The following is a 110,189-nucleotide window of genomic DNA, read 5'->3' as shown; positions in this document are numbered from 1 at the left end:
CGGCACCACGCGGGACAGATCGCGTTTCCGGGCGGCGGCGCCGAGCCCGAAGACGTTGACGCGGCGGCCACTGCGCTGCGTGAAGCCGCTGAAGAAACCGGCGTCGACCCGAGCGGCGTCGACGTGCTCGGCCAGTTGCCGCCCGTGCACATCCCCGTCAGCAACAACCTCGTGACCCCGGTCATCGGGTGGTGGCGCCACCCCAGTGCCGTCGCCGCAGACCACGCAGAATCGGTCGAGGTATTTCGTGCACCCGTCGCCGAACTCCTCACACCGACCGCTCGTGGCACCTCCGTGCTGCGCCACGGCAGCACGACGTATCGCGGCGCGGCGTTCTCGCTCGGCTCTCACCTCGGCGGGCACCTCGTGTGGGGCTTCACCGGCATGGTGCTCGCGAGCCTCTTCGACGAGCTCGGCTGGGCAGTGCCGTGGGATGCGTCGCAGGAGTTCCCGGTCGCGCCGTAGGCCGGGCTGACTCCCGGCGCTTCTTTCGTCGAGCCCCTCTCAAGTCGCCCAGCCCCTCCATTCTGCCCGCGCATTTGGCAGGGGCTCGGCAACTTTGGAGGGGCTCGCGGTCGCCGGTGAGCTTGCAATACGGCTGCGCCGACGAAGCGCTCACAGGCGCCGCAGCTCCCCGGTTCATCCACATTCTGCGAATTCAGACAATGGAGGCTTTCGCAGTGCGATTCACTCGGACGATGGAGGCACCACACCGCATCGCACTCATCGAGGCTTCGATCACTTCAATCGGCGCACATCTCGATGCTGGAGTTTCTCGCCGCGAACTCGCACGGCTGCTCCATACAGGGGTGTGGCATCGAATCGGGAAGGGATACGTCGTTGAAATGACGACGTGGGCGAACTGTTGCGTGGAACAGAGCCACCTTGCCCGCGTGATCGTGGCGGCAAAGGAGTCCCGTGGAGTCCCAATCTTTTCGCATCAATCAGCCGCGGCACTCCTGGGTTTGCCATTCTGGGGCTGCACCGATTCGCCCCCGCACGTTATTTCATTGTCTGCCCACGGACGCAGCGATTCTCTCGTACGCCATGAGCTCGACGTTCCAGAGGGCGACATCACCGAATCTTGGGGGTTCGCACACACCACCCCGAACCGCACCCTCGTCGACCTGTCGATGCTGTCTCTCGCTCCAGAAAGTCTGGTCGCCACGGCAGACGTCGTGCTCGGGAGGAGTGCGCGGTCGGGGCGACATGTTGACAGTGACGCTGCTGGGCAATGGCACGAAGAGATGGCTGCGCGCACGCTCGCTGCGGCTGGGAAACGCGGAGTTCGATTGCTTCGCACCATCGTTGATTTCGCGGACGCCCGCGCAGATTCACCCCTCGAGAGCGTCAGTCGCTGGCGTTTTCACGAGTTCAACATTTCCGTTATACCCCAGTTCGAGGTGCCCGCACGCAACGGCGGCTGGTACTTCGTCGATTTCTTTCTCCCCGATCATGGCGTGTTTGGCGAGTGTGATGGACGGACCAAGTATCTCGACCCTGCGCTTCGAGGAAATCTCAATGTGGGCCAAATGGTGCTTCAAGAAAAAGATCGCGAAGATTGGCTCGCGGCGACAACGAGCAGCCGGTTCATTCGGTGGGGCGCCCGCGAAGCGTGGACTGCACGACGCTTCGGCTCCATGCTGACGGCGTTTCGAGTCCCATTCACGACCAAGGTCCCTCGTTCTCGATTGTTGACCCATGCGGAATAAATCAACAGCGACCCCCTTCTTTCTCGCCGAGTCCCTCCAAAGTTCGCGGGCACATCGGAGGGGGTCGGCGAGAAAGGAGGGGGTCGGCGAGAAAGGAGGGGGTCGGCGCGAAAGGAGGGGCCCGGCGGGGCAGGCGGGCACGCGCGGGGCCGGCGGGCACGCGCGGGGCCGGCGGCAGCGGCGGCAACGGCAGCCGCCAGCCGCCAGCCGCTACCTACGCGTGGGTCGCGGAGTCGTCCGGGAAGACCGTGTCCGTGTCGCCGAGCTGCAGCGCGAGCGCGGTCGCCTGCGCCGCGTCTTCGAGGTTGAGCGCGCGCCGGTACGCCATCTGCACGTCACTGGCCACGACCGAGCAGCCGTGGTGCTGCATCACGACGCAGTCGTGATCGCGCAGCGCCTCGCCTGCGGTGTCGGCGAGCTCATCCGTGCCGTTGTGGAAGAAGGGGGTGACCGCGATTTCGCCCAGGTAGTACGCGTGGTCGAGGGTGAGGCGGCGGATCGGCCGCCCGAGACTGGCCAGCACCACGGCGGTGCGCGGGTGCAGATGCAGCACGCACTCGGCGTCGGGTCGCGCACGGTAGGCGCGGTGGTGCAGTTTCCACTCGCTCGACGGTTCCGGCCCGACGTCGACGGGTGCACCGGTCTCGTCGTCATCGAGCGTCAGCAGGGCAAAGCTCTCGGGGGTGAGGCGATCCAGCCAGCTGCCCTTCGCGGTGACGAGGAACTCGCGATCCGACACCCGCACCGACAGATTGCCGGCGCTCGCCAGCACGAGCCCACGACCGACAGCGTCTCGGCCGACCTCGATCAGTTCGGTGATGAGGCGGTCGCGGTCGCGAACCTGCGACGCGCGCACCTGCGGCGCGCGGGCTTCGCGCGGGGACTTACTCACTGGTGGTTCCTCCGGTCAGGGCTCGATGGGTGATGACGGCCTGCTGATCACTCAGCGAAGCGACGTAGTCGAGAATCGCGCGGGTGCGCCCCTGTCGGCGCATGCCGGCGTCGCTGGTGTCGCCCATGAGCAGCTCGGGCCGGTCGCGACGCACGGCGAACCCGGCGTCGGTCGCGACCTCCGCCCACTCGAGCAGGCGGCGGGGTGCGCGCCCGGCATCGTCGCGGTCGGCGAGCCAGGCGTCGAAGCCGAGCACGAGCTGCTCGACGACCTTCGCCCGCCCGCGCTGCGGCTGGCCGAGCTCGGGTCGCTCGAGCACGAAGTGGGCGTGCACGAACTTCAAAACCATCACCTCATGCCAGGCCTGAGTGTTCAGGCGCACGTGTCCGCTGCGCACGTGCGGCCGGTCTTCGACGACGATGGAGGTGCGGAGGTGGTCGATCCAGCGGCGGGTGAAATCGGAGACGGATCGCTCACTGTCGATGCCCCCGTCGTACGGGGCGGCGAGGAGCGACTCCCCCACCTCTTCGCTGACGCGGCGCACGGCGGCGCGGAACGCGTCACGGTCGGCGATCCAGCCGTCTTTCGCGTGGAGTCTGCGCCACAGCAGTTCGAGCGAGATGCCGGGCCTACGCCACTCGGCGAGGAGCGCGTCGTCGGCCTCTGCGGCGAGCGCGCCCGAGCGGTCGAGCCAGGCGCGGAACTCGCCGGCGACCGACGACTGCTGCAGCACTCCGGCGCGGGTGAAGTCGTCGAGATCGTGCACGGCGTAGGCGATATCGTCGGCGAGATCCATGACGGCGCACTCGACGGTCTGTACCCCGCTGCCGATCGCCGTGAACGGCAGCAGCGCGGTCTCCATCTCGACGTGGTCGAGACTGTACACGGAGAACTTCTCGGCACCGCCCACGGAGTCGATGCCGACGCCGCGGGGGCGATCCGGCGCCGCGACCGCCGCCTCGGTGACACCGACCCACGCACTCCGCGTCCAGGGGTACTTGAGGGTGGCAGCGCGAGTGGCTGCGGTGAGGTTCAGACCAGGAAAGTCGCGGCCGAGCGTGTCGAGCTGGGTGAGGATGCGGAAGCTCTGCGCATTGCCCTCGAACCCTTCAGCGAGACCGAGCTGCTCGCGGGCGACCCGGTCGAGTACGCGCTCGCCGAGGTGGCCGAACGGCGGGTGCCCGAGGTCGTGGGCGTGGGCGGCGGCCTGCGCGACGATCGTGTCGCATCCCCCGAGCCGGGTGACGGTCGCACCGACGGCGTCATCGTCGGCGCGATCGCCCCGCACGAACGCGGCGTGCTGCGCGGCGCGACCGGCGAGCTGGGCGGCGATGACACGCGCGACCGCACTCACCTTGAGCGAGTGGGTGAGGCGGTTGTGCATGACCGGGCCGACACCCGACTGCGGCACGACCTGCGTGACGTCGGAGAGGCGAGCGAAGTACGAGGAGAAGCGGATGCGCTCGAGATCGACGCGATACTCCTGAGGCTCGGCGGCGGGCCCGTCGGCGTCGGCCGGCCACTGCGAGTCGGTGATGCCGGCGGATCGGTGCTGCGACGACACGTGTTCGATGTAGCGGCGCCCCTCGCGGCCGGCACCCGTTTCCTCGGAAATCTCGACACCCTCCACGACCTGCATGCCCTTATTCAAGCACGCACCGCCCCGGTACACTGAGCGCAACGTCGAAAGGGGCCTCGATGACTGACGGCAATCGCACCCGGGCCGAGAACGTGCCGGCGATCGAGCGTGCGACGGGCCGCGATTGGGGGGCCTGGGTCGCGCTCTTCGAGGCGCAGGGAGCGGCGACGCTGCCCCACGGCGAGATCGCGAAGATCGCGCGGGCGGCAGTCACCGACGATCTGAAAAACCCCGACTGGTGGGCGCAGGGCATCGCGATCGCCTACGAGCAGCACGCCGGCCTGCGGGTGCCGGGCCAGTCATCGACGGGCACGTTCCGAGTGAGCGCCAGCCGCACGCTCACGCTCGACCGCGACGCCGCCATCGAGGCGTGGACCGCAGCCCACGGCGATCGCACCGAACACCTCGGCCACGCTCCCGGCGATCCCAGGCCCTCTCGCACGGAGAAGCGCAGCTTCTGGCGCTTTTCGCTCGACGGCGCCGGCAAGGTCGAGATCTCGGCGACGCCGAAGGGCGATGACAAGGTGATTCTCGCGGTGAGCCAGGACGGTCTGGCCGACGGCGATCGCATCGAAGAGTGGCGCGCGCATTGGAAGGCGCTGCTCGCCGCACTGTGAGGCTTCCCTCCGCTTGCCGGGTTCAGGCCCCGCGCTCGACCCATCGCCCGCCGACTCGTTCAGTTTCCCGAATCCCTCGTCACCCCCGCACACGAAAGCAGGCACCATGGTCGCGCAGCGCATCGGCATCGTCTGGAATCCCTCGAAGGTCTCTGAGCGCGAGTTGCGCACGGCCTGGGACGACGCGGTGACTCAGTTCGACGGCCCACGCCCCGATGCGTCCTGGTTCGAGACCTCCCCAGACGATGCCGGGCTCGGCGCGACAGCCGCCGCGCTCGCCCGGGGATGCGACGTGGTCGTCGCCGCAGGTGGCGATGGCACGGTGCGGGCCGTGGCCGAGGCTCTGGGTGATTCCGGATCGCCCGCCGCCGACCTGGGCGTCGTGCCGCTGGGCACGGGCAACCTGTTGGCGCGCAACCTCGGGATTCCGCTCGGCGACGCGCGCGCGGCATTCACCCGGGTGCTCACCCGCGAGGCGACACCGCTCGATCTCGGCCGCGTGCGGTTCACGCTCGCGAGCGACGGCGACGGCGACGGCGAGGGCGACGACAGCAGCGACAGCGAAGAGCAACAGCATGGCTTCGTCGTGATGGTCGGCTTCGGCATCGATGCGCAGATGATCGTGGAGACCGACGACGAACTGAAGGCAAAGGCCGGCTGGCTCGCCTACGTCGAGTCGCTCGGGCGCGCGGCGTCGGGCGCGGAGGTCGTGGAGTTCTCGCTCGCCCTCGATGGCGAGGCACCCCAAACCGAGCACGCCCACACGCTGCTGATCGCGAACTGCGGGTCGATTCAGGGTGGCATTACCCTGCTGCCCGACGCGCAGCCCGACGATGGCCGACTCGATCTGCTCGTGCTGCGTGCGGCTGACGCCGGTGCCTGGCTCGACACGATGCGCAATTTCGTCTGGCACAACGGCCTGAAGCGCATGTTCACACAGTCGACCGCGGCCGAGAGCACCGAGTCGACGGAGCACTTGCAGGCGCGTCGCGTCTCGGTAGTGCTGCCCGAGGCCCGTGCCTTCGAGATCGATGGCGACGATATCGGCGAGGTCACCGCGTTCACGGTCGAGGTGCTGCCCGAGGCATTGCGGGTGCGCTGATCGGCGACGGCGACGGCGCGCGCTGCGTCGCCCCGCAGCAGGTCAGGGCAGGTCGTTCGCCTGTTCGAGCAATCCCTCGTGCCCCCCGAGCACGTGGGCGAGAATGGCCGCTTCGAGCGCTGCGGCGTCACCCGCGCGCAGCGCGGCGATCATGTCGCGGTGCTCCGACTCCGCCCGCGGGCGGCCGCCCGAGTTGTGCACGTACATGCGCGAGTAGGGTTCGAGCAGGTAGTAGAGGCGCGAAACCGCGTCGTACCTGATCGGGAGTCGCGCGAGACGGTACATCTCGAGGTGCATCTGGAAGTTTTCTTGCGACCAGTGGTCGGGGTCTGACGCCCCCGTGCGCTCGATTTCGTCGACCCGGCGTTCGAGGTCTTCGAGGTCGGCGCGCGAGATGTTGCGCACGATCTCGGTCGCGAAGCTCGGCTCGATGAGCGCGCGCAGTTCGTAGATCTCTTTGATGCGCTCGCGGTTCAACGCGGTGACGGCGGTGCCGCGCCGCTGGTCGTGCTCGAGCAGGCCTTCAGAAACGAGCGTGCGCAGTGCCTCGCGCAGCGGAATGCGGCTCACCGCGAATCGTTCGGCGAGCTCGACCTGCGAAAGCCGCTCGCCCGGGGCGTAGAGCCCGTCCGCGATCGCATTACGAATCACGTGCGCGATGTCGTCCGGGCTGACGCCGTTGGCGGGTGTCGATGCGGATTTCTGAGGCACGATTACTTGTATACACGATGTTTGAGCGCCGGATCGCCCACGCGGCAACGGAGGTGCATCAATCGGGGCACTGGAGCACCCCAATAGGCCACCACCTGCCTCATCGCGCGATCGTCATCGAGCCGGGGTGACGCGGTGATCGAAGACGAACATGTGCCCGGCGGCGTGCGTGATCAGCGTGTGCGAGCGCAGGTGCGGAAGCACGAGCTGCGGGGTGACGCCGCAGGCCCAGAACATCGGCACCTCGTCGGCGTGAACCTCTGGCGCCGGCCCGAAATCGGGGGTCGCGAGATCGGCGATGCCGAGCTCGGCGGGGTCGCCGATGTGCACCGGAGCCCCGTGGCCCGTCGGAAAACGCGAGGTGAGCGCGGTGACTTCGTCGACGAGTTCGGCCGGGAACGAGCGCATACTCACCACGAGTGGCCCGGCCACGCGGCCCGCCGAAACGGTTTCGCGGTCGGTGAGGTAGACGGGCGGCGCCGGGGATTCCGCGGAGACGCGCAGCGGCAACCCTGCGTCGAGCATGGGCCCCTCGAACGTGTGCGAGCAGCCGAGCAGGAAGCCGACGAGGTCATCGCTCCAGTACTCGCTCACGTCATGAGGTTCGGCGACGAGCTCGCCGTCGCGCCACACCCGGTACTTCGCGATGTCGGTGCGCACGTCGGCGTCGCCGCTTTCGAGCGACACGATCGGGTCGCCGGGCTCGGAGACGTGGATGATCGGGCACACCTGCGGATTGCGCACGCAGAACAGGAGGAACTCGAACGCGTCTGCCTGGGGCAGAGCGACGAAGTTCGCCTGCTGCACGCCTGGGAGCAAACCCGCGGTGGGCTGCTTCCACGCGCCGCTGCGGATCAGGCTGCGGAGCTGGTGTGCTGAGGTGATGTGCTCGTTCATGGAGAGTCTCCGATCTGACGACCCGAGCGGGTCACTTAGTGGTGCTCGAGTTCGGTCGTCGCGGTTTCGCGCAGACGGGACACGGTGAGCAGACCGACGAGCGCAGCGAAGACCAGGATGAAGGCGGGAATCAGCAGGTTGCCGGTGCTCTCGATCAGCGACGTCGCGATCAGCGGAGTGATGCCGCCGCCGAGGATCGTGCCGATGTTGAACGCGAGCGACATGCCCGTGTATCGCACCGAGGTCGGGAACTGTTCGGTGTAGGTCGGGTAGCCGACCGCCTGCACGATGGGCATCGGCAGTGCGAGCATGAACATGCCGGCGATGACGAGCGGCACACTGCCGACTCCCATGAGCAGCATCATCGGGATGACGAGCACAGCGTAGCCTCCGAAGCCGACGGCGAGCACGCGCTTGCGCCCGAAGCGGTCGGACGCGGCACCCGCGATGGGCATGAGGAATGCCATCACGAAGCTGATGCAGGCCATGGTCCAGTACACCGTCGTGCGCGGCACCTCAAGGTACTGGGTCATGTAGATGTTCATGAAGACGAAGCCGACCCAGTAGCCGGCGTTCTGACCGAAGGAGACGAGAATCACGCGGATCACGGCACCCGGGTGCTGGGTGAGCACGGTCTTCAGCGGTGCCTTCGGAAGCTGATCCTTCTTCTTCAGCTTCTCGAACTCATGCGCTTCGGAGAGGGTGGAGCGGATCGCGATCGAGAGGATCACGAGCGGGATCGACAGCAGGAACGGGATGCGCCACCCCCACGAGTTCATGATGTCGTCTCCGAGGATCGCGGTGGTGAGACCAACGGCAGTGGCGGCTGCGGTGCCACCGAATGCGACACCCATCGGGGTGAACCCGCCGAAGAAGCCGCGGCGGCCGACCGGAGCCGACTCGGCGACGTAGGTGGCGGCACCGGTGACCTCGCCGCCGGCGAAGAAGCCCTGCGCCATGCGCACGAGCAGCAGCAGGATCGGAGCCCAGATGCCGATCTGCGCGTGAGTAGGCAGTACGCCGGTGATCGCAGTGGCGACGCCCATACCGATGACGGTGGTGAGCAGCACGGCCTTGCGACCGACCAGGTCTCCGAGGCGGCCGAGCACGATTCCGCCGATGGGACGCACGACGAACGAGACGCCGAAGACGGCAAGCGTCGAGATCAGTGCGATGCCCGGGGCCTGCTCGGGGAAGAAGAGCGGGCTGATGATCGCGGCCAGGTAGCCGTAGACGCCGAACTCGTAGTATTCGATCGCCGTGCCGATCAGGGCGGCGATGGCTGCCTTGCGCGACTTGCGGTCGGTCAGTGGACCGATGGCAAGCGTCGCGGTGGATGGTGATTGTGACATGGGATGTTGACTCCTTCGTCAATGTAGCTCGAATCTCCAGTGGATTCGAGCGCTCGGGGTACGGGCGTGTGTGTTGCGTGGGATGGGACGGGTGGAACAGGGGTACTGCGGACTGAAATCAGGGGTGGGGCCGGAACCGGACGCGCGCTCCGGGGCGCACCTGGGCGAAGCGGCCGAGATCGTGCTCGTCGACGACGCCGATGACGGGGTACCCGCCGGTGACGGGTCGATCGGCGAGAAACACGATCGGTTGGCCCGACGGCGGGATCTGAATGGAACCGGTCATGATGCCTTCGCTGGGCAGCGTGCCGTCGCCGCCGCGGAGTCGCGCGCCGTCGAGACGAGCCCCGACGCGGTTGGTGTCGTTCGAGACGATCCACTCGGTGCGCAGCAGCAGTTCGCGGTCGGCAACGTCGAACTGGGCGTCGCGCGGCCCCCAGCGGAATGCGATCTCGGCGCGTGCCGAGGGGAGGGAGACGTCGGGGTGCACCGAGTCGGCCGGATCTCGTGCGTCGCCGAGTTCGAATGCGTCGCCCGCGGTGAGGCGGGAGGGCCCGATCCCCGAGAGCGTGTCGGTCGAGGCGGAGCCGAGCGTCCGTGCGGCGTCGATACCGCCGGAGACCGCGAGCACGGTGTAGAGCCCGCGCGAGGCCTCGCAGATGTCGATGCGGGATCCGCTCGGCGCCAGGAAGCGCTCGGGCTCGGTGACCCGAGCTCCGTCGATCAGCACAGCGGCGCGAGCACCGCTGACGGCGCACCAGCGGTCAGCGCTCACCCGGAACGACAGGCCGCCCAGCAGGCTTTCGAGCACCGGCGCGTGCGGGTCGTTGCCGAGTCGACGGTTCGCGGTCTCGAGTGCACGGCGGTCGACTGCCCCTGACGGCGAGACGCCGTAGTGCACGCTGCCGAGTCGTCCACCGTCTTGCACGGTGGTGGACGCTCCGGCATCGACGATCTCAATTCGGGCGCAAGCAGGCAGGGAAGCGGCGGTCACGGCATGGCTCCGATCGGTTCGAACACGATGGTGTCGCCGACCGAGAAAGGGGTCGGCGGCTCGTCGGCGAGGTTCCAGGAGACGAAGTCGGTCTGCCCGATGAGATGCCAGCCACCCGGAGTTCCGCCGGGGTACACGACGCTCTGCAGCGCCGCGACGGCCACCATGCCCGCGGGGATCGACTTGCGGGGGCTCGAGCGTCGCGGCAGTTCCAACCGTCGGTCGGAACCATCGATATAGGCGAATCCCGGCGCGAATCCGAAGAACGCGACGCGGTGCGCGCTCTCGGCGTGCGCGCGCACGAACTCGGCTTCGCTCATGCCGCACAGCCCGGCTGCCTCGGCCAGGTCGGCTCCCCCGTAGCGCGTCGGAATGATGTGCGTACGCGGCGTGCGCGGCGCTGCCGTGGCCAGATCGGAATCGCCGGTCGCCGCGCGTTCGATCGCGACGCGCAAGGCCGCGACCAACTGTTCGGAGCGGGCGACGACGAGCACACTGCGCGAGGCCGGCACGGCGTACTCGACGAGCGGGCCGCCCCGCAGGGCGAGCACCCGCTCAATCGCCGCAACTCCGTCGAGTTCGACGAGCAGGCCGCGAGTACCGGCATCGAAGATCTGGGTCATCGAGGCCCCCCGATCCCGACCAACTCGATGCCCGCCTCGCGGAACGCAGTGCTCAGCGCGGCGGCGCTTGCACCGGCACCCGGCGTGTCGCTGTGAATGCAGACGGATCCGGGAGCCACCGGGAACGCGAAGCTCGCTCCCGACACCGTGCGCACGGTTCCCTCTTGCACCATGCGCAGGCTGCGCTCGACGATCTCGTCGGCATCGGTCACCAGGGAACCGGGCGTGCCGCGCTTTGCGAGCAGGCCCTCATCGGTGTACGCGCGATCGGCGAAGACCTCGCAGATCGGGGTCAGGCCGGCACGCTCCGCGCGCGTCCAGACCTCCGTGCCCGGCTGGCACAGAATCGGGCGGTCGGGGCCGGTCGCTGCCACCGCATCCACGAGCGCCTGCGCATGTACCTCGTGCCGTGCTGCCGTGTTGTAGAGGGCACCGTGCGCTTTCGCATAGGTGACGGCACCTCCTGCCACCCGAGCGAACACCTCGAGCGCCCCGATCTGGTAGACGAGGTCTGCCCAGAGCGTTTCGGCGTCGGCATCGATGAACCGACGGCCGAAGCCCGCAAGGTCACGGTACGAGACCTGCGCGCCGATCGCGACCCCGCCGCGGACCGCGCGGTCCGTGATGCTGCGAATGGTCGCCGGATCACCGGCGTGGAACCCGCAGGCGACATTGGCGGCGGTGATGTGCTCGAGCAGCTCCTCATCGGCCCCGAAAGACCAGGCGCCGAAGCCCTCGGCGACATCACTGTTGATCGCGATCGACGACATGACTCAGATCCGCCCGGTGAGCCAGGACTGGAAGCGGTGCCCGTGCACGACGGGGTCGATGAGCAGCAGCTTCGCGTTCGGAATGTTCTCGGGCGAGATCTTCGCGTGGATGAACCAGGGACCGGGCTCGGCGGCAGCCTGCTCAAGCGCTGCGGCGAACGACTCCTGGTCGTTCGCGCGAAGCACCTTGAGGCCCGAGGCCTCGGCGATCGCACCGAGATCGATCTTGGTCGCCTGCGTCGGAATCGCCCCGGTCGAGGCGTAGACCGAGTTGTCGAGCAGGGCGATGACGAGCTTCTCGGGTGCGAGGTAGCCGGCAGTCGCCGCAGCGTTGAGGTTCATCAGGAGCGAGCCGTCACCCTCGACGACGTACACGCGATCGACCGCGGTCTGATCGACGGCGAGCGCGAGGCCCGTGCCAACTGAGATCGCGAGCCCCATGGCGTCGAGCAGGTACAGATGGTTGTCGCGATCGGCGACGTTCGCGAGCTCGCGGCTGGTCGCGGCGCAGGTCGCCACGACGGGTGCGTCGGGCGTGCGATCGACGAGGATCTCGAGTGCTTCAATGCGCTTCATCGGTTATGCCTTCGCCTTCTCGTCGCGGTGGTCGAAGAACTCCATGAGCACGACGACCGGCCGGTAGGTCATGCGGGCGTGATTGCCCGCTTCGCGCACGGTCGCGCCCCAGTCCTCGGCGGAGTTGCGCCGATCGACGGTGAAGACCGGAATCTGGGTGCTGCGCAGCAGCTCGGGTACGGGTGCCGAGATGGAGTGGATCATCGAGTTGTACTCGCCGAGGCCGCCGCGCGTGTTCGCGACGATCAGCAGCGGCAGGTGGTACGAGACGGCGAGCGTCGTCAGCGCGGTGAGCGCGTTGCCGAAGCCGTTGTCTTGCATCACGAGCACACCGAACTTGCCGGCGAAGGGGTAGGCGCCCATGACACCGATCGCCTCTTCCTCGCGCGAGAGCGGGTAGACCTGCTCGAGATCACCGGCCTCCCCGTGCGCGACGAGGGACTTGATGATGGGGGCGATGCTCGCACTCGGCACGAAGCCGACGCCGTCAGGGGCGAGCGCGAGGATCGCCTGCACCACTTCGGCGTGGCGGTCCTGGGTGATGGTGGTCACTGGGAGTCCTTTCTGAGGATGGGGTTACTGCTGAGAGAAGGCGGTGCCGATGCGGGCGAGACCTTCGCGGAGGTCATCGATGTCGCAGGCGTATGAGATGCGGAAGGAGTGCGCACCGTGTTCGGGATCGAACGCGGTGCCCGGAACGACGGCGACGCCGTGGTCTTCGAGCAGACGCATCGCGAGCTGCTGGGCGGGCTCGGCGGTGCCGGCGTCGTAGCTGACGTAGAAGTAGAAGGCACCATCGGGGTCGGCGACGCGGATACCGGGAATGGCGCGCAGAATCTCGAGCCCCGCCGCACGACGCGTCTCGAACGACCGGCGCATCTGCTCCGCTTCATCACGCGCATCGCGCAGTGCCGCCGCCGCACCCGGCTGCAGGAATGTCGGCGCGCACACCGTGGTGTACTGACGCACGCGAAGTGCCGGCGTGACGAGTTCACGGGGGCCGGCGAGCCATCCGAGACGCCATCCGTCCATCGCAAACGCCTTCGCGAATCCGCCGACGACGAGCGTGCGCTCGCGCAGCGAGTCGCGCGCTGCGGGCGACTCGTGCACGGCGTCTCCATAGACGAGGTCCGCGTAGATCTCATCGGAGAGCAGCACGATGTCGGTGCCCGAGAGCATGTCTTCGATCGCGGAGATGTCTTCGCCGGTCAGCACGCCGCCCGTCGGGTTGTTCGGCGTGCAGATCACCACCATGGCGGTGCGTTCGGTGATGGCGGCGCGCAGCGCCTCGGCGTCGAAGCGGTAGCCGTTCGCCGCGTCGAGCGGCACCGCGACCGGGGTGGCTCCGACCAGCTTCGCGCAGGCTTCGTAGTGGGCCCAGGCGGGAGTGAGCATGACGATCTCGTCGCCGGCCCCGCAGTAGGCCATGAAGCTCAGGAAGACGGCCTCGTTGGCCCCGATCGTGACGAGCACTTCGCCGTTGGGGTCGTAGCGCGTTCCGCGCCGGTCGGCGAGGTACGTCGCGATCTCCCCGCGCAGCTCCGCCGTGCCGGGGTTCGCCGAGTAGTGCACCTCGCCGCGATCCAGCGACGCCGATGCGGCGGCTTTGGCGACCTGCGGGGTATCGAAGTCGGGTCGGCCGATCTCGAAGTGAAAGATCTTGCGGCCCGAGGCTTCGAGCTCGGCGGCGCGATCGAAGATCGCGCGGATGGGCGATGGGGCGATCTCTGCCATACGCGAGGCGGTACGACGCTGCAGCGCAGTCATAGTCCTTCTTTCGTGAACCGGCACTCCTTCGTGAGTGTCACGGACCATGTATACAGTGTATGCTTCGTATAAGTCAAACCCCGACACCGATGCATAGGAGCACGAATGCACGAGTCAGCCGACACGTCCGCAGGTCCGGGCGCCATCGACGCACCCCTCGAGAACTGGGCCGCAGCGCTGCTCGGAACCGATGCGATTCCGTTGGCCGCCAACGCGCTCAGTGCCGCCTGGACCGGCAACGTCGCCGACACCCCCGTCGTGCTCGTCGTCGAGCGCGGCACCGACGCCGACCCGCTTTCGGCCCACCGCGCCGTCGATTTCGCCACCCGCACCGGCACTCCGCTGGTGACCGTCCTCATCGACGGCGGTGCGCTGCCGGTCAGCGGGCAGCTCGCCTCGGTGCATCTGCTCTCGGGCGTCGTGCCGCACCTCGCCATCGAGACCGGCAGGCGAACGACCAACGGCCGGCTGCGCGCCGCAGCCGCCGATTTCTCGACCGCGGTGACGGTGGAACGCGAGGTCGACGCTCCTCACTTCTCGCAGGATCACGACGCGGTCGAATGGGTCGCGTCGATCCTGCGACGACTCCCGGCGAATCGCACCCTCCCCGCCCCGATCGGAGCGACGCCCGCAACCCGGGTGAGCGATCGCTCGCTCGCGGGAACAGAGGATCCGGTGACCGTGATCGACCGCGTCGTCGACGACGCCGCGACGGTCATCACGGCCGCGTCCGCGGCCCTGCAGTGCGGCTTCGCTTCCCTCGACGGTCACACGATAGGCACGATATCGAGCACCACGTTCGCCGGAGACGGGGCGGTCTCGGCCGGAGATCTGCGCGCCACCGCTCGTTTTCTCTCCTTCTGCGATGCCTTCCGGCTCCCGGTGATCGCAGTGCTCGACGTTCCGGGCCTCGACCCGGAAACGGGGGGCAGCGCAGTGAACCCGCTCGCTCGGGCGCTCGCGGAGGCCGCCATTCCGATCGCCGCACTCATCACCCGCCGCCTCGGCGCGCCACTGCGCGACCTGCTCGGCGATCCCGAACTGGTGCCTGAGCTCCTCGCGTGGCCCGACACCGTCATCAAGGAGGCGCGCACGATCGACGCGACGCGCACGGCCGACGAACTGCTCGCCGCACTCGTCCGGTGGAGCGGCATCGACGCCCCGGTGCCGGCCCGTCGCAATGCGGTGGCCGCGAGATGATGCGCGCACTGCACGGGGCGCGTGTCACCGGGCATCCGAGCGACACCGAACTCGCCGCACTCTTCGTCGCACTCGGCCACCGCCTGGCGGCCCCGACGACGCGAGGCACCGCACCTCCCGAGGCCGCCGCACCGCCGAGACGACCTCTCGCCCGCCGTCGCTGGCGACACGACACCGCACGCCCTCACATTTCTCTGCACACCTCACCCAGATCGGAGCCGATCGAGCGATGACGTTCCTCACGCACCCGAGCCGCCCACTCCCCCAGAAGATCCTCATCGCGAACCGCGGTGAGATCGCCGTCCGCATCATGCGCGCCTGCGCCGACCTCGGCATCGCCTCCGTCGCCGTGTACTCGCCGAGCGATCGCGACGCACTCCACGCCGAGCGGGCTGATGAGGCGTTTGCCCTCAACGGCGACGCTCCCGAGCAGGGCTATCTCGACATCGACCAGCTCCTCGCGGTCGCGCAGCGCGCGGGCGCCGATGCGGTGCATCCCGGCTACGGCTTCCTCGCCGAGAACGCCGAGTTCGCCGAGCGCGTGCTCGCCGCGGAGCTCACCTGGATCGGTCCGTCACCCGACGCGATCCGTCGTCTGGGCGACAAGTTGCAGGCCCGCGCGCTGGCCGCGGAGGTCGGGGCTCCGCTTGTGGCCGGCACTCCCGATCCGGTGACCGGTGTCGACGAGGTACTCGCTTTCGTCGACGCTCACGGATTGCCCGTCGCCATCAAAGCGGCCTACGGCGGTGGCGGCCGCGGCATCAAAGTCGTGCACGATCGCGCCGAGGTCGCCGAATCGTACGACTCGGCCGTGCGCGAGGCGATTGCGGCGTTCGGCCGCGGCGAGTGCTTCGTCGAGACCTTCCTCGCCACGCCGCGCCACGTCGAAACGCAGTGCATCGCCGATGTCGATGGCAATGTCGCCGTGATCTCCACGCGCGATTGCTCGTTGCAGCGACGCAATCAGAAGGTGGTCGAGGAGGCCCCGGCACCCACGATCACCCCGGAGCAGCTCGCCCGACTCGAGGCGTCGAGCGCTGATGTGCTGCGCGCTGCGGGGTACGTCGGCGCAGCCACCTGCGAGTTCCTCGTCGACGGCGACCGCGTGACCTTCCTCGAGGTCAACACGCGCATTCAGGTGGAGCACCCGGTGAGCGAGGAGGTGAGCGGTGTCGACCTGATCGCGTCGATGATCGCAATCGCTTCCGGCGCACGCATCGAGTCGGTGCCCGAGGTGCGCGGCCACTCCCTCGAATTCCGCATCAACGCGGAAGACGTCGCGGAAGACTTCGCGCCGGCCCCCGGCACGCTCACGCGCGTCGAGTGGCCCAGTGGACCCGGCATCCGCATCGACACCGGTTACCGCGCGGGCGACACGATTCCGACGCACTACGACTCGCTGATCGCGAAGCTCATCGTCACGGCCGAGACGCGCGACGCGGCGATCAAGCGGGCCAGACGCGCCCTCGCCGAAACCGTGATCGACGGTGTGCCGACCACGCTCGACTTCCACCGCCGCATCGTCGACGAGCCCGTGTTCGTCGACGACGACGGGCGCGATGTCTACACGCGCTGGATCGACACGCACTACGCGCACTCCGGTGCGCCGACAGCCGCCTCGACCCCCGGCTCCGCCGCCCGGCTCACGCGCATCGTCGCCGAGGTCGACGGCCGGCGTCTCGTCGTCGTACTCCCCGAGGTCATCGGGGGCGCCGCCGCTTCGGCAGCCGGCGACACCGACTCGGCGCTCGCCGCTGCAGACACCCCGACCGCCGCTGCGGCCGACGCGGTACGGGCCGGCATGGGCGGCACCGTAGTGCGCGTCGCCGTCGCCGATGGCGACCGCGTGACGGCCGGCGACACGCTCGCCGTCGTCGAAGCGATGAAGATGGAGCGCCCCGTGCGCGCACCGCACGATGGGGTCGTCTCCGAACTCGCGATCGCGATCGATGAGCAGCTGCAATCGGGATCGGTCATCTGTCGGGTGGTCGCCGCATGAGCGCGGAGACGGCAGGGGCAGCGGAGGCCACCGTCATTCCGATCCCGCGCCCGACGCTGCTCGACGTGCACGGATCATCGTCGCGATTCCCCGTGCGCCGGGTCTACTGCGTCGGTCGCAATTATGCGGCGCACAGTCGAGAGATGGGCCACGATCCGGATCGCGAACCGCCGTTCTTCTTCACGAAGCCGGCGGATGCGATGATCCCGTGCCCGGAGTCAGGCACCACCGACATCGCGTATCCGCCTGCGACCGACGACCTGCACCACGAGATCGAACTCGCGGTGGCGATCGGCGCCACCGTCGTCGATGTCTCGGCATCGGACGCTCTCGCAGCCGTCTGGGGGTACGGCGTCGCGATCGACCTCACGCGCCGCGATCTGCAGGCCGATGCCAAGGCGCTGCGGCGCCCCTGGGACCTCGCCAAGGGCTTCGATCAATCCGGGCCCATCAGCGCACTCGTCGCCGCAGCCGACATCGGGCACCCCGCAGACGGCTCGATCGTGCTCGACGTCGATGGCGAACGCCGGCAAACGGGCGACCTTTCCCAGCAGATTTGGTCGGTGGCCGAGGTCGTCGCCGAACTCTCGCGGTCGATCACGCTGCAACCGGGAGATCTGATACTCACCGGCACCCCGAGCGGCGTCGGTGCCGTCGCCCGTGGGTCGCGGATCACCGCCGCGATCGCGGGGGTCGCCGCTCTCGACTGCCGTCTTGTCTAGCTCTCGCACCGCTCACCCGACCCCACCGTTCCCGTTCCTCGAAAGGACCCGTATGCCCATCACCACCGTCAACCCGACCACCGGCGCGCTCGAGGCCGAGTTCCCCGCCATCGACGACACCGAGGTTCGCCGTCGCGTCGAGCTCGCTCGCGCGACCTACGACGAATACCGCACGACGTCGTTCGCGGAACGCGCCGCACTGACCCGTCGTGCTGCTGACCTCATGGAAGCCGACGCCGAAAGCCTCGCCGAGCTCATCACGCTCGAAATGGGCAAACCGATTGCGCAGTCGCGCGGCGAGGTCGCGAAGTCGGCGGCCTGCCTGCGCTACTACGCCGACCGCGCCGAGGGCTTCCTCGCCCCGGAGCCCCTCGCCGATCCGGCCGTCGTGAACGCAGCGCAGGCGTACGCCACCTACCACCCGATCGGGCCCGTGCTGGCCGTCATGCCCTGGAACTACCCGATCTGGCAGGTCATCCGCTTCGCCGCCCCCACCCTCATGGCCGGCAACACCGCGCTGCTCAAGCACGCCTCGAACGTGCCCCAGGCGGCGCTCTACCTCGATGACCTCTTCCGTCGGGCCGGGTTCCCCGAGGGTGCATTCCAGACCCTGCTCATCCCGGCGTCGAAGGTCGACGCGATCATCCGCAGCGCCGAGGTCGCCGCGGTCACGATCACCGGTTCGGAGCCGGCGGGTCGCCAGGTCGCACAGGCCGCCGGTGAATCGATCAAGCCCTCCGTGCTCGAGCTCGGCGGATCGGACCCGTTCATCGTCATGCCGTCGGCCGACCTCGACGGAGCCGTCGCCACCGCCGTCGCATCGCGCACGAGCAACAACGGTCAGGCCTGCATCAACGCGAAGCGCTTCATCGTGCACGCCGACGTCTACGACGTCTTCGTCGAGCGCTTCGTCGCCGCGCTCGAGTCGCTCGTGATCGGCGATCCGTTCGACGCGGCGACGCAGGTCGGCCCGCTCGCCACCGAACAGGGGCGTCAAGACGTGATCGAGCTGGTGGAGAACGCTCGCGAGCACGGCGCCGCGATCTTGACCGGTGGCGAAAAGGTCGGCGAGCAGGGCTGGTTCTACCGCCCAACGGTCATCGCCGACATTCCGACGTCGGCGGAGATTCGCGTCGAGGAGTGCTTCGGGCCCGTCGCTTCCGTCTACCGCGTCGACTCGATCGATCAGGCGCTGAGCATCGCCAACGAGACCCGGTTCGGTCTGGGTTCGGCAATTTGGACGGAGGACGACGCCGAGATCTCGCGCGCGATCTCCGAGCTCGACGCCGGGGCGGTCAACGTCAACGGCATGACCATCTCGTACCCCGAACTGCCGTTCGGCGGCGTGAAGGCATCGGGCTACGGGCGCGAGCTCTCGGCCGCGGGCATTCGCGCGTTCTGCAACCAGAAGACGGTCTGGGTGCGCTGAGTCGGTCACTGTCCCCAGCTGCGGGTCCGGCGTCGCACGAGCGATGCCGGACCCGTACGTCATGCACGCCGGGCGATCCCGCAACCCAACGTCAGACGTTTGCAGGAGTTTCCCACGTTTCCCAGAGGCTCCTCATGAAGTGCGCTGTCATCTTGGAATTCCATCGACCGCAGCGCACCCCACTCGCGCAATGTCAGGAGTCACTGTGAAGAAGTCCCAGAAGATCCTTATCGGCGTCGGAGCCGGCGTCATCGCCCTCGGCGTCGCGGCGGCCATCGCCGGGCCGATGATCTACCGAGATGTCATCGCCGCTCCCGCGGCCGACACCCCCTCACTGACCGCGAGCGAGTCGACGGAGTCCACCGACTCCAGCACCGCCGATGACAATTCCGCAACCGGCGCGCTCGATGCGACCGCCCTCGCCGGCGCCTGGAGCGTCTCCGACGGCTCCGAGGCCGGCTACCGCGTCGACGAGGTGCTCAACGGCACCGACGTCACCGTGACGGGGCGCACCGACGACGTCACGGGCACCTTCACCATCGGCGACACGGGCCTCACGCTCGACGCCGCCGAGCTCACCGTCGACGTCGCCTCGATCGCCACCGACAGCAGCAACCGCGACGAGTACTTCCGCTCGCAGGCGATGAACGTCTCCGAGTTCCCGACGGCCACGTTCACGCTCACCGATCCGGTGACCCTCGACAGTGCACCGGCATCGGGCGAGGTCGTCAAGACGCAGGCGACGGGCGAACTGACCCTGGCGGGCAAGACGCAGACCGTCACCGCTGAGATCGAGTTGAAGAGCGACGGCACGACCGCCGAGATCGCCGGCTCGATCCCGATCACGTTCGCCGACTTCGGCGTCGAAGCACCGAGCCTCGGGTTCGTCTCGGTCGAAGACAGCGGTTCCGTGGAGTTCCAGCTCACCGCTGCGAAGTCCTAACCACTCGCCCCCGAGCAACGGCCCGGGAGCTCGCGGCGATCACCCGTCGGCGAGCTCCTGGGCCGCTTTCGTCAGCTTGCGCACCCGGGCACGGCGGCGCCGGCGCTCGGGAATCATTGACCGCATCTCATCGAGGCGACCGAAGCACAGCAGCCGGTCTTCGGCTTCGAGCACCACGTGCTTGCGGGGGTTCGGGATCACTTGCACCCCGCGGTGCAGCGTCAGCACGGTGACGTCACGGTCCCACAGCCCCAGTTCGCCGAGCGTCTTGCCGACGTGCTCCGAGCCGTGCATCGTGAGCTCCGCAACGCCGTAGGCCGTCGAGACACTCAGGCGCTGGCGCACGTCGATCTCGGGGAAGTCGACCTGATTCGCGATGAAGTCGATGATCGCGCCGGCCACGTCGAGGCCCGTCGCGCTCTCGATGCCCTGCAGCCCAGGCGACGAGTTGACCTCCATGACTAGGGGCCCTTCGTCGCCCTCGAGCATGTCGACGCCGGCGACGCGCAGCCCCATGATCTGAGCCGCACGCACGGCGGTCTGCTCGTAGGCAGCATCGAGCTGCACGGCTTCGACGGTGCCGCCGCGGTGCACATTCGACCGGAATTCGTCACCGGCCGCGGTGCGGCGCATCGCCGCGACCACACGGTCGCCGACCACGAGCGCGCGCACGTCGCGGCCGCGGCTCTCTGAGACGAAGCGCTGAATGAGCACGTTCTGGCGCGTCGAGTGCAGTGTCTCGATGATCGCCTCGGCGACCTTCACCTGCGGGGCGAGAATGACGCCGATACCTTGAGTGCCCTCGAGCAGCTTGATGACGACCGGGGCGCCGCCGACGCTCTCGATCGCCGGGCGCACGTCGGCGCGGTTGCGCACGAACGCCGTCGCGGGCATCTCGATGTTGTGCTTCGACAGAATCTGAATGGCGCGCAGCTTGTCTCGAGCATTGGCGATGCCGTTCGCCGTGTTCGGCGTGTACACGTCCATCTGCTCCAGCTGCCGCACGACCGCGGTGCCGAAGTAGCTGATCGAGCTGCCGATGCGCGGCAGTACCGCGTCGTAATCGCTGAGCTGCTTGCCGCGATAGAGCAGGTCGGGCTCTTCTCCGGCCAGGTCGATCGCGAAGCGCAGAGTATTGAGCACGCGCACCGTGTGACCGCGCTCGAGGGCCGCGGCCTGGAGCCGCTGAGTGGAGTACGCCTGCGGGGCGCGCGAAAGAATCGCGAGTTTCACCGTGATTTCCTGCCAAGATAGATGCGTGACCGTACCTGACCATTCAAGCACTCCAACGGGGTGGCGTGAATGGGTGAAGCTGAATGGTATCGGCGTGCCGTGGATCAAGGCGAAGATCGACACCGGCGCCCAGACCTCCGCCCTCCACGCAACCGAGATCACCGAGTTCGAACGCTCGGGCGAGCCGTGGGTCCGCTTCCTCGTACAGCCGTGGCAGGTGGACGATGATGACGCGGTCGAGGTCGAGCTTCCGGTGCACGATCGCCGCACCGTACGCAGCTCATCGGGCCATGCGCAGCTGCGCCCCGTCGTGCTCGTGAAACTCACCCTCGCGGGCCGCAAGATCGAGGCCGAGCTCACGCTCACCGACCGCGAAGAGATGGTCTTCCGCATGCTCATCGGTCGCGAGGCGCTGCGCCAGGGCTTCGTGGTCGATTCAGCCGCGTCGTACCTCGGGGGCCGCCCGGCCCGCCAGATTCGGCGTCGCAATCGCGGCCGCGCCTAACGCGCCGAACACGCTCCCGGCCAGCCTCTTCCGGCCCGCCACCCCCAGCACTACTCTGGTGCCATGAACGCGAACGATCTCGACCTGATCCCCGCCGGCACGGTGTTCGCCCCCGACGAGATCATTCACTACGCCGACCCCGACACGCGCGATCTCGACCGCGCGATCGCCGAGGCTGACCTGCTGGTCACGACGCCCCACTCGGGTGCGGCGATCCCGGCAGAGCTCGCCGAGTTCCTCTCCCCCGAGCTCACCCGCCGTCTGCAGTACGACTTCACCGATGTCGCGACGGCTTCGGTGGTCAAACGGTGGGCTGAGATCGATCCGCGCATCGTCGCGGTGATCAACCCCCACCCGCGTCTCGTGCGCGACCCAAACCGTGCCAAGCCGGCCGATGTGCGCGCCGATCTGCAGCAGGCGATCGAGCGGGTGCGCGAGGCCGGCCCGTGGCAGAAGGTCGACCTGTCTGGAGTCGACGCGATCCGCCCCGTCACGTTCTCGTTCTTCCCGATTCTCGAAATCCCCGAGACCGCCGAAGGCCTGCACCGCCTCGTCGACACCTTCGCCGCCACCGCCGAGCAGGGTCTTGGCGTGTACGAGGCGACGCGAGAAGTGCTCACCGATCGATTCATCGAGCACGGGCTCGCCCACGGCGGCTCGTTCACGCGCCTGTCCTTCCACGACACGATGAACACGACCACGACTCGCGAGGGCGCCGTCAACATTGCGCGTGCCCCGCAGGATCGCCTGCCCGCCGTCGTCGCACTCTCCAATCGCGGTGATGCCCAGGGCGAGTCGCGCGACCCCGCCGACCCGCCGACCATGCACCCGGCGGCCCTGCGTCGTCTGGCCGCCGCGCACCGCACCGGGTTCGAGGTCGAAGCGCCCGAGGCGGTGCTGCTCAACCAGCCGTACCTGGGCAGCCAGGAGATTCTGGCGGCGGGTGCGCGCTTCCGGGCACTCGAAGCCGAGGCAGCCGAAGCCGGGCTGACGCTCGGGGCGGTGCAGGCGGAGTTCTTGCGCGAGTACCTGCTGGGGCCCGAGGCCGTGGCCGAGTTGCAGCAGCCCGGCACCGAGTGGATCACCGAGGATCGCGAACGCGTCGACATCCTCGCCTACGCCTGCAAGCGGGCGTGGGATCAGTTCCGCGACCAGGCATAGGGCGCCCGGGCGCCGCCGCGCTACCGCGCCCACGCCCGCGCCATCCCCGCGCCCGCGCCATCCCCGCGCCCGCGCCATCCCCGCGCCCGCGGCGCCATCCCTTCGAGTGCACCGGTTTCTCCCGAGTGCACCCAATAGACAATGGTGCTCTCGGCAGAAAGTGGTGCGCTCGACGCGGGGGAAAGCGACGCAGTGGTCAGCGACGCAGGGCGAGGCTGGGCCGGGTAGCGCCTAGGCGCCGCCCCAGATCGCCCCGAATGCAGCGCCGGCGGCGATGGTGGTGACCGCGAGAATCAGCGTCGGCAGGAAGAACGAGTGGTCGACGAGCTTGGTGCCGAGCTTCGTGCTGCCGGTCGTGTCGAAGTTCGCCGCGGCGATCTGCGATCCGTTGGTGGGCAGCAGGTAGATGCCGGCAAACGCACCGGCCCACATGCCCGTGAGCAGTCCGAGTGGAATGCCGGCGGCCAGGCCGATGGGCACGATGGTTCGCGTCGCCGTCGACTGGCTGGTGGTCAGCACGCAGACGAGGAAGACGCCGAGTGCGAAGATCCAGGGCACCGCGGTGACGAGCCCGCCAACCCCGTCGGCGATGAGCGTCGTATGCGCGCCGAGGAATGTATCGGTGAGCCACGCGAGACCGAAGAGTGCAATCGCCGAGACCATACCGGCTTTGAAGACCGTCATCGTCGGAATCTCGCTGACCTTCGGTCGTGAGACGAGCAGGATCAACGTGCCTGCGACGAACATCACGATCTCGATGATCGGCGTCATGGAGATCGGGTCGCCGTCGGCGGTCAGCGGTCGCAGCCCTTTGAAGAGCCCGAAGATGACGATTGCGGCAACGCCCAGCAGGAAGATGATCGCGGCGTTGCGGCCAGCGGTCGTCACCGTGACCTGCGCCTTCACTTCGTGGGCACTCGACTGCGGCGCGGCGATCTCCCCCGAGGCGATCTTCGCCTGAATCTCGGTGTCGTCGGCAATCTCCTTGCCGAGTCGATTCACCACGATGCTCGAGAGCACGATGCCGACGATCGCCGCCGGAATCGTGACCTTCAGGATGTCGATGAGTTCGAAGTTCCAGGGTGCGGTGTCGGTCAGCGTCACCATCGCCGCCATCGCCGCCGAGACCGGGCTGCACGCGAGAGCGACGCCGGTCGCGACGACCGACAGCGAGAGCGGGCGCGAGGGGCGGATCCCATTGCGGTACGCGAGATCCTGAATCACCGGGAGCAGCGGATACAGGATGTTCGAGGTACCGGCACCGACCGAGAAGAGGAAGGCAACGAGCGGCGCGACGAGGGTGATCTGCTTGGGGCTCTTCGCAATGAGCTTTGCCGCGATCGACACCATCCAGTCGATGCCGCCGGCCGACTGCATCATCGATGAGGCGAGCACGACCACGAGCACGATGAGCAGGGCATCGACCGGCGGGTTACCCGGGGCAAGGCGGAAGACGAAGACGAGGATCGCGACGCCGGTGCCACCCCACAGACCCAGGCCGACACCGCTCGAACGCGTGCCCATAACGATGCAGCCGAGCACGACGAGCAGTTGCGTGATGAAGAGAAACGCGTCCATGAGACCCCCAGTGTCTGAACGAACCTGAGAGTCAGCGTATCCAGTTGCTGTGCGTGGGCACAGCTTTTTTTACACGGTGTCCATGTCGACTGCGAAAATTCGCGTCGCTTGGCGTCACACTTGTCTGTACTACTGCGAGTCTGTTGCGCGCTGCAGCGTTCCGATCTGTTCGCCCGCCTCGTTCATCACGTTCATGGTGTCGCCGTCGATCTGCACCTCGCGAATACCGCGCAGCCAGTCGTCGACGCCGGGGCAGGCCATCAGGGTCGATGCGAACGTGTCGACGCGCACCGTGTCGCCGTCGATCGTGTATTGCGTGCCGATACCGTTGCACCCATCGGTGCCTTCAATCGATCCGCTCTCATCGAACGTCAGTGTCGGGTTTCCCTGCTCATCCGAAGTCCAGGTGCCCGCCAGATCTGCCGCACTCACCATCGTCGTCCTCTCACCTGCAGAGCCTTGCGTGTTATTGCCAACATCCTGTGCGCAGCCCACCAGAGCGACCGTGCCGCTGAGCGCGAGCAGCAGCGCAGCTCCTGTGCGTACGTGCATGCGTGTCATGGGATCCCCTCCGTCGTTACTCCGCATGCTAGCCACCCCAGATGACACTGCATTGCAAATTTCTTGAATACACAGCACATCGGGGATTTTTTGCACAGTGTCGACATTCTCAGTTCGCTCACCCCTTGCACCCGGCTAACGAACAGGTTACGTTTACCCCGGCCCCTGGTGTCGGACCAGGGTGCTCGCGCAGGGGAAACGCGCAAGCATCCGATCGCCCGTACGTCCGGTTTCATTCCGGTGGCCATGTTGACCATTTACGATCACCATGGGGGATTACACGTGACGAAACGTCGTCCTGTCGCGCTTGGCGCGGCGATCACGATCGGTTTCGGAAGTCTCTTCTTCGCAGCACCGGCGCTTGCCGATGACGTAGAGGCTCCGACCGATCAGCAGGTGCAGGAAGCACCCGTCGTAGCCGAGGAAACCACGGCTGTTCCGGAAGAGGCGCCTGTCGCTGCGGCCGAAGTGCTCGAAGACGCAGGTGTGCAGGTCGTCGCGCTCGGCGTTGATGCCAGCGGCAATCCGGTCATTGTGCAGACCGAGGGCAGCGAGACCGGCCCCGAGGTCGACGCAGCAATCGATGCCTACGCCGCAGAGCTCGGTTCGCCCGGCGCGAAGGTGCAGACCGTGTCTGAGGCTCCGATTGCCTACGCGGCCACCGATGTCGTCGGCGGCGCAGGCTACCTCGCATTCCAGGGCGGCAACCCCCAGAGCTTCTGCTCGGTAGGGTTCACCGCATGGAGCCCCGACAATGAGCCGGTGCTGCTCAGCGCCGGTCACTGCACCCACGACGGCGACTACACCGAGACCGGTCTCGTGCAGCCGTCGGAGCAGCCCGCGGTTACCGGTGGTGCACCCGGTACCGGTGCCGTGCCCAACGGCACCGGCAAGCTTGGCGACTTCGGGTTCTCGCAGTTCGGTGGCGTCGGCAATTCCGAGGCGACCGATGCGAACAACCCCGATCCCGAGGGCACCGATGTCTCCATCATCGAGAACATCCCGTCGACGTTCGACCTGCGCCCCGAGGTCACGGACTGGACGACCGCTGGTGCAGAAGACCTCGCCGCCAGCACGATCAAGATCAAGTCGGCCAACACTGCCAACCCGGTTCCCGGAAGCGCGGTTTCGAAGAGCGGCCGCACGACCGGCTACACCTCCGGCACGGTGGGCAACCTCGTCGATGGCTGGGCAACGATCACCACGCCTGAGGGCGAGCCCCGCTGGGTGCGCGGCTTCGAGAGCAACGTGCTCGCGGCACCGGGCGACTCGGGCGGCGCAGTCTTCCAGGGCACCAACGCCATCGGTGTGATCAGCGGCGGCAGCCCGGCTTCGGGCAGCACCCCGCAGTTCACCTGGACGGCTTCGCTGAAGCACATCCTCCCCCACATCCCGGGCTACGAGGTCGCGCTCGACATCGACGCACCTTCGGTCGATACCGATCTGAGCGAGAAGATCGCCGGCGGCAGCGACATCGTTGTCAGTGTTCCGAGCAACGCGACCGAGCTGTCGGTCGGCTTCGGCAACGCCGGCGAGACGGTGCCCGTGTCGAACGGCAAGGCAACGTTCACGGCGCCCACGACGCCGGACGATTACTCGTACACGATCGTCGCGCAGAACGGCAAGAGCAGCTCGGACTCGGTCACGGTCGACTTCAGCGTCGCACTCGCCGCTCCGGCAATTGACACGACCAAGTTCACCTCGAACGACGTCACCATCACGGGCACCGGCGTCGCCGATGCCACGGTCGACCTGTTCCTGCGTAACGCCGACGGCATGGGCGAGTCGCACTCGACCACTGTTGAGTCGGACGGCACCTGGTCGGTTGAAGCTGAACTCGGGTACGGCACCTTCGACTACGAGCTGCGCCAGAGCCTGAACGGCGAGGATTCCTCAGTCGTCGAGGGCGAGATCAAGGTGCTCCCCGCAGCGCCCGGCAATCCGACGATTGCCAACGGCTCGGAGTTCCCGGTCGGCGAGGGCCCCACGAGCCTGAGCGGCACTGGCATCAACGATGCCAACGTCTCCCTCGAGTTCACCGAGGGCACGCAGCCCGCAGGCATCACGACCTCGACGCAGGTCGCCGACGGCGAATGGGGCTTCGACTTCGGAGCGCCGCTGCCGTCCGGTTCCTACACGCTCACCATCACGCAGTCGGTGACGAACCCCGAGGTGGCGATTCCGGTGAATGCACCTGTTGCCTTCCTCGTCGGTGCGTCTGAAGAGGTCGTCACCTCCGATCCGACCGTGATCACGTTCGTGGTCGCCGCGGCAGTCGATCCGGGCGCGAATGCCGGCGGTGCAGCCGACGGTGGCTCGGCAGCCGGCGGCGGCGCTGACGGCACCGCAGCAGCAGGCGGCGGCACCGCAGGCGCCGGCGCAAACGGCACTGCCGGTGCAGGCGCTGGTGCGAACGGCACCGCAGGTGCAGGCGCAAGCGGAACCGCTGGTGCGGGCACCGGTGCTGATGGCGCCAAGCTCGTGAACACCGGTTTCGATGCCGGCTCGCTGGTGCCCTTCGGTATCGCGGCCCTCGGCATGCTGGTGCTCGGCGCGGGCGCGATCGTGCTGACCCAGCGTCGTCTTCGCGCCGCAGAGTCGGAGTAAGCTGCCGCGGGTCTGACTCGCGCGACTTACACGCACCAACGGGCCTCGATCTACGGATCGGGGCCCGTTGGTCGTTTCCGATTCATCACAGTTCTAAATGACGGCCCATTACCTCGCGACTCGCGCCGCCGTGCGACGCGCGAGAGCATGGATGCATGACTGACGCCGACTGTACTGCGACGACCAGCGTCGATCCTTCCGGCGTCCCGTTCACCGAGCTCGACCCGCATCTGCTGCGCGCGCAGCGCACCAGCATCAAGTGGCGCCGCTTCGCCGACGACGTGCTCCCCCTGTTCGTGGCCGAGATGGACTTTGCAATCGCCCCCGAGGTACGCCGGTCGATCATCGAGCGCGTCGAGGCCTCCGATCTCGGATACCTCGACCAGCCGGGCATTCTGGCGCCCGCATTCGCGGGGTTCGCGCAGGATCGCTGGGGCTGGCACGTGCCGCACGATCACGTGCACATCGTCACCGATGTCGCCACCGGGGTGGTTGAGGCGTTGCGCGTGGGCCGGCCTCAGGGCGGGCGACTGGTGATTCCGACGCCAACCTACCCCGGCTTTTTCGAGATGCTCGAGGAAGTGCCGTTCGAGGTCGTCGAGGTGCCGCTCGCCGCAGACCCGGCGGGGCACCGCACGGGTGATGATCCCGCCGTTTTCGCAGCACCGGTGCGCCTCGATCTCAACGCGATCGAGCGCGCCTTCGCCAGTGAAGACGGGGTCGACGCCTTCGTGCTCTGCAACCCGCACAATCCGCACGGCCTGGCGCACTCCGCAGCCGATTTGGCCGAGCTCGCGCGCCTCGCAGCCGCTTACGACGTGTTCGTGGTCTCCGACGAGATCCACGCACCACTCACCTATACGGGGGCGCAGTTCACCCCGTTCGCGCCCCTCGCGGCCGAGGTCGGCGCGCTCGCCGTCTCCACACTGTCCGCGAGCAAGGCTTGGAACCTCGCGGGTGCCAAGTGCGCCGTGCTCGTCGCCGCCGATGAGCGCGCGAACGAGGTACTGAACCGCCTGCCCCCCGAGGCCGTCACGCGCGTGAGCATTCTTGGCCTGCACGCCAACACGACCGCCTTCACCGAGTCCCGCGACTGGCTCGACCGCGCGATCGCGCAGATCGAGACGAACTTCGCGCTCCTCGCCGAGCTCATCGCCGCACGTCTGCCGGGCGTACGCGTCACGCGGCCTGACGCGGGCTACCTCGTCTGGCTCGATTTCAGAGCGGTGGGCCTCGGCGACGATCCGTACTCCCGTATCTTGCACGACGCCCGAGTCGCCTTCAACGACGGCGCCTTCTTCGGCGACGGCGGAGCCGGCCACGTGCGCATCAACCTCGCCTGCGCGCCGCAGACCATTCGAGCGGCGGTGGATCGCGTCGCGTCGATCCTCCCCGCTCCCCCGGCGCCTGCCACTGCGGCACCCGCCGCATCCGAAACGTCACTGCCCGCCCTCGACCTGGAGGCCACCCGATGAGCGACCAGCCCCTCGACACTGCACAGCCCGTCACCGATTGGGAGGGGTTCGACTTCGACACCCGCCAGGTGCACGCCGGCGAGTACCCTGATCTGAACACCGGTCTGCGTGTACCGCCGATCGCGATGTCGGCGGGCTACGTGTTCGATGACTTCGACGACCAGGTCGACCGCTTCGCAGGTCGCTCGACAGATCCGATCTACTCGCGCCAGGGCAACCCAACGAACTCGGTTGCCGAGGAGCGCCTGGCATCACTCGAGGGCGGCAGTGCAGCCGTCGCGGTGTCAAGCGGGCAGGCCGCGATCTCGGCCGCGCTCTTCACGCTCGCGCAGGAGGGCGATCACATCGTCTCGACCGCCTCGATCTACGGCGGCACCCGCATCTTGTTCGGCCGCAGTTTCAAGCGTTTCGGCATCGACGTCGACTATGTCTGGGATGCGGCGGACGACGCCGAGTGGGATCGGGTGATTCGCCCGAACACGAAGGCGATCTACACCGAGACCATTCCGAACCCGCGCAACGACGTCACCGATCTGCGCCGCATCGCCGCCGTTGCCGCGCGCTACCACCTGCCGCTCGTCGTCGACAACACCATCGGTACGCCCGCGCTGATCCGCCCGTTCGAGCACGGCGCGAACATCGTGGTGCACTCGACCACGAAGTTTCTCACCGGCCACGGCGCTGCGGTCGGCGGCGCGCTCGTCGATGGCGGCACTTTCGACTGGGAGGCCGCCGAGCGCGCCGGCCGCGCCTACCCGCTCATCACGAACGCCCCGCGGCCCGGGCTGGGCTCGATGCTCGACCGTTTCGGCACGGGTGCCTACGCTCGCACGGCGCGCGAGGCCGTGGTCAACGACATCGGGCCGTCACTGTCACCCTTCAACGGCTTCTTGCTGCACCAGGGCATGGAGACGCTGTCGCTGCGCATGGAGCGCCACGTCGAGTCGTCGCTGCGCATCGCCGCGTGGCTCGAGGAGCAGCCAGAGGTCGAATCGGTCGACTACTCCGGGCTCCCGTCGAACGCCCTGCACGACATCGCGTTGCGCGATTACTCGGGCCGCACCGGTTCGATCTTCGGTGTCACGGTGCGCGGCGGCGTCGAGGGCGCCCGCGCCTTCGTCAACGGGGTGCGCGTCTTCTCGCGCATGACCGGTATCGGCGATACGCGTTCGATGGTGATCCACCCGCTGACCTCGACGCACGCGACCTTCACCGACGAGATCAACGATCGCCTTGGCATCACTCCGGGGCTGCTGCGCCTCTCGATCGGGCTCGAGTCGGCCGACGACCTCATCCGCGACCTGCGCGCTGGGCTCGATCGCGTCGGGGCGCTCGCCTCGCCCGCGATCAGCCTCGCGCGGTAGCCGGCGCGCTACTCGCCGAGTTCGGCCCGCGCCGCCGCGATCGCCTCATCGGTCGCGGCGTAGCGGTGCTCGGGGCCGGGGAAGGTGCGCGAGCGCACCTCGGCCGCGTACGCCTCGATGGCGGCCACGGAGTCGTCGCCGACGCTGCCGTACCGCTTCACGAATTTCGCGGTGTGACCCTCGGTGATCCCGAGCAGATCATTGAGCACCAGCACCTGCCCGTCGGCATCGCCCGCCCCGATGCCGATGATCGGGATGCTGAGCTCACCGCGCAGCAGCTCGGTGATCTCGGCGGGCACGGCCTCGACGACGAGGCAGAAGGCACCCGCTTCTTGCACGCCACGGGCCTCGCGCACGAGCTTGGCCGCGCTCGCACCGGTGCGCCCCTGCGCGCGCATGCCTCCGAGCGCGGTCGCGGTCTGCGGGGTGAGCCCGAGGTGCGCCACCACCGGGATGCCCGCCGCAACGATCGCGCGGATGCGGCTGAGGCGCGACTCCGAGCCGCCCTCGAGCTTCACCGAATCGGCGCCCGCCTCTTTCACGAACCGGATGGAAGTCTCGACCGCCTGCGCATCCGACACCTCGGTCGACCCGAACGGCACGTCGCACACGACGAACGCGGTCTCGGTGCCGCGGCGCACGGCGCGGGCGAGCACCAGCATCTCGTCGGTCGTGACTGGCACGGTCGAGTCGTAGCCGAGCACCACCTGGGCGCCCGAATCGCCGACGAGCACCATGTCGACGCCCGCCCGCTCGGCGGCGCGCGCACCCGGGTAGTCGTACGCCGTCACCATGACGATCGGCTCGCCGGCGGCGCGCTTCTCGGCGAGCGCAGGAATCGAAACCTTCGGCATGTCAACGCTCCTCGGGGTGGGGGTGATGCAAGGCGGGTGGATCGCCGAACCCATCAGCAGTCGGCGGAGTCAGCAGCGTGTTGTCGATGAGCCGCACCGTGCCCACGCGCGCGGCGATGGCGAGCAGCGCGGGGGCCTCGATCGTCTCGAGCGGCGCGAGGGCGCTCGTGTCGACGAACGCGAGGTACTCGGGCTCGATGCCCGCAGCGGTGAGCACTGCGGCGGCGCGGGCATGCAGTGCGGCGACGCGGGTCTCCCCCAGCGCGAGCGCGGTTTCGGCGGCTTCGAGGGCGCGCGGGATCGCGAGAGCCCGTGCGCGATCTTCAGTGCTCAGGCGCACGTTCCGGCTCGACTTCGCCAGCCCATCGTCGTCGCGCACCGTCGGGCAGGCCACGATCTCGACGGGCAGCCCGAGGTCGGCGACCATACGGCGCACGACCAGCAGCTGCTGCGCGTCTTTCTGCCCGAAGTAGGCGGCGTCGGGGCCGGCGGCGATGAGCAGTTTCGACACGACCGTCGCGACGCCGTCGAAGTGTTCGGGCCCGCGCCCGGCGGCCTCGAGGGTCTCAGTCAGGGGGCCGCCCACGTGCACGTTCGTCGCGAACCCGCCGGGGTACAGCTCGGTCGCGTCGGGGGCGAAGATCACGTCGACGCCCGCGCCTGCGGCGAGCGCCGCATCGGCCTCTTCCTGGCGCGGGTAGGAGTCGAGGTCGGACGCCTCGGTGAACTGCTTGGGATTCACGAAGATCGACAGCACCACGAAGCCCCCGGCCTGCTGCGCCGCGCGCACGAGCGAGAGGTGCCCCTCGTGGAGCGCGCCCATGGTCGGTACGAGCCCGACGTGCGGCGATCCCGCAGCCCGCGCATTGCGCACCTGCTCACGCAGTTCGCGCACCGTGCGCACGATCTTCATCGGGTCTCCTCGGTCTGGTCGCGAGCGCCGGTCGGCTGCCCCGTCGTGTCGTCGTGCTGCGCCGCCAGTTCTCGACTCGCGGTCACCATCGCATCGTACAGCGGTACGGCATCGGGCAGGCGCTCCGTCACCGCGGCACGCTGCCGTGCGATCGTTGCTTCGTCGCCGCGCGCGACCGGGCCGGTCAATGCGCGGACGGCGCCGAGATGCTCCCAGTTGTCGAGCGCCCCGCGTGCCAGCGGCACTAGGGCCTCTCGCGGCACCCCGGCCGTCGATGCGAGTCGCTCAGCCACGCTTTCGAGCGTCACCAGAAAGTTCGCCGCGATCGACGCAGACGCGTGATAGGCCGCGCGATCCGCATCGCTCACTGCGAACGTGCGCAGGCCAAGCTGCCCCGCGAGCCAGATCGCTGCGGCGTGCGCCCGCTCTCCGGCCGCCGAGAGCGCTGCCCAGGAACCCGCGAACCGCGTCTCGGCTCCCGTCACCGAGAGCAGCGGGTGCACGCTGAAGCGCTCGTGCGGTGCGAGCGGTGCGAGCGTCGTCGCGCCGGAGAGATGCGCGACGATCGGGCCGGGCTCGACCAGCACTGCCGCAGCGGAGATCTCGGCGTCGGGCACCGCGAGCAACACGACGTCGGCCGACCGGCCGTCGGCATCACGGCCCGTGGCTCCGCGCCCGGCAAGCGGCAGTACGTCGACGCCGGCCTCGCGCAGCACGTGATGCAGCGCGGCGCCCATGCGACCCTGCCCGACGACCTGGACCCGCATGGTCTCGGCTACAGCTCGAGGCCGTAGAGGTTGGGCTCGGGCGCCAGGATCACGCCGAACTCCTGCTGCACCCGCTGCACGACGAAGCGCGCGAGCTCCGCGACGTCATGCGCCGTGGCACCGCCGCGATTCGTGATGGCGAGCGTGTGCTTCGACGAGATCGCCGCACCCGACCCGGGCAGGTGGAAGCCGCGCTGCACCCCGGCGTGCTCGATGAGCCAGGCGGCCGACAGCTTCACCATGCGCTCGGGCGTCGCCTGCGGCACACGGATCGGGTACCCCGCCTCGAGCTCCTCGAACGTCGTCACGGCGTCCGCGACCTCGGGCACCGGCTGCGGAAAGCGCGGGGCGTTCTCGGGCAGCTCATGGGCGAAGCGCTCGGTCACGATCGGGTTCGTGAAGAACGAGCCAGAGCTCCAACTGTCATGGTCATCGGGATCGAGCACCATGCCCTTGGATGCGCGCAGGCCGAGCACCGAATCGCGCAGGTCGCGGATCGGCACCCGATCGCCGATCTCGACGCCGAGCGCGCCGGCCAGCTGCGCGTACGCGATCGGCTCGGAGAGCACCTCGGGGGCGGCGTGCGCACGGCGCCCGGGGCCCACCTCACCCACGGTCAGCACGATGTCGATGGAGAGCACGACGCCTTCGAGACCCTGCTTGATCGCCGAGTCGCGGTACGCAAGACCGAGATCTTCGGCGGGAATGCGCCGGGCGTACCCGCGGTCGCGATCGAGAAACTCGATCGAGTGGAGTACGTCCGAGAGCTCTTGACCGTACGCGCCGATGTTCTGCACCGGAGCCGCACCCGCAGCGCCCGGGATGCCCGAGAGGGCTTCGATGCCCGACCAGCCGTTCTCGACGCACGCCGCGACGAGGTGATCCCAGTCGTGCCCGGCCTGCACTCGCAGACGAATCTTGCCCTCGGGCAGTGCGTCGTCTTCGACCGGCGCGATGCCCGTGGTGCGCACGAGCAGCACCGTTCCCGGGAAGCCGTCGTCGTGCATAACGGTGTTCGAGCCGCCACCGAGCAGCAGCCACGGCTCGTCCGTATCCCACAGCCCCTGCGCGAACGCCACGAGCTCCTGCAGTTCGTGCGCGACGAGCACGCGCTCGGCGGGGCCGCCAACGCGCATCGTCGTGAGCTGCGAGAACGGGGTGCCGTCGCCCGCGGGCTCGGGTCCGATCTCGGGCAGGATCACGCGAACGCCGCCACGAGCTGCGACTTGCCGAGCACCGTCGCGCCGTCGAACACGACCTTCAGATCGAGGCGTGCGGTGCGGGCCTCGGCGTCGAGGGCACCGACCGTCGCGGTGACCGTCAGCGTCGCACCGGCGACGGCATCGACGGGAACCGGTCGGGTGAAGCGCGACTGGAAGTCGGCGACATGCCCGGCGGTGCCGAGCCAGTCGGTGGCAACCGAGCCCGCGACGCCCATCGTGAGCATGCCGTGCGCGAGCACGCCGGGGAGCCCCACCGAGGTCGCGACGTCATCGCGGTAGTGGATCGGGTTGAAGTCGCCCGAGGCGCCCGCGTAGCGCACGAGGTGGTCGCGGGTCAGCGCGATCTCGCGTTCGGCGACGACGTCACCGACGGTGAGCTGAGAAAAGTCTGCGGCGGTCATGCGTGCTCCTCCTCGGCGCGAACGACGAGCGTAGAGATGGCCGTCACGACGTGCGCACCATCGGCGTCGACCACGTCGCTCGACGCGGTCACCATCGAGTGCCCGCCGAGCTGCTTCACTGCCGCGATCGTGAGCGTCGCGGTGAGCTCGTCACCGGCGACGATCGGCCGAGAATAACTGAAGCGCTGGTCGCCGTGCACGACTCGGGAGAAGTCGACGCCTGCCTCGTCGTCGGCGAGCAGCTGTGCGAGTGTGCCTTCTTGCACCACGACCGCGAAGGTGGGCGGTGCCACCACGTCGGTGTAGCCGGCGACTCGGGCCGCCTCGGGGTCATGATGCAGCGGCGACGCGCTGTGCACGGCTCGTGCGAATTCGCGCACCTTCTCGCGGCCGACGAGGTACGGCGCAGTCGAGGGGTACACCCGGCCTTGGATCTCTGGATTCACCACGGTGCCAGTGTAGCGAGAGCGGCTCCGGGCCGTGCCGGAGCCGCTCTCGCTGGTCACTCTGAACTGGGTCGGCTACTTCTTGCCGCCCAGCAGGCCACCGAGCAGGTCGCCGAGACCGCCGCCTGAAGACTGCTTGGAATCGGAGCCGCCGCCGAGCAGGCCGCCCAGCAGATCACCGATGCCGCCACCGGACGACTGCTTCGAATCGGAGCCGCCGCCGAGCACGCCGCCGAGCAGATCGCCCAGGCCGCCACCCGAGGACTGCTGGGCGTTGCCCGAGCCGCCGCCCAGCACGCCGCCGAGCAAGTTGCCGAGCACGCCGCCGAGGCCGCCGCCATCATTCGTGGCAACGGTGGAGGTCTGACCGCCGACCTTGCCCGAGAGGAACTGCAGCACGATCGGAGCGAGGAGCGGGAGGAGCTGCGGGATGAGGCCGGAGATCACCGAGTTGCCCGAGTTCGAGCCGAGTGCGAGCGCGACGTCATCTTTCTTGTCACCGAGCACGTGCTTCACGATCTTCTCGCCATCGGCTTCATCGATCGCATCGAGGGAGATCGTTCCCTGCTGCGGAGCGTGCTTCTCGAGCGTCGAGGCGAGCTTCGCCGCGCCCTGCTCGTCGCTGGCGTTGACGGCGAGGCCGCCCACGAGACCCGGCAGCGCCTGGCGCACAGCCGCATCGATGGTGGCCTCATCGACGCCGAACTTGGCGGCGAGGTCGGCGGTGGGAACCTGGCTGAGCAGGTCGTCGAGTTCGTTCTTGCTGGCCATCGGATCCTCCATCGGGTCTGCACTGCGACCACTCATCCGCGGCCACGATTCACAGATTATCGGGATGCGCTCCGATTCCACACCCTTTATGACGCCGCAGTAGTCAACCAGATCGTGAACACTGCGAACGCGAGTGCGGCCACCCCCAGACCGACGTAGACGAGCGGGAGGGAGGCCCGGCCCGGGATCGCGAGGCCGCGCTGCACTCGAGTCAGCCGAGCGAGCGCGGGATCTTGGAGCGCCGTGGCGTGCTGCGCCGGGTCGGCGAGCGTCGCGTAGTGGGCGATGTCGGGTCGGGCCGGGTCCATGACCAACCACGCGCCGGAGTCGGTCGGTGGGAGCACCGCGGCCGCGGGCAAGGCGAGTGCGACGGGCACGACCCCGCGCTCCGTGTGCACGGCGTACAGCAGCTGATGCACTGTGCGTTTTCCGCGGGCGGGCACAATGCGCACGAGCTTCGCCGGCACCGGGGCGGTCGCGGCCGGGGTGGCAGACATCGAAGCGACGAGCCGCGGGGTGAACGCCTGCTGATCTCGCAGCAGCAGAACGAGGCCGATGACGAACCCGATGAGCATGACTGAGGTCGCCACGAGGTGAAAGAACGAGGTCTGCGCGATGACCTCGGGCGAAAGCCGCGGCAGCGCGATGAGCCACGCGAGCAACCACCCGAGCATCACCGCCGCCCCCGCGAGATACCAGCCACCGCCACGGAGCAGGGTACGGCGTTGGCGTTCGGCCAGAGTCATCGCGACGTCCATGCCAACACCCTATGGGCCACCGCCGACATCCGCGCACGCTGTGGCCGTCGGTAACGTTTCACGAAAAGGTTTGTGCGATATATCCAAGGGATGACCGCACCGCTCGAATAGGCTGTACCTCATGTCGCGTATTCGTAAAGTGCTCATCGCCAACCGCGGTGAGATCGCCGTCCGCATCATCCGAGCCGCCGCAGACAGCGGCATCGCCTCGGTCGCCGTCTACGCAGATCAGGATCGCGACGCGCTCCACGCGCAGCTCGCCGACGAGGCCTACGCCCTGAACGGCACCACCAGCGCCGACACGTACCTCGTGATCGAGAAGATTTTGGGCGTCGCCCGCCGCTCGGGCGCCGACGCCGTGCACCCCGGGTACGGCTTCCTCGCCGAGAACGCCGACTTTGCTCGTGCGGTCATCGCCGCGGGCCTCACCTGGATCGGCCCCGGCCCCGACGCCATCGAGCGCCTCGGCGACAAGGTTTCGGCCCGCCACGTCGCCGAAAAGGTGGGCGCCCCGCTCGCCGCCGGCACCAGCGACCCGGTGCAGAACGCCGACGAGGTGCTCGCGTTCGCCGACGAGGTCGGCCTGCCCATCGCCATCAAGGCTGCCTTCGGCGGCGGCGGTCGCGGTCTGAAAGTCGCCTACGAGCGTGACGAAGTCGCCGAGCTCTTCGAATCGGCCACGCGCGAGGCCGTCGCCGCCTTCGGCCGCGGCGAGTGCTTCGTCGAGAAGTACCTCGAAAAGCCCCGCCACGTCGAGACGCAGTGTCTCGCCGATGCGCACGGCAATGTCGTGGTCGTCTCGACCCGCGACTGCTCGCTGCAGCGCCGCCACCAGAAGCTCGTGGAAGAGGCGCCCGCACCGTTCCTCACCGAGGAGCAGAACGAGAAGCTCTACGCGGCGTCGAAGGCCATCTTGAAGGAGGTCGGCTACGTCGGCGCGGGTACCTGCGAGTTCCTCGTCGCGAAAGACGGCACCGTGTCGTTCCTCGAGGTCAACACGCGCCTGCAGGTCGAGCACCCGGTCTCGGAAGAGGTCACCGGCCTCGACCTCGTGCGCGAGCAGTTCCGCATCGCCGAGGGCGGCGTGATCGAGTACGGCGACCCTGAGCCCCGCGGCCACTCCTTCGAGTTCCGTCTGAACGGAGAAGATCCGGGCAACGGCTTCCTGCCCGCTCCCGGCCCCGTCTCGCTCTTCAAGCCCGCATCGGGCCCCGGTGTGCGTATCGACACGGGCGTGACCTCGGGCGACGTCGTCTCAGGCGCGTTCGATTCGATGCTCGGCAAGCTCATCGTGACTGGCGCGACGCGCGAGGAAGCGCTCGAGCGCTCGCGCCGCGCGCTCGACGAATTCGAGATCCAGGGCCTGCCTACGGTGCTGCCGTTCCACCGCAAGATCGTGCGCGATCCCGCATTCACGGCACCCGACGGCACCTTCGGCGTCTACACGCTCTGGATCGAGAGCGAGTTCGACAACGACATCGAGCCGTGGGAGGGCGAAGTGCCCCCGATCGCTCAAGATGCGAAGCGCCGCACCGTCACCGTCGAGGTCGAGGGTCGCCGCGTCGAGGTCACCATGCCGGCGACGCTGCTGCCGCTCGTCGACCAGGAGGTCACCCGCGGGCCCGCGCCGCGCCGCGCGAAGGGCGCCGGCATCGCCGCGTCGGCCGGTGACAGCGTCACCGCACCGATGCAGGCCACCGTCGTGAAGCTCGCGGTCGAAGAGGGTCAGGAGGTCGCCGAGGGCGATCTCATCGTGGTGCTCGAGGCGATGAAGATGGAGCAGTCGATCTACGCGCACCGCTCCGGCATCGTCGCGGGCGTCGACGCGCCGGTCGGCCAGACCGTGTCGAACGGCCATTTGCTGCTCTCGATCATCGACCCGGCCGAGTAACGCGAGCGCTCCGCCGCACGGGCGGAATAGACCCACCGACAGCGGGGTTGCATTCACTATGAGTGCAACCCCGCTGTCGATTCTGGACCTCGCCACCGTCGAAGCGGATGGCACCATCGCGGACGCGTTCCGCCACTCGGTCGAGATCGCTCAGCTTGCGGAGTCCGGCGGCTACACGCGCATCTGGTACGCAGAACACCACAACATGCCGTCGATCGCTTCGAGTGCGACGTCGGTGCTCATCGCGCACATCGCCTCGCAGACGCACACCATCGGGCTCGGCGCCGGAGGCGTGATGCTGCCGAATCACTCGCCGCTCGTCATCGCCGAGCAGTTCGGTACGCTCGCAGAACTGCACCCCGGGCGCATCCACCTCGGGCTGGGCCGGGCACCGGGCTCTGACGGCGCCACCTTCCGCGCGCTGCGGCGCACATACGAGGCGGCCGAGAGCTTCCCGAACGACGTCGCCGAGTTGCAGCGCTATCTTTCTGACGAGCTGCCGCGCACCGCCGTCAATGCCTACCCCGGCCGCGGCACCCGAGTGCCGCTCACCATCCTCGGGTCCAGCCTGTTCGGGGCCAGCCTCGCGGCGCAGTACGGGCTCCCCTACTCGTTCGCCTCGCACTTCGCCCCGCAGGCGCTGAAGTCGGCGATCGACCACTACCGGAGCCACTACGTGCCGAGCGAGGCGCACCCCGAGCCCTACGCCAGCGCGGGCGTCAACGTGGTCGCCGCCGACAGCGACGCCGAGGCCGAAACGCTGTTCGCTCGCGCCGAGGTGGATCGCGTACGCCGTTTCCTCTCACGCGGTCGCGAGCAGGAGCTCACCTACGACGAGGCCTCCCAGCTGATCGACACCCCGGCTGGCCGGGAGATCCGCGGCATGATGCAGTACACCGCGATCGGCGGTGCCACTCGTGTGCGCGAAGAGCTCGAGGCGTTCGCGAAGTTCGCCGACGTCGATGAGCTCGTCACCGTGCACGTGGCCCCGACGCGCGCCGAGCAATTGGCGTCGGTGCGCATCGCCGCCTCGGCGTAGGCACCGCGCCGCCCCGCCGCCCACGACCCAACCTTCTGCGATTGGGCTAACTTCGGACCAGTGTTGGCGCCCCAAACGGCCTTCGCACCGGTCCGAAGTTACCCCGATCGCGCGGGATGCATGCAGTGGGGACCTCTGACGTGGGTGCGGGGGTGAGGTGCCTGCGCGGTGCTCCACGCACAGAGGCCGGGCACGGGAGCCACATAGCTCGGGCACTAGCGCGGGCGCCGCCCCGACCCCTAGGGTGATGTGGGGGATCGCGATCCCGCACCGATTCCGTCTCGATGAAGGGCCCGCATGCGCGCTGTTCGCTCACGTTTTCTTGCCGCGTTCGGCGGGCTGGCGGTTGCCGCCTTCGCCCTCAGCGGGCCACTCGCGTCCGTCGCCGCACACGCAGAGACCACGCCTGCAGAGACCACGCCTGCAGATGCCGCACCGACAGCGCCCGCGCCGCTCGACACTGAACCGGTGATTGAATCGGTGACGCTCGAGCCGCACTTTATCGGCGAGCCGAGCTGGCCGTCGACGATCTTTCCGACCGCGGCAGTGCGCGTCGCGTGGACTGAAGCGGCGCCGGTGCCGGGCGGTTCGTTCTCGGTCGACCTGTCGGCCGGCCTCACGGCATCCGCAGCAGCCGGCGAGATCACCGACGACGCGGGTGTGCCGCTCGCGACGTACGCCGTGTCAGGGAACGGCAGTCGCATCACGGTCAACTACGCCGAAGCCGCCGGGTCAGTGGTGAACCTGTCGGCGACGCTCGGTATCTTCGTGGGCACCGACACCGCGGGCCCGTCGTCGACGACGATCACCGGCACTGCCACGATCGGCGGCACCGCGTATCCCCTCTCGACGCCGATCACCGGAATGCCCTGGAGCACTCTGAACACCATCGGCACCTGGACCACCGGCCCCGCAGGAGCGCCGCGATTCGTCGCGCGCGCCATCGCGGAGTCGGAGTCGGCGAACGCCGCGCACGGCGGCGAGTGGGTCGGAGTCGGCTCCACCGAGGAGTGGCCCGGCACGCTCGCTCCGACCTCGGGTGGCACGCGTGTCTTCGCGTTCGACGCACTCCCCGACACGCTCGCCGAATTCTCTGACCCGACCGCAATGCTGACTCTTGGCGACGACTACACCCTTGACGAGACCGACTCCCAGTCCGGCTATGCGGTCTTCGGAGTCACGGTTCCCGAGCCCGCAGATGGCTATCTCGTGGTCGAGCAGCAGTTCGATTTCGTGGACGACGGCGGGGTGCTGTTCCTCGGCCCGAACACCGCATTGCCCGACGCAGCCCGTGGCGTGTTCGCCACCGGCACGGCGGTGGCCTCGGGCACCGTCGACGCGCACGCGGGTACGGGCACCGACACCGGGGTCAGCCGCCTCACCTCGCTCACCTACTTCGCGGGGTCGGGAGGCACGGCGACGGCCGACGCCATCGAGCTCGGCCTCACGCTCACGCGCGACACGTCGGTCGTCGCGACCGGCACCGGCACCGCGAGCGCCGCCACGACACTCACGCTCCGCAATACGGGCAACGCGACGGTCGATGTCTTCGCGTCCGATGCGGTCACGACCGCTGCGGCGAGCGCGACGCTGCGCGATGCCACCGCGTCGCTCGGCGCAGCCACGATCGACGGGCGCGCCGTGCACTGGACGGCGCGCCTCAGCGCTGGTGAGACCGCCACACTCGCGTACACCGCCGACGCTCGCGCGACGAGCACCTCGGCTGGCAGCGTCACGTTCTCGGGCTCGGCGGTCGGCGTCGCACTGTCAAACGCGACGCTCAGCGTGCCCGTTGTGGCCCCCGACGGCACGCTCGCGGTGACGGGCTTGCCGGTGCCGGTGGATCCGGTGAACCCCGTCGATCCGGTAGACCCGGTGGACCCAGCTCTGCCGACAGCCCCACCGTCGCCAACAGCCGAAGCGAACGCGTCGGCCACCGGGCAGGGCCCGATGCTCGCGCGCACCGGTGCGTCCGAGCAGGTCGTGCCAGTCGGCCTGATCGCCGCAGCAGCCTTCATCGTCGGCGGTGTCTTCGCGCTCGCCGCTCGCCGGCGACGCCGACTCTAAGCGACGCACGCCCGAACGCTACTGCTCGCCGGCCGTGCGCTCGTCGATGCGTCCGAGCGAGGCACGCAGCGCGAACACGATCGTGCCGAATCCCGATTCGGCCGACGCGCGCATGAATACCTCCCCCACTGCAGCGACCTCGGCGGCGGCTGCCGCACGGGCTGCCTCGAGCTCGATGCCGGTGTTCCACGCGCGCAAGTATTCCGCGAGGGCATGCAGTGCGTCCCCGAGCACCTCCAGTGCCTCAACCGGAATCTCGACCGCGACCGGCCGCTGCCACATCGCCCCGCTCAGCGCATCGGCGATATCGGCGATGCGCAGCCCGACGTAGCGCAGCGTCTCGATGTCGGCGTCATCACCGCTCGCGTCGTCGCGTCGCCACAGCGCGCGCGGATTCGCGAACCCGCTCTCTCGAGCTTCCTGCACCATCGCTTCGGCTTCGTCGACGTAGCGCTGCCGCCGGCGCGCCTCGTCGAGCCAGTCCGCGCGATCCGGCGGCCATTCTGCCCCCAGCACTTCGGCCAGGTCGTCGGCGGAAGCCGCGAGGTCGGTCTTCAACTCGGCGACCCGGGCACGCGCATACCCGAATGCGAGTGGAGGGATGAAGATCAGGTTCACGAGGGTGCCGACGGCGAGCCCGAGCCCGAACTGGGCGATGTACCCGGCGACATACGATTCGGGGTCGCCGGCCCCCAGAATCACCACAAAGACACCAGCGATCGCGACGTACACGCGGCCTTCCCCGAGCTTGCGCACTCCGGCGATCAGCATGCCGAGCCCGGCCGCGAGCGGTGCACGCACGTACCAGGGCCAACCGAGGGCGACGAGGCTCCACCCGATCACGAGGCCGATCGCGATGCCGCTCAGCAGTTCGAGACTCGTACGCATCGAACTCACGATCGTGGGGGCGACACCCAGCAGTGCCCCGAGTGGCGCGTAGTACGCGTACTGCTCCAGAGGCATGGGGAGTAGCCGCCCGATCAGCCATGCCGCCGTCACACCGATCGCGGCTTTGAGAGCGACCAGAAGTCGGTAGCGGGTCAGGATCGGTCGCAGCACATTCACCGATCGCCGCGTGACGACCTGCAGCGGCGATGTGGATTCCGATGGACTACGCACGTTCCGAGCCTGCCTGCACGATCCTGCATCGGCCAGGGGATCGACCGACCCCTGCCCCGACTGGTAGGAGGTGGCCGTTACTCCCGCAGACGGCGCAGCCGGTCTTCGGCCCGCGCCACGCGCTCCGACTCGGCGAGCTCCCACCACGCGGTGCCGCGTTCGCCGAGGCCTTCTTTTGCCCACTGCACGCGATCGCGCACCGGCCGTCGCTCATCCTCGGAGTCGAGGTGCCCGATGCGCGAGCGTGCCGAGCCGAGCTCCGAGCGGAGTGCGGCGACCAGGCGCGGCGGCAGCACCGGATCCGTGGCGCGCCACCGACGACCGTGCACGATGATGTATCGGCCGTCGGCGGTGCGCTCCGGATCGCTCATGTTCGACCGCCTAAGCGCGCTCGGGCTCAGGCTCGGGTTGCGGCTCGTCGGCTTGGTCAGCGACGCGCTCCGGGAACAGCTCGTCGAGGTCGATGTCCGGGTTCGTATCCTGAGTCTCGACGAGTTCGACCGCTTCCTCTTCGGTGAGCACGCTCGGCATCGCACCGGGCAGCGGGCGTCGCGCCGATTCTTTGAGCACGAACACCGCGATGAGGCCGGCGATCGAGGTACCGATCACGTAGAAGGCGGGCGCGAGCGCCGTGCCCGTGAGCTGTACCAGCGCCTCCATGATCACGGGCGCGGTGCCTCCGAGCAGCGCGACCGAAAGGTTGTACGAGATGCCCATACCGCCGTAGCGCGACGACGTCGGGAAGAGCGCAGGCAACGACGATGCCAGGTTCGCGATATAGAACGTCACGGGCACGGCGAGCAGCACCAGCCCGAGCAGGGTCGACCAGTTCGCACCGTGCATCATGAAGAGGAAGGCCGGCACGGCGAGCACGATCGCGCTGCCGGCGCCCATGAAGAGCACCTTGCGGCGGCCGATGCGATCCGACAGCATGCCAGTCAGCGGGATGCAGAGCGCCATGCCGACGAGCACCGGCAGGGTGAGCAGCGTGCCGTGGGTCTCGTCGTAGCCGAGCGTGCCCGTGAGGTAGGTCGGCATGTACGAGGTCAGTGCGTAGCCGACCGTGTTTGCGGCGGCGACGAGTACGAATGCGGTGAGCAGTTCGCGCCAGTATGCACGGACGAGGGCGATGACGCCCTTCGGCGCATTCTCTGCCGCCTGCGCCTCGGTGCTCGCCTGTTCAGCCGCGTCTTGCGCCGCCTGGAATGCGGGGGTGTCTTCGATCTTGAGTCGGAAGTAGATCGCGATGAGGCCAAGCGGCAGTGCGACGAGGAACGGCACGCGCCAGACGAACCCGTCCATAGCCTCGGCCGAAACGGTGAGCTGCAGCACCGATACGAAGGCGGCGCCGATCGCGAAGCCAAAGTACGAGCCCATGTCGAGCAGCGAGGCGTAGAAGCCGCGCTTACGATCGGGGGCGTACTCGGTGATGAACGTGGTCGCGCCGGCGTACTCGCCGCCGGTCGAGAAGCCCTGAGCGAGCTTCAGCACGATGAGCAGGATCGGGGCGAAGACGCCGATCACCGAGAAGTCGGGCAGCACGCCGATCAAGAACGTGGCGGCGGCCATCATGATCAGGGTGAAGGCGAGCACTTTCTGGCGGCCGAGGCGGTCACCGAGCTGACCGAGAATGATGCCGCCCAGCGGCCGCGCTACGAAGGTCACGGCGAACACGCCGAGTGAGAACAGCGACTGGGCGCCCGCCGACGCATCAGGGAGAAAGACGCGGCCGAGAATCACGGCGAGGTAGCCGTAGATGCCGATGTCGTACCACTCCATGAGGTTGCCCACGACGGTGCCGGCGACGGCGCGCTTGAGCATCGGCCGATCGACGACGTTGACATCGTCGAGTTCGAGCCGTCGCGGCTCGTCACTGGGACGTTGCCGCCAGGGCGTCAGCCGGTCGATCCAGCGACGCCAGGGGGCCCGGGTAGGTTCGGGTGTGGACATGAGAGGATGCTCCGATCCGGGTTCAGTCGAGCGCGTCGAGTGCGCTCGTGAGGCGCTCGATCACCCGCGCGGCCAGTTCGGCCTCGGTGGGGTCGAGCTCATCGATCTCGGCCACGAGCGCTGCGTGATGCCGGGAGAACACGGCATCGACTTGCTCACGACCGGTGTCGGAGGGTTCGAGATAATGGGCGCGTCGATCGGTGGGGTGGCTCACTCGGTCAATGAAGCCCTTGCGCACCAGACGGTCGACAATGTTCGTGACGTTGGCGCTCGAGGTGCCGAGCATGCCGATCAGATCTTTTGGCCCGATGTGGCGGCCGTCGCGCGAGGCCTGCACGAGATAGCGGAGTGCGCGGAGGTCGAGGCTCGAGAGCCCCGAAGCCCCGATCCTCCGCGTCTCCTGCTGGTGCTCAGACCGCCTCAGCCGCAGCAGCGCCGATGCCAGCGCTTTCCCCGCCGCGGCCAGCGGCTCGGTCGCATAGAGATGCTCCGATTCATTTTTCACAATGTTCTGCGGCACTGTCCCGTTCCCCCGAGTTCGACCGTTGAGTTATTGCACACTCACTGTACTACTCACTCAGTGGAACTTTCAAATCATGGATGACACGAGCACTGAGGCAGTCGCCGATGACGGTGCACGGTGGCGGATCGCCAGGCCTGCCGCTCACCGCGCGTGACGGGCATGTTCCCCCTCCGCGATCGACACGATGCGCGCGACCATTCCACTGAAGATCAGCCCGTGGAACGGTAGCATCGAGAGCCAGTACAGTCGACCCGCGAGACCGCGCGGAAAAAACACGGCGCGCTGCGAATAGCGCGAGCCCCGCTCGGTGGGTTCGACGCCGAGCTCGAGCCACGCAAGCCCCGGCACCCGCATCTCAGCCCGCAGGCGCAGCACCCGACTCGGTTCGATCGCCTCGACGCGCCACACGTCGAGCGCGTCACCCACGGCGAGCCGAGCTCGCGAGCGTCGACCGCGTTGCAGCCCGACTCCCCCGGTCACCCGGTCGTACCACCCGCGCAGCGCCCACAGCCGCGGCGCCGAATACCACCCGGTCTCACCGCCGATCTGCGTGATCACCGACCACACCGCCTCGGGCGTCGCACTCGACTCGCGTTCACGGGCATCCGAGAACACCGTGCGCCCCGCCCACTCTGGGTCACTCGGCAACGGTTCGCTCGGCGCGGTCACTCGCGCGTCGACCCAGCTCGTCTCGATCGCGTCGAGTTCGATGCGGCCGAGTGCGAGTCGCACCGCCTCGCGATACGGCGTCAGACCTGACGACGGCCGAGGCAGAATGGCGTCGACGTCGTGATCGCTCATCACGCACCGGTGCTGCAGCGATTCGACGAGTGGGCGCGCGATCGACGCCGGCACCGGGGTGACGAGGCCGACCCACAGCGACGCCAGCTTCGGCGTCAGCACCGGCAGAGAAGCGATCGCTCGCTGGCGCAACCCGGCTTCGACGGCGTACCCGTTCATCATCTGCCCGTAGCGCAGCACGTCGGGCCCGCCGATGTCGAGCACACGACTCACCTCGGCGTCGGCCCGGGCGGCGAGCAGCAGGTAGTGGAGCACGTCTCGCACGGCGATCGGCTGAATGAAGTTGCGCACCCACTTCGGCGCCGGCATGTAGGGCAGCACCTCCGTCAGATGGCGCACCATCTCGAACGACGCCGAGCCCGATCCGATCACCACGCCCGCCTGCAGCACGAGCGTCGGCACCCCGGATCCGAGCAGGATCTCCCCGACCTCCTTGCGCGATGCCAGGTGAGGCGAGAGTCGCACCCCCTCCGGGTGCAACCCGCCAAGATAGACGATGCGCCGCACTCCGGCCTCTTGCGCACGGGCGGCGACGTTCTCGGCGATCTCGCGATCCTGCTCGGCGAACGCAGTGCCGCTCGACATCGAATGCACCAGATAGAACACGACGTCGACCCCGTCGGTGGCCCGGCGCACGGCATCAGCGTCAGCGGCGTCGCCCACCTCGACCTCGATTTCGCCCGACCACGGGAAGGCATGAATGCGCTCCGCCGAGCGCGACAGCGTACGCACGCGATACCCGGCGCGCAGCAGCCGCGGCACGAGCCGCCCGCCCAGGTATCCGGTCGCTCCGAGCACCAGTGCCCGGGGCGCTGCCCGGCCAGTGCTCGGGATCGCCCGATACTCGCGCTCCGCACCCGTCGGTGCGCTGAGTTCGTCTGTCCGCTGCTCGCTGCTCTCGCTCATGATTCCCCCGATCATCGCCAGGGTACGCAGAAATGCTGCGCGGCTGCGGGATCACCCGCACGGGTTGCACTCCGCGCCTCCGGTGAACTATAAGCTCAGCGACCCCCGGTCTCGGCGAGCACCGTGCGCACCGTTTCGAGCACCTCGGGGTGGTCGAGAATGCGGAAGTGACCCCCCGTGTCGATGCGCACGTTGCGCGCGCCGAGCAACTCGCTACCCTCGGGAATGTGCGGGTCGAAGGCCGCGAAGACGGACGTGATACGCGCGTTGGCCTCGGGGGCCGCCACCAGGAGGCGGATGGTGGGATCAACCGGCGACAGCGCTCTCAGCGTGCGCCCCGGCATGAGTCGCGCGTAACGCGAGCCCCCGAAGGGCGCTGCGATGGCCACCATTGCGCGCACCCGATCGGCGTGCTCGCCGAAGGCCATCACGTGCTTGCCGACGAGACCCCCCTTGCTGTGCGCAATCACGACGGCATCGGTGATCTCAGTAGCGGCAAGGAACGCATCGACCATGCGCGCGCCATCCACCACTGGAACACGGTTGCTGCGCAGCGGATCGAGCACGTGCACCGGGTGCCCGAGTGCGTGCACATGACGGATCAGCGGGAGCATGAAGCGCCACGGCTCGTACACGCCGGGAATGATCACGACCGGCGATCCGGCACCCGAACGGAAGTCACCTGGGCTGCTGCGAGAGAAGCGAGCCGCGACCTGCCACCGCAGCGCAGCGAGGTAGTCGGCACCCCACCACAGTGCGCGGCGCACGCGACCGGTGCCGCGCACGCGACTCCTCACGACTCCGCGATGCGCGCGACGCGCACGCGAACAATGCCCGCAGGCGATGTCGACGCGGTCGACGCGGTCTCGGTGAGCAGCGCATCCGCGACCACACGCGCCACTTCCGGCGTCACCGCCTCGCGGTCGGTGGCGATGGTGACTGCTGCGGCGATGGATTCTTGCGAGGCGAGCCGCCGAGTGACCGACTCGGCGACTGCACGCAGGCCCGCACGTTCGGGATAGACCGCTGCGACTCCGGGAACCCCGGCAACCGCGTCTGCGTCTGCCTCCGCGCGCACCGGATCATCAGCGTGTGATTCCACAGGCATCAGGCACCCTCTTTCTGGCGATAGCCGTGCACATCCACAACTTCGATATCAATGCGTTCGACGTGCAACTCCGTGTGCTGACCCAACGCTCGAGCGGCCTCGATCCGCAGTCGCTCGCTCACTTCAGGGATGCTCACTGACCATTCCGCACTGATGCTGAGCGTAATGCCGACTGGCGCCTCGGGAGTCTCGACGTCGCCCGACAACACGACCGAACCGACGATGACGCCGGGTACCCCGTCGCCCGTCGCTCGCAGAAGCGACTTCACCGCTCCCTCGTCAATGGAGATGGCGACGCGCGGGTCGGGGTGCGAGATCGGGAGTGCGCGCCCCGCCTGCAGATCGAGTGCGATCGCATCCATAATGCCCGCGAACCAGTTCGACGACGGCTCCGGTAGCTGTTCGGCTTCGGACTCCAGCAGCGCTCGAGCCGCACCCGATGAGCCACTCAAGGCCTCGAGCGCGTTCTGGCAGTAGGGACACTCGGAGATGTGCGGATCTTGCTCGGCAACCTCGGCATCGAGGAAGGAACTGACGTCGCCGAGCGTGCGGCCGCACTCGAGTCGTGGATCGTGTTCGCTCATCGCCATCCTTCCATGCTCACGGTGATTGCGGTTCGCGCCCGGGCCAACTGTCCGCGCACAGTGCTCGCCGGCACTCCGAGCTCCGCGGCGATTTCCTCGTAGCTCAAGCCTGCCATCTCCCGAAGCAACCAGCACTGCCGCTGCGTTTCTGGAAGCGTACCGAGCACCGCCGACACCGCGGAGACCTGCGCGCGCTGCAACACGACGCGATCGGGGCCGGGGCCGGGCGAGGCGGTCTCGGCGACAGCGTCGATTGGCACCTGCGGAGCCCGCTGTCGCAGCACCGCCGTCGCCTCGTGGCTCGCGACACGCATGAGCCACGGTTTCAGCGCTGACGGATCACGCAGCGTCTCAAGCTTGCGCCACGCAACAACGAACGCGTTTTGCACGACATCGTCGGCCTCCGACTGCGAACCCAGCAGCCGGGCGACGTAGGCGCGCATCAGCCTGCTGTAGCGACACACGATCTCACGGAACGCCCGCGCATCCTGGTCGATGGCGCGCGCGACGAGTATCGCGTCACCCACCTCTGAGATATCGCCGCGCCAGGCCTCGTTCGCGTTCGTCGGAGCCTCCCGAAACTTTTTTGTGACGATTGTGCCGCGATCGCCCTCTTACTTGTGAGCGACGCTACCGCGCTCGGTTCACGCGCCACAAGCACGTGGATTTTTCCTCACCCAATGAGATAGGAGCCATCATGGCCGACACCACGAAGCCCACCACCCCCGCAGCGCCCCGCGTCGACCGAGTCACCGCGAAGCAGTCCGCCTCTGACGCCGCGGCGGCGACCGGAGCAACCGCAGGCCGAACGACCATTGCCGACCACGTTGTCGCCAAAGTTGCCGGTATCGCCGCGCGAGAGGTTCCGGGCGTCTTCGCGCTCGGTTCGGGTGGTGCACGCACGCTCGGTGCGATTCGCGATGCGATCAACGCCACCGATCTGACTCAGGGAGTCAAGGTCGAGGTCGGAGAGACGCAGGCCGCAGTCGATGTGACGATCGTGGTCGAATACCCGTCACCGATTCACACGGTGTCTGCCCAGGTGCGCACCGCTGTCGCCCGCGCCGTATCCGAACTTGCCGGTCTGGAAGTCGTCGAGGTCAACATCGCCGTCGACGACGTACACCTGCCGTCGGAGGACGCCGAGTCTGATGAAGGTCGCGTCGCATGAGTGCGACGGCCTCCGGAGCTCTCATCGGAGCGGCCCTCGCCTTCGCCGCACTCGCGTTCGGCTTCTGGGGGTTCCTCCTCGTCGCCGTCTGCACCGCGATCGGCGCGCTCATTGGCCGCATTGCGAGCGGCCAAATCGATGTGCGCGCCGTAATCGGCGCGTTCTCGGGCAGGCGCACCTCATGACCTTCGCAGCCCCCGCGATCCCCGGCCGCACCGAGGTACAAGATCGTGTACTCAACGGTGTGGCCCGCGCCGCTGCGGCCGAGTGCCTCGGCGTCCCGACCCGAAGCGTTCGCGCATCGGTCTCGGCATACGGCAGCGGACTCGCCGTGCACGTACGAAGCCCGCTCACCGTTCCAAATCTGCTGGACGCCGCGGCGGTCGAATCGACCCCGGTCATTCTCGATCGTCTCGATCGTGCGCAAAGCGACTTGCAAGCTCGTTTGGCCGACCTGCTCGGTCGCGACATCGCACGCGTCGATCTGACGATCACCGGCGCGGAAGTCGCGAAGAGACGGAGACTGCGATGAGCGACCGAGCTCAAGAACGCGTTGTGCGACGAGAACTGCATGCATCACGAAGCACCCCTGCAACGATCGTCGTGATCGTGGTCGCCCTCGCGCTGTGCTGGGCAGCGGCCGAGACGGTACTGCAGATGCTGGATCGCCCGCCGCTCTGGGTCTCACCGTCGGCCGCCATCGCCACGCTTCGAGACGCTCCGGCCTCCGCCTCGCCCGCAGCAGTTGTGGGCTCTGGGGTGCTGTGCATCGCGGTCGGACTCGCGCTGCTCATTCTGGCGATCTCCCCCGCTCGGCGCGCGAGGCATCGGCTGACCCACGACACTGTGGGGATCGTGGCAGACAACGGCGTGATCGCCTCGAGCGTCGCGGCAGAGGTCGCACGCCTCCTCGGACTGCGCCCTGCGGCGGTGCATGTGGGAGTCGGGCGACGCGTTGTCGATGTCACGGTGCGGCCTGAACCCGGGCTTCCCCTCGACCCGGCGGAAGTGTCAGCAGCCGCGACGGGTGCCATCACTGACGTCGCAGCGGCTCAAGCGCTCCAACCCCGGGTGCGCATCGCACGCGAACGAGAAGCGGAGGAAATCGCATGAACCTCACCCGTCGCGGCCTCAACCGCGGAGTGCTTGCGGTGATTGGCCTCGGTGTCGCGGTGGTAGGCGCGGCGCTCATCCTGGCCACCGCGCTCCCGGCATGGACAGACACCTGGCAGCGTGCAGGGCACGCGCTCCTCACCTGGTGCGCGGAAGCAGCCGAAGCGACCCGCATTCCGGGGAGCCCGGCGAGCGGGGCGGCCATCGCGGTCGCCATCGCCTTCGTCGGCGTCGCCATCGCACTGATCGCGATCCCGTGCCGTATTGTCGCTCGTCGACGCAGCATCGCAAGCCCGGGAGTGCGTATCGTGCGCGAGACCGGCCGACTCACGCTCGCGCCGCGCTTCATCGCCGACGCACTGCATGCAAGCCTCGAACAGCGACCGGATGTAGTGGGGGCTCGCGTCGACCTGCGTCGTTTGGGCACCGAAGATTTCGTGCACGTCATCTTGACGCCGCGACGGGGCGCGCGGGCCGGCGAACTTGCAGCCGTGGCAGCGGAAACCGCGGAACGTTTCGCCCGCCTCACCGGCATCGAATATCGCGCCATCGTGTCGCTCCGCACTTCAGTGCGCGCACGGCTCGCGGGAGACCCTCCTCGCATCATGGACGCACCCGAGCGCATCTCTGCGCCCGGAACGTCGCTCGAATCGCGAACACCCCTGACAGCAGGCGAAACGCCTCCTGATTCAGCAGGCGTTCGGGCGCTACGATGAACACGACCACCAATTCTCGGCACCTGTCACCCGTGCGTCCTGTGCGACCTCTTGCTGATGGAGAAAGGCACTTCTGATGAGTGACCGCACGCCCTTTTACCCTGGTGGCATCACCTGGGCCCGCATTGAAGACGATTTTTTCGTCGGGAGTCGCGGAGGCGAATTTCTTGGCTTCATTGACCGCGAGGCCCCCGGCACGTACGTCGTCTGCGACCAGTTCTCGCAGCCCATCGGCGAGCACGCCAATCTTGAGGCCGCGATGGCGGCCCTGACCGCGGCATCCGGCGATGCACTCGCAGAAACCGGAGCCGCGTGACATGACGCTTCACCCCTCCACCTCCGCCACACCGGGCAGCGAACTGAGGTCTCTCGTGTATTCGAGCACCGCGACGCGCGCTTTCAGCGAGAGCGAGCTCGATGCACTGCTGCAGCAGGCTCGCGAGCGCAACGAGCGGTTGGGGGTGACCGGAATGCTGTCGTACCGCAGCGGAAGCTTCGTGCAATTTCTCGAGGGCGACCCGACGCACATAGACGCGCTGCTCCAGTCGCTGCGCGCCGATGATCGGCACCGCGACCTCACCGTACTGATCGACGAGCCGATCTCCGAACGCCAGTTCACGAGCTGGACGATGGGGTACGAACGCATGCGCACCCCACAGTCTCCGGCGCCCGAAGGATTCCGTGACACCTTCGCCGATCTCGAGCAGAACGTGGATAGCGAAGCCACCACCCGTGCGGCGCGAGAATTGACGCTGTGGTTCAAAGTGCGGGCTGCGCGCGCGTAGGCCGCGGAAGACTCTCACGGGTTCTTGGCGTTCACCATGTGTTTCTGCCCTAAAATGGGCCTGCATCACGTGAGAGCTCTGGGTAAGGAATCGGGTAGTGAAGAATATCGTCAGCAGCGAAGAGGAGCACCTGTACTCAGCTGACCCCATTACCGAGTCCGCTCGCGAACTCATCACCGCCATGCAGCATCTCCGCGGCGCGCAGCAGCGCCAAGAGGCGCGCTCCCTCGATCACTCGGGTCTGCATAGCCAAGATCTGCGCGCGCTCCGCTACATCGTGCAAGCCGACCGCAATGACCAGCCGATCAGCCCGAAAGATCTCATCAGCATGCTCAGAACGTCGAGTGCCAACGTTACGAACGTGATCGATCGACTGGTGAAGAAGTCGCTCGTCACGCGTGATCCGCATCCGACCGATCGCCGAGCTCGCTACTTGAAGCCGACCGGCGTCGCAGTGAACGAGGTCGACGCGGCGTTCGAGGAGCACCACGCGGCACTCATCGGTACCGCAAACGACATTTCTGAAGCCGACGCACAGACGACGGCGCGCGTGCTGCGGCAGCTCACCGCAGCACTCGACGGTGTCGCGTAGTCAGCACAGCGCCTTCGCTCAGGCCGTGCAAGCTCGCGCGTCGCACCGACCGGGTGTCAGCGGTCGAGCAGTCGTGGGCGACGCCCGGGCCGACGGTTGAAATGCTCGCGCACCTTGAAGTGCGCACGCACCGCATTCGCCATGTCTTCGTCGAGCTCCCAGGGCTGGTGACGCGGATGGTCGGGATAGCGCAGGCGTAAGAACTTGCGCACGCGATTTCCGGGGTGCTGACCGGGGTCGTGTCCCAGCTCGTTCGCAAGGTCGCTGGGCGTCATGGGGTACTGCATTGCGCATCCATCCGGGTCTACCGCTACGCCTGCGTCCACGAACTATGCATTCGTGTTCCCACCCGGAACAGTCATCTCAATGCGCGATTTCCGCACAGAGGAATCGCAGGGTCGCCGACAGCATGGCATGCGGCCGCTGCGGCGTGTTGCGACGCGCCGACCTATCTTAAAAGTTGACTTTAATTCTTTTCTAAACCCAGTCCACCGTTACCTCGCCGTTATACTTTCGCTCAGACTCGGTTGCTAGCGTTTCGGAGTCATCGCTGATGCGGTGATACGCCGACATCGCACAGACCGAGGAGGTGAACGATGCAACGAACGACAATTCCACAGGCAGCCCTGACGCGACCGCGCCTCGGCGCCTCCTGGTGGCTGATCGCCGTCGCATCACTCTGCCTCGGGTTGTTCGGCATGCTCGCCATGCCCGATGCCGTCGCTCACTCATCTCAGGCGGAACCCGCCGCCTTGCCGGTAATGATCAGCTCTGACGTGGCCGCCGTCACGGCCGCCACCCCGGCAACACTCGAGGGTGCAGCAGACATGGAGCTCGAGCGTCGCGACCCGGGCTCGTTGCCCGGAATCGATGCCGCCGAGCTCGTCGCACTTGGCCTCCTGGCCGTGCTTCTTGCACTCGCGCTCGTGGGTCGGGCGCACACGTCGCGATCCGGACAGGCTGCACGCGCCCGAGCCGCACGCGTGCAGCATCGGTCAGCGCCACCCCTGCTGCACCTTCGACCATCGCTCGTGCATCTGTCGATCAGTCGCACGTGAGCCGCTGTGCACACGGCGATCGCACCCGGCGACCGTCACGCACGCCCATTTCGTCCCGTTCCAGGGCTCGGTGCACGCCACCGACAGCGCCTCTCGCATGCGCTGCACGGCCTTGACCTTTCACTTCTAGGAGTATCTCTGTGACCACCACCAAGCGTTCCATTCGCAACCCGAAGACGTTCACCGCCCTCATCGTTCCCGCCGCACTCGTGGTGTCGGTGGGCACGTACCTGGTCACAGGCCTGCTCTTCCCCTAACCGGAGCCCCTCAAAGCTCCACTTGCGCAAGGAGACCTCATGCAGTGCCCCATCGACCAGTCCGCCCTCGTCATGTCGGAGCGATCCGGCGTCGAGATCGATTACTGCCCCCAGTGCCGAGGCATCTGGCTGGATCGCGGTGAGCTCGACAAGATTCTCGACCGCGTCGCCGCCGAGAGCTCTGCCGCGCCGGCCGCACCGCTCGTCGCCCCGGTGGTCGCGCCCGTCGCACCCGCGGCGGTGATCCCTGACCCCCGCGCCTCAGCACCGTACGGCGCCGCCCAGCCTCGCCTCGACGATCGCGGGCGCGGATATGACGATCGTCGCGGATACGACGACCGCCGTGGAGGCTACGACGATCGCGGGTACGACGACCGCGGTCGGCCGCGCAAGCGCAAGCGCGAAGGCTTCCTCGGAGAACTCTTCGATTTCTAACCCCCTGGAAACACGATGGCCCCGGTCCCCTCAGGACCGGGGCCATCGTGCGTTCGGCAGCATCGCACGAGGGGGATCCTGCCAAGATGGACGCATGATCGCCGAGCTCGAGCTGCCCATCGACCTGACCGACGTAGCACCTGGATTGCGTCTGCGGCGCGCTTCGCGTGCCGACCTCGATGCCCTGATCGCGCTGCTCGCCGAAGACCCGATCAGCGCGAGCCGCGGCGACACCGGTGACGCATCCGATCGGCCGGCGTACGCGGCGGCCTTGGACGCCATCATTCGCAACGATGCGAATGAACTGATCGTTGTCGTTGGCGCCGATGACTATCCGATCGGCACGCTTCAGCTGACGCGCATCCCTGGTATGGCTCGCCAGGGCGCGTCTCGGTTACTGGTCGAGGCCGTGCGCGTTGCGGCACACGCGCGCTCGCGCGGTATCGGGAGTGCGCTCATGCGCTGGGTCATGCACACCGCTGCACCCGAGCTGCACACTCCGATGGTCCAGCTCACGTCTGATGCTGCGCGCGAGTCCGCCCATCGTTTCTACCTGCGGCTCGGCTTCACCGACTCCCATGTCGGCTTCAAATACTACGCGTCAGCGGCCAGATAGGTCGCGCAGCACCTGCTCGCGGCTAGGCGATCAGCGGGTTGCGTTTCGCGTACTTCGCCGCTTCGGATTCGGAGATAACCGTCAATCCCCGAGTCGAGTGCGACAGCGCCGCGAGCACGTGCAACCACTCAGGGTTGAGCTCGGGCGCCTTGGCCCCGCTGAACCGAAAAGCGATGGTCGTGTGCTCCGAGATCCAGAGCGAGTTGCGCCCGCTACCCTCTTCGGGCGGTTGCGTCCAGGAGAGAAAGAACCCCTCTCGCTTCGCGAGTTTTTGGCCGATGACTGTTTTCAAGTGTGCGAGTGTTCGGTCTTCGAACTGATACTCGCGTTCCCCGTGCAAGATGTACCCCATGTGCGCAGCTTTGCACGTTTAGCGTCAAATAGATAGCGAACGTGAAGTTTCGCACGACCGCAAGGGGGTGGCGCTTCGCACGATGTCAGCGAGAATCGTATGGTGTCACCGTCGCTCGACCGTGGTGTACCCCAATGCATCCGTGCACGGTGACACGGCCCCGGCTCCGCGTTCTGCGGGGCCGGGGCCGCTCTCGTGTGATGCAGCTGATTCAGGGCTGGAGGCCGGCGATTGCCGGCTTGAACCCGAGCCGCGGGTTCTCGCAGCAGCCGGGGCGGCACACGTCGAACCACGGCCCGATCGTCGTGGTATTCGCTCGCTCAGCTACCGGCCGGCCCTCGATACGCTCTTGCACCAGGTCGATGAGAGCGTCGACGAATGCGGGGTGCACCCCTGGAGTGGGTGTTCGGGTCACCCAAAGTCCGCGCTCCGTCGCGGTTTCTGTGGCTTCTTCGTCGAGATCCCACATGACTTCCATATGGTCGCTGACGAAGCCGAGCGGCACGATGATCACCGCGGTGCGCTGCTCGAGCGCGTTGATCGCATCATTGATGTCGGGTTCGAGCCAGGGCTGCGACGGCGGGCCTGAGCGTGACTGGTAGACGAGCTGCCAGGCCACTTCGGGCGCAGCCTGCGCGATGACTTCGGCGGCGGCGGCAAGATGCTGTGCGGCGTACCCGCCTCCGTCGACGTCGGTGAAGAGCCCGGCACCCGAGAGCTCCGCATCGGCGGTTGGGATGCTGTGGGTGGCGAACATGACTTCAACCTGTTCGAGGGAGTGCCCGGCTGCGATCGCCTGCTCGACCCCGGCACGAACCCCCTCGATAAACGGCTGCAGAAACCCGGGGTGCGAGAAGAACTGTCGCACTTTATCGATGCGCAGCGTCTGCTGCAGCCCCGACGCCTCGAGCGCGTCGGCCCAGTCTTCTCGGTATTGGCGACAGGAGGAGTATGAGGAGTAGGCACTCGTGGGGATCGCCAGCATCGTGCGCACCCCATCAGCGGCGGCGCGCTGCAGGGCCTCATCGAGGTACGGTGCCCAGTTGCGATTGCCCCAATAGATCGGCAGGTCGAGCCCGGCACGATCGAGAGCAACGTTCAGTGCCGCGAGCAGTTCGCGGTTGTGGTCGTTGATCGGGCTCACGCCCCCGAAATGCCGGTAGTGGTGCGCGACTTCTTCGAGCCGCTCGTCGGGGATGCCGCGACCACGGGTCACGTTGCGCAAGAACGGCAGCACGTCGTCCTGCCCCTCGGGGCCACCAAAGCCAGAGAGCAGAATTGCATCGTAGGCGAACGGTGCGCTCGTGTGTTCAGGCCCATCGGCAGTCGCCGCCGTGGCGCTCGGCACTTTCGCGCCCGGGTCCAGATGGACACCGGTTGCGGCGCCAGGCTTCGTTTCACGGCGCCCGGTCGGGCGATAGAGCGTCGCGTCGATGGTGTGTTCCGCGTCGGCCTGCTGGTCGTGTGTCATGGATCCTCCCCAGAGTTCAGCGTCGCATTTATCTTAGATTGTTTCTTTGTTTGATTCTTACAGATCAGTGCACGTGAGGAGTCAGGCGATCTCAATGCCGAGCTGCGACGCGAAGATGTCGAGCAGGTCGGTTGCCTGGTGCGTCGAGATGCGTGCGCCACGCAGGCCATCGATACCGGCGATCGACGCGAAGTCGAGCCCTCGCAGATCGAGGTGCTGCGACCGCGCACCGGTCAGCACCAGCTTGTCGACGGTGCAGTTGTCGAATGCGACGCGCACCAATTCGGCCCCCTCGAGGTCGAGTTCGTCGATGTGGCAGTTCACGAACTGCACGTCGTGGAGCTTCGCAGCGCGGAAGTTGAGCCAGCCGAGCTTTGACCCGTCGATGCGCACGCGCGAGAATTCGGCATCGTAAGCTTCGACCGCGCCGAGCCGAGACGTCGAGAGTTCGACCCCCTTCCAGGTCGTGCGCCGCATCGACAGTACCGGCGCCGTCAGGTGCTCGAATCTCGAGTCAATAAATCGAGTGCTCTGCAGATCTGCCTCATGAGCCTGCACCGCTTCGAACGCACACTCGGTGAACTGGGCCCCGGCGAGCGAGAGGCCAGAAATGTCGACCGTGTCGAATCGTTGCAGCTCGTACACGCCTCGCGGCGCGAGCATCTCAACACCACCATTCTCGAGCCCGTTCAGGCGAAGATCGTCGAGCTGGGGCGCCTGAAAGGCATTGCGGGTGCGCGGCGGCATGGAAACTCCTGAGCTTGCAGTTCGCAGCCCGGGCCGTGCCGCGATGCATCCAGGCTACGTCGCGCCACCGACATCCCACTTCCAGACCCTCAACCGGTCGATAACAGCGCGCACTCGCACTGTAAGCAGCGATTCCGCACAGCGCCACCCCCTGTGCCCCGCGAGGGGAACGCGCGCAACCTGGTACTCCACGAACGAAGGGACTCGACATGTCAACGAATCTGCAGAACCCGAACCCCGAAGATCTCGGCCCCGCGGGCAACAATCCACTGATCGACCCCGCGACAGAGCCTGAGCAGCCCCGCATCGATCAGTTCGAAGAAGGCGCCGACCTTGACGCTCCGACTCAGCCCGCGAGCCCGGATGCACCGGCGTCAGCAAACCTGCCCGATCAGCAGGATCCCGATGCCACCGAGGGTCTCGCTCCGTAACGACGGCATGAGGGTCACGGAGTACCAGCCCACACACGAGAAAACCCCCGGTGCGGCCGGGGGTTCTCTCGTGACTCTCTGTAGCTGAGGCGGGGCTCGATCCCGCGACCTCACGATTATGAGTCGTGCGCTCTAACCAGCTGAGCTACTCAGCCAAACTGGCCCGCACGAATGCGAGCCAGAGAGTCAGAGCCCCGAGCCAGGATTGAACTGGCGACCCCTTCCTTACCATGGAAGTGCTCTACCACTGAGCTATCGGGGCGCGGCCACCTTGCGATGACAACCGTTAGAGAATAGCACTTAAGCTCGGCCAATGCGAAATCTGTCGACCCGGTAGCGTTATCCCGGGCGGGTCACGCAGATCGCCCACGGGTTCGAGCAGCGAAATGGGTGGAGTAGTGCGGGTGCAGAGTCGCGGTATCGCGATCGTCGGAGTGGTCTTGGCGCTGTGGATGGCGGTCGGTCGTTGGCCATTCGGGATCGGCGGCAGCCTGACGTGGTGGTATCTGCCCACCATCGGCCTCGTGTTCGCATGGCTGCAGATCTGGCTCGCCCGGCGCGTGCGCGTTACCGCATCGCGCGGTCGCCGCACGAGCCGCAGCACGATCGTCTCGCTGATCCTGGCATGGGTGTGCGCAATCGGGTTCGGGTTGACGGTGCCGGATCGCGTCGGCGACGAACTCCTCTCGATCATGAGCCTCGCAGCCGGCTCCTCCTTCTCAACAGAGATGTCGCTGGCCCTCTGCAACCCGCTCGGCATTCTCACCTTCGCGCTGGCGGTCGCGGCTCTCGGATTCAGTTACGCCGATGCGCGCGACCCGAAACCTGAAGAAGACGAGTTCCTCGACGACGCTGGAGGCGAACAGGGCGGCATGGCGCCGCATCCGCTGGCTTGACGCGCACTTTTCTGGATTCCGTTCCGATAGAGTTACGACCATGAGAGCCTCGACGTCGCGACTCGCGCTGGCCGCCTCGGCAGCCGTACTCACCCTTGCCCTGGCGGGCTGCGCCGATGAGCGAGAGGGCGATCCGGCACCAACGACGTCGCTCCCCTCGGTGACGGCGGACCCGACTTCGTCCCCGAGCTCGACACTTGCACCCACGGCATCGCCGACACCCGCGCCGCCAACGATCATGCCAGCCTGCGACGCGCTCATTCCTCTGGAGCAGGCGCGGCAGCTCTCCGGTATCGACATGCTCGAAGCGTTTCATGATCGACAAGACCTTCGCGATGCGTATCTCGCGCACGAGTTCGGTCCGGTTGCCGCCGACGCGTTCACCAACGCCGAACAGGCCCAGTATTGCTTGTGGGCGCCACCCAATAGCGACAACATCACTGCGGTGTTCACCGCCGTGCTCAGCATCGAATCGAAAACCGCCCTGACTGCCGCGCTCGATGATTCGTCGTTTGTGCGTTCGGAGACAGGGGATACGGTGCTGTACACCCAGGAAGACCAGATGGGGCTCGGGCCATGGTTTACCTGGTACGCCCTCCATGACAATGTCTGGGTAGTCGAGTTCGGAAACGTGTCCACTCCCATATTCGGCCAAGCCGCACTCGACGCAATTCTCGCGGCGAACTGAATCCGACCGCGCACCTTACGCCGGCCACTGACACGCGGCCACCCCCTCGCGCCCGACTGATTCTCAGCGCAGTCTGGAATGACGCAGACGCAAGGGAGCAAATCATGACGATGAACAACACCAGCGCAAATCCAGATGGTCCTGAGGAGGGCCGGGCACCGCTCGCCCACCCGCCCGTGGAAGGGGAGCACATTCTCGAAGACGGGTTCGTGCAGAGCCCGGAGTTCGGCGAAGCGGACGCAGACGACCCCAACGACCCGGATCCGGTCGCAAACCTCGAATAGCCGCCTGAGCCGCGCTTCAACGCCGAACCCCTCTCATCTCGCCGAATGCCCCCGAAGTGCACGCGCACATGGGGAGCGTTCGGCGAGATGAGAGGGGTTCGGCAAAATGAGAGGACCTCGACATCCGCTCACCGGGTTCGATGCGTGGGACGCAGCGTGCAGCGCGCGATCCGCGGAGTGCCGAACTCACGCAGGGGCGGCCGCCTGTCGGCGCCGCGCTGGGAGCAATTCGGTGAAGAGCAGGTTCAAGAGCACTGCGGTGACCGCAGCGGCACTGATGCCCGAGTGGAAAATCGTGCTGAACCAGGTCGGAAACTGATCGAAGAAGTCGGGTTGCACCACGGGAATGCAGCCGATCGCGAGAGATGCGGCGACGATCAGCATGTTATAAGTGCCCTCATACTGCACCTTGCTCAGTGTGCGGATACCCGAGGCAGCGACAGTTCCGAAGAGCAGAATTCCCGCGCCACCGAGCACCGCAGTGGGTAAAGTTGCGACGACGCGACCGAGCACGGGCAGCAGCCCAAGCATGACGAGAATGCCGCCACCGGTCGCGACGACGAATCTGCTTGTGATGCCAGTAATGGCGACGAGCCCGACGTTCTGCGCGAAAGCGCTCTGAGTGAACGTATTGAAGACGGGAGCGACGATGCTCGAGAGCATGTCAGCTCGAAGTCCGTCGGCGATGCGGCGAGAGTCGACCTGGGAACCAGTGATCTGACCGACGGCAAGGAGGTCGGCGGTCGTTTCAGTGAGGATCACGAGCACAACGACAAACATCGAAATGATGCCGCCAATCTCGAACGTCGGCCAACCGAAGGCGAAGGGTTGCGGCACGGCAAAGATCGCACCGTTCGTGACCGACGAGAAGTCTGCTTTGCCGAGGAGCAGCGCGATCACGGTACCGATGACGAGGGCGAGCAGGATCGCCAAGCGGGCGATCCCGAACGCTCGCACGCGCGAGAGCAGCAGTGCGATCAGCAGCGTTCCCGCGGCGAGCGCAATGTTTGCGATGCTGCCGTAGTCGGGGGCACTCGCATTGCCACCCATCGCCCAGCGCGCGGCAACCGGGATCAGTGATACGCCGATGATGGTGATGACCACACCCGTGACCACGGGTGGAAAGAATCGCACGATGCGGGCAAAGAACGGAGCGATCAAGAATCCGGCTGCGGCGGCAGCGAGTACGGCACCAAATACCGCCGGCATGCCCCCACCACCCTCGATGATCGCCGTGAGCGTCGCGACCGAGGCAAACGAGGTGCCCTGCACGAGCGGCAGTTGGCTTCCGAAGAATGGGATACCGATGGTTTGCAGCAGCGTCGCGAGACCGCCGATGAATAGGCAGCTCGCGATGAGTACGCCAATCTCGGCGCTCGTGAGCCCGGCCGCCGTACCAATGATGAGCGGTGGCGCGATGATGCCTCCGTACATGCTGAGCACGTGCTGCATGCCATAGGCAAGGTTCTTGCTCCAAGGCAACCGCTCGTCTTCAGGCCTGACTTCACGCGTTGCGGATCGTTGCTTCACGGCTGTACTCGCTTCTCGTTCAGACCGATACTGAGCGCCTCACAGCACTGCAGCCATCCGTCGCATGATCTTCGTGCTGGGCTTCTCACCGCAAGTAGGTTAACTTAGAAACTGTGTAACTTAAAGAAGTAACCAAAAAGCTTACAAACCGAGAGTCGGATCGAAGGTCCCAATGGGAGTGGTCACTCACCTGCAGCAGGTTCGCGCCGCAGACACGCTCACGCACGCGCTTGCACTGTCGCATGAATTCGCTTCAGCTCCAGCGCATGCACTCGATACTGGGCCCGCAATCGCTGAAGCGCTCGCCGCTGTAATTGATGCGCTGGCAGGCCCGGACCACGTGCTCTCTATCGCCGCATTGCACGCTGCAGCTCGCATCGATCACCACGTTGTCGACGAGATACTCGAAGAGGCCGTGCGGGATCACCGCGCGCACATTCGTGAGCACGCCGCTTGGGCTTGCGCTTCTCGCCCATTCCGCGAGTCCACCGTCGACGCCCTCTTGGAAATGGTGATGACGGGAGGTCTCGGCGGCATGCTCGCGCAACAGTGCTTGGAGGAGTGGGGCCGAGTACACGCCAGACTGATCACACGGCACCTCATTACAGCGCTCGCAAAGGGCTCAAGTGCTCACTCGCGCCGACTCCTCGTCGAGACGCTCGGACTGCTGCACACGCCGGACGCCATCGACCTGATCCAGCACATCGAGGCCGACGAGCAGGAGCCTGCGCCCGTCCGTGAAGCTGCTGCAGCAGCTGTCGCGAACCTCTCCGAGGATCGCGCTGCGCGCACGACAGAATGTGGAGCCCAATCTGAGCGCACCGGCGTCACCGTTGCTCAGCTCTTCCTCGGCGCCGACATTGATGCCGACCTGCGCCGCGTCGGGAGCGGCAACAACGGGGGTATCGCGACGCTCCTGGTGCGGCTGGGAGATGCGCTGGTCGATCCCGCAGTCCGGGAGGGCGGCCAAGAACCCCTCGGGCAATCTGGCGCAGTCTCACGCGTTGTCACGCTCTCGCGCGAGCGCGGTGACGCTCCCCGTCGCGCGCACAGCGCACACGTGCTAGCGACGCCTCCCGGAGCCCTCTCCACTCATCACACCTACGACACCGTATCGCTCGCCGTCACTGCGACGAGCGCTGACGACGCCTGGTCGAATTACGTCTCGGCCAGGCGAGGCATCGCTCGGGCGCTGCGCCGCCACGGCCCTGTCGACGCTGTCCACCTGCGCATGGCCGATGTCGGAACGCTCGCTGCCTGGCACGTCGCACGCGCCACCGGCATCGCCGTCGTGTTCACCGCCGCCCCTGATCCACACGCGCTCATCGAAACGCTTGAACACAGCGGCACGCTGACACGCGAAAACTTCGGCGAGCACGACGCGGCTGATCGCTATTGGTTCCGCACCCGACTCGTACACGACCTCGCCCACTCGGCACATCACACGGTGCTCATGCCGCGGGAGCACTTGCGCGAAGATTTCGCGCGACTCGTGGGCATCGATATCGCCGATACCGCCACTGGGAATGGGCGTGCGCGCCGAAGTGACGCCGCGCTTTCCTCCCAATTCTCCGCGATCGCTGAAGGCATCGACGTGCAGGTGATCGATGACGCCGTCGCCGAGGCAACCGACGCGGCGATCGGCTCGCCGCCTTCCCCTGCGATTGCACAGCTGCAACAACTGCTCGACGCGCTCCCTGCTGCACGTCGATCGCTTCCTCTGCTGCTCTCAGTCGGAAGACTGCACCGCGTCAAAGGAATGGCCGACGTCGTCGCCACCTGGGCCGGCTCAGATTTGCGCGATCGCTGCAACTTGTTCATCGTCGGCGGCGATCTGCGTACCCCTTCGGCCGAAGAGACCGAACAACTCGCTCGCATCGACGCGCTGGTCGATCCGGCACATCGGGCTGATGCCGGGCTGCTGCTGGCCGGCCACCGCCCGAACGCGGTCACGGCGCGGTGGATGGCGGCCGCGCAGATCGGTCTTCCCGGGTTTGCGGCGCCTCATGGGGTCTACGTGTGCGGCAGTGTGAAAGAAGAATTCGGGCTTGCAATATTGGAGGCCCTCGCCGCCGGCCTCTTCGTCGTTGCTCCCCAGCGAGGCGGCCCAGCAACCTACCTCGTTCACGGCGAAACTGGCTTACTCACCGACACGTCGAACGGCGCTGAGCTGCGCGATGCCCTGGCCGAGGCGTTCACCATTGCCGCGAGTCCGCACGCCGCGAAGCGGGCCGAACGCGCACGCCGTGCGGTGCTCGAACGGTTCTCGATCCGCACGATGGCCGCCAATCTGTCGCGCATCTACGCCTCCGCTACGGCGCATTCGCACGAGACGGGTCAGCGGCTCCACTGGCAGCCCTCCCTCAAAGCTCTTCTCTCTGCCCCTCCACGCTCCCTCGTGCATACCCTCGGATCGGACGGCCACTCGTGACTCTCCTCATCATCAGCCCCGACTACGCCTCGCACCTGTACCCGCTCGCGGCAATGGGCAGTGTCTGGCGCGAGCACGGGCACCGAGTGGTCGTCGCTACCGGCCGCGCGACCGCCGAGATCGTCGCCGCGTTCGGCTACGATCACGAACCCCTGCAGCTCAGTCAAGGCTCGAACCCTGGCACGATCCGCGCCGAGGAGCAGCCCCAGGGAGAAGATGACGCGCTGCGCGGATTCTTTGCGGCGACGCACGGAGGCATGATCGAGACGCTGGCGTTCCAGGCACGCGCTCGTCTGCACGATCTCATGTGGGAACCCGTCGCTACCGCAGGGCGCGTCCTCGACATCATCGAGCGGGTGCAGCCTGACGAGATCATCGTCGACCACCTCGCGTTCAGCGCGCGGCTCGCACTGCAGGCTGCTGGCGTCTCCCACGTCGACGTGGTGCTGGGTCATCCGACCGCGCTGCCCCTCCCTGCTGCGGGCGAACTCTACGGATACCCGCCTGCCTGGCCCGACGCGTTCGCACCGGATCCCGATGAGCTCGACGAGCTGCGCGAGCTGTGCCGCGAGGTGAGCGAGCGCTTCACCGAGGAATGGAATGCGGCACTTCACGAAATTGCCCCGGATCGTGCTCCGTCACCTGACGCGTTCGCCGAGCACGGCGACTTTCTCGTGTTCAACTATCCCGCAGCACTCATGCCGGCGGACCGAGCCGCCCTCTTGCCACCGCACACCTGCATCGGCTCGTCGCTGCGGCCAGAAGCCCCCGACGCTGAGGTGGCGTCGTGGCTGGAGGCCAGCGACGAGCCATTCGTCTACGTCAGCTTCGGCAGCTTTCTCTCAGTGCGCGGCGACGTGCTCGCCCGCGTCGCCACCGCCCTGCGCGACCTCGGGGTCCGCGCTGCGATCGCGCATGGTTCCTCGCACCCGGAAGCGCTCGGGGAGATCCCGCAATCTTGGCTCGTCCGCGAGTTCCTGCCACAGGTCACCCTGCTCGAACACGCGGCGGCAGCGGTGACGCACGGCGGCAATAACAGTGTCACCGAGGCTTTGGCGTTCGATGTACCACTCGTCGTGCTGCCGTTCTCAACCGATCAGTTCGCCGGTGCCGCGGCGCTCGAGCGAGCCGGGCTGGGGATCGCTCTGGCACCGAACACCGCGACGGTCTCGCAGCTCGCCTCAGCAATCTCAGCGACCCTGTCCGGATTCGGTGATCGTTCTGCCGCTGCAGCGACCATCGCTGAGTACCAAGGCGCAGAACTCGCGTTCCAGGCTCGGCGGCGACACATTTCCGCTGCGCACGCTCGCTAGAGCAGGCACGCCTTCTCGAACGCGAGTTCGGCACCGATCGCGTCTCGCGCCCAGATCGCCGCCGCGAGATCTTCATACCCGGAGATGACGCGGTGCCAGTTGTTGGCCTGTTGCGTCCATATGCCGTCAAGCTGGTCTCCCAGCGACTCAATCGTGTTCTTCACGGTATTCACGAGGTGTCGGTTCGGGCAGGCTTCGAGCAGCAACCGCACCAGTGCCGAGCCGTGCTCGCGGTGCCGGGCAATGTCGCCCGCGTGTGCCGCTCCCTGCGCCCGCTCGACCGCGTGCAGTACACGCGAAAGCTCTGCTCCGCGCAGCTCAGCGGCGGTCAGCCTAACGGTCGCACCGAGCAGTGCGCCCACCATCTGTGTGACCGCAACATCATCGCCCGCGAGCACCGAGGGGGCCGGCTCAGCGATGCCGTCGGAGAGCTGCGCGACCGAATCCCCGGTAATACGGAACGCATGCTCGAGCGCCAACTCCGCAGCAACCGCGTCGCCGCTATCGATGGCCGACCGCAGCGCAGAGTAGCTCCCGTGCAGGCGATCCCACTGCGGTGCTTCTTCTGCCTGCGTCAACGAGATGAGATACGAGAGCGCCTCGATACGCCCCTGCGTTGCGCGCGCGAGCTCGGGGTTCGGGCAGGCGTGCACGAGGAATTCGATGAACTGCCAGGTGTGCGCCGCGTACTCGTAGGGCTCCTGCTCCCCGACGGCTTCAAGCAACTGCCCGAGCTGCAGCGAGAGAGACTCACGCTCGCACGTCGGTAGCGCTGGAATCGTGACTCGTGCCACCCCACCCAGCAGCGCACCGAGGCACTGGATGATCTGATCGCGCTCTTCCAGAGCAGGCAGCACGACACGTGGGCGCTCGATGTCGACGGCTTCGATCAGCCCGACCTTGGCCAGCTCGCGCATCACGTCTCGTGCGGCGGAGTCTGAGAGCCCGAGCCATCGCTGCAGCTCCCAGTAATCGATCGCCTCGCCTGGCTTGAGCGTACCGTCGAAAATCGCCGACCGCACGCGATGAAACGGCGTATGACTGAGTTCCGGGCTTCCCGATTCTGCGGGGGTGCTCGGGATCGCCATGCGTGCTCCAGCCGGTCGAAAACAGCGTCACCGACACACTACCCGGAGCGCGCTCCGAATTTTGCATTGCTGCGAACATGCACAATCGATCATCGGTGTAACGCCGCGCGTATTGCCGGACACTATCAAGTATGGAAGCAGAAGTGCGGGTCGAAGCTGAAGCGTGGCAGCAGGCCGTCGGCGGCAGCGCGGAAGCGTTCGGGGTCATCTTCGATCGGCACCGCGATCGCGTGTATCGTCACTGTCTGCGAATGCTCGGCGGCACCCACGACGCCGAGGACGCAACCGCAATCGCTTTTCTGGAACTCTGGAGAAAACGGGATCGGGTGCGCATCGTCGACGGCTCAGTCGCGCCGTGGCTGCTCGTGACGGCGACCAACACCGCTCGAAACCTGAGCCGTTCTCGTCGGCGATATCAGCAGTTTCTGCACGCGCTGCCCGAAGCCGCTTCAGCACCCTCCGCTGAGGAACGCGCCGAGCTCTTCGATGTGGAGCATCCCGAGCTCAACGCCGCACTCGCTCGCCTCCCGGATGCCGATGCCTCGCTCTTCGCGCTGGTTGCGCTCGAGGGATACACCCCCGCCGAAGCCGCCGAGGCGCTCAACATCAGCGGATCCGCCGCGCGCACCCGCCTGCACCGCATTCGAGCGCGATTGCAGCGCCACCTGCAACGCACGACCAGTGCGAGCATCCGAGCAGAGGAGACCTCATGAGCGACCACACCATGCGCGAAGAGTACGCCGACGCACTCCGCGACGCCCTCATTCACGAGGTCGTGCGTACCTCGCAGCCGCAACGCCGACGCCGGCGCCGACGACTCTTCATCGGCTCAGGAATCGGACTCGCCGCAGTGCTTGCAGGCGGCGGCGTCGCCATCGCGAGCGGTGTGTGGACCGTCCCCGGGGGTGTTGCCCTCAGCCCTGTCTCTGAGATCGGCTCGACCGCCCAAACGGGGAGCGGATCGATCCCCCTCGGTGATCCGCCGGCTGAAGCAAACGCGGTCGAAGTGTCGTTTACCTGCCTGACCGCGGGAGAATTCGCGTTTCCCGCAGTACCGCCTGACCCATCGCACCCGGCGAACCCGAATGAGTTCACGGGCGTTGGATGCAGCGAACCGACGAGCAACGGGCCAGTGCACGGCTACGTACCACTCGCTGCACTCGACGGGAATGTCTTCACGGTGACCACGAGCCCGGAAGCCCGGTGGACCGCGACGGCGAACTACGCCACCGCCGAGATCACCGCGTGGGGCACGAACAACCAGGGTGAAGATTACGGTGTGAGCAACGAACTCGGCGTGCCCGATCTCGTTCGCGCGGGGGCCACGAACGGCAAGATCGGCTACGTGCGCAATTCCGATCTCATCGGCACCATGCCGGGTTCACCCGAGGAAGTCGAGGCCTGGCAAGAGGGGCAGACAGACTCGCGCACGATTCCCGTCTACGACGAAGACGGGATCACCGTCATTGGCGAATTCGTCATCGTCGGCGACTCGGCCACCGAATAGAGTCCGCCCCGCTCTGCGTCGACGCCGCGCTCCCCTACTCCGGGCGCAGCAGGTGCCGCAGCAGGGGCATGGCGAGCTCCAACCGCGCCGGCAGCGATTTCCACCCGTCACTCATGCCCGACATCACCTGGGCACCGACGAAGATCTCGTTGAGGAGCTCGCCGATGTCTTCCGCGGGCTGCGTCGACGTGATCGATCCCTCGGCCAGGCCCTCACGAATGAGGTCGGTCGTCGTGTTCTGCCAATCGCGATAGTGATCGTGCCCGACCTGCTTGAGGTTGTCGGGAAGCGACGCGAGCAGCCGGATGCCCGCCTGCACCACCTTGTCGACCGAGATCAGCGCCGCCATGTTCGTGAGCAGCACCAGCATGCGGTCGAAGGCCGAGTCGTCGCCGGCGACGCTCGTCGTGAACACCTCAGTCATACGGGTCTGCTGCAGTGTCAGCACGGCAGAGGCAACGTCGTCTTTGTTGCCGAAGTGGAAGTAGAGTGACCCAACACTGACACCGGCTTCCTCGGAGATGTCGGTGAGCTTCGCGTTGTTGTAGTCCAAGCGCGCGAAGACGATCGCCGCCGACTCGAGCAGCAGGGTCTCAGTTTCCAGGCTGCGCGGTTGCCGCTTCCTGGGGGTGGTACGGGTGGTGTTGGAGGCCACGGGGGCACCTTCCTGTGTTGAGAGCTTCGTCCATCGTATGAGTGACTGGGTGGGCGGCCGATGAGGCGGTCGCCTTAATTCATGTCGCCTCTCGCACCGACTTCTGATGCCCACGACGCGCACCAATTGTCGACCCACCGGTGACGTCGAGGGCGGTACCCGTGATTCGACGGGCGGCGGGAGACGCCAGGAACACGACGGCCTGTGCGACGTCATCGGGGTGCGCGACACCGCCGAGCACTGCGAACGTGTCCATATAGGCGAGTGCCTCGGCATTCTGGAACAACTCATACCCGTTGTCGGTGAACCCGGGGACCACGGTATTGATACGGATGCCTCGTTCTGCCAGGGTTTCGGCGGCCTGCACCGTGAACGATTCGAGCGCGGCTTTACTCATCGCGTACGCGGTATCACCCGGGCTTGAAAAGTGGGCGGACGCCGATGAGACGTTCACAACCGAAGCGCCTCTCGGCATCACCGGAAACAGCGACTGCACGAGAAAGAATGGTGCGCGCACGTTGGTGGCGAAGAAGTAGTCGAAATCGTTTGGCGTCGTCAATGCAAATGCGGGGCTGAGCAGCGCGGCGGCGTTGTTCACGATGAGGGTGAGCTCATGGCCGTCAGACACCAGCTGCCGTGCGCGGTCGCTGACCGAGACCACACCGGATTGCCTGCTCAGATCAGCACGCACGGTGAAAGCTTCAACACCCGCCGCCGTGCACGCCCGTTCGATGTCGCGCAAACGCGAATGCTCGGCGCGCGATTGGAGCAGAAGCGTGTACCCGGCGGCGGCGAGCGCGTGCGCAATGCGACTGCCGATCCCGCCGCTTGCTCCGGTCACGAGCGCAAGCCCGCGAGACGGCGTCTGCTCAGTCATGAGCGAGGTGCCGCTCGTGCGTCGCGAACCGCATCTGCACCTGCGCAATCTCGACGCCACCCTGACGCACGTGCGCCGTCGACGCATTCGCCTGCTCGCGCCGGTCGATGTCGATGGGCGCGTTCGCGGTTCCCACTCGGGTGAAGTTGACCTCAAGCCACTCGACTGCGCGAACGGTGCGATTGGCCCGAGTCGCGTCGAGGGCACGCGAGACGATCTGCATGCCGGCCAGGTGAGCGCGCTGCGTGTCGACCTGTGGCTTTCGAGCATTGAGACGCAGCATCTCACGGGCTCGCTGAGCGATCGAGGGCGCAGGGTTGACGATGGTGGATCGACTCATCTGCTCGATCCGCTCGAACAGGTCGGAATCGAGATAGACCCCTTCAATCTCGCTGCGTGCCGCACGTGCGCAGCCGGCGACGATCTCCACGGATGCCGCCACGACGACTTTCTTGCCGGCGCGCGAACGGTGAGACCGGCACAGCAGCGTCAGTTCTCCGGAGCGGCTCAACTCTGCGCCTGCAACCGCTGTGAATGCGGCCCGGGTCAGCAGCGACCGCGTCTCCAGCGGAACGCCCAGCTGCAGGTGTGCGAAGCAGTGCATCGCTTGGCGTGCGGTTTCAATGGCGACGACTGGTCCCAGTTCGACGTCTGCAGGGATCCGGTATCGAAATCTCGCGCCGACCTCCGAGATCTCGATGACCTCTTGCACCCACGTGCGCCGATCGTCTGCCTGGTGCGCCAGAGTGGCGAGCGATTCCATATAGTCCGCCCCTCAGCCGGCATGCCATTTCTTGAATCCAAAAATAGATTCTAAGCGTGCTCGGCGAAAACGGTGAGGGCTGCATGCATGAAGGTGAGGAATTCCCAGGGTTTGCCAGGCACAGCACACGGCATCCCAGACAGGCGCATGGGAACACAAAAGGGCCCGTCGCAATGCGACGGGCCCTGGTGGCGGAGGATAGGGGATTTGAACTCGTCAGGGCACGTGAGCACCTAGGCACGCCAGGGCGCATGTAGGCGCATGAACATGCCAAACCTTCATGGGCCGAACACCCTGCAGCACTCCTAAGATCACGGCGGAGCATGGACGGTAGCACATCATTAAGCACATGGCTCAGCGCAAATCCTTTGCAGGTGAGATGCTTATCCCATGAAGAAGCTCCTCACAGTTGCGGCCATCTCCCTCCTTGCACTCACCGGCTGCACCGCAGCATCGAACTCCGACAGCACAGCGAAAGAGTCCACTGAAACCACGGCAACCACCGAAGCCGCAACTCCGGTCGACCTCGCCGGCGAATGGAAGCAGACAAACTCCAACTCGCCGGAGAACTACCAAACGGCGACCATCAGCGGCGAAACCATCTCCGTCGACTGGGTCAACGAAACCGATAGCTCGAAGTCGGTCTACTGGGCGGGCACGTTCATCGCACCGACCGAGCCCGCCGACTCCTACAAGTGGGACTCGGTGAACGACACGACCATCACCGACACCGCGCTTCTCGCCTCCGGTGACGACACGAAAACGTTCACATACGAAGGTGGCGTGCTCAGCTATGACGTGACCGCGATGGGAACCACGCAGACCGTCAAGCTTGAACGGCAGTAAGAAGTAGTGATTCTCGATGTCTTGAGTGCTGCCGCAGATGTTGAGGCGCAGCTCATCGCACAAGCGGAACTAATCGACTCGATCAGGCTGCTTGTACTTTCATCATTAGTCCCCCTGGCAGTGGTCGCAATCACAGTCCTCACAAACTCATACCTGGCACGTGATGCCCGCCGCTCCGAGTGGAATATCCAAGCAGTTCGAGACGCCCGCACTTTCAATACGGAAGCCTTGCAATCTGCGACAGACCTCTGGCTTTCTTTGGCGCACTTGTCCAGAGCAAGAGACAAATTCGTAGAAGAGGTCGAAGCCGCAATCTCTCAACAAAACGCAGGGAGCCCATCGGACACGAAAGGCATGAACCCAACCGAAATCAACGTGTTAGCGAACTTCTCTTACCCCGCTGATCAAGTCGAAAGGAATGCTTTGGCGACTGAAGCCTTCCGGGCGTCGCTGAACAAAGCTCGGGTTGTCGGTGACCCGCCTATTTATGAAGCCCTGAAAGGAATTGACCTCGACAGATCCGAAGTCGTTTTTCAGCTAGAGAACGGTAACCCGAAGTCGCCAATTTCAGAGCTAGATTACATGCTCGAACCCCTCTACCTAGCCGCGTTCGAGGCTAGCTACCGACATAATCAGGTGCTAGCTCACAGCGTTTTTGGGATTTTCGGTCGAAGGCAGCATCTGAAGAGTGCGTATAAGGAGTACGTGCATTCTCGCGAAGGGATGATCGATCAGATGACGAGCCCACGAATCCCTGAGGCGCAGAAGACCTATGACAAGAATCGGGCCGAAAATGCAGGGGAAAGCAAAGCCGCGGAGTCTTAACTAGTCGAATACTGCGATAAAACAGAGAAAGCCCCCTGCAGGCCCAGTAGGACACTGCAGGGGGAACGTGAGTTTTAGTCGCCGGTCACCCGGAACTCGTTGCGCTCGATACCTTTCGAGGCCTCGATTATCTCGGTCGTGCCGTCTTTCTCGTCAGGCGGTTCAATGGGGAATTTTCCGGAGTTAGCCATAAAGAACAACTATCACGGAATCATAGAAAGCACTACAGAAGCTGCCAGTCCCAGAAAACCTGCATTCAGCAACTTTGCTTTCCTAGCGATTATCGCCTCAGCCTTCAGCACGTGTTGAAAGTACTTATCGCCGACCCAAAACATGTCCACATAAGGTGGATTTCCGCCAGACACTATCCGCTTACGCAGCACAAGATGATCTAGTTCTGATCCAACAACAGTTCTAAGGACTGCCACCCCGAAGCCGATGGCGACCAATGCCGCAATGCCTGCCGCAGCGGTGATCGGTTCAGGGTCACTGCCGATCTCTCCCGTCAATTGGAGAGATGACGCGATCGCGGTCGAACTGATGAGCAGTCCAGCTCGAGTGTCCAGTGAACCGCTGCGAGTCCGGGTGCGGTCCATACGACGTCGGCCCTCCTCCAAGAAAAGTTCCGCGTGTTCGCGATCATGTGGATTGTACGAAGAAGTGCCCCACCATCCCATTCTTGGAGATTACACCCCACAGAAAGCCGACTGCCCGGACACAGTCATTGCTTCAAATACTGTTGGAGTCAAATGGCTCATCAGGGTACGGGTATGAAGCTTCCTCCCGGATTCGCTCTTCCTCACCGCCCGGCCATTCGTTTGTCATCGACCAGATCTCACGCCGGCGACGCCATTCCTCGAAGCGGCGTTCCCAGTCATGAAATCGACCAAGCCGCGCATTGACCGACTCGGAGTAGTCATCTTTGAATTGCGGTAGCGCGGCCATCTCGAGATCGCGGGGTATCCCGTTTCCGTTGATTCTCCGTCGCCTCATGACGCCACCTCGGCTTCCACTGCTTCACGGTTCACCGTTAGAAGTTCGCGCGCAGAAGCCCGACGCCGGGTGGCCTGCATCGAGTCGATCTGGTGCCGGTCATACCCGAGCATTTCCAGCGCTTCATCAGTCTCAGCGAGCCACGGGAACGACGACACCTGCTTAGTAACCGCGTCAGACGCAGACACCACAGACGGCAGAGCCGGGTTCCGGAAGTGCGGGCGAATCTGCCGGTACACCTCACGAGCAACAGGCGAATCATCGTGAATACGCAGAGCCCCAACCACGAGACGCTTCCAAGCGGGAGACACCGTGTCAGTGAACTCCTTCGCATCCAACACGAGGTCTTCCTTCGCCTCGATAATCGCGTCCGCCGATTCAGGATTGTCCTGCACGATGCCGAACGACCGTGGCGTCATGTTGAACTCCGAAGAGACCAACGAAGCCAACTGCCGGATCTGCGCGAAATGCGGCTCGAACGACTGCTGCGAGAACTGACCCACGGAGGGAAGATCGCCGTTCTCGTCGCGCCCCACCGCAAACATGCGGCCAATAACCGCCTGCCACGCCGGGATCGACTTACCGTCCGGGCCAATGAATGTATCTTCATCGACTCCGAGCGCATACCGTTGCGGCGCAGAGAAGAACTCAGCGGAGACTTCAGAACGAAGCAACGTGCGAACGCCAGAATCCGTCAGAGCCATTACCGCGCGCGAGATCCGCGACTTTCCAAACGGCCGCGACAGCGAAGGTTTGTGAGGCAGTACCTCCACTGGCATGCCAAGGTCATGCTCCATGCGCTGCACGTCCCACCGGAGACCTGTCCACCGAAACGCAATCACTTCCCCCGGCATGTAGAGGTTGAAGCGCACAGGCTTGCCCTCATCACTGAACTCGATGACAGACAATGCGGACGCCAAAGCTCGCTTGCGGGTGTCCCACCGGGCAGTCGCCACAGACGACGATTTCACCGAGATCAGAGCCCTAGGCTCGCCCAAGTACTCGTCCCCCTTGTGGACAAACCCGAACGCGCACGATGCCACCGCGGCGTCGGTGTGAGCCATTCGAGACTCAACGCCCAGTTGGTTGCCTTCAAAAACATCAGTGAGCCCGATCGAATCCGCGTCGACACCGGACGGCGTTGAGAAACCGTCCAACACAGACCGCTTCACCAAGCCCTCGACGCCCTTCGCGGACCAACCCAACACCGTCTCAATCGATCGAAGTTGCGGCGGGATCGCGATACCGAGATCCTTCAACCCCGATTTGTAGTCGTAATAACGCCGATGCACATCATTCCTGCGCTGATGGTGCTGCAGTTGCGCGAACAGCCCTTTGAGCTCCGTACCGTAAGGCTCAGGGATCGCGTCAAGCGACAAGTAGCTCATTTGCGCCCCCTCATTGCGTAAGTGCCACGCACACCCCGTGAAGGTGGCAGGTCATCGTCTTCGAGCCCCGGAACGTCGAGCGTTGCCAGGAGTCGAGCAAGAGCGAGACGCTGCTGCCGCCCTTCAGCGATCGCAGGATGAAGCCGAGAACCCTGCGACGAATCGATCATCGTCCCATCGGCATCAACAGCCTCTCGAAGTTTCTCGATCTGGTCGCGGACTCGACATGCTTCCTCAAGGACCGCGAGTTCATGCTCTGCAAGCTCGAAATCGCCGGCAACAGCACTCCACAGCTTGCTTCCCTTCGCTCCAAGCCCCTCAGGGATAGCGTGATCGCCACCGGAATCGTGGTCAATAAGTGAATCGTCGGTCATGGTTTCTCCAATCATGGTGTTACGGATAAACCGCGTAATCGCGCGGAAGTTGAGATGTGTCATCTGACACAGGTGTCGGATTTCCGACAGGTGCCGAAGTTGCTTCGACCCACCCTTTTCGCGCGCCAGAAAGGCGCACACAAGCGCTCAGGCACACCAGGGCCCCGTCGTTTCGGAAAAACGGGGGGAGATAGCCCTAAGCACCTGGGGAGGGCCGCGGACGGGGTGGGGAGGGGGTGTGCCCCACCCTCCGGGCGCTGGCTGCTGCCCGCTTGTTGTGTCTGCACCGAAGCTGCAGTCGTGTCCGTTCAGAGCCTGTGGTGGTCGTGCTTTGTGTGGGCGGTGGTGGTGTCCGTCCTGGTGTTGCGGGGGCCAGCGTGGGCGTGTTGCACGGGCAGGCAGGTCGGTAGATGGTGTGGGGCTGCTGGTGATGTCGCGAGGGGTGTCCACAGTAGGTACACCCCTACGCCTGGGGTGAATCTTCCCCGCACGCTTTACCCGAGGTGATGCATTTGCATCACCTGATCCCACGATGCCAGTGCCGGTGATGCGGTGGGGTGGCTTGTTTCTGAGGGAGGGGGCAGGTTTAAAGCCGTACCCCCTCCCCTCTTCGTTAGAACCCCGTGCGTCTCCGAGCCGCTGCGCGTTGGCTCGAATAGACATCGATCTCTTCGTTGGCGACTACTCGTGCCCTGGTGAGGATTGAGCCGTCTGCGTCCACGAGGGTGATCGCGTCGGGTATCGCGGCGGATCGTGCGTCTGCTGGCACACTCACTAGGTGCGATACCTGGCTGTCGATCCGGCTCGCGATCGCCTGGTCCCCGATACCTTCGAGTAGCCCGAGGCCCACCATCTTGCCTACTTCGTCTCGGAAGACGCGTGAGGGAGAGTGGATGCCGAGTGCTGATTTGGCACCGTCGACCATCGAGCCGGCGACGTTCTGGATGGCTGCGATGGCGTTGCCGATCATGGATGAGACACCGTTGATGAGGCCTTGCACCATCTGTTGTCCGACACCGACGAGGAGGCCGGGTAATCCGGCTACTGCGGAGCTGATCTGACCGGGCAGGCTTTGAACGAGTCCGATCACCGCTGCGATGCCGTTAGAAACTGCCGACGTAACGTTGCTCCACACTCCCCCGACTGTTGAAGTCAGGGCGTTCCATGAAGTCGTCCACCAGTTGCCTATGGTCGCAAGGCTGATCGAGATGACGTTTCTAACCGCCGTCAGTCCGTTGGTGACTAAGATCGCGATCGTGCCGAGCGAGTTCGCTACTGCCGTGGTCATGCTGAGCCAGAAGGGTGCCCATTGCTGGATCACGTCTTCGGTGAACTTGATGGTGTTCACGGTGGCTTCGGATACCCACTCGCTGAATCCTTCGAGCGATCCGCCGAGTTCCTGGATGCCGCGAATTAGTGGCCCGATGAACGGGAGCCACACGAACATCTGGTCGCCGAGCTTCGCCCAGTCGGAGGAGGTGTTTGAAGCGAGGTTGCCTTCGTCTTCACCGAACAGGAAGCTTGCGGCGTCTTTCAGGAACCCGAGTGATTCAGCGAGCCCTTCGACCGCGTTTGCGAAGTTGGAGACGGATGCGGATGCCACCGGGCCGACTGCGGCGATCAAGTCAACGAGTGCGGGGATGCCCTCCTTGCCGAGATCCGCGAGGGACACAGCCAAGTCCGTCAGAGCGGGCGCGAGCTCCACAATGGCGTCTGCGAGCGCTTCTGCGAGTCCGGGCAGTTCCGGCGCGAGCGCTGTGCCAAACTCGGCGAGAACGCTCCCGAGTTCTTTCCAGATCGTTCCGGCCGCTTCTCCCAGCGCGGGCAGCACGGGTGCGAGTGCCTGCATGATTTGCGGGATCGGACCGTTCTTGAGGGCTTCGAGAATGCTGTCGAACCATGCGAGGAACTTCTCGCCCGATCCTTGGATTTCGAACATGCCGGCGAAGCGTTCGCGTAGGCCTGCGACGACGGGCTTTGAGCGGTCGGTGATCCCGTCGAAGATGACGGTGAGCTCGTTGAAGAAGTCTTTGGCTCCGCTGAGTGCGGGTCCGGCGAATACTTCTCCGAGTCGTGACAGTGACGCTCCGAGGTTGGCAAGTGCCCCTCGCGTGGTGTCTCCTGAAGCGAGTGCGGCCCCGCCGACGTTGTCTTCGAGAGCTTTCCTGAATCGCTCGGCGTCAACCTCGCCCTTAGTGACCATCTTCGACATCTCTTCAGCGGTCACACCGTACTCGTCCGCAAGCATCTGAAGGATCGGGATGCCACGCTCCGTGAGCTGGTTGAGGTCTTCCGTCTGGACCTTGCCCTTGGCCGTGACCTTGTTCAGGATCGAACCGAGCTCTTCCATCGAGACGCCCGCGATGGTGGCCGCATCCGCTGTCAGGCGGAGATACTTCTCGAGCTCTTGACCGGGTTTGATGCCGGCCGCGACGGCGGTGGCTGCGGTCGTGGCAGCCGCGTCGAGACCGAACGCAGTACCCTTCACCGCACCGAGGGCGTTCGTCATGATGGTTTCGATCGACTGGGTATCGTGCCCGAGACCTTTGAGCTTCGCTTGCGCGTCTTCGATGTTGAGCGCTCGAGCAATGCCGCCGCCGACTGCGAGTGTTGCGACGGTGCCGCCAAGTGCTGCGACGCCTAAACCGACACGCTTGATGCCCGTGCCCAGCTTTGAGAAGAACCCGTTTGCTTTCTTCTCGCTTGTGTCGAGGGCGGTATCGACTTGCCCTTCGACTGCTTTTCCGAATCCTCTGCCTGAGGGCAGGAGGGTGACGTATGCAACGCCTACTTCTTGAGCCATTTCTGGCCCCCTTCTAGCAACCTCTGGTCGCGCAACGCACGAAGGGGCACCGATCGTTTCAGATCGGTGCCCCTTCAGGGTCGAGCGAGTGACGGTTTAGTTGTTGGACTTCGAGCGTTTAGCGATCGTGGCGATTGCTGAGTAGACGACGAGTCCGCAGAGGGCGGTGACGGCGATTGCGCCGGCCCATGATGCGATGTCCCAGGGGTTCATTTGCGGTTTCCTTTCTTGCGTCGTGCGGCCCGGTTCGTGGGGCCGCTGATGTTGTTCACGGTGGAGAGGAGGTCGGCATAGGAGCTAACCGCTTCGAGGCGTGATGTGAGGAGGGTGCGTGCTGCGCCGTCTGGGATGATGTGCGCGATGATGCCGAGCACGTTCCCGAGGGTTGCTTCGACCACGCGCGCCGTGTCGGCATCGGTGAGCTTTTGGCTCGCGAGCACGAGGTAGGCGTTTCTGAGTCGCGATTCGGGGTCGTCTGAGACGACTGCTCGAACGACGTTCGATGTGTGTGTCAGCGCGTACACGTCAATTTGTTCTTGGTTGAGCACGTCACTTGCCTTTCGCAGCGCCGAAGGCTTCCGCGGCCTTGTTTTCAATCCCGGAGCCGTTGAGCGGGAGTGGGGTGGGCGTCGGCTTCTTCTCCGCCATGCGCTTACCGCTCACCAACGTGCGAGTAGTCCATGCCTGCCTGGAACTGGTTGCGCAGATCACCTTCGAAGCGGTCGATGTAGGCCAGTGCTTCGATTCGCTCGCGGTCATAGGGGCTTCGTTCCGCGTGCGCGTTCAGAACACCGTCGAAGCCTGTGTCGTAGGCGCGCGAGACGAGGGCAGTAACGAGTGTCTTATCACCGACCTCCTGCGCCTGCTGGTACATGGTGAGGGCCTTCGAATCGTCGCCTACGTCGAGTCGGCTGACGCGGTCGTTTGCATCGCGGAAGGCCATCAGGTCGCTCGCAGTTGGCGCGTAGCCGATGCTGAAGAGTTCCTTGCGGAGCGATTCACGTTTACCGGCCATGAACTCTGACTCCTTCTGCTTCAGGGAGTCGAGGGCCGCATTCGTCTTATCGCGGGCAGACGTGATCTCGTCCGTCTTGCCTGTGGTGCTCAGCCGGTCGTTCTGCTTGATCAGTTCGCTGTCTTCGCGGAAGCGTCCGCGGTGGCCGTGCGCGGATTCGCGGAACGTCGAGAGCTGCGCCTGAATCTGTTCGGTCTGTGTTGCCATGGGTTTCTCCTTCAATGAAAAAAGCTCCACCGATTTGGCAGAGCTTGTTGGTCGACACCGGGTGGTGCCAGGTCTAGTGTTCGGACCGAATCTCAGTGAGCTGGTCCGCGATTTCCTTTGCGAGCCGTAGGGCCGCGTCGGGAGGTAGTACGAGGATTGGTCGCCCGAGAAGGAGGATGGCGATGCCAGGCTCTTCCTTGTTGAGCGGGGCCTGCATGAGGGCTCGTCGCACGTTGAGTTGTGCGGCTTGCCGGTGGTTTTCCTCGTATCGGTGACGGGCGGCGAAGAACACTGGCCCGATCATCGTTCGCGCCGTTCGTGTTCGTCGCACAGGTCGTGCACGGCGTCCACGAGTTTGCGTGCGTTCTCGTAGGGAACGATGACGAAGTGATTTCCTGAGTCGATCCTTATGACTGGCTGCTTCACCCCGCCGACGAGCCATCGGGTGCGTTTCGCGATGACGGTTGGCCCGATTTCTGGCATCTGTGTTCCTCCTTGTCTGTCGCAATCTGGATGCGAACGATTTCATGACGCCCGGTACATCGCCCGCCACACCGCAGAGCATCGAGCTCAGTGAGCGCAGCCTGAGCGAGGGTCGCCGACGACCAGAGTGTGACTGTGGGTGTGCGGCACCACGCGATGACTGCGTAGTGACCGTCGCCCTGGACCCAGGCGAGCGTCGGGAACGCGCAGCGGAGAAAGGTGCTCTCCGACTTGTGATGGCTCTTACATCGGTGGTTGCGGTACGTCTTCACTATCACCCTCCTTCCGGGTGTGATGCTCGAGTAGGAGCTGTCCGAGGTCTGCAAGGAGTTGCGGGATCTCGGTGTAGTCGATGGCGATTGGTCGACCGCCTGCGGGCAGAAGACGCACGACATCGATCTGTTCGCCGTCTGGTGTTCCCCATCGGGAGTGCCGCGCTTTGATGCGGAGAGTGGGTTTCGTCACGGCTGATTCCCTTCTCCGGTGTGCGGTAGTCCTGACTTTTCGTCAGCCCTGTCAGGGGTGGTCGAACAGGGCTGAACTTCGTTGGAATCATGCGGAAGTTGAGGCATGCTCGCCAGAGCTGACTTTTTGTCAGGGCTGACAGTGTTGAGACGGATTCTGACGCGCGGCCGGTTCTGATATTCGTCTCGCAGAACCTCGATCGCACTCGCACTCTCGAGCTGGTCGACTGCGACTTCGAAGAATGGTCGAATCTTCGTAGACAGTGCGATGCGGAGATTCGCCGCGGACTCCCACTCAGTAGTGGCTTTCAGGATGACGCGCTCTTTCGCCCGTTCAAGCAGCGCTGTCTCGGTGTGATCCGCGGTCACGGCTGCGGCCTCTGCTCTTGCTTCGGCCCGTGCGACGTTCGCGTTCTTTGCCACCTCTTCCAGCGCGTCCAGGCACGCTTTCCGCGTGGCATCGGACACTCGCATGATGTGGCTCGAGAGTTCCCAGTCGTCATCGTTCACGTCTCCGCGCTGATCAAACAGAGTGAGCGCCGCCGCGACTTTCAGTCGGGAGAAGAGAGCGTGGCCATCGAGCGCATCACCTTCCCCGCGCAGGCGAGCGATCTGCGCGCGGTCGATCGTCTCCCATGCGGTGTCGCATACTCGCAGTGTGCGGCGCCCGTCGATCGTCGGAAGAACATGTTCCCCCGGCATGTCCCACCGGATCACTTCGGGCGGGGCTGGGGCTCGGTCGGGCGCGTAGGGGTCCGTTGCCGGTAGCCAGATGAATCGCTGCGGTGTGCCTCCGTCCGCGTCTCGGAGGAGCGCACCAGAACGTGTGGGCTGTACGCCGACGATCATTGCCGCGCGGTACGAGTGTGCTTCGACGGGGAGCGTGCGGGCACTGTCGCGGTTCTGGAATCCGAGTGCTTCGCCGGACCACACTTTCCGCACCTCCGGCATCAGCGTGGAGCCTGTACGGTTTCCCGTTGCGGCGAAGGTGTCGACCTCTGCGACCTCGAACAGTACCGAGTCGGTGTGCTGCACGATCTCGGTATCGCCATCCTCGTTTTGCTCCCGTCCCACGAATGCGGCCGAGATGCCTTCGCCGGAGCCGAGGTTCGCACGAGCCACTCGGAGCGTGTGCATTCCGACCTCGAGCGCTTCATTTGCGGTGGCACCTGCTGCACCTTTGCCCTGCCCAGAGCGCCCCACGATGTTGAGGAACGTGTTCAGCGATCCCGGCCCGCCGACGATTGCCGGGAGGAGCACGTTCGGTGGAGTGTTCGTGATGATCTTCGCGAGGATGACTCCGAGGACTGCCCAGGGTGAAACGCGGCGAGCTCTCGCCCATTGTTGGATTGCGGTGAAGTGTGGTCGACTCAGCCAGAATGCTTTGTCGGGGTCATGCTGCTCGTTTTCCACGAGCTTGAGTGCTGCCGTCATGCGGCCTCCTCTGTGCAACGGCCGGCGTGATGTCGGCTCCAATAGAGTTGGTGTTCAGTTGTCGATCGGCCAATGCTTCGTAAAGCTCTGCTTCGATCCGGTCCCATTGCTCTTCGGTCGCGACCTCGAGAGCTTGCGAGAGGCGTGCTTCGAGTCGTGCACGCCGGTCTTTGTCGGTTTCGAATGCGAGGTTGTGAAGGCGGTTTGCCGCGCGCTCGAGCTGCTCGATTTCGAGCTGCCGTGAGGCTCTGCCGAGTGAGTACCCGACATGTAGGTACGCCTCTACGGCGAGGGGGAGATCTCCGAAGTGAAGATCTCCCCCCATAAACTGCTCGAGCCAACCCTCGAGCGTCGCGGTTGCCTTAGCGGTTATCGTCCGTCTGGTCATGCGGACCCCAGTCCACATCACGGACGATGTTCTCGAACCGTTCGTACACCTGAGCATTGGCGAGCGCCTCACGAGACCATTCGTGGAAATGCTTCAATGCTTCGTCGCGTGGACCGTCGTAACGGGGGTAGTAGTCCGTGACGCCGTAGTCCGCTGTCCACTGCTCGACCACGGGGGTTCCGTCCGCGTAGGTGCGCCCATCCGGGTGGATGTACCGCAGCTCTCCCAGACGTTCGTCGCGTGCGACGGGAACGTGCTCGGCAATCGCGGCGAAGTGCATCGTCTTGATCGCATCGATGTACTCGAGGAGATCTTCCGGGACTTCGTGCGCTCCTCCTCCGAGCTGATCGGTGACGTAGTCGAGCCGGTCGATGGTTCGCAGGGCGAGGGCTTTGAGTGTGTCGAGCGGGGTACTTGGCGGCGTGGTCTGTGTGACGTAGCCGGTGAGTGGTGTTTGGTCGGTCATGCGTTGGTCCTCTCGGAGACGTGCGCGGCGATCGCTGCTGCGGCACGGTGAATGTATTGGGGTGCACTACGGCGTTCGGATTCGAGGAGCTGAATGAAGGGCTCCGGCAGCCCGGTGAGCTCTGCTACCTCGCGGGTGTCGAGGCCGGCCGCTTCACGCTGCTGCCTGAGTGCGGTGCCAGTGATGATGGAACTCATGCGGTCACCTCCGCTGCGTTGAGGCGATCGCACTCGCCCTGCACCCAAGCGAAGTCGTTCGCGAAGTCACGGAGCATCTTGAGGCCGGCCGGACCATCGGGAATGATGTCGCAGTCGTTGCCCGCTTCTGCCTGCCATGCCTTGTCGCCCGCCCAACGGAAGCCGCGAACGATGTAGCGGTCATCCGGATGTTCGATGACGATGCAGACACAGGGCTCGTCCTGCTCATCGTCACTCCACGCGTGGAACGGCTCTACGCACCCGCGCATCGCGCACGGTCGGAGATCGTTCGGTTCGCCCTTGCCGTCATTCCAGAGATGGAGCGTCATCTGCCACCCGCCGAAGCTCTGGTTTGCGAACTTCTCGACTCTCCACCAGGTGTCCGCAGCGAAGCGTCCACGCTTGGCCTCGCTGATGACGCGCCGCGCGTTCGCGAGATCGCGGGACGATGCGCCAGCGAAGAGTTTGATGTTGAAGGTGCGGCCGTGCCCGGGTGCAACTGTGATGACGAACGCTGCCCGATAGAGCTTGCCGTCTTCCGCTCGCGCGACAGACACCTTCTTGTCCGAGAACGAGATGTGCTCGGAGAGAGGGTCAAGGTTCGCTGCGGCCCACATCTGCACTTCCGGTGAGGCTTCGAGGTTCCGCTTGATAGTTGTGAGATCTTCCCGGAGAACGGCTTCATTCTCGGGCTTCGAGAACAACGACTCCGCGGTGACGTTCAGCACTTCACAGAGGTTCGCGATCTCTGATGTGGTGAAGTCGATGTGCTGGGAGAGCTTGCGCTGCAGAGCTTCCAGAGACACCCCGATTCGCTCTGCCAGATCCCGGGTCTTGAACCCGCGACGGTCGATCGCGCGCCAGAGGTTGTCGATCACGATGTGCTGCTGCTCCACGACGGCGCTCATGCTGCGACCTCCTCAGGTGCCGTCACGATCTCGCACCAGGAGACGACCGTGAGGATGGCTTCAGCGAACGCTCGCGCTTCCTCGAGAGCGAGGTCGCGGCGGTAGGTCGAGACGGCGTCGATTTCCCAGCGCCCGTCTGCTTCGTCGAGCATCGCGCTCACCGACCAGGCGTCGGTGTACTTCGTGATGCCCTGGTGAAGCGATGGTGCCGCTTCGTCGTGCTGCTCGAGCTGGCAGCCTGGGACATGGCAGATGGAGTTGTTCGTGCTCGCATCGGGTGCGAGAATAGAAATAGCGGACATGATGATCCTCCTGATCAATTGTTCGGGCCCCCATCGAGAACTTGTTTGGTCGCAGTCTCGGTGGGGGTTTGCGTTGTTTCGGGGTAATGAGCGTGAACGGTGCCACGCTTGTCGATGCCGAATTTCAGCCTTGACAACGGAGCCGTATGCATTTGGGGAATCAGCAAGACTGAATCGTCTGACTGCTTGATCCACCAGGAACCTCGATGGAGTGGAACCTGCGCAACTCTTCCTCCAGACCACATGCCGTGGTCGTCAGGATCGAGAACGTAGACGGCCGGAGCATCCCTCTTCTTCGATCGGTCGACGCGATAGAACCGGTTAAGCCAATCTGCGAGCTCTACGGCCTTGATCGGAATAAGTCGCCCGTCGCGTGCTTGAAGGCAGTACGTCAGACGGTTATCAAAGAGGACTGGGGTTGTGCGGATGGCGTTGCCATCGGCGTCTTCCTCGACAACATCCGGATCAATCGATCCAGCCTCATCGACTCGAACGCGGAACCACTTTTGTTCCTGTTCGCTGTACTTGTTGCGACTCCCTCTGGGGGTTCCGGTGCGGTGCGAGCCATTCACGGGAAGGGGTGCTGCTTCGAGCAGCGGCGGGCTCATTCAGTCGCCCCCGTCGAAGAGCTTCAAGAACTTTTCACGAGGGATGAGCACACGGCGGCCAATCTTGATGGCCGGAATAACACCATCCCGAATGCCTGCCGTGATGGTGCGAGGATCGACGCCCGCGATAGCCGCCGCATCCAGTCGAGTGAGTGTTGCTGCCTGTGATGCGCGGGCCTGCTCGAGCGTCCCAACTGCTTGAATACTGGACACTGGGTCTCCTTTCCTTCTTTCGTAATCTCCTTGCTGAACTAGGAAGTTCGTTTCTGGGCCTAAACGCCCGAACTTGCATTTGTCAAACTCGGAATGTAGCTTCCTACTTATGGAATCGGAGAAGAAGCGCGGTAACGCTAAGGGTCGAACATCAGAGGTTGTTGCCGCACGGGTGAGGCAGGCACGCCAGGATGCGCAGATGGACCTTGCTGCACTATCGGCGAGGCTCACAGACCTGGGTTGGCCGATCCCCGTCGCAGCACTCAGTCGACTCGAGAACGGGAACCGTCGCGTCGATGTCGACGATTTGATGGCTATCTCTAATGCACTGCAGGTATCCCCATCCGACATGCTCATCCCATCTGAAGACGAGCACCCCCTCGGCACGACAATCCCCGCAGATCTATCGCTCGGAGAGGCCCGGGCGTGGGTGAGAGCAGAGATAAAGGATTTCTCCTCACACGAACGAAACAGTTACTGGTGGAATCGCCGTCACGCCGCAATAACGGCCTATGACCGATGGGCCAATGATGCCGAGAGGTGGGCAAAAATCCACGAGGAAAAACCCAACGATCCTGGCGCGCTCAGAATGGCCACCACGTTTAAGAACCTCATTGATGACGCGAAGCGTGAGATGGAACTATCCGGCGAGATGATTAAGAAGTATCCGCAGGAACGACCACACGAGGTCGGCCCTCCTTCTTTCGAACGATCCGAAATCTTCGGCTTCACGGCAGGCCCTCGCGATGACTAATTCCCCAAAGAAGCGAATTCGACGCCGGGGCCGTGGCTCTCTGCTGCCGTACGCAACGAAGGGCGGGGAGCGATGGAAGTTCCAGATCTACGTTCCTGTCGACCCCGATCACCCAGAAATGGGGGAACGTCGCTTAACTCGTGGCGGCTTCGGATCAATGGATGAAGCTGACGAGGCGCTGGGCAAGGCACTGGCGAAGCGTCGGAACCTCGAGAAGTTCGCGTCGAGCTCACCCACGATCAGTCAGTACGGAGATGAGTGGGTAAACGGGCTTCGTTTGGCAGCTTCCACGATTCAGGGTTATCGGAAGATCATCCGTAACCACATCAGCCCACACATCGGATCGCTTCGTGTCGACAAACTGACAGCGTCGCGGATTGCGCGGCTGTATCGCGAGCTTGAAGCGTCGGGACGACAAGACGGCGCGAACAAAGGACAGCCGCTCTCTGCAAACTCAGTAAACAAGGTCCACATCGTGCTCGGTGCCATCCTCGACACGGCAGTCGATGACGGCTTGATCGCCATCAATCCCGCGAAAAAGAAGCGCACGGTGAACGCGCCGGCCGGGAAGCAAATCAGGGCATCACGGCCGGAGATCCTGACATGGTCCGGCGCAGAGCTGCACGCGTTCCTGACATGGAACCGTGACACGTTCGACGACGATCTCTTCACACTCTGGCGCACGATCGCTTACACCGGGATGCGCCGCTCAGAAGCTCTCGCATTGCGTTGGGGCGACATCAACTTCCGCACAGCCAGCATCAGCCTCCGCCGCGCTGCAGACGTTACTCAGCGCAACGCGACGAAGACGACGAAAACTGGCTCCGCTCGCGTTCTCGACGTGGACGCTGACACGCTCGCAGCGTTGAAGTCTTACAAGGCCGCGCGGGGATCGATCTCGCTACAACTCGCGCGCGCAGAGTCGTACATATTCGGGAATCTTGTCGGCGAGCTGCGTTCGCCGAATGAGGTCAGTCGTCGTTGGACCTACCGTGTGACGCGGGCTCAGGAGACGATTGAGTCTCTCCCCCGCATCACCCTTAAGGGCCTTAGGCACACTCACGCCACTTTGCTGCTCGAGATGGGTATCCACCCGAAAGTCGTCCAAGAACGACTAGGCCATTCGACCATCACGACAACGATGAACATATACAGCCACGTGACACCCACGATGCAACGCTCAGCCATTGATGGGTTCGCGCGGCACGTCTCAGATGCTGGTTAGCACACAAGACGGCACATGAAACAGAAAAAGCCCCTCGCCTCGGAACAAAAAGTCCAGGTGAGGGGCTAAATCATTGTGGCGGAGGATAGGGGATTTGAACCCCTGAGGGCGTGAACCCAACACGCGTTCCAGGCGTGCGCCATAGGCCGCTAGGCGAATCCTCCTCACTGGCCGAAGCCAGCGCGATCCAGTCTAGCGTGTTCTCGTCACCGGTCAGAACCGAGGCGATCACGCGGTCGCGATCGACGCGCTCTCACTATAGAGGGGCGCCTGATCCAGGGCGGATGTGATCCCGTGAGAACCCTGAGCAGATCTGAGAAAACGTGGCCGAACTTGAAAGTAACAGAAAGGTAACGCATACTGGTTGAGGCGCACGGGCCACCGCCCGGCGCTTTTTGTTGGAAAGTCCGGAGTTTTACGAGTGAATTTATCTGCCAAGGCGTTCGTTGTCGGCCTGGTATCCACGGTTACCTTCGCCCTCGGCGCAGCACCCGCGGTAGCCGACGCGCCTCTTGAGGACTTCTCCTCCCCCGCCGCTTCCGTTCAGCCCGCCACCGCAGTGTCGCAGCAACTCGACACCACCAGCGAGGCACTGGCCGGCACCTCGATCGATTCGGTCCTCGAGATCGAAGAGGTCTCGAAGGTTCCCCACAACTACGACGTCAAGGCCGCGATCGCGCTCGCCAAGAGCGAGGTCGGCACGAGCCGCCCCACCGGCTGGAGCGCCCCGGGCGAGTGCATCATGTCGGCTCAGCGCTGGCTGCTCGCCGGCGGTGCCGCATGGACCGGCAGCGGCGACCCCGTCAACAACTACAAGGGCGCCACCCGCATGACGCTCGCCGACGCTGATGCGGGCGACATCATCCAGTACGAGTACACCTCGTCCCCCACCTCGTGGGTCACCGGCGTGCACACGGTACTGATCACCGCGGTGAACGATGACGGCACGTTCGATATCGTGCAGTCGAACAGCCCCGGCGGCTCCGGTCTCGTGACCGAAGAGACCAATTGGACCCCGGCTCCCCCGGCAGGCTTCACCGCCGCTGTGTGGCGCTTCTAAGTCGGCAGACAAACGCCAACGATTTCGCGAGAGGCCCGCACCCATTGGAGTGCGGGCCTCTCGCGTATGCGCGTGACGTCGGCCAGCGGCGAAGCATGCCGAGCTGCGGCTCAGCCTCGCTGATCGAGCGCGTCTGCGTACACTGCGAGCATCTCCTCGCTGCGCGCCGACTGCAAGAAGCGCGCCGACGTTTCGACCGAGACCCGGTACGTCTCGCCGTCGATCGCGCCGGCGAGGGCTGTGACGGCCTCGGTCAGGGTCGCGGCCAGCGCGTTCACGCTGCGGTCGGTCACCAACCACTGCGGAGTCACCGCGACGTCCTGCGCGATGTTGGGGTCGCAGAAGATCGTGGGTGTGCCGAGCGCCGCGGCTTCATAGGGGGTGAGCCCCTGAGTTTCGAAGCCCACCGAGGTTTGCACCAGCGCGTCCGCATCACGGATCGCAGCGAGCGCCTCCGCATACGGCACGGGCCCGGGAATCGTGACGCGATCGGTCAGCCCTAAGTCGGCGATGCGCTGCTGCACGCGCGGCAACAGCAATCCGGCACCGTGCAACGCGATATCAGCGTCAATCGCTGAGGCCGCGATCGCTTCGATGAACTCGAGCACCCGCTTCTCCTGACTCATGCGTCCGAGCCACACGAGCTTCGGTCGGCTGCGCGGCGAGCGCGACCGTTCCCGGGTCTCCGCGATCACGTCATCGTCGACACCCCCCGCCGTCACCCGCACCGACTCGGCAACGCCGTGTGCAACGAGTTCGTCGGCGAAGTGCTGCGACGGCGCCGTGACGATTGCAGCCTCGGCGGCGATCTCGGCGAGGTAGCGCCAGGCCCCTCGCGACGCCGGCGAGACTGCCCCTCGGGGCCGCCCGAGTGCGAGCGCACGCCACCCGCGCAGTCCGGCGAACGCGACAGGTGCGAACGGCGTCACCGCGCGCGTACCTGCGTCGACGTGGTTATGCATGGTGTGCACGATCGGCACACCGAGCCCACGCGCCGCACGGATGCCGATCAGGGCACCCCAGAAGTCACCTTGGATGTGCACGAGATCGACCGGAGGCAACGCTGCGAGTGCCCGCGCCAGAAACCGATCCGTGCGACGTCCGGGCCACGAGATGCCGTACTCGCGATCTGCGGTGATCGCCCGCGACGGCAAGTCGATGTACGCCCGGCGATCCTGCGCCGATGTCACATAGCCCGCCCGGTGCAATGCCGGAGCCGCGATCGTAACCCGGTGCCCCTGCCGCTCGAGCGCGCGCCGCTGCAGCCGAATCGCCACCTGCACCCCACCGAGCGACTCGGCGTGCTGGTCGGTGACGATGAGCACATGCACGGTCAGGCCCGCGCGTCGCCGCGGTACAGGCCCTCGAACGTGTCGAGGGTGCGATCGATGTCGTGCACCTGCACGGCGTCGAGCGAGGCCTGCTGCATCGTGCGGTAGTCGTCGGGTGAGAGCGCCAGAATGCGGCGGATGCGACTCGCGAGCTCACGATCATTGCCCGGCTGGAAGAGATAGCCGTTCTCTCCATCGTGAACGAGGTGCGGCAGCGCCATCGCGTTGGCCGCGACGATGGGCAGACCAGAAGCCATCGCTTCCATCGTCGCGATCGACTGCAATTCGGCGATCGATGCGATGGTGAAGATGCTGGCGTGGGTGAGGTGCGCTCGCAATTGCTCATCGGTGACACGACCGGTGAATTCCACCCGATCGGCGATCCCTAAATCAACCGCGAGCTTTTCGAGATTCTTCCGCTGATCGCCGTCTCCGACGACGGTGAAGCGCACGTCGAGCTCGGCATCGAGGCGCGGGATCGCGCGGAGAATCACATCGATCTCCTTCTCGAGCGTGACACGACCGACGAACACGAGCCGGTTGGCGGTGCGCGGGGTGAGGTCCGCCGTGTAGTTCGAGGCGCGCAGCCCACAGCTCACCGGCAGCACCCCGCGGCGGTGCGTGCTGCGCTCGAGGAAATCGGCAGCGCGACGGGTCGGCGTCGTCACGGCGGAGGCGAGACGCAGTACACGGTCGGCAGCGTTCCAGCCCCAGCGCACGAACACCCGCTTGGCCTTCTCGGGCAGCAGCGTGAAGTCGAGCACGTTCTCGGGCATGACGTGGTTCGTCGCAACGATACGAATGCCGCGCTTCGACCCCTCGATGGCGAGCGCGCGCCCGATCACGATGTGCGACTGGATGTGAATGACATCGGGCCGCACGCGATCGAGCAACTTGCGGGCGTAGCCGCGTGCCCGCCACGGCAGCACGAATCGCAGCCAGTCGTGCGGGTACCACCGCCAGCTCGCCCAGCGGTGCACCGTCATCTGCTCGCCCTCGATGGTCTCGGCGAACGATCCCGTGCGATTGTGGCGCTTCGAGGGAGCGACGACGTGCACATCGTGCCCCCGTTGCACCAGGCCGGCAGCGAGGCGCTCGGCGAAACGGGCCGCGCCGTTCACATCGGGCAGGAAGGTATCGCAGCCGATGAGGATGCGAAGCGGTGCCGGGCCTTCTGGGGTACTCACGGTGCGCGTGGTTCCTTCGGTCGATGCTGGGACGAGCCCGCGCGGCACGCCGCGCGGGAGCCGCGCGATGATGCGCGACGAGCTGCGCCCAGTCTACAAAGCGCGCATCCGAGCAGTCCTCAGGCGCGGCGGGGTCATTGACCCCCACCGCGCCCGAGCTTCACTTGCCGGTGGGCCCGTTCTGGCCGCGCCCGCCGCGCGTGTGCGGAATGTAGCGCGGGATCCACCTGGCGAATCCCATCGCTCCGAGCACCGCAAGCACTCCGGCAGCGCCACTCGCGAGCGGCAGCGACGCGACCGCGATACCCGAGATCGCGAGCGGCGCGACCGCACCGCCGAAATCGGTGAGTGTGCGCCAGGCCGCGAGGAACGGGGCCGGGTTTCCCTGCGGCGCGAGGTCGGCGCCGAGCGTCATATTGATACCGCTGGAGAGCCCGTTGCCGAGCCCGACGACGATGGCAACCGCGAGCAGCCAGTACCCAGCACCCGGCAGGTCGTGGCTGATCGACAGCACCCCGAATCCGACGGCCATCACGATCATGGCGGGCAAGCTCGCCCACAGGCGCCCGTAGCGATCCATGACCTGGCCGCTCGTGTAGAACAGTGCGAAGTCGACCGTGCCCGAGATGCCCACGACGAGCGCCACCTGCGTGGCGTCGAGCCCGATCGAGACGCCCCACAGCGGCAGTAGTACGTCGCGGATCGAGCGCATGCCCGCGAGGATCGCGGAAGCGCCACCCACACGCAGCAGCCCCGCCCCACCATCGCGCATTGCTCCCCACACACCGTCGCGCGGGGGCGCCGGCAGAGATCCCGTATCCGTGAGCTGGGGCGGCGCCGCGACGACGATGCGTTCGGGGTCGGGCGAAAAGGCGACGAGCGCGGCAGCGAGGATCAGGCAGACGACGAATGCCCACACCGGCGATTCGTGATCCGCCGTGAGCGCGATCAGCCCCGCTGCGGCAAACGGCCCGGCGAAGCGACCGAGACGATTGGTGCCACCGAGCAGCGAGAGCGCGCGGGCCCGAAACGCGATCGGCACCCGGTTCGTCATGAACGAGTGGCGGGCGAGCCCGAACGCAGCACCGGCGAAGCCGATCACGAACACCGCCAGCCCCAACACGGCGGGGCTGGGAGCGAAGGCGATCCCGAGCGCTCCGAGCAGCGCGACGCCCGCGGCGATCAGCATCGCCGTGCGCTCCCCCGCTCGCGCGACGACCCAGCTCGCGGGAAGGTTGCCGAGCACCTGGCCCACGACCGCGGCCGATGCGATCACGCCCGCGAGCCCGATGCCGGCACCCATCTGCACTGCGATGACGGGCACAAGGGGCAGGATCGCGTACTCGCCGAGCGAGAACAGCACCGAGGGCCCGTAGATGCTCGGGGCCAATTTCCGGAGAAATAGCGGTGCTGAGTTCGTCATATGGGTTCCAGCGTATCGTCGGCAGTGGTCGCGGAATGCGGCCTGACGTCTTGGTTTGATGCGTTTGCGCACAGGGTGTTTGGCTTCTGGTGCTGATCGCCTGGGTCTTGGACGATGGTGCGGTGTCCCAGACCCACTCAGATGCTGCCGTGAAGATCGGCCGGCGCGTGCGCGAGGTGCGCCATCAGCTGGGTATTTCGCTCGAGGACTTGGGTGAGTTGGCGCAGATCAGTTGGACCAGTATCGGCAAGATCGAGCGGGGCGTATCGAGCCCGACCGCGGAGTCGCTAGTGCGGATCGCTACCGCACTCGAGGTCGATCCCGGCGCTTTTCTGACCGGTATCACCGCCGACGACTACGGCACCCGGGCCCACCAGGTCACGGTGCGCGATCTGATTCGAGCGCGGGCGGGCGACGATCGCCGCCGCGGAGCCTGAGATGCTCCGTCACCGACGCCGCGCCGCCAGCACCGTGAAGGTTGCTGTACGCGCGAGCTGCTGCACGGGACCAATCTCGCGCTCGATCATCGATCGATAGGGCAGGTGCGAATTGAAGACGAGCCGCAGCTCGCCGCCCGGCGCCAATGCGCGACGACAGGCTCTGATGAGTCGCTGACCGACTCCGGCGTGCACCGTGGCTCCCGTGTGGAACGGAGGGTTCAGCAGGATCAGGTCTGCCCATGCGTCGGGTACCGCTTCAAGCGCGTCGGCGCGCTGCACGTCGATGCGATCTGCGACCCCGGCGGCTTCAGCGGTCGCACGAGTCGCTGCGACGGCCGCCGTCGATTGATCCGTTGCAATCACGCGTGCTGTCGGAAACGTTCGCGCCGCAGTCACCGCGAGCACCCCGTTGCCGCACCCAAGATCGACAATCTGCGTTGCCACGGGCGGCGCCGTCATCAGTGTGTCGATCAGTAGACGACTGCCGTGATCGAGCACCGGGCCGCCGAAGGTCGCCCCGAAGGCGGCGAGGCGGAAGTCAAGCGCCGCATCATCGCCCCAGCGCGGCGAGATCTCGCCGGAGTCAGTTGCGGCAACCGACCGCGGCGAGCTCGCCGTGAGCACTCGCGACTTGCGCCAGCCGAGCCCGGCAGAGACGTCGACGAATGAGCGGGCCAGCACGTCGTTCATGGTGCGCGTCATGTGTTTCACCCGGCCACCGGCGAAGACGCGTACGTCAGGGTCAGCCCACCGTGCGATCGCGGTCGCAATCTCATCGAGCGCGTCGAGCCCTCGGGGCAGTTGCAGCAGCACGAGGCGCGCCCCTGAGAGCAGTTCTGCGTTGAGTTCGTGAGCAAGGTATCGATCGGAGAACCCGAGCCGATCGGCGTTCTGCGCGAGCGCGCGCTCTCCGAGCAGCGGGTCTTGGTGGGTGCGGATCGCCGTGGCCCCGAGCGTGGCGAGCCCCAGTGCGAGCGCGCCGTGTCGATCACCGATGACGACGGTCTTGCCGGGTACGGCGATGAGGTCAGGGGCCGCGGTCGCGGCGGTGCGCACGATGAGGTGATCTGCGGCGTCGAATGCCTGGAGCTCTTCGGCGTCGAAGTCGGGATCACGGCTGAGTTGCGCGAACACCTCGGTGAGCCGGTCGTCGATGAGTGGGTGGCGCTCGCTCGGAGTCTCAGCGCCTGAGGCAGCCGCCGGATCGGGCAGGGAATCAGCACCGATCACGGGTGCCACACGACGACTTCCGCGTTTCGTCGCATACGCGTACCGCGCTTCAGCGTCACCACTTCGCCTCCGGCCGAGCCGGCCGCGAAGACGCGTCGGTCGGGGCGCTGCAGACGTTCTTCCGTCAGGGCCCGCTCGAGGTCGCGCACGCGCCCTTCGAGTTCGCGTACACGGTCTTCCAACTGCAGCACGCGACGGATGCCTTCGAGGCTCAGCCCCTCGGCTGAGAGTCGAGCCACTTCGCGCAGTCGGGCGACATCGTGCAGGGAGTAGCGACGCGTATTGCCACGGGTGCGCTGCGGAGACACCAGGCCGATGCGGTCGTACTGCCGCAGGGTTTGCGGATGCATTTCCGCGAGCTCTGCGGCTGCGGCGATCGCAAAGACCGGTGTGAAACGGTCCATCTGCGGAAGCGCCATGATGCTCACCTGCTTTCTGTACGTCGATGTTGCACGAGGCGCGAGGCGCGGCACGAGTGCATGACTCGGTACCGCGCCTCGCCCGATCGCATGTTCGAGTTACCCTTTCGCCCGCGCGAGCAGATCCTCGCGAGGGTTCTCCTGCGGTTCGACGGCACGAAACGCTTCGAGCGCCTCAGTGGCCTCGGCCGACAGGTGCGACGGCACCACGATCTGCACTTCGGCAAGCAGGTCGCCGGTTCCCTTGGAACTCGAAACTCCACGACCCTTCACGCGCAGCACCCGACCACTCGGGGTTCCGGGCTGCACCTTGAGCTTCACCGGGGCTCCGCCGAGCGTCGGTACCTCGACGGTTGCGCCGAGCGCGGCCTCCGAGAACGTCACTGGCAGTTTGAGCCGCAGGTTCTGGCCGTCGCGCTCGAATACGGGGTGCTTGCGCACGCTCACCGTCAGGATGATGTCGCCCGCCGGCCCACCGGTCGGACTCGGCTCACCCTTGCCGCGCACCTTGATCTTCTGACCGTCGGCAACGCCCGCGGGAATCTTGACCTTGACGGAGCCCGTGGACGCCTGCAGCGTCACGGTCTTGCCCTGCACGGCTGTTTCGAAATCGAGCGTCGTCGTGGCCTGAATATCGCGGCCGGGCTGCGGACCCCGAGGGGCCCCGCCGCCGAACATACCGCCGAAGAGGTCTTCAAAGCCTTGCGGACCGCCCGACTGAAAGTGGGTATTGCGCCCACCCGCGCCGCCGAAACGGCCGCCGAACATGTCTTCAAAGCCTTGCGCGCCGCCGCCCGAGGTGAAACGGGCACCGCCGGCGCCCATTGCGCGGATCTGATCGTACTCGGCCCGCTGCTCGGAGTCCGAGAGCACCGAGTAGGCCTCGCTGATCTCCTTGAACTTTGCTTCGGCTGCGGCATCGCCCGGGTTCGAATCCGGGTGATACTTGCGAGCGAGCTTGCGGTACGACTTCTTCAGGTCAGCGTCGCTGACGCTCTTCGAAACGCCGAGCAGCTGGTAGAAGTCTTTGTCGAGCCAATCCTGACTAGCCATCCGCTCCCACCGCCACCGCTACCTTGGCGGGGCGCAGCTCGACATCGCCGATGCGATAGCCCCGTTCGACCACGTCAAGCACGGTCTGCTGCTCGGTGCCGGGCACCGGCACCTGAGCGATCGCTTCGTGAAGCTGCGGGTCGAACACTTCGCCCGCTTCGCCGAAGCTCTGCACGCCGAGCCGCTCGAACGTACCGCGAATCTTCTGAGCGATCGTCGCGAACGCGGTGCCTTCGGTGAGGTCGCCGTGCTTCTCAGCCCGATCAAGATCGTCGAGCACGGTGAGCATCGGCGTCACGGCCGCGGCGATCGCGCGCTGCTTTTCGAGCAGCGCGTTCGCCTCAGTGCGCTTGCGATAGTTGGCGTACTCCGCGGTCAGGCGACGCAGATCGTCGAGATACGGGTTATTGGCGTCATCCGCCGCCGCCGCGTCCTCGCTCTGCTCGGCACCGAGAATATCGTCGACCGTGAGATCGGCCTGCGCGTCTTGCTCGGATGCCTGGCCGGCGGAGCCGGAGTCCTGCGACTCCGGCTCCTGAGCGGGAACCTCGTCAGCGTTCGGGTCTTGCCCGGGCGTGCGCTGTTCCTCGTTCGCCATGGTTACTTCTTCTCCTCGTCGTCTTCAACGACCTCGGCGTCAACCACGTCGTCATCGTTCGACTCGCCCTCGGCAGCCCCCTCGGCGGGTGCTTCGGCCTGAGCGGCGGCATAGATTGCCTCGCCGAGCTTGGTCTGGCTCTGGCCCAGCTTCTCGGAGGCGTTCTTAACCGCCTCGTCGTCTTCACCGGCCAGCGCCTGCTTCAGCGCATCGAGATCGCCCTGCACCTCGGTCTTGACGTCCTCGGGCAGCTTGTCTTCGTTCTCGGTGATGAGCTTCTCAACCGAGTACGCCAGCTGCTCGGCGTTGTTGCGCACCTCAGCGGCTTCGCGGCGCTGCTTGTCTTCCGCAGCGTGCTCTTCCGCCTCGCGCACCATGCGCTCGATATCTTCCTTCGAGAGCGTTGAGCCACCCGAGATGGTGATGGTCTGCTCCTTGCCGGTGCCCTTGTCCTTCGCCGACACCTGGACGATGCCGTTGGCATCGATGTCGAACGTGACCTCGATCTGCGGAATGCCGCGCGGAGCCGGCGCGATGCCGGTCAGCTCGAACGTGCCGAGGTTCTTGTTGTCGCGGGTGAACTCGCGCTCGCCCTGGAACACCTGGATGGCAACCGAAGGCTGGTTGTCTTCCGCGGTCGTGAAGGTCTCGCTCCGCTTCGTCGGAATCGCCGTGTTGCGCTCGATGAGCTTCGTCATGATGCCACCCTTGGTCTCGATGCCGAGGGAGAGCGGAGTCACATCGATGAGCAAGACGTCTTTGCGCTCACCCTTCAGCACGCCGGCCTGCAGGGCAGCGCCCACGGCAACGACCTCATCGGGGTTGACGCCCTTGTTGGGCTCGCGGCCGCCGGTGAGCGACTTCACGAGTTCAGTGACAGCGGGCATGCGGGTCGAACCGCCAACGAGCACGACGTGAGCGATGTCGCCCACCTTCACGCCGGCCTCTGCGATGACGTCCTGGAACGGCTTGCGCGTGCGCTCGAGCAGGTCCTTGGTGAGCTCCTCGAACTTGGCGCGAGTCAGCGTCGCGTCAAGGTTCGCAGGGCCGTTCTCCGTGAGCGAAAGGTAGGGCAGCTGAATCTGGGTGCTCATCGAGTTCGAGAGCTCCTTCTTCGCCTGCTCCGCCGCTTCCTTCAGACGCTGCAGCGCGATCTTGTCATTCGCGACGTCGACACCGGTCGAGGTCTTGAACTGCTCGATGAGCCACTGCACGACGCGCTGATCCCAGTCATCGCCGCCGAGGCGGTTGTCGCCTGCGGTCGAACGCACCTGGATGGTGGAGAAGTCGTCGTCCTTGCCCACCTCGAGCAGCGAGACGTCGAAGGTGCCGCCGCCGAGGTCGAAGACCAGGATGAGCTCGTCTTCCTTGCCCTTGTCGAGGCCGTACGCCAGGGCAGCAGCCGTCGGCTCATTGATGATGCGCAGCACGTTGAGGCCCGCGATCTCACCGGCCTCCTTGGTCGCCTGACGCTCGGCGTCGTTGAAGTACGCCGGAACGGTGATGACGGCGTCGGTGACCTTATCGCCCAAGTAGGTCTCGGCATCGCGCTTCAGCTTCTGGAGCGTGCGAGCGGAGATCTCCTGAGGGGTGTAGCGCTTGCCGTCGATCTCATCAGTCTTCCAGTCCGTGCCCATGTGGCGCTTGACCGAAGCAAGGGTGCGATCGACGTTGGTGACCGCCTGGCGCTTCGCGGTCTCACCGACGAGCACCTCGCCGTCCTTCGTGAAAGCGACGATCGAGGGGGTGGTGCGAAGGCCCTCTGCGTTCGCAATGACCGTGGGCTCGCCACCTTCGAGCACTGAGACCACCGAGTTGGTGGTGCCGAGGTCGATGCCGACTGCACGTGACATGTGTTCTCCTTCGTTCGTTGAATTCGGGAGGCTCATCGCCACCCGGAGTCTGCACTCGTCCACGGCCCCGCGAAATCACGAGTTCGAGGTTGAGCCTGATGGACTCAAGTTTACTCGGACCCGCATGAAGGTCAAGTTCACATTCGCAAACTTGAGTCGATCTCACTCAACTCTCAGAATCGCCCGCGAGTGGATGCGATTCGAAGTCGTACTCCTGATGCGACTCCACCTCTGTGACCCACCGGGTCGCAACGAATTCCTGGTGCACGGCGTGATCGTTGTACGCCTCGTACGCCGCCTGGTCGACGAACACCATGCTGAACTGCCACTCAAGATCGCTCTTCGAGCTGACCTGCCGATTCACCGCGAACTCGGTCACCCCGGGAATGCCCGTAAGTAAGCGATGGGCGGTTTCAAGAAACTCCTGCTCCTGCGTCGACCCGGCGGGGTGCACCAGACGAAAAACGACGGTGTGTTGCAGCGACATGGGATCTCCTGACGGTAATCGAACGTGGATTCCGAGCATACGCAGCACCTCTGACATCGACGGGGTCGGAAGCTCCACCTCGGAGAACGAGTGGTGTCTCGGCGCTGAACTCCGCGCAAATCGCCCGTGCTCCGGTGCTTGCACACAGCTACGCTGTCCCTATGACCGAGCACGTCCTGCCGGCCCCCTCCTCGTCGGGCCCCGCAGACATCGAATCCGTGAAGAAGCGCACCGTGTTCGCCTGGTCGCTGTGGGATTGGGGCTCGGCGTCGTTCAACGCCGTCGTCACGACGTTCGTCTTCAGCGTCTACATCACGAGCGCCCCGTTCGGCCCGGAGGAGCAAGTCTCCGCGCAACTGGGCGTCGCGCTGCTCATCGCCGGCGTGGTCGTCGCACTCTTCGCGCCGGTCATCGGTCGACTCACCGACCAGGCCGGGCGCCGCAAATTCTGGCTCGGCGTCAACACCGCCATCGTGGTTGCGAGCACCGTGCTCATGGTGTTCGTCGCCCCAAACCAGCAGTTCCTCATCTTCGGACTCTTCCTGCTCGCCGTGGGCAACGTCGCATTCGAGTTCGCGAGCGTGAGCTACAATGCGATGCTCGGCCAAATCGCCAACAACCGCAACGTCGGCAAGATCTCGGGCATCGGCTGGGGCATGGGGTACCTCGGCGGCATCGTGCTCCTCGCGATCATCCTGGTCGGCTTCATCTTCCCGGATGTCGGGTGGTTCGGGGTCACGGCCGAAGGTTCTTGGAACGTGCGCATCGCGATGCTTCTGTCGGCCGCCTGGTTCGCGGTGTTCGCAATCCCAGTCTTTTTTGCCGTCCCCGAGATCGAAGCCACACACCACCCGAAGAGCGGCGGGCGCTGGTTCTTCAGCGCCTACGCAGATGTATTCCGGAGCATTGCTGATCTGTGGCGCAATGCGCGCCAGACGCTCTACTTTCTGTTCGCAAGCGCCGTATTCCGCGACGGGCTGGCCGGTGTCTTCACGTTCGGCGGCGTGATCGCCGCCCGCAGCTTCGGTTTCGACAACACGACGGTGATCCTCTTCGCCATAGCCGCGAACGTGGTCGCCGGCCTTGCGACGATCGGCGTCGGAATTTTCGAGGATCGACTCGGCGCGAAGCGCGTCATGATCTGGTCGATTCTCCTCATGGTGGTCTGCGCGTTGCTCGTCTTCGCATTGCACTCCTTCGGTACCTGGGTGTTCTGGGTCTTCGGACTCCTGCTGTGCATCTTCGTCGGCCCAGTGCAGTCAGCAAGCCGATCGTTCCTCGCGCGACTCATTCCGGCCGGTCGGGAGGGCGAGATCTTCGGCCTCTATGCGACCACGGGCCGAGCCGTTTCGTTCCTCGCCCCGCTCGGTTTCACCGTGGCCATCGCCATTGGCGGTTCGACGATCTTCGGCATCATCGGCATCGGCATCGTGCTCCTCATCGGGCTGTTGCTCCTCCTGCCCGTCAAAGCGCGCGGCTAGGGTTCAACCGCAGTGTCGGCGGCTCCGCGTAGTCTCGGAGGTATGACCGACGCCCGCACGGATGCCGACCGCAGCCCGGCCCTCGACCTGACCGTTGACGCTGGCTTTGCGATCCTGCTCGCTGTCTGCACGTGGCGCTATTTCGTGTACCACCCGCTCGAGGGCACCGGAATACTCGCTTTGGTGCTCGCGATCGGCACGGGAATTGCCTATGGCATCGCGGTTGCGCGCCCGCTCGTTCGAGACACGGCACTCACGCAACAGCGCGTGGGCATTCTGCTCGCGACGGCGCTCTGGCTCCCGCTCACCGTGCTCGCCCCATCGTTTGGCTGGTGCGCTTTCGCACTCGTCTTTGCGGTGCACCGGGTGCTCTCGACACGCACGGCTCTGATCATCTCGACGATCATCGTCGTCGCCGTCAGCTTGGGGTTGCTCATCATGTCGCGGGGGCAAGATCTGGGTCTCGTGCTCGGCCCGTTCTTCGGCGGCCTCGTACTCTCGTACGCCTACGCCGCATTGACGCAGACGATCGCGGCGAAACGCGCCGTCATCACCGAGCTCACCGACACTCGGGCGCAACTCGCCCGGTTCGAGCGAGAGGCGGGCGCCCTCGCCGAACGCAATCGGTTTGCCAGCGAATTGCACGACACCGTGGTGCAACGAACGGCAAGTGCACTCCTCCTCCTTGAATCAGTGGACCAGCGAGGCGACCGAGCCGTGGCAGACGACACCGTGGCAGACGCGCGCGAGGCCCTTCGAGAAACACTCGTCGAAACCCGCCGGCTCGTGCACGGCCTCGCAGACCCCCGCACGACGGGAGTGACGCTCACGAGCGCGCTTCGAGCCGAGGCCGACGCCGCCGGAGCGCATTTTGTGATCTCCGGCACCGAAACCGACGTGCCAGACCCAGTCGTACATGCGTTACAACGGGTCACTCGGGAGGCATTGCTGAATGCCGCTGCGCACGCACAGGCCGACACCGTTCGGGTCACCCTGACCTTCTTCCCCACGTCCATCGGCGTCGACGTCGTCGACAACGGGTGCGGGTTCGACGCCGAGAATGCTTCTGAACCAGCCACGGAGCCTCGAATCGATGGCGGTGGGTACGGGCTCCGGGCAATGCGTTGGCGCCTACGCGATCTCGGGGGCGAGCTCGCCATCGAATCCCAGGTCGGGCAGGGTACGGTGATCGCTGCCAGCGTGCCACTGCACTGCGGGGACGAAGGGACGATCACTTCATGATTCGAATTCTGCTGGTCGATGACCACCCGGTCGTGCGGCACGGTATGCGTGCTCTACTCGAGACGCAGAGCGACCTCGAGGTCAGCGCTGAGGCCGGCAGCCTTGACGAGGCGAGTGCGCGTCTGGAATCGCATACGTTTGACGTCGCGCTCGTCGACCTCGATCTCGGTGAAGGGCTTCCCAACGGCTTCGACGTGACCCGCGCGATTCGATCAGCCCCAGACGCCGCGCGCGTCATCGTCTTTACTGCATTCGATTCAGATGCGGACGTCGTGCGAGCTGCAGATGCCGGAGCCGCAGGGTACCTCGTCAAAGACAGCCGACCAGAAGAGGTCTTCCGTGCCATCAGAGCAGCCGCATCCGGCGGTCGCGCGGGCAATATTGCCGAGCGCCTGGGTCGCCGATCCGAGCACCCCGACGACGCGTTGACGGCGCGTGAACTCGAAGTACTCACCTTGGCGGCAACGGGTCTGTCGAACCGCGATCTTGCGCGGCAGCTCGTCGTCAGCGAGGCAACCGTGAAGACCCATCTGCACCACGCCTTCATCAAGCTCGGCGCAGACAATCGTCAGGCCGCGATCGCAGCGGCGGTGAAGCGCGGAGTGATTCGCATCTGAGTTGCACCTCCGCGATATATCGCAGGTTCAACCAATCGGTTGATTCCCCCGTTCTGCATCGTTCGTAGCGTGGAAACACACGATCGCCGAAGAACAGGAACCCCGATGTCTGATCGCACCACCCCCTCCGCAGCCACCACGCCTCGGCGCACTCGCCGACCGCTGCTGGTTGCTACCGCCGTGGCCGCAGCGACGCTCTGCGTGCTGCCGGCAGGCGCTGCGTTTGCCGCTTCCGCCCCGGCTGCCCCTGCAGCATCGACGAGCGCGTTCGGCGCCGCAGCGGAGACCGCAGCACTGACCCCCTCGGAGACGCTCGCTTCGACCCCGTGGGAGACCACCAGCGCCGTCGACCAAAACGGCAACCCCGTCGCACTCGACGACGCCAACGTCGCAAACTTCGTCGGCTGGGCCTACTACAACATCGACGGCACCTTCACGATGTACAACCTCGACGACAGCCCCAAGATGCAGGGCGACTGGGAAGTCGCAGCCGACGGCTCCACCCGCACCATCACCGCACGCGACGCAGACGGCAACCCCCTCTTCACCCGCGTCGTCCCCATCACCGAACTCACCGACACCGAGTTCACCTACCGCGTGATCCCCGACGCAGCCAACCCCGGCGTCTACTACGACATCGTCCACACCCCCACGAACCACCCCGAGCCGACGCCCGGCACTGAGGATCCGGGCACCGAGGATCCCGGCACCACCGATCCGGGCGCCGAGAACCCCGGCACCTCGAATCCGGGCACCACTGACCCGGCGTCGACCGATCAGCCGTCAGCCGGCAACACCGCGGCTGCAGGCGCCAAGGCACCGGGTGCGCTGGCCATCACCGGCGCGAATGCTCCGGTCGTCGCAGGTATCGCCGCAGCACTCGCCGTGCTCGGAGGCCTCGCCGCCTTCGTCGTGCGGATGGTTCGTCGCGCAGGCTGATCCCGCGTCATCCACAACTGCCCCGGAGCGCGCACCCCACGTGCGCTCCGGGGCAGTAGCCTGTTCGGGTGGCCCGTCCTGAACTTTCTGCCGAGCAGCTCTCCGTGTACGAACGCATCGAACACACGCGCGAGCACCTCTTCATTACCGGGCGCGCGGGCACCGGTAAATCCACGATTCTGAATCACCTCTCGTGGAACACCAGCAAGATCATCGCGGTCTGCGCCCCGACCGGCGTCGCCGCACTCAACGTCGGCGGCCAGACCATCCACTCGCTGCTCCGCCTGCCGACGGGCATCATCGCCGACCACGATCTCGATCAGCCCGCTGAGCTCAAGAAGATGCTCGCCGCGATCGACACGCTCGTCATCGACGAGATCTCGATGGTCTCAGCCGACCTCATGGACGCAATCGATCGCTCGCTGCGCCTCGCTCGCGGCAAGAAGCATGACCCCTTCGGCGGCGCGCAGATCATCATGTTCGGTGATCCCTATCAATTGCCTCCCGTACCACCGCGCGACCCGCACGAACGCGCATACTTCGACGACACCTATCGGTCGCTCTGGTTCTTCGATGCGAACGTCTGGAGCACGACGTCACTCTCGACGATCGAGCTGCTCGAGGTGCATCGCCAGCGCGACGACCGATTCAAGCAGATCCTCGGCGCCGTGCGACACGGGGTCGTGGCCGAAGATCAGGCGAACGAATTGAATGCCGCAGGCGCTCGCCCCGCACCTCGCGATGTCATCACGCTCGCGACGACGAATGCGACGGTCAACCGCATCAATGCGCAACGGCTCTCCGAAATCAAGGGGTCCGCGCTGCGCGCCGTCGCCGAGGTCAACGGCGAGTTCCGCGAAAACACGTATCCGGCTGATGAGGTGCTCGAGCTGAAGGCTGGGGCGCAGGTCATGTTCCTGCGCAACGACTCCGACGGCCGGTGGGTCAACGGCACTATAGGCACGGTTTCACGCGTCGATGGCACTGTCTGGGTCGAGATCGGTGAAGAGGAGTTCGAAGTCGAACCGATGGTGTGGGAGCGATACCGCTACCGCTACGACGCGGAGACGAAGAAGCTCGAGAAAGAGGTGGTCGCCGAGTTCGAGCAGTTCCCCCTCCGTCTCGCATGGGCGGTCACCGTACACAAATCACAGGGACACACCTACGATGCCGCGGTCGTCGATCTGGGACCTCGTGCGTTCAGCGCTGGGCAAACGTATGTTGCGCTCAGCCGCGTGCGTTCACTCGATGGACTGTACCTGCAGCGCCCGTTGCAACCGCGCGATGTGATCGTCGACCCCAACGTTGTGCGTTTTATGCAGGGACGCGAGGAGAAAGCGTAGCTTTCGCAACTCGTCCCTGGCGCCGCAACAGCGGCGGCCCACGGAGCGAAGCGCGGGGTGGCGGGCGCGAAGAAAACGCGTAGCGTTTTCGCTCGCCCGCGGTGCCGCTACAGCGGCAGCCTTCAACGGTTAACCGGTTGGCGATTTGACGAGTGACCGGAGTCCACGTGAGACGATGCGTTTCGTCGCGGGGTTCTCACTGTCGGCTTCCCATTCCGCGCAAAGCTGCTGCGCCCAATCGGGTCGTGTTTTCGCGGCGTCATTGATCCAGTTCGCGACTGAATCTTGCACATAGCGCGACGGGTCCGCTCGCAACGGTCGCAAGATCGGCTCTCCCAGCTCGGGGTGCTGCTTGAGTTCGGCGATGTGGGTGGCCCAGACACCTCGCGGGCGCAGCGACTCGCACGCGAAACGGCGTACTCGCTCTGATGGGTCAGCGGTCCACGTCACGAGCACCTCAATGCTTCGTTGGAGATCGGCGCTGAGCTGGGGCCGTGCCGCCATCCACGCCCACTCACGCACTGCGAAGTGGGGGTCGTCCGCAGACACTCGCAGGTCATTGAGCAGCGTGTTCACCCCCTGGGGCTCGCGCGCGGCGACCGCGAAGCAGTACCAGCCGCGCACCGTGTCCGAAGCGTGGTGCGCCAATGCTGCCGTGGCAGCAGCATCCAGTGCGCCGCGGAGGAGGGTGCCGGTGCGCGTCATGCGCCGCAGAATGCCGACATCGGCGGCTTCGCGAATCGACGCCCGAGTGGCTGGATCGATGTCCGGGAGCACGTGCTCGAGGAGCTCGACGTGGTCGACCGCGAGTGCTTCTGTGAGCGTGCGCGATTCGGCGGTTCCGCTGTTGAGCGCACGCGCATGCTCCGACGAGATATCGGTGCGGCGTGCCGCACCCCGCTCACTCATCGCCGGGCACCGCAACAGTGTTGTGCTGCATTCGGGCGAGCACATCTTCGGCGGCCTCGAAATCGGCTTCCGAAAGGCCCGATTCGAGCTGCTGCATCCATTCGGCGTAGAGCGGCGTGAGTGCAGCGAGCAGGCGAGTGCCGCTCGCGGTGAGCGACAGCAGGTGGGTGCGGCGATCCGACGCATGCGACTGACGTTCCACCAGCGCACCGGTGACAAGGTGCTCGACGAGACCGGTGATCGTTGCGGGGGTGACCTCTAATTGGCGTGCGAGATCTCGCGGGGTGACGTGTTGCCCCGATTCGATCGCGAGGAGCACCGCCAACCGCCCCTCTGAGAGACCGTATTGTTCGAGAAGCTGCGCACACGCTTCGTCAATGCGGCGTGCCGTGGTGAGCACGAGCATAACGAGCCGGCCCTGCCCGTCCGCAGCGATTCGCGAGAGCAAGAGTTGCTGTTTTGCGCCGATAAGTTCATTCATAAGTCACCATACTACTTGGCGCCTAATGAAAATTGCACGCGATAGATAGAAGAGGGGAACGAGCACTGCCCGTCCCCCTCCGTCTCACGATGCCGTCTAGGCTGCAGCGAGCTTGGCTTTGCCGAGGTCGCGGAACACCTCGGTGTTGAAGGCGTACGCACGACGCACTTCGTCAAGCATGCGCGCACGCTCGGCGTCGTCGAGCTGTTCACCGAGCACGTCGAGTGCAGCGCGGTACTCGTTTTTGAAATCGCCGAGGTCGCCGAGCGCGGTGAAATCGTAGAACGCGATGCCTTCACGCGGAAGTTCATGCTGCTTGGCGACGCGCTTGGCGATGTACTGCCCGCCCGAGAGGTCACCGAGGTAGCGGGTGTAGTGGTGGGCGACGACGCCGGCGACGAAGCCGTCAGCGGCGACCTCGCGAATGCGCGCGGCATACTCGACGGTCGCCGGAACCGCCTCGATGCGCTCTCGCCAGTCGGCGCCGATCAGGTGCACGAGGTCGGCCTCGAGGGCCGGGATACGCACGAGAGCAGGGGTGTGGAATCCGACGAAGCGCGGGTCGGCGGCGACCTGCTCGGCGGCGGCTTCGAGTGCTTCATACATGAAGTAGTGCTGCGCGACGAGATCGATGTAGTCCTGCAGCGTGCCCTTGCCGCGCATGATGTCTTCCATGAAGGTGGCGCCTTCGCTGTCGGAGTGATCCGACCACGAGCTCTCGCGAATCACGACGGAGAACGGCCGCTCGCCGGCAGAAGCCTCGGCGGTCTCGGAAGATGCGCCGTGATGCCCGTGCGCTGCGTGGGCATGATCACCCGAGTGATCACCCGCCGGCTCCGCATGCTCGTCGCGAGCAGGAACTCCGAGCTTCGCGCACGCCGCCTTGTACAGTTCGACGACCTCGCGACGAATCTCGGGCCGTTCGGAGATCTCGCCGCCCGGCCACGCAACCGAAAGCTCGTGCTCGCCAGCGGCATCGACGACGCGCCATTGGCCGCCCGCTCCCGTGACGCCGACCATCGTGCTGGAGCGCGCCTCGGGGTACCCGAACGCTTTCGCGATCAGGAGATTGTCATCGGTGTGGTCACCGTTCATGTGCCGGGTCACACCGGCGATCACGTCATCCGCAAAAATGGTCACCCGGCCATTCTAGTAAGGACAGCCTCACCTCGCCCCACCGGGCAGCGTTCTTCCCAGATCCACACAGTAGACTCCCGGGTGTTCTGTGTCCTGTTCATCCCGAGATTGGCGGCCGAATTTGATCCCGCGCTTTGCACACCGCACTCGTCTGCTTGCCGTCGGCGCTGTCGTCGTAGCCGCGCTCGGACTCACGGCGTGCACCGGAGGCGGAACCGTCTCGGCGTCTGGCGATGTCAACACGATCGATGCTGGTCTCGCGACGAGCATCGATGACGCCGTCGCCAACGCGATGCAGCTGAGCGGCTCGACTGAGGCCGTGGTCGGCGTGTGGGGCAACGATGACAGCGAATACGTGCGCGGCTACGGCGACAGCGGTATCGATGGGGCGACGCGGATCCGCGCGGCTCAGGCATCTCAGCCGGTGATGTGCGCGCTTCTGCTCGATCTGGTCGACCAGGGAAAGATGGATCTCGACACCGAGGTGTCGGAGGATCTGACCCGCCAGTCTGGCATCTCAGGGGTCACCTATCGTCAGCTGTGCGACATGCGATCCGGAGTCGCCGATTTCAAGGCCGGCTACACCGACATCTTCGCCAACAATCCGTCGCGCCCCTGGCCGGAACAGGAGTTGCTGGCCCAGGGACTCGCGCATTCGCCCGAATCGTGGCCCGGCCGCGACTTCCACGACTCCGATTCGAACGCTGTACTGCTCGCGCGCGCGATCCACGTCAAGACCGGCGAAGAGCTGCCGGATCTGCTCAACGAGCACGTCTTCTCGAAGGCCGGCATGGGGTCGTCGTACTACCCCAACCAGAGTGCCACCACGATTTCCGGCAACACGCTGGCGGGCCTCACCTATGCGTCGAGCGGCGGCAAAGCCGTGTGCGACGCCGGTCCCGTCGAGACCGCTGAGGTCTCCCCCTCGATGCTGGCCGGCGCCGGCTCCACGGTGAGTACGGTGTCGGATCTGAAGAACTTCTACACCGACTACCTCGGCGGCAAGTTCGGCGGTGAGGCGAGCAACGTGGTGACTGACGTGCAGCCCACGACGAACCCGGCCCGCGATGAGAACGGCGAGCCGACTGAAGAGGTCGCGGCAGAGGGGCGCCTGTACGGCTTCGGCGTCGAGAAGATCGGCCCCCTCTACGGCCGCAGCGGCGCGATCACGGGAACACTGACGGCGGCATATACGGACCCCGACAGCGGCTTCTCTGTGGTGGTTTCGCTGAACAACTCGTCGGCCGGTGCCGCGTTCGTGCAGGCACTCGCGTTCCAGCTCGCCTCGCTCGCACAGGCGCAGGGCGTCGCCCCGGAGCTCGGGTGGAGCGCCGACGATCAGACAGCGAAGCTCACCGCGGCCGCGGTCTGCCAGTAGCGACTCAACCCGAACGAACCGGGGCACCCGGTCTGCTAGGGTTGAAACGTTGGAGCCGCAACGCTCCTCTGGGGATGTAGTTCAATGGTAGAACTTCAGCTTCCCAAGCTGATAGCGCGGGTTCGATTCCCGTCATCCCCTCTGAACGGGCCTTTTCCTCCACGATTAGGCCCGTTCTTCTGTTTCCGGCCGCCAACCGGTGCCGCACCCGAAACAACCGCACCGCTATCGTGAGCACATGATGATCCGAACGGTGAGCGCTCTGGCGGCAACTGCCACCGCACTCCTCTGTTTCTCGCTGACCTCGTGCGCGGCCGCACCGACGACGGTGACGGTCGACTTCACCGATCACACCGCGAACATCGCGGAAGGCGACAAGCTCGTCGTCGACTTCGGAGAGGTGAACGCCTCGGTGGGGTCGGCGTGGGTCGTGATTGCCGGTCCCGATCCGTCGGTGCTGACCGCGCCCGAGCAGCACACCGAGTATCTCGGTGAGAACGGCAGCGTCGGTGCACCGAATCACCTGACCTATTCGCTGACGGCAATCGGCTCAGGCTCCACCCGCGTGCAGTTCGAGTATCAGTTCCGAGGCGCCGTGCCCGAGGATCCGCAGGAGCAGCGCACGGCAGTGATCGACGTCACGGTCACCCCAAGTCCATGAGTCACCCACAGGGGAATCACATGAACTCAGCAGATTCACCGACTTTTTGCAGAACACGCATCGCAGTTCGTGCCAGGATGTGACGGATACACGTCTCACCTTGTACCGTGAATGGTATGGATACGACAAGCTTTCAGCGCCTGCCGCAGAGCATTCAGCAGATTGTGCTCGATGGTTTGGACACCGAGGTGCAGGCCGGCCTCGAGCGACTCGACAATGCGAAGAAGAATGGCACGCTCGCTCCCGAGCAGACCGCCGCACTTGAGGGCGACATTCGTCGCGCAGCTGAACTGCGCAACCGCTTCTCGCCAGCCTGAGCCACCGCGCGGCCACCGGGCCGCATCATCGCTCCCGACAACGCCGCGACGAACGATCGTCACTCGGCACGCGAACCGCTCGTTGCGAGCTCGATAAGGTCAGGCTGCCAGGCGCCTTCATGCTGCAGCAGACGCTCTTTGATCTCAGTTCCGAAGAGGTACCCGCCGAGCCCGCCATCTCGCCGAATGATGCGATGACACGGCACGATCAGTGCTACGAGGTTATTGGCGCAGCCCGACGCCGCGGCGCGCACGGCAGTCGGGCGACCCGCGAGCGATGCCAACTCCGTGTAGGTGACGGCCTCACCGGGCGCCACCCCTCTCAGCGCGCGCCAGACTTCGCCGCGAAACGGAGTTTCGGGTTGACGCACCGCGAGCGCGTCGATCGCGCGCAGGTCGCCAGCGGCGTAGGCCCGGAGGGCCTGTGCGATCGGGAGTTCGTCATCGCGCGATTCGACGATCCCGCCCGCCACCGCATCAGGGTCGAGGCGCCCGAGCCGTTCCGCAAGTGAGTGCGCCTCGGGGTCGTTCTCGGTGGCGAATCCGGCCGCGAGCACGGCGCCGTCGAGGGGCGACCAGATCGCGTGGAACGGGGCTCCAACCACGTCGACGACGGTTCGGCGGAGGGGTGTGGTGGTCATGCGAGGTCCTTTCGCGCGGTCGATTCCAAGAAGTCTGCCCAGAGGTGCTGCGTCGCATACCCGCGATAGGGGCGCCAGGGCTCGGCGATCCGCTCGGCTTCGCGGGGTGTCGGATCGCCGAGCGCCCGCCGCAGAATCAGGTCGCCCGCAGGGTACGCATCGGGGTCGCCGAGTGCGCGCATCGTGATGATCTCGACCGTCCACGGCCCGATTCCGGGGAGTGCCGCGAGCTCGCGTCGGGCGGCCTCCCGGTCGGCGCCGGCACCGAGGTCGAGCCCTCCGTCGATCGCGGTCGCCAGGGCGCGCAGTGTTGCAGCGCGCCGGTTCGTCAGGCCGAGCGTCTCCCGCAAGGTCTCCGCCGATTCCGCGGCGATCGCGGCGACGTCGAGCGCGCCGTGGAATCCGGGGGCTGCGGCTGTGCCGGTGAGCGGCGTCGCGAAGCGGGCGGCAAGTCGGCCCTGCACGGTGCGGGCGGCGGCGAGCGAGATCTGCTGACCGAGCACCGTACCGAGTGCGGTCTCGTGAGGCGATCGCGCGGCCGGCAGTCTGAGTCCGGGCCGCGCGGCGACCAGGGGGGCAAGGCGGGGCTCTGCTGCGAACGCCTCGGCGATCTGCCCGGGATCAGCATCGAGGTCGAGCATGCGACGCACGATCGCAATCGCGGGCATCACATCTGCGAGGCGGGGCAGCGTCAGCGTGACGGGTATAGCCACGGTGCCCGCACGGCCGGGTTCGTCCGCAGGCGATTCGACGCCGCTCGCGACGAGCGGCCAGTGCACGCGCACGACTGCCGTGCCGCTGGGCACGTCGAGTGCGTGCACCGTAGACCCGTCGGGGTCGATGCGATCTCGGCCGGGAATCGCATGGGCGACAAGCGACGCGCGCAGCGCACCGGGTTCGAACGGCGCGCGCGTGCGCAGCTGCAGTGCGAGCGCCGGGCGCTCGTCAGACGTCGGCTCTGCGGCGCGCGACGTTGCGCGGTGGTCGACGCGGCGCGACAACTGCGATGGGGCGATCCCGAATTCTTCTCGCATCACGTCACCGAACTGTCGCACACTGCCGAACCCTGCAGCGAAGGCGATATCGGCGAGCGACAGGTCGGTCTGGTCAATGAGCGCACGTGCGGCGTGCGCGCGACGGGTGCGCGCGAGCTGCAACGGGCCGGCGCCGATTTCATCGACCAGCATGCGACGCAGGTGCCGCTCGCTCACCGCGAGTTCGCGGGCCAAACCGGTGACGCCGACGGTGTCGATAGCGCCCTCTCGTATGCGGCGCACGGCCCGCGCGACGAGATCACCCCGCGCATCCCAGTCACGGGTGCCCGGCACCGCCTCGGGGCGGCAGCGCTTGCACGCGCGGAGTCCCGCGGCCACGCAGGCCGCGGCGCTCGGAAAGAACCGGCAGTTTTCGGGCAGCGGCTTCCGAGCGGGGCACGAGGGGCGGCAGTAGATGCCGGTGCTCGTGACCCCGAGGTACACCCGGCCATCCCATCGCGCGTCTCGCCCCGATGCTGCCCGATAGCAGGCATCGAAGTCGAGCGGCAGCGTGCGGGCGTCGCGGTCGGAGGGTGCGGGGTTCACGTGATCCATTCTCGCGGTGCCGGATCACCAGTGCACGCGGAAATCGGACATCGCGGTGCACACACGCCGACCCGCGAGCCGCGCGCGGGTCGCTTCGGGGGAAGCCGATACCCTCGACACCATGACTGACCTCTCGGGCCGCGAAGCGCTGCTGCGCGCCACC

General features: G+C 65.9%; 120 protein-coding genes and 4 tRNA genes (2 of these 124 cut by a window edge). 52 read left to right on the top strand and 72 right to left on the bottom strand.

The genetic code is table 11. From position 1 onward, the window contains the following. Together AMS67_RS13870 and AMS67_RS17470 are read left to right on the top strand one after the other, a co-directional pair. Window positions 1–465, top strand: partial view of an NUDIX hydrolase gene (locus tag AMS67_RS13870; RefSeq protein WP_053387899.1) — the 3' portion only. Its footprint begins 228 nt before the window's first position; 465 of the gene's 693 nt are visible here — the last part of the coding sequence; the start codon falls outside the window, past its left edge; the stop codon is at window positions 463–465. Window positions 466–698: 233 nt separating this feature from the next. Next, on the top strand, window positions 699–1,712 hold the full coding sequence (locus AMS67_RS17470; RefSeq protein ID WP_156316683.1) for a hypothetical protein: 1,014 nt from the start codon (window positions 699–701) through the stop codon (window positions 1,710–1,712). Between the two features lie 214 nt (window positions 1,713–1,926). On the opposite strand, the gene AMS67_RS13860 is transcribed toward AMS67_RS17470, so the two are convergent. After that, a complete protein-coding gene (locus tag AMS67_RS13860) occupies window positions 1,927–2,604 on the bottom strand; it encodes a class II aldolase/adducin family protein (protein WP_241488090.1) in 678 nt (225 codons plus the stop codon). Next, window positions 2,597–4,243: a deoxyguanosinetriphosphate triphosphohydrolase family protein gene (locus AMS67_RS13855; protein ID WP_053387897.1), complete on the bottom strand. Its 1,647-nt coding sequence runs from the start codon at window positions 4,241–4,243 to the stop codon at window positions 2,597–2,599. The genes AMS67_RS13860 and AMS67_RS13855 overlap by 8 nt, the downstream gene beginning before the upstream one ends. A 59-nt stretch (window positions 4,244–4,302) precedes the next feature. Between AMS67_RS13855 and AMS67_RS13850 the strand changes: the two genes are divergently transcribed. Then, a complete protein-coding gene (locus AMS67_RS13850; protein WP_053387896.1) occupies window positions 4,303–4,860 on the top strand; it encodes a hypothetical protein in 558 nt (185 codons plus the stop codon). A gap of 106 nt (window positions 4,861–4,966) precedes the next feature. Further along, window positions 4,967–5,962 (top strand): diacylglycerol/lipid kinase family protein, encoded by a 996-nt coding sequence (locus AMS67_RS13845; protein WP_053387895.1) that lies wholly within the window; start codon window positions 4,967–4,969, stop codon window positions 5,960–5,962. A gap of 42 nt (window positions 5,963–6,004) precedes the next feature. On the opposite strand, the gene AMS67_RS13840 is transcribed toward AMS67_RS13845, so the two are convergent. The 9 genes from AMS67_RS13840 to AMS67_RS13800 form a co-directional block, all read right to left on the bottom strand. Continuing rightward, window positions 6,005–6,673, bottom strand: coding sequence for a GntR family transcriptional regulator (locus AMS67_RS13840; RefSeq protein WP_053387894.1), 669 nt, complete (start codon window positions 6,671–6,673; stop codon window positions 6,005–6,007). 114 nt (window positions 6,674–6,787) lie between these two features. Beyond that, on the bottom strand, window positions 6,788–7,570 hold the full coding sequence (locus AMS67_RS13835; protein ID WP_053387893.1) for a putative hydro-lyase: 783 nt from the start codon (window positions 7,568–7,570) through the stop codon (window positions 6,788–6,790). Window positions 7,571–7,605: 35 nt separating this feature from the next. Continuing rightward, window positions 7,606–8,922: an MFS transporter gene (locus AMS67_RS13830; protein WP_053387892.1), complete on the bottom strand. Its 1,317-nt coding sequence runs from the start codon at window positions 8,920–8,922 to the stop codon at window positions 7,606–7,608. A gap of 118 nt (window positions 8,923–9,040) precedes the next feature. Beyond that, a complete protein-coding gene (locus tag AMS67_RS13825) occupies window positions 9,041–9,916 on the bottom strand; it encodes a 5-oxoprolinase subunit C family protein (RefSeq protein WP_053387891.1) in 876 nt (291 codons plus the stop codon). Next, the gene (locus AMS67_RS13820; protein ID WP_053387890.1) at window positions 9,913–10,539 is read right to left on the bottom strand and encodes a 5-oxoprolinase subunit B family protein; all 627 of its coding nucleotides are present in this window, start codon (window positions 10,537–10,539) and stop codon (window positions 9,913–9,915) included. Before AMS67_RS13820 ends, AMS67_RS13825 begins: the two co-directional genes overlap by 4 nt. Then, a complete protein-coding gene (locus tag AMS67_RS13815; protein WP_053387889.1) occupies window positions 10,536–11,309 on the bottom strand; it encodes a 5-oxoprolinase subunit PxpA in 774 nt (257 codons plus the stop codon). The genes AMS67_RS13820 and AMS67_RS13815 overlap by 4 nt, the downstream gene beginning before the upstream one ends. A 3-nt stretch (window positions 11,310–11,312) precedes the next feature. Beyond that, the gene (locus tag AMS67_RS13810; RefSeq protein ID WP_053387888.1) at window positions 11,313–11,885 is read right to left on the bottom strand and encodes a thiamine pyrophosphate-dependent enzyme; all 573 of its coding nucleotides are present in this window, start codon (window positions 11,883–11,885) and stop codon (window positions 11,313–11,315) included. Between the two features lie 3 nt (window positions 11,886–11,888). Beyond that, on the bottom strand, window positions 11,889–12,437 hold the full coding sequence (locus tag AMS67_RS13805) for a thiamine pyrophosphate-binding protein (RefSeq protein WP_241488089.1): 549 nt from the start codon (window positions 12,435–12,437) through the stop codon (window positions 11,889–11,891). Window positions 12,438–12,461: 24 nt separating this feature from the next. Beyond that, on the bottom strand, window positions 12,462–13,652 hold the full coding sequence (locus AMS67_RS13800; RefSeq protein WP_053387887.1) for a pyridoxal phosphate-dependent aminotransferase: 1,191 nt from the start codon (window positions 13,650–13,652) through the stop codon (window positions 12,462–12,464). A 105-nt stretch (window positions 13,653–13,757) separates the two neighbouring features. On the opposite strand from AMS67_RS13800, the gene AMS67_RS13795 reads away from it, so the two are divergent. The 5 genes from AMS67_RS13795 (at window position 13,758) to AMS67_RS13770 (ending at window position 19,945) form a co-directional block, all read left to right on the top strand. Next, a complete protein-coding gene (locus AMS67_RS13795) occupies window positions 13,758–14,852 on the top strand; it encodes a carboxyl transferase domain-containing protein (RefSeq protein WP_053387886.1) in 1,095 nt (364 codons plus the stop codon). 229 nt (window positions 14,853–15,081) lie between these two features. Next, entirely contained in the window at window positions 15,082–16,851 is a 1,770-nt protein-coding gene (locus AMS67_RS13785; protein ID WP_053387884.1) for an acetyl/propionyl/methylcrotonyl-CoA carboxylase subunit alpha, read from the top strand. Then, window positions 16,848–17,573: a fumarylacetoacetate hydrolase family protein gene (locus AMS67_RS13780; protein ID WP_053387883.1), complete on the top strand. Its 726-nt coding sequence runs from the start codon at window positions 16,848–16,850 to the stop codon at window positions 17,571–17,573. Before AMS67_RS13785 ends, AMS67_RS13780 begins: the two co-directional genes overlap by 4 nt. A gap of 52 nt (window positions 17,574–17,625) precedes the next feature. Then, complete coding sequence (locus tag AMS67_RS13775; RefSeq protein ID WP_053387882.1) at window positions 17,626–19,002, top strand: aldehyde dehydrogenase family protein; 1,377 nt, start codon at window positions 17,626–17,628, stop codon at window positions 19,000–19,002. A 205-nt stretch (window positions 19,003–19,207) separates the two neighbouring features. Next, window positions 19,208–19,945, top strand: a complete 738-nt coding sequence (locus tag AMS67_RS13770) for a YceI family protein (protein WP_053387881.1) — start codon at window positions 19,208–19,210, stop codon at window positions 19,943–19,945. Between the two features lie 39 nt (window positions 19,946–19,984). Here the strand turns inward: AMS67_RS13770 and AMS67_RS13765 are convergent, their stop codons facing one another. After that, window positions 19,985–21,178: a RimK family alpha-L-glutamate ligase gene (locus AMS67_RS13765; protein WP_053387880.1), complete on the bottom strand. Its 1,194-nt coding sequence runs from the start codon at window positions 21,176–21,178 to the stop codon at window positions 19,985–19,987. Between the two features lies 1 nt (window position 21,179). Here AMS67_RS13765 and AMS67_RS13760 point away from each other — a divergent pair, with 1 nt between their 5' ends. Both AMS67_RS13760 and AMS67_RS13755 read left to right on the top strand, forming a co-directional pair. After that, window positions 21,180–21,683 carry an ATP-dependent zinc protease family protein gene (locus AMS67_RS13760; protein WP_442354829.1) on the top strand — a complete coding sequence of 168 codons (504 nt, stop codon included), beginning with the start codon at window positions 21,180–21,182 and terminating at the stop codon, window positions 21,681–21,683. 63 nt (window positions 21,684–21,746) lie between these two features. After that, window positions 21,747–22,844, top strand: coding sequence for an N-formylglutamate amidohydrolase (locus AMS67_RS13755; RefSeq protein ID WP_053387878.1), 1,098 nt, complete (start codon window positions 21,747–21,749; stop codon window positions 22,842–22,844). 231 nt (window positions 22,845–23,075) lie between these two features. Here AMS67_RS13755 and AMS67_RS13750 read toward each other — a convergent pair whose 3' ends face one another. Further along, a complete protein-coding gene (locus tag AMS67_RS13750; RefSeq protein WP_053387877.1) occupies window positions 23,076–24,422 on the bottom strand; it encodes an anaerobic C4-dicarboxylate transporter in 1,347 nt (448 codons plus the stop codon). A 129-nt stretch (window positions 24,423–24,551) separates the two neighbouring features. After that, window positions 24,552–24,983 carry an META domain-containing protein gene (locus AMS67_RS13745; protein ID WP_053387876.1) on the bottom strand — a complete coding sequence of 144 codons (432 nt, stop codon included), beginning with the start codon at window positions 24,981–24,983 and terminating at the stop codon, window positions 24,552–24,554. Window positions 24,984–25,265: 282 nt separating this feature from the next. Here AMS67_RS13745 and AMS67_RS13740 point away from each other — a divergent pair, with 282 nt between their 5' ends. The 3 genes from AMS67_RS13740 to AMS67_RS13730 all read left to right on the top strand — a co-directional run bounded on the left by AMS67_RS13740 (window position 25,266) and on the right by AMS67_RS13730 (window position 30,429). Then, window positions 25,266–27,590 carry a S1 family peptidase gene (locus tag AMS67_RS13740; RefSeq protein WP_053387875.1) on the top strand — a complete coding sequence of 775 codons (2,325 nt, stop codon included), beginning with the start codon at window positions 25,266–25,268 and terminating at the stop codon, window positions 27,588–27,590. 155 nt (window positions 27,591–27,745) lie between these two features. Then, window positions 27,746–29,065 (top strand): MalY/PatB family protein, encoded by a 1,320-nt coding sequence (locus AMS67_RS13735; RefSeq protein ID WP_082305524.1) that lies wholly within the window; start codon window positions 27,746–27,748, stop codon window positions 29,063–29,065. Beyond that, on the top strand, window positions 29,062–30,429 hold the full coding sequence (locus tag AMS67_RS13730; protein ID WP_053387874.1) for an O-acetylhomoserine aminocarboxypropyltransferase/cysteine synthase family protein: 1,368 nt from the start codon (window positions 29,062–29,064) through the stop codon (window positions 30,427–30,429). The genes AMS67_RS13735 and AMS67_RS13730 overlap by 4 nt, the downstream gene beginning before the upstream one ends. Window positions 30,430–30,437: 8 nt before the next feature. Here the strand turns inward: AMS67_RS13730 and panB are convergent, their stop codons facing one another. The 8 genes from panB to AMS67_RS13690 all read right to left on the bottom strand — a co-directional run bounded on the left by panB (window position 30,438) and on the right by AMS67_RS13690 (window position 36,562). Next, complete coding sequence (gene panB / locus AMS67_RS13725; RefSeq protein WP_053387873.1) at window positions 30,438–31,283, bottom strand: 3-methyl-2-oxobutanoate hydroxymethyltransferase; 846 nt, start codon at window positions 31,281–31,283, stop codon at window positions 30,438–30,440. Between the two features lies 1 nt (window position 31,284). Further along, a complete protein-coding gene (gene panC / locus AMS67_RS13720) occupies window positions 31,285–32,196 on the bottom strand; it encodes a pantoate--beta-alanine ligase (protein ID WP_053387872.1) in 912 nt (303 codons plus the stop codon). Further along, window positions 32,193–32,963 (bottom strand): Rossmann-like and DUF2520 domain-containing protein, encoded by a 771-nt coding sequence (locus AMS67_RS13715; protein ID WP_053387871.1) that lies wholly within the window; start codon window positions 32,961–32,963, stop codon window positions 32,193–32,195. The genes panC and AMS67_RS13715 overlap by 4 nt, the downstream gene beginning before the upstream one ends. A gap of 8 nt (window positions 32,964–32,971) precedes the next feature. Continuing rightward, window positions 32,972–34,162 (bottom strand): UDP-N-acetylmuramate dehydrogenase, encoded by a 1,191-nt coding sequence (locus AMS67_RS13710; protein WP_075201417.1) that lies wholly within the window; start codon window positions 34,160–34,162, stop codon window positions 32,972–32,974. After that, window positions 34,162–34,587, bottom strand: coding sequence for a MaoC/PaaZ C-terminal domain-containing protein (locus AMS67_RS13705; protein ID WP_053387870.1), 426 nt, complete (start codon window positions 34,585–34,587; stop codon window positions 34,162–34,164). Before AMS67_RS13705 ends, AMS67_RS13710 begins: the two co-directional genes overlap by 1 nt. Further along, window positions 34,584–35,036: an FAS1-like dehydratase domain-containing protein gene (locus AMS67_RS13700; protein WP_053387869.1), complete on the bottom strand. Its 453-nt coding sequence runs from the start codon at window positions 35,034–35,036 to the stop codon at window positions 34,584–34,586. The genes AMS67_RS13705 and AMS67_RS13700 overlap by 4 nt, the downstream gene beginning before the upstream one ends. 72 nt (window positions 35,037–35,108) lie before the next feature. Further along, window positions 35,109–35,804: a DUF937 domain-containing protein gene (locus AMS67_RS18115; protein ID WP_075201397.1), complete on the bottom strand. Its 696-nt coding sequence runs from the start codon at window positions 35,802–35,804 to the stop codon at window positions 35,109–35,111. Window positions 35,805–35,890: 86 nt separating this feature from the next. Beyond that, window positions 35,891–36,562 carry a hypothetical protein gene (locus AMS67_RS13690; protein ID WP_053387868.1) on the bottom strand — a complete coding sequence of 224 codons (672 nt, stop codon included), beginning with the start codon at window positions 36,560–36,562 and terminating at the stop codon, window positions 35,891–35,893. A 121-nt stretch (window positions 36,563–36,683) separates the two neighbouring features. Between AMS67_RS13690 and AMS67_RS13685 the strand changes: the two genes are divergently transcribed. The 3 genes from AMS67_RS13685 (at window position 36,684) to AMS67_RS13675 (ending at window position 41,559) form a co-directional block, all read left to right on the top strand. Beyond that, window positions 36,684–38,453 carry an acetyl/propionyl/methylcrotonyl-CoA carboxylase subunit alpha gene (locus AMS67_RS13685; RefSeq protein ID WP_053387867.1) on the top strand — a complete coding sequence of 590 codons (1,770 nt, stop codon included), beginning with the start codon at window positions 36,684–36,686 and terminating at the stop codon, window positions 38,451–38,453. A gap of 58 nt (window positions 38,454–38,511) precedes the next feature. Further along, entirely contained in the window at window positions 38,512–39,492 is a 981-nt protein-coding gene (locus AMS67_RS13680) for an LLM class flavin-dependent oxidoreductase (RefSeq protein WP_053387866.1), read from the top strand. Between the two features lie 297 nt (window positions 39,493–39,789). Then, window positions 39,790–41,559: a hypothetical protein gene (locus AMS67_RS13675; RefSeq protein WP_053387865.1), complete on the top strand. Its 1,770-nt coding sequence runs from the start codon at window positions 39,790–39,792 to the stop codon at window positions 41,557–41,559. Window positions 41,560–41,577: 18 nt separating this feature from the next. Here the strand turns inward: AMS67_RS13675 and AMS67_RS13670 are convergent, their stop codons facing one another. The 9 genes from AMS67_RS13670 to AMS67_RS13630 form a co-directional block, all read right to left on the bottom strand. After that, window positions 41,578–42,678, bottom strand: coding sequence for an FUSC family protein (locus AMS67_RS13670; RefSeq protein WP_053387864.1), 1,101 nt, complete (start codon window positions 42,676–42,678; stop codon window positions 41,578–41,580). A 77-nt stretch (window positions 42,679–42,755) separates the two neighbouring features. Continuing rightward, window positions 42,756–43,049 (bottom strand): biopolymer transporter Tol, encoded by a 294-nt coding sequence (locus tag AMS67_RS13665; RefSeq protein ID WP_053387863.1) that lies wholly within the window; start codon window positions 43,047–43,049, stop codon window positions 42,756–42,758. 10 nt (window positions 43,050–43,059) lie between these two features. Continuing rightward, a complete protein-coding gene (locus tag AMS67_RS13660) occupies window positions 43,060–44,628 on the bottom strand; it encodes an MFS transporter (protein ID WP_075201396.1) in 1,569 nt (522 codons plus the stop codon). 22 nt (window positions 44,629–44,650) lie between these two features. After that, on the bottom strand, window positions 44,651–45,148 hold the full coding sequence (locus tag AMS67_RS13655) for a MarR family winged helix-turn-helix transcriptional regulator (RefSeq protein WP_053387862.1): 498 nt from the start codon (window positions 45,146–45,148) through the stop codon (window positions 44,651–44,653). A 144-nt stretch (window positions 45,149–45,292) separates the two neighbouring features. After that, a complete protein-coding gene (locus AMS67_RS13650) occupies window positions 45,293–46,858 on the bottom strand; it encodes an SDR family oxidoreductase (protein WP_053387861.1) in 1,566 nt (521 codons plus the stop codon). A 95-nt stretch (window positions 46,859–46,953) separates the two neighbouring features. Continuing rightward, entirely contained in the window at window positions 46,954–47,643 is a 690-nt protein-coding gene (locus AMS67_RS13645) for an esterase/lipase family protein (protein ID WP_241488088.1), read from the bottom strand. An 8-nt stretch (window positions 47,644–47,651) separates the two neighbouring features. Continuing rightward, the gene (locus AMS67_RS13640) at window positions 47,652–47,966 is read right to left on the bottom strand and encodes a hypothetical protein (protein ID WP_053387860.1); all 315 of its coding nucleotides are present in this window, start codon (window positions 47,964–47,966) and stop codon (window positions 47,652–47,654) included. Continuing rightward, window positions 47,966–48,550, bottom strand: coding sequence for an Asp23/Gls24 family envelope stress response protein (locus tag AMS67_RS13635; protein ID WP_156316680.1), 585 nt, complete (start codon window positions 48,548–48,550; stop codon window positions 47,966–47,968). Before AMS67_RS13635 ends, AMS67_RS13640 begins: the two co-directional genes overlap by 1 nt. Further along, entirely contained in the window at window positions 48,547–49,077 is a 531-nt protein-coding gene (locus AMS67_RS13630) for an RNA polymerase sigma factor (protein ID WP_241488087.1), read from the bottom strand. The genes AMS67_RS13635 and AMS67_RS13630 overlap by 4 nt, the downstream gene beginning before the upstream one ends. 170 nt (window positions 49,078–49,247) lie before the next feature. Between AMS67_RS13630 and AMS67_RS13625 the strand changes: the two genes are divergently transcribed. From AMS67_RS13625 to AMS67_RS13590, 8 genes are all read left to right on the top strand, one after another. Next, window positions 49,248–49,721: an Asp23/Gls24 family envelope stress response protein gene (locus tag AMS67_RS13625; RefSeq protein WP_053387858.1), complete on the top strand. Its 474-nt coding sequence runs from the start codon at window positions 49,248–49,250 to the stop codon at window positions 49,719–49,721. Then, window positions 49,718–49,906 (top strand): DUF2273 domain-containing protein, encoded by a 189-nt coding sequence (locus AMS67_RS13620; protein WP_053387857.1) that lies wholly within the window; start codon window positions 49,718–49,720, stop codon window positions 49,904–49,906. Before AMS67_RS13625 ends, AMS67_RS13620 begins: the two co-directional genes overlap by 4 nt. Next, complete coding sequence (locus tag AMS67_RS13615; protein ID WP_053387856.1) at window positions 49,903–50,253, top strand: hypothetical protein; 351 nt, start codon at window positions 49,903–49,905, stop codon at window positions 50,251–50,253. Before AMS67_RS13620 ends, AMS67_RS13615 begins: the two co-directional genes overlap by 4 nt. Then, window positions 50,250–50,834, top strand: a complete 585-nt coding sequence (locus tag AMS67_RS13610) for a hypothetical protein (RefSeq protein WP_053387855.1) — start codon at window positions 50,250–50,252, stop codon at window positions 50,832–50,834. Before AMS67_RS13615 ends, AMS67_RS13610 begins: the two co-directional genes overlap by 4 nt. Then, window positions 50,831–51,550: a hypothetical protein gene (locus AMS67_RS13605; RefSeq protein ID WP_053387854.1), complete on the top strand. Its 720-nt coding sequence runs from the start codon at window positions 50,831–50,833 to the stop codon at window positions 51,548–51,550. Before AMS67_RS13610 ends, AMS67_RS13605 begins: the two co-directional genes overlap by 4 nt. Window positions 51,551–51,626: 76 nt before the next feature. Further along, window positions 51,627–51,866, top strand: a complete 240-nt coding sequence (locus AMS67_RS13600) for a hypothetical protein (protein ID WP_053387853.1) — start codon at window positions 51,627–51,629, stop codon at window positions 51,864–51,866. 55 nt (window positions 51,867–51,921) lie between these two features. After that, complete coding sequence (locus tag AMS67_RS13595) at window positions 51,922–52,335, top strand: BLUF domain-containing protein (RefSeq protein ID WP_241488086.1); 414 nt, start codon at window positions 51,922–51,924, stop codon at window positions 52,333–52,335. A 97-nt stretch (window positions 52,336–52,432) separates the two neighbouring features. Beyond that, the gene (locus AMS67_RS13590; RefSeq protein ID WP_053387851.1) at window positions 52,433–52,927 is read left to right on the top strand and encodes a MarR family winged helix-turn-helix transcriptional regulator; all 495 of its coding nucleotides are present in this window, start codon (window positions 52,433–52,435) and stop codon (window positions 52,925–52,927) included. A 56-nt stretch (window positions 52,928–52,983) separates the two neighbouring features. On the opposite strand, the gene AMS67_RS13585 is transcribed toward AMS67_RS13590, so the two are convergent. Continuing rightward, window positions 52,984–53,214, bottom strand: a complete 231-nt coding sequence (locus AMS67_RS13585) for a hypothetical protein (protein WP_053352580.1) — start codon at window positions 53,212–53,214, stop codon at window positions 52,984–52,986. A gap of 309 nt (window positions 53,215–53,523) precedes the next feature. On the opposite strand from AMS67_RS13585, the gene AMS67_RS13580 reads away from it, so the two are divergent. The 3 genes from AMS67_RS13580 to AMS67_RS13570 all read left to right on the top strand — a co-directional run bounded on the left by AMS67_RS13580 (window position 53,524) and on the right by AMS67_RS13570 (window position 55,293). After that, complete coding sequence (locus AMS67_RS13580; RefSeq protein ID WP_053387850.1) at window positions 53,524–53,985, top strand: hypothetical protein; 462 nt, start codon at window positions 53,524–53,526, stop codon at window positions 53,983–53,985. 296 nt (window positions 53,986–54,281) lie between these two features. Further along, entirely contained in the window at window positions 54,282–54,677 is a 396-nt protein-coding gene (locus tag AMS67_RS13575) for a TFIIB-type zinc ribbon-containing protein (protein WP_053387849.1), read from the top strand. 94 nt (window positions 54,678–54,771) lie between these two features. After that, window positions 54,772–55,293 (top strand): GNAT family N-acetyltransferase, encoded by a 522-nt coding sequence (locus AMS67_RS13570; RefSeq protein WP_053387848.1) that lies wholly within the window; start codon window positions 54,772–54,774, stop codon window positions 55,291–55,293. Window positions 55,294–55,315: 22 nt separating this feature from the next. On the opposite strand, the gene AMS67_RS13565 is transcribed toward AMS67_RS13570, so the two are convergent. The 3 genes from AMS67_RS13565 to AMS67_RS13555 form a co-directional block, all read right to left on the bottom strand. Continuing rightward, window positions 55,316–55,645, bottom strand: a complete 330-nt coding sequence (locus tag AMS67_RS13565) for a DUF7882 family protein (RefSeq protein ID WP_053352584.1) — start codon at window positions 55,643–55,645, stop codon at window positions 55,316–55,318. 211 nt (window positions 55,646–55,856) lie between these two features. Then, on the bottom strand, window positions 55,857–57,116 hold the full coding sequence (locus AMS67_RS13560) for a ferrochelatase (RefSeq protein ID WP_075201394.1): 1,260 nt from the start codon (window positions 57,114–57,116) through the stop codon (window positions 55,857–55,859). A gap of 81 nt (window positions 57,117–57,197) precedes the next feature. Beyond that, on the bottom strand, window positions 57,198–57,863 hold the full coding sequence (locus tag AMS67_RS13555) for a pentapeptide repeat-containing protein (protein ID WP_053387847.1): 666 nt from the start codon (window positions 57,861–57,863) through the stop codon (window positions 57,198–57,200). A gap of 209 nt (window positions 57,864–58,072) precedes the next feature. On the opposite strand from AMS67_RS13555, the gene AMS67_RS13550 reads away from it, so the two are divergent. Continuing rightward, window positions 58,073–58,294 carry a hypothetical protein gene (locus AMS67_RS13550; protein ID WP_053387846.1) on the top strand — a complete coding sequence of 74 codons (222 nt, stop codon included), beginning with the start codon at window positions 58,073–58,075 and terminating at the stop codon, window positions 58,292–58,294. Window positions 58,295–58,375: 81 nt separating this feature from the next. On the opposite strand, the gene AMS67_RS13545 is transcribed toward AMS67_RS13550, so the two are convergent. Then, window positions 58,376–58,449 (bottom strand) — tRNA-Met (locus AMS67_RS13545). Between the two features lie 35 nt (window positions 58,450–58,484). After that, window positions 58,485–58,556, bottom strand: a tRNA-Thr gene (locus tag AMS67_RS13540). A 136-nt stretch (window positions 58,557–58,692) separates the two neighbouring features. On the opposite strand from AMS67_RS13540, the gene AMS67_RS13535 reads away from it, so the two are divergent. The 3 genes from AMS67_RS13535 to AMS67_RS13525 all read left to right on the top strand — a co-directional run bounded on the left by AMS67_RS13535 (window position 58,693) and on the right by AMS67_RS13525 (window position 60,162). Next, a complete protein-coding gene (locus AMS67_RS13535) occupies window positions 58,693–59,190 on the top strand; it encodes a hypothetical protein (protein ID WP_241488085.1) in 498 nt (165 codons plus the stop codon). 40 nt (window positions 59,191–59,230) lie between these two features. Next, on the top strand, window positions 59,231–59,878 hold the full coding sequence (locus tag AMS67_RS13530; protein ID WP_053387844.1) for a hypothetical protein: 648 nt from the start codon (window positions 59,231–59,233) through the stop codon (window positions 59,876–59,878). A 104-nt stretch (window positions 59,879–59,982) separates the two neighbouring features. Then, entirely contained in the window at window positions 59,983–60,162 is a 180-nt protein-coding gene (locus tag AMS67_RS13525; protein ID WP_053387843.1) for a hypothetical protein, read from the top strand. A gap of 186 nt (window positions 60,163–60,348) precedes the next feature. On the opposite strand, the gene AMS67_RS13520 is transcribed toward AMS67_RS13525, so the two are convergent. Continuing rightward, the gene (locus tag AMS67_RS13520) at window positions 60,349–61,692 is read right to left on the bottom strand and encodes a nucleobase:cation symporter-2 family protein (protein WP_082305523.1); all 1,344 of its coding nucleotides are present in this window, start codon (window positions 61,690–61,692) and stop codon (window positions 60,349–60,351) included. 172 nt (window positions 61,693–61,864) lie between these two features. Here AMS67_RS13520 and AMS67_RS13515 point away from each other — a divergent pair, with 172 nt between their 5' ends. Both AMS67_RS13515 and AMS67_RS13510 read left to right on the top strand, forming a co-directional pair. Continuing rightward, the gene (locus AMS67_RS13515) at window positions 61,865–64,123 is read left to right on the top strand and encodes a glycosyltransferase (RefSeq protein ID WP_053387842.1); all 2,259 of its coding nucleotides are present in this window, start codon (window positions 61,865–61,867) and stop codon (window positions 64,121–64,123) included. Next, the gene (locus AMS67_RS13510; RefSeq protein WP_053387841.1) at window positions 64,120–65,436 is read left to right on the top strand and encodes a nucleotide disphospho-sugar-binding domain-containing protein; all 1,317 of its coding nucleotides are present in this window, start codon (window positions 64,120–64,122) and stop codon (window positions 65,434–65,436) included. Before AMS67_RS13515 ends, AMS67_RS13510 begins: the two co-directional genes overlap by 4 nt. Here the strand turns inward: AMS67_RS13510 and AMS67_RS13505 are convergent. After that, window positions 65,433–66,524, bottom strand: a complete 1,092-nt coding sequence (locus tag AMS67_RS13505) for an FCD domain-containing protein (protein ID WP_053387840.1) — start codon at window positions 66,522–66,524, stop codon at window positions 65,433–65,435. The genes AMS67_RS13510 and AMS67_RS13505 overlap by 4 nt on opposite strands. A gap of 131 nt (window positions 66,525–66,655) precedes the next feature. Here AMS67_RS13505 and AMS67_RS13500 point away from each other — a divergent pair, with 131 nt between their 5' ends. After that, window positions 66,656–67,237 (top strand): RNA polymerase sigma factor, encoded by a 582-nt coding sequence (locus AMS67_RS13500; RefSeq protein WP_075201393.1) that lies wholly within the window; start codon window positions 66,656–66,658, stop codon window positions 67,235–67,237. Further along, window positions 67,234–68,031, top strand: a complete 798-nt coding sequence (locus AMS67_RS13495; RefSeq protein ID WP_053387838.1) for a hypothetical protein — start codon at window positions 67,234–67,236, stop codon at window positions 68,029–68,031. Before AMS67_RS13500 ends, AMS67_RS13495 begins: the two co-directional genes overlap by 4 nt. A 34-nt stretch (window positions 68,032–68,065) precedes the next feature. On the opposite strand, the gene AMS67_RS13490 is transcribed toward AMS67_RS13495, so the two are convergent. The 3 genes from AMS67_RS13490 to AMS67_RS13480 form a co-directional block, all read right to left on the bottom strand. Then, window positions 68,066–68,686 (bottom strand): TetR family transcriptional regulator, encoded by a 621-nt coding sequence (locus tag AMS67_RS13490; protein WP_053387837.1) that lies wholly within the window; start codon window positions 68,684–68,686, stop codon window positions 68,066–68,068. Between the two features lie 79 nt (window positions 68,687–68,765). Then, window positions 68,766–69,563 (bottom strand): SDR family NAD(P)-dependent oxidoreductase, encoded by a 798-nt coding sequence (locus AMS67_RS13485; RefSeq protein ID WP_053387836.1) that lies wholly within the window; start codon window positions 69,561–69,563, stop codon window positions 68,766–68,768. Beyond that, window positions 69,556–70,326 carry an AfsA-related hotdog domain-containing protein gene (locus AMS67_RS13480; RefSeq protein WP_053387835.1) on the bottom strand — a complete coding sequence of 257 codons (771 nt, stop codon included), beginning with the start codon at window positions 70,324–70,326 and terminating at the stop codon, window positions 69,556–69,558. The genes AMS67_RS13485 and AMS67_RS13480 overlap by 8 nt, the downstream gene beginning before the upstream one ends. A 390-nt stretch (window positions 70,327–70,716) precedes the next feature. On the opposite strand from AMS67_RS13480, the gene AMS67_RS13475 reads away from it, so the two are divergent. Both AMS67_RS13475 and AMS67_RS17465 read left to right on the top strand, forming a co-directional pair. Further along, a complete protein-coding gene (locus tag AMS67_RS13475; protein WP_053387834.1) occupies window positions 70,717–71,172 on the top strand; it encodes a hypothetical protein in 456 nt (151 codons plus the stop codon). Window positions 71,173–71,178: 6 nt separating this feature from the next. After that, window positions 71,179–71,997: a hypothetical protein gene (locus AMS67_RS17465; protein ID WP_156316679.1), complete on the top strand. Its 819-nt coding sequence runs from the start codon at window positions 71,179–71,181 to the stop codon at window positions 71,995–71,997. Window positions 71,998–72,200: 203 nt separating this feature from the next. Here AMS67_RS17465 and AMS67_RS17460 read toward each other — a convergent pair whose 3' ends face one another. From AMS67_RS17460 to AMS67_RS13400, 15 genes are all read right to left on the bottom strand, one after another. Next, window positions 72,201–72,593 carry a hypothetical protein gene (locus AMS67_RS17460; RefSeq protein ID WP_206541773.1) on the bottom strand — a complete coding sequence of 131 codons (393 nt, stop codon included), beginning with the start codon at window positions 72,591–72,593 and terminating at the stop codon, window positions 72,201–72,203. Window positions 72,594–72,986: 393 nt separating this feature from the next. Beyond that, entirely contained in the window at window positions 72,987–74,378 is a 1,392-nt protein-coding gene (locus AMS67_RS13465) for a phage portal protein (RefSeq protein WP_053387832.1), read from the bottom strand. Next, complete coding sequence (locus tag AMS67_RS16955; RefSeq protein ID WP_075201392.1) at window positions 74,375–74,752, bottom strand: hypothetical protein; 378 nt, start codon at window positions 74,750–74,752, stop codon at window positions 74,375–74,377. The genes AMS67_RS13465 and AMS67_RS16955 overlap by 4 nt, the downstream gene beginning before the upstream one ends. A 613-nt stretch (window positions 74,753–75,365) precedes the next feature. Beyond that, complete coding sequence (locus AMS67_RS13455) at window positions 75,366–77,555, bottom strand: tape measure protein (protein WP_053387830.1); 2,190 nt, start codon at window positions 77,553–77,555, stop codon at window positions 75,366–75,368. 209 nt (window positions 77,556–77,764) lie between these two features. Beyond that, window positions 77,765–78,103 (bottom strand): hypothetical protein, encoded by a 339-nt coding sequence (locus AMS67_RS13450; RefSeq protein ID WP_053387829.1) that lies wholly within the window; start codon window positions 78,101–78,103, stop codon window positions 77,765–77,767. Between the two features lie 104 nt (window positions 78,104–78,207). Beyond that, entirely contained in the window at window positions 78,208–78,777 is a 570-nt protein-coding gene (locus AMS67_RS13445) for a hypothetical protein (protein WP_053387828.1), read from the bottom strand. Between the two features lie 300 nt (window positions 78,778–79,077). Continuing rightward, window positions 79,078–79,260, bottom strand: coding sequence for a hypothetical protein (locus tag AMS67_RS17690; protein WP_053387826.1), 183 nt, complete (start codon window positions 79,258–79,260; stop codon window positions 79,078–79,080). Window positions 79,261–79,721: 461 nt separating this feature from the next. Beyond that, window positions 79,722–81,158, bottom strand: a complete 1,437-nt coding sequence (locus tag AMS67_RS13430; protein ID WP_053387825.1) for a hypothetical protein — start codon at window positions 81,156–81,158, stop codon at window positions 79,722–79,724. Further along, window positions 81,118–81,546 carry a hypothetical protein gene (locus tag AMS67_RS17455; RefSeq protein ID WP_156316677.1) on the bottom strand — a complete coding sequence of 143 codons (429 nt, stop codon included), beginning with the start codon at window positions 81,544–81,546 and terminating at the stop codon, window positions 81,118–81,120. Before AMS67_RS17455 ends, AMS67_RS13430 begins: the two co-directional genes overlap by 41 nt. Beyond that, entirely contained in the window at window positions 81,521–82,012 is a 492-nt protein-coding gene (locus AMS67_RS13420; RefSeq protein ID WP_053387823.1) for a hypothetical protein, read from the bottom strand. Before AMS67_RS13420 ends, AMS67_RS17455 begins: the two co-directional genes overlap by 26 nt. Next, entirely contained in the window at window positions 82,009–82,209 is a 201-nt protein-coding gene (locus AMS67_RS13415; protein ID WP_053387822.1) for a helix-turn-helix domain-containing protein, read from the bottom strand. The genes AMS67_RS13420 and AMS67_RS13415 overlap by 4 nt, the downstream gene beginning before the upstream one ends. Further along, window positions 82,206–83,117, bottom strand: a complete 912-nt coding sequence (locus AMS67_RS13410; RefSeq protein WP_053387821.1) for a helix-turn-helix domain-containing protein — start codon at window positions 83,115–83,117, stop codon at window positions 82,206–82,208. Before AMS67_RS13410 ends, AMS67_RS13415 begins: the two co-directional genes overlap by 4 nt. Next, window positions 83,114–83,419 (bottom strand): hypothetical protein, encoded by a 306-nt coding sequence (locus AMS67_RS13405; protein WP_053387820.1) that lies wholly within the window; start codon window positions 83,417–83,419, stop codon window positions 83,114–83,116. Before AMS67_RS13405 ends, AMS67_RS13410 begins: the two co-directional genes overlap by 4 nt. 14 nt (window positions 83,420–83,433) lie before the next feature. Next, window positions 83,434–84,027: a hypothetical protein gene (locus AMS67_RS17450; protein WP_156316676.1), complete on the bottom strand. Its 594-nt coding sequence runs from the start codon at window positions 84,025–84,027 to the stop codon at window positions 83,434–83,436. Beyond that, entirely contained in the window at window positions 84,028–84,240 is a 213-nt protein-coding gene (locus tag AMS67_RS13400) for a helix-turn-helix domain-containing protein (protein WP_053387819.1), read from the bottom strand. A gap of 109 nt (window positions 84,241–84,349) precedes the next feature. Here AMS67_RS13400 and AMS67_RS16950 point away from each other — a divergent pair, with 109 nt between their 5' ends. Next, window positions 84,350–84,994: a helix-turn-helix domain-containing protein gene (locus AMS67_RS16950; protein WP_082305520.1), complete on the top strand. Its 645-nt coding sequence runs from the start codon at window positions 84,350–84,352 to the stop codon at window positions 84,992–84,994. Between the two features lie 157 nt (window positions 84,995–85,151). Continuing rightward, entirely contained in the window at window positions 85,152–86,219 is a 1,068-nt protein-coding gene (locus AMS67_RS13395) for a tyrosine-type recombinase/integrase (RefSeq protein ID WP_053387818.1), read from the top strand. A gap of 76 nt (window positions 86,220–86,295) precedes the next feature. Here AMS67_RS13395 and AMS67_RS13390 read toward each other — a convergent pair. Further along, window positions 86,296–86,383 (bottom strand) — tRNA-Ser (locus AMS67_RS13390). Between the two features lie 257 nt (window positions 86,384–86,640). Between AMS67_RS13390 and AMS67_RS13385 the strand changes: the two genes are divergently transcribed. Then, window positions 86,641–87,279 carry a hypothetical protein gene (locus AMS67_RS13385; RefSeq protein ID WP_053387817.1) on the top strand — a complete coding sequence of 213 codons (639 nt, stop codon included), beginning with the start codon at window positions 86,641–86,643 and terminating at the stop codon, window positions 87,277–87,279. Window positions 87,280–87,389: 110 nt separating this feature from the next. Here the strand turns inward: AMS67_RS13385 and AMS67_RS13380 are convergent, their stop codons facing one another. The 3 genes from AMS67_RS13380 to AMS67_RS13370 all read right to left on the bottom strand — a co-directional run bounded on the left by AMS67_RS13380 (window position 87,390) and on the right by AMS67_RS13370 (window position 91,220). Further along, window positions 87,390–88,610, bottom strand: coding sequence for a glycosyltransferase (locus tag AMS67_RS13380; RefSeq protein WP_053387816.1), 1,221 nt, complete (start codon window positions 88,608–88,610; stop codon window positions 87,390–87,392). Between the two features lie 2 nt (window positions 88,611–88,612). Continuing rightward, on the bottom strand, window positions 88,613–89,797 hold the full coding sequence (locus AMS67_RS13375; RefSeq protein ID WP_053387815.1) for a glycosyltransferase: 1,185 nt from the start codon (window positions 89,795–89,797) through the stop codon (window positions 88,613–88,615). A 160-nt stretch (window positions 89,798–89,957) separates the two neighbouring features. Further along, window positions 89,958–91,220 (bottom strand): MFS transporter, encoded by a 1,263-nt coding sequence (locus AMS67_RS13370; RefSeq protein ID WP_053387814.1) that lies wholly within the window; start codon window positions 91,218–91,220, stop codon window positions 89,958–89,960. Between the two features lie 122 nt (window positions 91,221–91,342). On the opposite strand from AMS67_RS13370, the gene AMS67_RS13365 reads away from it, so the two are divergent. Continuing rightward, on the top strand, window positions 91,343–91,657 hold the full coding sequence (locus AMS67_RS13365) for a helix-turn-helix domain-containing protein (RefSeq protein WP_053387957.1): 315 nt from the start codon (window positions 91,343–91,345) through the stop codon (window positions 91,655–91,657). A 9-nt stretch (window positions 91,658–91,666) separates the two neighbouring features. Here the strand turns inward: AMS67_RS13365 and AMS67_RS13360 are convergent, their stop codons facing one another. The 6 genes from AMS67_RS13360 to AMS67_RS13335 all read right to left on the bottom strand — a co-directional run bounded on the left by AMS67_RS13360 (window position 91,667) and on the right by AMS67_RS13335 (window position 97,300). Further along, window positions 91,667–92,899 (bottom strand): class I SAM-dependent methyltransferase, encoded by a 1,233-nt coding sequence (locus AMS67_RS13360; protein WP_156316675.1) that lies wholly within the window; start codon window positions 92,897–92,899, stop codon window positions 91,667–91,669. Next, on the bottom strand, window positions 92,887–93,309 hold the full coding sequence (locus AMS67_RS13355) for a heat shock protein transcriptional repressor HspR (RefSeq protein WP_239683945.1): 423 nt from the start codon (window positions 93,307–93,309) through the stop codon (window positions 92,887–92,889). Before AMS67_RS13355 ends, AMS67_RS13360 begins: the two co-directional genes overlap by 13 nt. 99 nt (window positions 93,310–93,408) lie before the next feature. Beyond that, entirely contained in the window at window positions 93,409–94,362 is a 954-nt protein-coding gene (locus AMS67_RS13350; protein WP_053352073.1) for a DnaJ C-terminal domain-containing protein, read from the bottom strand. Further along, window positions 94,355–94,960, bottom strand: coding sequence for a nucleotide exchange factor GrpE (locus AMS67_RS13345; RefSeq protein ID WP_053387813.1), 606 nt, complete (start codon window positions 94,958–94,960; stop codon window positions 94,355–94,357). The genes AMS67_RS13350 and AMS67_RS13345 overlap by 8 nt, the downstream gene beginning before the upstream one ends. Window positions 94,961–94,962: 2 nt before the next feature. Then, a complete protein-coding gene (dnaK, locus tag AMS67_RS13340) occupies window positions 94,963–96,813 on the bottom strand; it encodes a molecular chaperone DnaK (RefSeq protein ID WP_053387812.1) in 1,851 nt (616 codons plus the stop codon). Between the two features lie 166 nt (window positions 96,814–96,979). Then, window positions 96,980–97,300, bottom strand: a complete 321-nt coding sequence (locus tag AMS67_RS13335) for a Dabb family protein (RefSeq protein WP_053387811.1) — start codon at window positions 97,298–97,300, stop codon at window positions 96,980–96,982. 161 nt (window positions 97,301–97,461) lie between these two features. Between AMS67_RS13335 and AMS67_RS13330 the strand changes: the two genes are divergently transcribed. From AMS67_RS13330 to AMS67_RS13310, 5 genes are all read left to right on the top strand, one after another. Continuing rightward, window positions 97,462–98,781, top strand: coding sequence for an MFS transporter (locus AMS67_RS13330; RefSeq protein WP_053387810.1), 1,320 nt, complete (start codon window positions 97,462–97,464; stop codon window positions 98,779–98,781). A 42-nt stretch (window positions 98,782–98,823) separates the two neighbouring features. After that, window positions 98,824–100,023, top strand: a complete 1,200-nt coding sequence (locus AMS67_RS13325) for a sensor histidine kinase (protein ID WP_053387809.1) — start codon at window positions 98,824–98,826, stop codon at window positions 100,021–100,023. After that, the gene (locus AMS67_RS13320) at window positions 100,020–100,640 is read left to right on the top strand and encodes a response regulator (RefSeq protein ID WP_053387808.1); all 621 of its coding nucleotides are present in this window, start codon (window positions 100,020–100,022) and stop codon (window positions 100,638–100,640) included. Before AMS67_RS13325 ends, AMS67_RS13320 begins: the two co-directional genes overlap by 4 nt. 105 nt (window positions 100,641–100,745) lie before the next feature. Beyond that, a complete protein-coding gene (locus tag AMS67_RS13315; RefSeq protein ID WP_053387807.1) occupies window positions 100,746–101,579 on the top strand; it encodes a DUF4822 domain-containing protein in 834 nt (277 codons plus the stop codon). Window positions 101,580–101,647: 68 nt separating this feature from the next. Next, complete coding sequence (locus AMS67_RS13310; protein ID WP_053387806.1) at window positions 101,648–102,922, top strand: ATP-dependent DNA helicase; 1,275 nt, start codon at window positions 101,648–101,650, stop codon at window positions 102,920–102,922. A gap of 129 nt (window positions 102,923–103,051) precedes the next feature. Here the strand turns inward: AMS67_RS13310 and AMS67_RS13305 are convergent, their stop codons facing one another. The 3 genes from AMS67_RS13305 to AMS67_RS18150 form a co-directional block, all read right to left on the bottom strand. Beyond that, complete coding sequence (locus AMS67_RS13305; RefSeq protein WP_053387805.1) at window positions 103,052–103,831, bottom strand: DNA alkylation repair protein; 780 nt, start codon at window positions 103,829–103,831, stop codon at window positions 103,052–103,054. Continuing rightward, window positions 103,824–104,312 carry a MarR family winged helix-turn-helix transcriptional regulator gene (locus tag AMS67_RS13300; protein WP_053387804.1) on the bottom strand — a complete coding sequence of 163 codons (489 nt, stop codon included), beginning with the start codon at window positions 104,310–104,312 and terminating at the stop codon, window positions 103,824–103,826. Before AMS67_RS13300 ends, AMS67_RS13305 begins: the two co-directional genes overlap by 8 nt. A gap of 96 nt (window positions 104,313–104,408) precedes the next feature. Continuing rightward, window positions 104,409–105,452 carry a biliverdin-producing heme oxygenase gene (locus AMS67_RS18150; protein ID WP_169782368.1) on the bottom strand — a complete coding sequence of 348 codons (1,044 nt, stop codon included), beginning with the start codon at window positions 105,450–105,452 and terminating at the stop codon, window positions 104,409–104,411. 118 nt (window positions 105,453–105,570) lie between these two features. Between AMS67_RS18150 and AMS67_RS13290 the strand changes: the two genes are divergently transcribed. The 4 genes from AMS67_RS13290 (at window position 105,571) to AMS67_RS13275 (ending at window position 107,805) form a co-directional block, all read left to right on the top strand. Then, window positions 105,571–106,827, top strand: coding sequence for a serine hydrolase domain-containing protein (locus AMS67_RS13290; protein ID WP_053387803.1), 1,257 nt, complete (start codon window positions 105,571–105,573; stop codon window positions 106,825–106,827). Window positions 106,828–106,897: 70 nt separating this feature from the next. After that, window positions 106,898–106,968: transfer RNA gene (locus tag AMS67_RS13285), tRNA-Gly, on the top strand. 97 nt (window positions 106,969–107,065) lie between these two features. Beyond that, window positions 107,066–107,488, top strand: coding sequence for a hypothetical protein (locus AMS67_RS13280; protein WP_156316674.1), 423 nt, complete (start codon window positions 107,066–107,068; stop codon window positions 107,486–107,488). Between the two features lie 116 nt (window positions 107,489–107,604). Next, a complete protein-coding gene (locus tag AMS67_RS13275) occupies window positions 107,605–107,805 on the top strand; it encodes a hypothetical protein (protein WP_053387801.1) in 201 nt (66 codons plus the stop codon). A gap of 59 nt (window positions 107,806–107,864) precedes the next feature. On the opposite strand, the gene AMS67_RS13270 is transcribed toward AMS67_RS13275, so the two are convergent. Then, window positions 107,865–108,446, bottom strand: a complete 582-nt coding sequence (locus AMS67_RS13270; RefSeq protein ID WP_053387800.1) for a methylated-DNA--[protein]-cysteine S-methyltransferase — start codon at window positions 108,444–108,446, stop codon at window positions 107,865–107,867. Continuing rightward, a complete protein-coding gene (locus AMS67_RS13265) occupies window positions 108,443–110,026 on the bottom strand; it encodes a DNA-3-methyladenine glycosylase 2 family protein (RefSeq protein ID WP_206541772.1) in 1,584 nt (527 codons plus the stop codon). The genes AMS67_RS13270 and AMS67_RS13265 overlap by 4 nt, the downstream gene beginning before the upstream one ends. Before the next feature lie 121 nt (window positions 110,027–110,147). On the opposite strand from AMS67_RS13265, the gene AMS67_RS13260 reads away from it, so the two are divergent. Continuing rightward, on the top strand, window positions 110,148–110,189 hold the start of the coding sequence (locus tag AMS67_RS13260) for a TetR/AcrR family transcriptional regulator (RefSeq protein ID WP_053387954.1). It continues 504 nt past the right edge of the window; only the first 42 of its 546 coding nucleotides appear in the window; the start codon lies at window positions 110,148–110,150; its stop codon lies off the right edge, out of view.

Source organism: Leucobacter japonicus (genome assembly GCF_001273855.1).
Taxonomy (GTDB): domain Bacteria; phylum Actinomycetota; class Actinomycetes; order Actinomycetales; family Microbacteriaceae; genus Leucobacter; species Leucobacter japonicus.
Note: the sequence above shows the minus strand (reverse complement) of the source record. Positions and strands in the feature narration are given on the sequence as shown.

What these genes read in the sequence shown, in the direction of transcription:
- AMS67_RS17470 (WP_156316683.1), top strand. Translation starts at nt 699, where the DNA reads ATGGAGGCACCACACCGCATCGCACTCATCGAGGCTTCGATCACTTCA.
- AMS67_RS13855 (WP_053387897.1), bottom strand. Translation starts at nt 4,243, where the DNA reads ATGCAGGTCGTGGAGGGTGTCGAGATTTCCGAGGAAACGGGTGCCGGC.
- AMS67_RS13850 (WP_053387896.1), top strand. Translation starts at nt 4,303, where the DNA reads ATGACTGACGGCAATCGCACCCGGGCCGAGAACGTGCCGGCGATCGAG.
- AMS67_RS13845 (WP_053387895.1), top strand. Translation starts at nt 4,967, where the DNA reads ATGGTCGCGCAGCGCATCGGCATCGTCTGGAATCCCTCGAAGGTCTCT.
- AMS67_RS13835 (WP_053387893.1), bottom strand. Translation starts at nt 7,570, where the DNA reads ATGAACGAGCACATCACCTCAGCACACCAGCTCCGCAGCCTGATCCGC.
- AMS67_RS13830 (WP_053387892.1), bottom strand. Translation starts at nt 8,922, where the DNA reads ATGTCACAATCACCATCCACCGCGACGCTTGCCATCGGTCCACTGACC.
- AMS67_RS13820 (WP_053387890.1), bottom strand. Translation starts at nt 10,539, where the DNA reads ATGACCCAGATCTTCGATGCCGGTACTCGCGGCCTGCTCGTCGAACTC.
- AMS67_RS13815 (WP_053387889.1), bottom strand. Translation starts at nt 11,309, where the DNA reads ATGTCGTCGATCGCGATCAACAGTGATGTCGCCGAGGGCTTCGGCGCC.
- AMS67_RS13810 (WP_053387888.1), bottom strand. Translation starts at nt 11,885, where the DNA reads ATGAAGCGCATTGAAGCACTCGAGATCCTCGTCGATCGCACGCCCGAC.
- AMS67_RS13800 (WP_053387887.1), bottom strand. Translation starts at nt 13,652, where the DNA reads ATGACTGCGCTGCAGCGTCGTACCGCCTCGCGTATGGCAGAGATCGCC.
- AMS67_RS13795 (WP_053387886.1), top strand. Translation starts at nt 13,758, where the DNA reads ATGCACGAGTCAGCCGACACGTCCGCAGGTCCGGGCGCCATCGACGCA.
- AMS67_RS13785 (WP_053387884.1), top strand. Translation starts at nt 15,082, where the DNA reads ATGACGTTCCTCACGCACCCGAGCCGCCCACTCCCCCAGAAGATCCTC.
- AMS67_RS13780 (WP_053387883.1), top strand. Translation starts at nt 16,848, where the DNA reads ATGAGCGCGGAGACGGCAGGGGCAGCGGAGGCCACCGTCATTCCGATC.
- AMS67_RS13775 (WP_053387882.1), top strand. Translation starts at nt 17,626, where the DNA reads ATGCCCATCACCACCGTCAACCCGACCACCGGCGCGCTCGAGGCCGAG.
- AMS67_RS13755 (WP_053387878.1), top strand. Translation starts at nt 21,747, where the DNA reads ATGAACGCGAACGATCTCGACCTGATCCCCGCCGGCACGGTGTTCGCC.
- AMS67_RS13750 (WP_053387877.1), bottom strand. Translation starts at nt 24,422, where the DNA reads ATGGACGCGTTTCTCTTCATCACGCAACTGCTCGTCGTGCTCGGCTGC.
- AMS67_RS13745 (WP_053387876.1), bottom strand. Translation starts at nt 24,983, where the DNA reads ATGACACGCATGCACGTACGCACAGGAGCTGCGCTGCTGCTCGCGCTC.
- AMS67_RS13735 (WP_082305524.1), top strand. Translation starts at nt 27,746, where the DNA reads ATGACTGACGCCGACTGTACTGCGACGACCAGCGTCGATCCTTCCGGC.
- AMS67_RS13730 (WP_053387874.1), top strand. Translation starts at nt 29,062, where the DNA reads ATGAGCGACCAGCCCCTCGACACTGCACAGCCCGTCACCGATTGGGAG.
- panB (WP_053387873.1), bottom strand. Translation starts at nt 31,283, where the DNA reads ATGCCGAAGGTTTCGATTCCTGCGCTCGCCGAGAAGCGCGCCGCCGGC.
- panC (WP_053387872.1), bottom strand. Translation starts at nt 32,196, where the DNA reads ATGAAGATCGTGCGCACGGTGCGCGAACTGCGTGAGCAGGTGCGCAAT.
- AMS67_RS13715 (WP_053387871.1), bottom strand. Translation starts at nt 32,963, where the DNA reads ATGCGGGTCCAGGTCGTCGGGCAGGGTCGCATGGGCGCCGCGCTGCAT.
- AMS67_RS13705 (WP_053387870.1), bottom strand. Translation starts at nt 34,587, where the DNA reads ATGACCGCCGCAGACTTTTCTCAGCTCACCGTCGGTGACGTCGTCGCC.
- AMS67_RS18115 (WP_075201397.1), bottom strand. Translation starts at nt 35,804, where the DNA reads ATGGCCAGCAAGAACGAACTCGACGACCTGCTCAGCCAGGTTCCCACC.
- AMS67_RS13690 (WP_053387868.1), bottom strand. Translation starts at nt 36,562, where the DNA reads ATGGACGTCGCGATGACTCTGGCCGAACGCCAACGCCGTACCCTGCTC.
- AMS67_RS13685 (WP_053387867.1), top strand. Translation starts at nt 36,684, where the DNA reads ATGTCGCGTATTCGTAAAGTGCTCATCGCCAACCGCGGTGAGATCGCC.
- AMS67_RS13680 (WP_053387866.1), top strand. Translation starts at nt 38,512, where the DNA reads ATGAGTGCAACCCCGCTGTCGATTCTGGACCTCGCCACCGTCGAAGCG.
- AMS67_RS13675 (WP_053387865.1), top strand. Translation starts at nt 39,790, where the DNA reads ATGCGCGCTGTTCGCTCACGTTTTCTTGCCGCGTTCGGCGGGCTGGCG.
- AMS67_RS13665 (WP_053387863.1), bottom strand. Translation starts at nt 43,049, where the DNA reads ATGAGCGATCCGGAGCGCACCGCCGACGGCCGATACATCATCGTGCAC.
- AMS67_RS13660 (WP_075201396.1), bottom strand. Translation starts at nt 44,628, where the DNA reads ATGTCCACACCCGAACCTACCCGGGCCCCCTGGCGTCGCTGGATCGAC.
- AMS67_RS13650 (WP_053387861.1), bottom strand. Translation starts at nt 46,858, where the DNA reads ATGAGCGAGAGCAGCGAGCAGCGGACAGACGAACTCAGCGCACCGACG.
- AMS67_RS13640 (WP_053387860.1), bottom strand. Translation starts at nt 47,966, where the DNA reads ATGCCTGTGGAATCACACGCTGATGATCCGGTGCGCGCGGAGGCAGAC.
- AMS67_RS13635 (WP_156316680.1), bottom strand. Translation starts at nt 48,550, where the DNA reads ATGAGCGAACACGATCCACGACTCGAGTGCGGCCGCACGCTCGGCGAC.
- AMS67_RS13625 (WP_053387858.1), top strand. Translation starts at nt 49,248, where the DNA reads ATGGCCGACACCACGAAGCCCACCACCCCCGCAGCGCCCCGCGTCGAC.
- AMS67_RS13620 (WP_053387857.1), top strand. Translation starts at nt 49,718, where the DNA reads ATGAGTGCGACGGCCTCCGGAGCTCTCATCGGAGCGGCCCTCGCCTTC.
- AMS67_RS13615 (WP_053387856.1), top strand. Translation starts at nt 49,903, where the DNA reads ATGACCTTCGCAGCCCCCGCGATCCCCGGCCGCACCGAGGTACAAGAT.
- AMS67_RS13610 (WP_053387855.1), top strand. Translation starts at nt 50,250, where the DNA reads ATGAGCGACCGAGCTCAAGAACGCGTTGTGCGACGAGAACTGCATGCA.
- AMS67_RS13605 (WP_053387854.1), top strand. Translation starts at nt 50,831, where the DNA reads ATGAACCTCACCCGTCGCGGCCTCAACCGCGGAGTGCTTGCGGTGATT.
- AMS67_RS13600 (WP_053387853.1), top strand. Translation starts at nt 51,627, where the DNA reads ATGAGTGACCGCACGCCCTTTTACCCTGGTGGCATCACCTGGGCCCGC.
- AMS67_RS13585 (WP_053352580.1), bottom strand. Translation starts at nt 53,214, where the DNA reads ATGCAGTACCCCATGACGCCCAGCGACCTTGCGAACGAGCTGGGACAC.
- AMS67_RS13580 (WP_053387850.1), top strand. Translation starts at nt 53,524, where the DNA reads ATGCAACGAACGACAATTCCACAGGCAGCCCTGACGCGACCGCGCCTC.
- AMS67_RS13575 (WP_053387849.1), top strand. Translation starts at nt 54,282, where the DNA reads ATGCAGTGCCCCATCGACCAGTCCGCCCTCGTCATGTCGGAGCGATCC.
- AMS67_RS13570 (WP_053387848.1), top strand. Translation starts at nt 54,772, where the DNA reads ATGATCGCCGAGCTCGAGCTGCCCATCGACCTGACCGACGTAGCACCT.
- AMS67_RS13565 (WP_053352584.1), bottom strand. Translation starts at nt 55,645, where the DNA reads ATGGGGTACATCTTGCACGGGGAACGCGAGTATCAGTTCGAAGACCGA.
- AMS67_RS13560 (WP_075201394.1), bottom strand. Translation starts at nt 57,116, where the DNA reads ATGACACACGACCAGCAGGCCGACGCGGAACACACCATCGACGCGACG.
- AMS67_RS13555 (WP_053387847.1), bottom strand. Translation starts at nt 57,863, where the DNA reads ATGCCGCCGCGCACCCGCAATGCCTTTCAGGCGCCCCAGCTCGACGAT.
- AMS67_RS13550 (WP_053387846.1), top strand. Translation starts at nt 58,073, where the DNA reads ATGTCAACGAATCTGCAGAACCCGAACCCCGAAGATCTCGGCCCCGCG.
- AMS67_RS13530 (WP_053387844.1), top strand. Translation starts at nt 59,231, where the DNA reads ATGAGAGCCTCGACGTCGCGACTCGCGCTGGCCGCCTCGGCAGCCGTA.
- AMS67_RS13525 (WP_053387843.1), top strand. Translation starts at nt 59,983, where the DNA reads ATGACGATGAACAACACCAGCGCAAATCCAGATGGTCCTGAGGAGGGC.
- AMS67_RS13515 (WP_053387842.1), top strand. Translation starts at nt 61,865, where the DNA reads ATGGGAGTGGTCACTCACCTGCAGCAGGTTCGCGCCGCAGACACGCTC.
- AMS67_RS13505 (WP_053387840.1), bottom strand. Translation starts at nt 66,524, where the DNA reads ATGGCGATCCCGAGCACCCCCGCAGAATCGGGAAGCCCGGAACTCAGT.
- AMS67_RS13500 (WP_075201393.1), top strand. Translation starts at nt 66,656, where the DNA reads ATGGAAGCAGAAGTGCGGGTCGAAGCTGAAGCGTGGCAGCAGGCCGTC.
- AMS67_RS13495 (WP_053387838.1), top strand. Translation starts at nt 67,234, where the DNA reads ATGAGCGACCACACCATGCGCGAAGAGTACGCCGACGCACTCCGCGAC.
- AMS67_RS13485 (WP_053387836.1), bottom strand. Translation starts at nt 69,563, where the DNA reads ATGACTGAGCAGACGCCGTCTCGCGGGCTTGCGCTCGTGACCGGAGCA.
- AMS67_RS13480 (WP_053387835.1), bottom strand. Translation starts at nt 70,326, where the DNA reads ATGGAATCGCTCGCCACTCTGGCGCACCAGGCAGACGATCGGCGCACG.
- AMS67_RS13475 (WP_053387834.1), top strand. Translation starts at nt 70,717, where the DNA reads ATGAAGAAGCTCCTCACAGTTGCGGCCATCTCCCTCCTTGCACTCACC.
- AMS67_RS17460 (WP_206541773.1), bottom strand. Translation starts at nt 72,593, where the DNA reads ATGGACCGCACCCGGACTCGCAGCGGTTCACTGGACACTCGAGCTGGA.
- AMS67_RS13465 (WP_053387832.1), bottom strand. Translation starts at nt 74,378, where the DNA reads ATGAGCTACTTGTCGCTTGACGCGATCCCTGAGCCTTACGGTACGGAG.
- AMS67_RS16955 (WP_075201392.1), bottom strand. Translation starts at nt 74,752, where the DNA reads ATGACCGACGATTCACTTATTGACCACGATTCCGGTGGCGATCACGCT.
- AMS67_RS13455 (WP_053387830.1), bottom strand. Translation starts at nt 77,555, where the DNA reads ATGGCTCAAGAAGTAGGCGTTGCATACGTCACCCTCCTGCCCTCAGGC.
- AMS67_RS13445 (WP_053387828.1), bottom strand. Translation starts at nt 78,777, where the DNA reads ATGGCAACACAGACCGAACAGATTCAGGCGCAGCTCTCGACGTTCCGC.
- AMS67_RS17690 (WP_053387826.1), bottom strand. Translation starts at nt 79,260, where the DNA reads ATGCCAGAAATCGGGCCAACCGTCATCGCGAAACGCACCCGATGGCTC.
- AMS67_RS13430 (WP_053387825.1), bottom strand. Translation starts at nt 81,158, where the DNA reads ATGACGGCAGCACTCAAGCTCGTGGAAAACGAGCAGCATGACCCCGAC.
- AMS67_RS17455 (WP_156316677.1), bottom strand. Translation starts at nt 81,546, where the DNA reads ATGACCAGACGGACGATAACCGCTAAGGCAACCGCGACGCTCGAGGGT.
- AMS67_RS13420 (WP_053387823.1), bottom strand. Translation starts at nt 82,012, where the DNA reads ATGACCGACCAAACACCACTCACCGGCTACGTCACACAGACCACGCCG.
- AMS67_RS13415 (WP_053387822.1), bottom strand. Translation starts at nt 82,209, where the DNA reads ATGAGTTCCATCATCACTGGCACCGCACTCAGGCAGCAGCGTGAAGCG.
- AMS67_RS13410 (WP_053387821.1), bottom strand. Translation starts at nt 83,117, where the DNA reads ATGAGCGCCGTCGTGGAGCAGCAGCACATCGTGATCGACAACCTCTGG.
- AMS67_RS13405 (WP_053387820.1), bottom strand. Translation starts at nt 83,419, where the DNA reads ATGTCCGCTATTTCTATTCTCGCACCCGATGCGAGCACGAACAACTCC.
- AMS67_RS17450 (WP_156316676.1), bottom strand. Translation starts at nt 84,027, where the DNA reads ATGAGCCCGCCGCTGCTCGAAGCAGCACCCCTTCCCGTGAATGGCTCG.
- AMS67_RS16950 (WP_082305520.1), top strand. Translation starts at nt 84,350, where the DNA reads ATGGAATCGGAGAAGAAGCGCGGTAACGCTAAGGGTCGAACATCAGAG.
- AMS67_RS13395 (WP_053387818.1), top strand. Translation starts at nt 85,152, where the DNA reads ATGGATGAAGCTGACGAGGCGCTGGGCAAGGCACTGGCGAAGCGTCGG.
- AMS67_RS13370 (WP_053387814.1), bottom strand. Translation starts at nt 91,220, where the DNA reads ATGACGAACTCAGCACCGCTATTTCTCCGGAAATTGGCCCCGAGCATC.
- AMS67_RS13355 (WP_239683945.1), bottom strand. Translation starts at nt 93,309, where the DNA reads ATGGCGCTTCCGCAGATGGACCGTTTCACACCGGTCTTTGCGATCGCC.
- AMS67_RS13350 (WP_053352073.1), bottom strand. Translation starts at nt 94,362, where the DNA reads ATGGCTAGTCAGGATTGGCTCGACAAAGACTTCTACCAGCTGCTCGGC.
- AMS67_RS13345 (WP_053387813.1), bottom strand. Translation starts at nt 94,960, where the DNA reads ATGGCGAACGAGGAACAGCGCACGCCCGGGCAAGACCCGAACGCTGAC.
- dnaK (WP_053387812.1), bottom strand. Translation starts at nt 96,813, where the DNA reads ATGTCACGTGCAGTCGGCATCGACCTCGGCACCACCAACTCGGTGGTC.
- AMS67_RS13335 (WP_053387811.1), bottom strand. Translation starts at nt 97,300, where the DNA reads ATGTCGCTGCAACACACCGTCGTTTTTCGTCTGGTGCACCCCGCCGGG.
- AMS67_RS13330 (WP_053387810.1), top strand. Translation starts at nt 97,462, where the DNA reads ATGACCGAGCACGTCCTGCCGGCCCCCTCCTCGTCGGGCCCCGCAGAC.
- AMS67_RS13325 (WP_053387809.1), top strand. Translation starts at nt 98,824, where the DNA reads ATGACCGACGCCCGCACGGATGCCGACCGCAGCCCGGCCCTCGACCTG.
- AMS67_RS13320 (WP_053387808.1), top strand. Translation starts at nt 100,020, where the DNA reads ATGATTCGAATTCTGCTGGTCGATGACCACCCGGTCGTGCGGCACGGT.
- AMS67_RS13315 (WP_053387807.1), top strand. Translation starts at nt 100,746, where the DNA reads ATGTCTGATCGCACCACCCCCTCCGCAGCCACCACGCCTCGGCGCACT.
- AMS67_RS13305 (WP_053387805.1), bottom strand. Translation starts at nt 103,831, where the DNA reads ATGAGTGAGCGGGGTGCGGCACGCCGCACCGATATCTCGTCGGAGCAT.
- AMS67_RS13300 (WP_053387804.1), bottom strand. Translation starts at nt 104,312, where the DNA reads ATGAATGAACTTATCGGCGCAAAACAGCAACTCTTGCTCTCGCGAATC.
- AMS67_RS13280 (WP_156316674.1), top strand. Translation starts at nt 107,066, where the DNA reads ATGATGATCCGAACGGTGAGCGCTCTGGCGGCAACTGCCACCGCACTC.
- AMS67_RS13275 (WP_053387801.1), top strand. Translation starts at nt 107,605, where the DNA reads ATGGATACGACAAGCTTTCAGCGCCTGCCGCAGAGCATTCAGCAGATT.
- AMS67_RS13270 (WP_053387800.1), bottom strand. Translation starts at nt 108,446, where the DNA reads ATGACCACCACACCCCTCCGCCGAACCGTCGTCGACGTGGTTGGAGCC.